Here is a 110,923-nt window from a genome sequence, read left to right on the forward strand (position 1 = left end):
TCACCAAGGTCGAGGAGCTGACCGGCTTCCCCGAGTGCCTGGACGGCCGGGTCAAGACCCTGCACCCCAAGGTGCACGCCGGCATCCTCGCCGACCTGCGCCTGGACAGCCACCGCGAGCAGCTCGCCGAGCTGGGCGTGGAGCCGTTCGACCTGGTCGTGGTCAACCTGTACCCGTTCCGGGAGACCGTCGCCTCCGGCGCCACCCCCGACGAGTGCGTGGAGCAGATCGACATCGGCGGCCCCTCGATGGTCCGCGCCGCCGCCAAGAACCACCCCTCCGTCGCCGTGGTCACCAGCCCCGCCCGCTACGCCGACGCGCTGGCCGCGGTGCGGGACGGCGGCTTCGACCTCGCCGCCCGCAAGCGGCTGGCCGCCGAGGCGTTCCGGCACACCGCCGAGTACGACGTGGCGGTCGCCGGCTGGTTCGTGGGGGAGTACGCCGGTGACGGCGAGCGGTTCCCCGAGTTCATCGGCGTGACGTACGAGCGCAAGAACGTCCTGCGCTACGGCGAGAACCCGCACCAGCCCGCGGCCCTCTACACCGGCGGCCGCGGCGGCCTCGCCGAGGCGGAGCAGCTGCACGGCAAGGAGATGTCCTACAACAACTACGTCGACACGGACGCCGCCCGCCGTGCCGCCTACGACCAGGCCGAGCCGTGCGTCGCGATCATCAAGCACGCCAACCCGTGCGGCATCGCGGTCGGCGCGGACGTCGCCGAGGCGCACCGCAAGGCGCACGCCTGCGACCCGCTGTCCGCGTACGGCGGCGTGATCGCGGTCAACCGCCCGGTCAGCAAGGAGATGGCCGAGCAGGTCGCGGAGATCTTCACCGAGGTCGTCGTGGCGCCCGGCTACGAGGAGGGCGCTCTCGAAGCCCTCACCAAGAAGAAGAACATCCGCGTACTGCGCTGCCCCGAGGCGCCGCAGCCGCCCGCCGAGTTCCGCCCGATCGACGGCGGCGGCCTGGCCCAGGTCAAGGACGTCTTCCAGGCCGAGGGCGACGACCCGGCCGCCTGGACGCTGGCCGCCGGCGAGGCCCTCGGCGAGGCCGAACTGGCCGAGCTGGCCTTCGCCTGGAAGGCGTGCCGCGCGGTGAAGTCCAACGCCATCCTGCTCGCCAAGGACGGCGCCTCGGTCGGCGTCGGCATGGGCCAGGTCAACCGGGTCGACTCCGCGAAGCTCGCGGTGGAGCGGGCGGGCGCCGAGCGGGCGCAGGGCTCCTACGCCGCGTCGGACGCCTTCTTCCCCTTCCCCGACGGCCTGGAGATCCTCACCGGGGCGGGCGTCAAGGCCGTGGTGCAGCCGGGCGGTTCGGTCCGCGACGAGCAGGTGGTCGAGGCGGCGCGCAAGGCGGGCGTGACGATGTACTTCACGGGGACGCGGCACTTCTTCCACTGACGCCGCCGGCGCCGCCGGCGGTCGTGCCGGGGCCGTGGCTCTCCGCGCGGGTGAGCCACGGCCCGCGCCGCGGGCGGCGGTTCAGTAGCGAGGGCGCGCGAACCACGCCGTACCGCTGGACACCACCGGGGCGGCGGTGATGATGGCGCCGAAGGTCACCCAGATCAGCGGGAAGATGATCGCGGAGGCCAGGCCGGAGTCGATCCCGGCGAAGAGGGCGATGAGGCCCACGATGGTGCCGAGCGCGCCGTAGACGACGGTGGTGATCCGGATCCCCTGACCGCCCCTGCCGAACTTGACGCCCAGCGTGATCGACAGTGCCGCGAAGCCGAAGGCGACCAGGGCGATGAAGACGAGCACGCCGGCCGCCATGTCACCGCCGTCGCTGAGCGAGCTGAACGGGTCGTCGGAGGAGGAGCTGAGGTCGTCGGCCGCGTCCGAGACGTCGTTGGCGATGGCCGCGACGTACAGCCAGATGATCCCCACGAGGATCTGGACGGCGGAGATGATGTAGAGGAAGACCCGGGCCGTCACCAGCAGCCCCGGCATCGACGGGGGCGCCATGTGGTTCCCGCCCGGGTACCCCGGATACGCCGGCTGCTGCGGGAAGCCGTAGCCGCCCTGCGGGGGCACGCCGGGCTGCTGCGGGTAGCCGGGATGCTGGCCCTGCTGCGGGTAGCCGTAGCCGGGGGCGCCCGGCGGCTGCTGGGGCGGGGGCCCGTAGGGGTTGTTCGGGTCGCCGAAACTCATGGCGGTCCTTCCTCCGATGTGCTCCTGTGCGGGGACGCGCGGCATGGAGCGGAGGAAGTTCGACAGATGCGGATGGTCCCCCCGGTACAGCCCGCGGCACTGTGTGGGCCCATCGTTCTTGACCCGGCTCTTACTTGTCCAGCGGGCACCTCAGGTGTTGTGCAAGCGCAACGTCCGCGAAGCCGCCGCCGACCTGATTGGAACCCGGGGGCGGTCATCCGCGAGGATGGGGGCATGACCGCCCAGATTCTCGATGGCAAGGCCACCGCAGCCGCGATCAAGTCCGAACTGACCGCCCGCGTGGCGGCGCTCAAGGAGAAGGGCGTGACGCCCGGCCTCGGCACCGTCCTGGTGGGCGAGGACCCCGGCAGCCAGAAGTACGTCGCCGGCAAGCACCGCGACTGCGCGCAGGTCGGCATCGCCTCCATCCAGCGCGAGTTGCCGGCCACCGCGACGCAGGAGGAGATCGAGGCGGTGGTCCGCGAGCTGAACGAGGACCCCGCCTGCACCGGTTACATCGTCCAGCTGCCGCTGCCCAAGGGCATCGACGAGAACCGCGTCCTGGAGCTGATGGACCCGGAGAAGGACGCGGACGGTCTGCACCCCATGAACCTCGGCCGCCTCGTCCTCAACGAGCCGGCCCCGCTGCCCTGCACCCCCAACGGCATCCTCACCCTGCTGCGCCGCTACGGCGTGGAGACCAAGGGCGCGGAGGTCGTGGTCGTCGGCCGCGGCGTGACCATCGGCCGGCCGATGCCGCTGCTGCTCACCCGGCGCAGCGAGAACGCCACGGTGACCCAGTGCCACACCGGCACCCGGGACCTCTCGGCCCACCTGCGCGGAGCGGACATCATCATCGCCGGCGCCGGCTTCCCGCACCTGATCCGCGCGGAGGACGTCAAGCCGGGGGCCGCCGTCCTCGACGTCGGCGTCTCGCGCAACGCGGAGGGCAAGATCGTCGGCGATGTGCACCCGGACGTCGCCGAGGTGGCCGCCTGGATCTCCCCCAACCCCGGCGGCGTGGGCCCGATGACCCGCGCACAGCTCCTGGTCAACGTGGTCGAGGCGGCGGAACGCCGTGCCGCCTGAGAACCGGCGGGCGGCGCCGGCGGCCGAGGGCGGCCAGGACGACGTGCCCGCGGACACAGCGCCCGCGGACACAGCGCACTCGGCGGGCGAGCGGGGCGCGGACAGTTCCGGGGACGGTGGGCGAGCCGTCGACGAGGCCGCGCCGGACGCGCCCGGTCGCAAGGGCGAAGAGGGCGGGGGCGAGGACGAGATCACCGTCGAGGACCCCGTCAGCGCACCCGACGCCGCCGGCCGGCCCCGGCGGGCCACGCGGCGGTTCCCGCTCTTCACCCGGGACACCGCGCGCCCCGAGGGCGGTGGCCGCGCCGCGGCCGGTGACGCCCCGGCGCCCGCCCGGCAGTGGCCGATCCTCACCGTGGTGGTCCTGGTCGCCCTGGGCCTGCTGCTGACCGCCCTCGACGTGTTCCGCGTCGGCACGCTGATCGTCGGGGTCGCGCTGCTGGTCGGTGCCGCGCTGCGCTGGACGCTGCCGGGCGTCGGCATGCTCGCCGTGCGCTCGCGCTTCACCGACATCACCACCTACGGCGTCCTCGGCCTCGCCATCGCCCTGCTCGCGCTGATGGCCCAGCCGGACCCGTGGCTGAAGGTGCCCTTCCTCAAGGACGTCCTGCACTTCACGGTCAGCTGACGCCGGTACGGCGACGACGGCCCGTCCCCACCCCCGTGGAGGGACGGGCCGTCGCCCGTGGAACACCCTCCAGCACCCGGAACGGGCCCTTCAACGCCTCGCGGTGCGCTGTGGCACGGAGGTGACGGTTCCGGTACTCGGGGGTTCCGTTCGGCACGCCGCCGGAGCGATGCCACACTGGTCCGAGGCCGGTGGGCATGCGACGGTGCGGCGGAGCCGGAGGCCGACAGCGGGGAACGACCAAGGACGTCCCCGGGGGAGAAGTGGGGAATCGATGCCTCGTTGGAAGGCCCTGCCGGACGAACTCGACCCGCAGCTCGCGGAGTTCGTGGACCGGCTGCGCCGGCTGGTGGACGGCGGCGACCTGAGCCTCGCCGCGCTGGCCGACGCCACGGGCTACAGCAGGACCTCCTGGGAGCGCTATCTGGACGGCCGGCTGCTCGCCCCCAAGGGCGCGGTGGTGGCGCTGGCCGAGGTGACGGGCACCGACCCGGCCGGGCTGACCGACCAGTGGGAGGCGGCCGAACGGGCCTGGAGCGGTGCGGAGTCGCGGCGTGACATGACCATGGAGGCCATCCGCATATCCGAGGCCCCCGCTGCCGTGGGCGGGTCGGGCCACGCCGCCGCCAAGTCCGGTGCCGCCGCGGGCGGCAGGGTCAAGGGGGCGTCCGGCGCGTCCGGCAAGGCCGCCTCCACGCCGGCCTGGGTGCCCGCGCAGCCCACCGCCGCCGACAGCCCCGACGCCTCCGCCGGCCCGGCCTGGGGCGCCGTCACCGTCGCCGGCGGCGGCCCGGCCTCGGCCCTCCCCTCCGCGTCGTCACCCGGCGGCCCCTCCGAGGGCAACTCCTGGGGCCTCGCCGGTTATCGGGGCCCCGCTCCGACCGGCGCCCGCGCGGCGCGCCCCGAGCCCGCCGACGCCCCGGGCACCAGGGCCCTCCCGGCCGCCGCCACCCCGGCGACCGGCCACGCCCCGGTGGCGGCCGGGCCCGTACCCACCCCCGCACCCGCACCCGCGCCCGGTGTGCCGACGGGTGGCCGGAAGCGGACGGCGCTGCTCGTCGTCGGCCTCGTCGTCGCCGTTGCCGCCGCCGCGGGCGCCTTCCTGCTGGTGAACGGCTTCGGCGGCAAGGAGGGCGAGGAGGCCGGTCCCTCCCCGTCGCCCACCGTCACCAGCGCGCCCAAGCTGCCGCCGGGCGTGAAGTGCGCGGGCGCCCTGTGCACCGGCAAGGACGCCGAGCGGATGGGCTGCGGCGGCGAACTGGTCACCACCGAGGCGTCCGTGACCGTCGGCACCGCCCTGGTCGAGGTCCGCTACAGCAAGACCTGCGGCACCGCCTGGGGCCGGGTCACCGGGGCCGGGCAGGGCGACGAGGTCCAGGTCGACGCGGGCGGCAAGCGGCAGGTGGGCACGGTGGAGGGGGCCGGGAAGACGGGCGCCTACACGCCGATGGTGGCGGTGAAGAGCCCCGGTGAGGCGACGGCGTGCCTGGCGCCTGCGGCGGGGGAGAGGGCCTGCACGTGACCCTTCGGGGGCGGCGGGGAAAAGTCGTACCGGTATAGGCATGCTCCGTGCCCGCACGGGCAAGCGAAGAGCAACCCCCACGGGAGTTCCGGCAACGGAGTCCCGACCGGCGGCCGTACGCGTCTCTCCTCTCCCGGACCGCGACGGCCGCCTTGCCGCGTCCGGGGGCCCGGGGGGGGGCGTGTCGCAGCCCGGCGTAGCGGGGTGCCGCTGCTGAGCGGCCGACGTGACTGCAACGCCCTAGGGGCGCGGGGAACTGCGCGACCAGCCACAGCGGACCCGCACTCGGCGACGGCGCGGCGGCCCTTCCCCCTGTGGGCCGGGCCACACCGGCCCCGACGTACCGGACGGCGCGGGCGCGATAGCCTGGCCGCTGCGTCGGTCTCTTGGCGTCAAGAGATCGATCAAACGTCCGGGGCAGGGACGCCCCACCGCCAGCTGTCATACGGAGAACGCCATGACCCGCACTCCCGTGAACGTCACCGTCACCGGCGCGGCCGGCCAGATCGGTTACGCCCTGCTCTTCCGCATCGCCTCCGGCCAGCTGCTCGGCGCGGACGTGCCGGTCAAGCTGCGCCTGCTGGAGATCACCCCGGCCCTCAAGGCCGCCGAGGGCACGGCCATGGAGCTGGACGACAGCGCGTTCCCGCTGCTCCAGGGCATCGAGATCACCGACGACCCGAACGTCGCCTTCGACGGCGCCAACGTCGCCCTCCTCGTCGGCGCCCGCCCCCGCACCAAGGGCATGGAGCGCGGCGACCTCCTGGAGGCCAACGGCGGCATCTTCAAGCCGCAGGGCAAGGCCATCAACGACCACGCCGCGGACGACATCAAGGTCCTGGTCGTCGGCAACCCGGCCAACACCAACGCGCTCATCGCGCAGGCCGCCGCCCCGGACGTCCCCGCCGAGCGCTTCACCGCGATGACCCGCCTCGACCACAACCGCGCGCTGACCCAGCTGGCGAAGAAGACCGGCACCTCGGTCGCCGACATCAAGCGCCTGACCATCTGGGGCAACCACTCCGCCACCCAGTACCCGGACATCTTCCACGCCACGGTCGCCGGCAAGAACGCCGCCGAGGTCGTGGGCGACGAGAAGTGGCTGGCCGACGACTTCATCCCGACCGTCGCCAAGCGCGGCGCCGCCATCATCGAGGCCCGCGGCGCCTCGTCGGCCGCGTCCGCCGCCAACGCCGCCATCGACCACGTCCACACCTGGGTCAACGGCACCGCCGACGGCGACTGGACCTCGATGGGCATCCCGTCGGACGGCTCCTACGGCGTCCCCGAGGGCCTCATCTCCTCCTTCCCGGTCACCACCAAGGACGGCAAGTACGAGATCGTCCAGGGCCTGGACATCAACGAGTTCTCGCGCACCCGCATCGACGCCTCCGTGCAGGAGCTGTCCGAGGAGCGCGACGCGGTCCGCGGTCTCGGCCTGATCTGAGCCACGTGTGTCGTCTGCCGGCCGAGGGCCGGGGTGTGATCATCAGCCCGCAGCACTGCTATAGTTGATCACGCACCGGCCGCCGGAACTCCCGGCAGTCGACCGTGCGTCGGTGGTCCAAGGAAAGACGCCCCGCTTCCTGCGGGGAGATGCAGGTGCAAGGCCTGCCCGGCGCTCCACACCCGAAGTCCCCTTCCGCAGCTGGCGGAAGGGGACTTCGTCGTTCTCACTCAGCCCACCGGCTCCTTCGGGCGGCGCACGGCCGGTTCGGCCGCCACCGCGCGGGGCGTGCGGTAGCCGGCGACCACCGCGGCCGTGGCCGCCAGGACCAGCACCGCCACCGTGCGAAGGGCCGGGCCCATGCCGTGCGCGAGGTCGGGGTGGGCGGCCAGCACCGTGCCGGCCACCGCCACGCCCAGGGCCGCGCCCACCTCGCGCGCCGAGGTGCCGAGCCCGGAGCCGAGCCCGCCCTGGTGCGGCGGCAGCGAGGTGACGACCCCGAGGGTGAGCGCCGGCATCGACAGGCCCGCGCCGGCCGAGATGACCACCATCCAGCAGGCGTACAGCGCGTACGGCGTCCCCGCGTCCGCCGTGGACGTGCCGAGCAGGCCCAGGCCGATCAGCGCGAGCCCGGCGCCTACCACCGGGCGGGGGCGCCAGGCCCGCCGGGCGGCGAACTTGGGCACCAGGGTCATGCCGGCGATGAGCGGCAGGATCGCCACGCCGGTGCGGGCGGCGCCGTAGCCCTTGAGGTCCTGGAGGTACTGGGAGTTGACGTAGAACAGGGCGAACAGGCCGAAGAAAGCGGTGGCCATGCCGAGGACCGAGGCGCGCAGCCGGGGCGCGGCGAAGACGCGCGGGTCGAAGAGGGCGGCGGGGGAGCGCAGGGCGTACCGGGTGAAGGTCGCCAGCAGCAGGGCGCCGGCCGCGAAGGAGGTCAGGATCGCGGGGGAGGCCCAGCCGCGGTCGGGGCCCTCGATGATGCCGAACAGCAGCGCCACCAGGCCCGCGGTGACCAGCCCGGCGCCGAGCGGGTCGAGGGAGCCGTGCGGGGAGCGGGCGGTGCGCGGGGTGGTGAGCGCGACGGCGGCGGCCAGCAGCGCGGCCACCGGCACCATCAGCACGAACAGCGCGCGCCAGCCGAGGTACTGCCCGGCGAGGCCGCCGCCGAGGTTGCCGGCCGCGCCGCCCAGGCCGATGGCCAGCGTCCAGGAGGCCATGGCCTGCGCGCGGCCCGCCGGTCCGGCGAGGTGGAGCATCAGCGACATGGTGGCCGGCATGATCAGCGCCGCGCCCGCGCCCGACACCGCCCGCCCGGTGATCAGCAGCGCCGGGTCCTGGGCGAGCGCGCTGGCGGCGGCGCCCGCCGCGAAGAGGCCGAGCCCGGCGAGCAGGGCGCCCTTGCGGCCGTACCGGTCGCCGAGGGCGCCGGCGGGGATGAGCAGGCCGGCGAAGACGATGACGTAGGCGTCGACGGTCCACAGGATCTCGCTGTGCGCGGGGTGCAGCGCGGAGGCGGCCAGTTGCGGGATGAGCAGGTTGATCGCGGCGACCATGCTCTGGGCGACCAGGACGCAGGCGCACAGGGCGAGTGCGGTGGACCGCTTCAGGGCGTGCGGGGGCATGGCTCCTCCCGGAGCGGAGTGGGGTGCGGTGGATTGGCTTCTCCGTCACCGTAGGCTCGATGGTGGCCTTACCTCCAGTGCAACCTTTGCAAGGAGTACTTGCGTATGACGCAATCCGATCCGGCGAGCGCCCCCGGCGCCCTCGACCTCAACCTGCTCCTTGCCCTGGACGTCCTCCTGGAGGAGCGCAGCGTCCAGGGCGCCGCCCGCCGCCTGCACCTCTCCGAGCCGGCGACCAGCCGCACCCTCGGCCGGATCCGCAAGGCCCTCGGCGACCCGGTCCTGGTCCGGGCCGGGCGGCACATGGTGCCCACCCCGCGCGCCCTGGAGATCCGGGCCGAGGTCGGCGCGGTCGTCGAGCGGGCGCGGGCGCTGTTCACCCCGCCCGCCGGCACCGACCTGCGCACGGTCACCCGCACCTTCACGATCCTCGGCCAGGACGCCGTGGCCGCCTCCTACGGCCCCGCCCTCTTCGCCCGCGCCGCCGTCGAGGCGCCCGGCGTGCGGCTGCGGTTCCTCAGCGAGAGCCACCTCGACGTGCCGCTGCTGCGCGAGGGCACCGCCGACCTGGAGGTGGGCGTGATCGACACGGTGGCGCCCGAGGTGCGCGTCGAGCTGTGCCGCGAGGACCGGATGCTGGGCGTGGTCCGCGCCGGGCACCCGCTGCTGCGGGGCGAGCTGACGCCGGAGCGCTTCGCGACCGAGGCCGACCACCTGACGGTCTCCCGGCGCGGCCGGCTGCACGGCCCGGTCGACGCGGCCCTCGCCGAGCTGGGCCTGACGCGCCGGGTGGTCGGCAGCGTCGGCACCTTCTCGGCCGCCCTGCTCGTCCTGCGGGACACCGACCTGGCCGGCCTGCTCACCTCCTGGGCGCTGCCCCCGGCCGCCGCCCTAGGCCTCACCGCCTTCGAGGTCCCGCTGCCCCTGCCCCCGCTGCGGATGGGCCTGGCCTGGCACCCCCGCCACGACGCCGACCCGGCCCACGCCTGGCTGCGGGCGGCGGTGCGGGAGCTGCTGACGGCCCCGGAGGGCGACTTGTAGTCCGTGATGTCCCTGTTCGCCCGCATTCGTAGTGACGCGGCCCACTTTCCATGCGGGATTCGGCATGGCTTCCCAGGGCACGGGCATGTGCTCCCGGTCCCCGTGGGTGACATCCGTGTCACGCAGGGGCACCGAACAGGAACGGAAGGCAAGTACCGATCATGGCGGACAGCACAGACCAGCACGCGGGGCGGACCCTTCACGTGGGAGGGGAGTGGCGCGGCGCCGTCTCCGGGGCCACGCGCGAGATCGTCGACCCCGCGGACGGCCGGCCGTTCGCCGTGGTCGCCGAGGGCGACGCGAAGGACGCCGACCTGGCCGTGGCCGCGGCCCGCGACGCCTTCGCCGGCGGCGAGGGCGCCTGGCCGCGCACCCCGGTCGCCGAACGCGCCGCCCTGCTGCGCCGGGTGGCCGACCTGCTCGTGCGGGACCGCGAGGAGATCGGCCTGCTGGAGAGCCGGGACGCGGGCAAGACGGTCGAGGAGGGCCGGGTCGACGTGGACTGCGTCGCCGACGCCTTCCGCTACTTCGCCGACCTGGTCGCCGCCGAGGCGCCGGGCCGGGTGGTGGACGCGGGCACGCCCGAGGTGCACAGCGTGGTCGTGCACGAGCCGGTCGGCGTGTGCGCGCTGATCACACCCTGGAACTACCCGCTGCTCCAGGCGAGTTGGAAGGTCGCCCCGGCCCTCGCCGCCGGCAACACCTACGTGCTCAAGCCCAGCGAGATCACCCCGCTGACGACCATCGCCCTGCACCGCCTGCTCGCCGAGGCCGGCCTGCCCGACGGCGTCGCCAACCTCGTCACCGGCCCCGGGCACACCGTCGGCGCCCGCCTCGCCGAGCACCCCGACGTCGACCTGGTCTCCTTCACCGGCGGCCTGGTCAGCGGCACCAAGGTCGCCCAGGCCGCCGCGCCCGGCGTGAAGAAGGTCGCCCTGGAGCTGGGCGGCAAGAACCCGAACGTCGTCTTCGCCGACGCCTGCGCCACCGACGAGTCCTTCGACACCGCCGTCGACCAGGCCCTCAACGCCGCGTTCATCCACAGCGGCCAGGTCTGCTCGGCCGGCGGCCGGCTGATCGTGGAGGAGTCGGTCCGCGAGCGCTTCGTCACCGAACTCGCCCGCCGCGCACGCCTGATCCGCCTCGGCCGCGGCACCGCCGACGGCGTCGAGTGCGGCCCGCTCGTCTCCGAGCAGCAGCGCGCCAAGACGGAGGACTTCGTCGCCTCCGCCCTCGCCGAGGGCGCCGAGCTGCGCTGCGGCGGCAAGCGCCCCGAGCCCTCCGAACTGCGCCCCGAGGGCGGCTACTTCTACGAGCCGACCGTCCTCGACCGCTGCCACCGCGAGATGCGCGTGGTGCGCGAGGAGGTCTTCGGGCCCGTCCTCACCGTCGAGACCTTCCGCACCGAGGACGAGGCCGTCGCCCTCGCCAACGACACCGAGTACGGCCTGGCCGGCGCCGTCTGGACCGCCGACGCGGGCCGCGCCCGCCGGGTCGCGGGGCGGCTGCGCCACGGCACCGTCTGGATCAACGACTTCCACCCCTACCTGCCGCAGGCCGAGTGGGGCGGCTTCGGCAAGTCCGGCACCGGCCGCGAACTGGGCCCCGCCGGGCTCGCCGAGTACCGCGAGACCAAGCACGTGTACCAGAACCTCGCCCCGAAGCCGGTCCGCTGGTTCGCCGGCTGACCGCACCCCGACTTCTGCTCTTCCCGCCCTCCAGGAGTACCCCTATGCCTGAAACCACCCACACATACGACTACGTCGTCATCGGCGGCGGCACCGCGGGCTCGGTCATCGCCTCCCGGCTGACCGAGAACCCGGACACCACCGTCGCCGTCATCGAGGGCGGCCCCAGCGATGTCGGCCGCGACGACGTGCTCACCCTGCGCCGCTGGATGGGCCTGCTCGGCGGCGACCTCGACTACGACTACCCCACCACCGAGCAGCCGCGCGGCAACAGCCACATCCGGCACAGCCGCGCCCGCGTCCTCGGCGGCTGCTCCTCGCACAACACCCTCATCGCCTTCAAGCCGCTGCCCTCCGACTGGGACGAGTGGGAGGCCGCCGGCGCCACGGGCTGGGGCGCGGTGCAGATGGAGGCGTACTGGGCCCGGCTGCTCAACAACATCGTGCCGGTCGACGAGAAGGACCGGAACGCCATCGCCCGCGACTTCGTGGACGCCGCCCAGGAGGCGCTCGGCGTGCCGCGCGTCGAGGGCTTCAACGCCAAGCCGTTCACCGAGGGCGCCGGCTTCTTCGACCTCGCCTACCACCCCGAGGACAACAAGCGCTCCTCGGCGTCGGTGGCGTACCTGCACCCGGTGATGGACGAGCGCCCCAACCTCACCCTGATGCTGGAGACCTGGGCGCACCGCCTGGAGCTGGACGGCACCCGCGCCGACGGCGTCCACGTGCGCACCAGGGACGGCGAGGAGATCTACGTCCGCGCCCGCACCGAGGTCGTGCTGTGCGCCGGCGCCGTCGACTCCCCGCGCCTGCTGCTGCACTCCGGCATCGGCCCCCGCGCCGACCTCGACGCGCTCGGCATACCCGTCGCGCACGACCTGCCCGGCGTCGGCGAGAACCTGCTCGACCACCCCGAGTCGGTGATCGTCTGGGAGACCGAGGGACCCATCCCGGAGAACTCGGCGATGGACTCCGACGCCGGCCTCTTCGTGCGCCGCGACCCCGAACACCCGGGCCCCGACCTGATGTTCCACTTCTACCAGATCCCCTTCACGGACAACCCGGAGCGACTGGGCTACGAGCGCCCGGAGTTCGGCGTCTCGATGACCCCGAACATCCCCAAGCCCAAGTCCCGCGGACGCCTCTTCCTCACCAGCGCCGACCCGTCCGTGAAGCCCGCCCTGGACTTCCGCTACTTCACCGACGAGGACGACTACGACGGCCGCACCCTCGTCGACGGCATCCGCATCGCCCGCGAGATCGCCGCGACGCAGCCGCTGGCCGGCTGGCTCAAGCGCGAGGTGTGTCCCGGCCCGGACGTCACGGGTGACGAGGAGCTGAGCGAGTACGCCCGCAAGGTCGCCCACACCGTCTACCACCCGGCCGGCACCTGCCGGATGGGCGCCGCCGACGACGCCGGGGCCGTGGTCGACCCCGAACTGCGTGTCCGGGGCCTGTCCAACCTCCGGATCGCCGACGCCTCGGTCTTCCCGACCATGCCGGCCGTCAACCCGATGATCGGGGTGCTCATGGTCGGGGAGCGCGCCGTCGAGCTGATCGGTGGTGACGCCCGATGAACACGGTCATCAACGAGACGACGTCCGAGCGCCCCCCGGTGTTCTCCGTGGACGGCCTGTGGAAGGTCTTCGGCCCGAAGGCCGACCGCGTCCCCGCCGACACGGAGTTGTCCGCCCTGGACCCGGCCGAGCTGCGCGCCCGCACCGGCTGCACCGCCGCCGTCCGCGACGTCTCCTTCGACGTGCGCAAGGGCGAGGTCTTCGTCGTCATGGGCCTCTCCGGCTCCGGCAAGTCCACCCTGGTGCGCTGCCTCACCCGGCTGATCGAGCCGACCGCCGGCACCATCGCCATCGACGGCGAGGACGTCCGCGCCATGGACCGCGCCCGGCTGCGCGAACTGCGCCGCCACCGCGCCGCGATGGTCTTCCAGCACTTCGGCCTCCTCCCGCACCGCACCGTCCTCGACAACGTGGCCTACGGCCTGGAGGTCCAGGGCATGGGCCGCGCCGAGCGCCGCGAACGGGCCGCCGCCATCGTCGCCAAGGTCGGCCTGGAGGGCCTGGAGCAGCGCCGCCCCGGCCAGCTCTCGGGCGGCCAGCGCCAGCGGGTGGGCCTGGCCCGCGCGCTCGCCGTCGACCCCGAAGTCCTGCTCTTCGACGAGCCGTTCAGCGCGCTCGACCCGCTGATCCGGCGGGACATGCAGGAGGAGGTCGTCCGGCTGCACCGAGAGGAGGGCCGCACGATGGTCTTCATCACCCACGACCTCCAGGAGGCCCTGAAGCTCGGCGACCGCATCGCCCTGATGCGCGACGGCCGCGTCGTGCAGCTCGGCACCCCGGAGGAGATCGTCGGCTCCCCGGCCGACGACTACGTCCGCGAGTTCGTCCGCGACGTCCCCCGCGAACAGGTCCTCACGGTCCGCACCGCGATGCGCCCCGCCACCTCAGCCGACGAGGCGGGCACGGGCCCGTCCCTCCGCCCGACGGCAACGGTCACGGAGGCGATAGAGGCAGTGGCCCGAGCCGGCGAACCGGCCCGAGTCATGTCAGACGGCCGCCTCCTGGGCATGGTCGACGCGACGGACCTCCTGTCGGTGGTGGCAGGCGCATCCCACCCAGCTGCGGGCAATCGTGCCGCTGGGGCGGCACGGGTGGGCGCTGGGGGTACCCCCTGCTCGAAGAGCTTGGGGGAGGCACCCCGCGACGCCGGGCTGCGGACACCCCCCGCCGCCAGCCCCGACGAGGAGCCGGTGTGATGGCAACGATCACCGCACCGACCCGAAAGACGTCCACGCCGGCCATCCTCACCAACAGAGCCGTCCGCAAGCTCCTCATCCTGGCCGTGGCCGCCGCGATTCTGGTCCCCCTGGCCCACACCCGGTGGTCGAGTGGAAGTTGGCCCGACGCCCTCACAGTCGACCTGTCGAGCCCCCTCGGCAACGCCAGCGACTGGATCATCGACAACAGGGACACCCACCCCCTGTTCCTGTACTTCCTGGGCCACATCAGCAACGCGATCGTCATAGCCGTAAGGGCCGTCTACCTCACCCTCCTGGCCCTCGGCTGGGCCGGCGTCACGGCAGTGGCAGCCCTGACGGCCTGGCGCACGGCCGGCGTGAAGCTGGCCCTGGGCACCACGGCCGCCTTCCTCGCCTGCGGCGCCCTCGGCATGTGGGTCCCGACGATGCAGACCCTCGCCCTGATGGTCGTGGCCGTCCTCGCCTCGGTCATCGTGGGCGCCCTCCTGGGCCTCGCCGCCGGCCTCTCGGAGCGCACGAACCGCCTCCTCCGCCCCGTCCTGGACACGATGCAGGTACTCCCCGCCTTCGCGTACCTCCTCCCCGTGGTCCTGGTCTTCGGCATCGGCGTCCCCGCCGCCGTCCTGGCCACCGTCGTCTACGCCGCCCCGCCGATGGCCCGCCTCACCGCCCTGGGCCTGCGCGGCGCCGACAAGGAGGTCCTGGAGGCGGTCACCTCCCTCGGCACCACCCCCCGCCAGCGCCTCCTCACCGCCCGCCTCCCGCTGGCCCGCAAGGAACTCCTCCTCGGCGTCAACCAGACGATCATGATGGCGCTGTCGATGGCCGTCATCGCCTCAGTCATCGGCGCCGGCGGCCTCGGCGACCGCGTCTACCAGGCCCTCGCCTCCGTCGACGTCGGCGCCGCCCTCGCCGCGGGCATCCCGATCGTGCTGCTGGCGATCGTCCTGGACCGCGTCACCGGCGCGGCGGGCGAGCGCATCGGCGAGGCGGCACCGGCCGACGGCGCCCGCGCCAAGTGGCTCTACGCCCTCGCGGCAGCCGCCGCCATAGCCATCGCCGCCCGCCTCGCCGGCGCCCTGGACTGGCCCGGCGCCTGGGAGGCGGACATCGCCGAGCCGGTCAACCGCGCCGTCGACTGGATGACCGCGCACCTCTACTCCGGCGTCCCCGTCATCGGCGGCACCGCCGACTGGGCCGCGCACTTCACCACCTGGGTGCTCAACCCCTTCCGGGACGCCCTGTTCTGGCTCCCCTGGTGGTCGGTGCTGCTGATCGTCGCCGCCCTTGCCTGGCTGATCGGCACCTGGCGCACCGCGCTCACCGCCGTCCTCGCCATGGCCGCGACCGGCGTCCTCGGCGTGTGGAAGCCGTCCCTGGACACGCTCTCCCAGGTCCTCGCCGCCGTCGCCGTCACCCTCGTCCTCGGCTTCGCGACCGGCATCGCCGCCGCCCGCAGCGACCGCTTCGAGCGCGTGCTCCGCCCCGTGCTGGACGTCTTCCAGACGATGCCGCAGTTCGTGTACCTGATCCCGGTCGTCGCCCTGTTCGGCGTCGGCCGCGCCCCCGCCGTGGCGGCGGCCGTCGTCTACGCCCTCCCGGCCGTCGTGCGCATCACCGCGCAAGGGCTGCGCCAGGTCGACCCGGCCGCCCTGGAATCGGCGCGCTCGCTGGGCGCCACCAGCGGCCAGCAGGTCCGCCAGGTCCAACTCCCGCTCGCCCGCCCGGCGCTGCTGCTCGCCGTCAACCAGGGCGTGGTGCTCGTCCTCGCCGTCGTGATCATCGGTGGCCTGGTCGGCGGCGGCGCGCTCGGCTACCAGGTCGTGTTCGGCCTGGCCCAGGGCGACCTGGCCAGCGGACTGGTGGCCGGCGCGGCCATCGTCTGCCTCGGCCTGATGCTCGACCGGGTGACCCAGCCGACCGGCCGCCGTACGACGAAGGGAGCCTGACATGCGCGTACGCACCACACTCGCGGTCGGCTCGCTGCTGCTGCTCACCGGCTGCGGCGCCGCCGACATGACCAAGCAGGCCTCGCCCTACGCCAATGCCCAGGGCAGCCGCACCGTGACCCTCTCCGTGCAGTCGTGGGTCGGGGCGCAGGCCAACGTGGCCGTCGCCCAGTACCTCCTGGAGCACGAGCTGGACTACCGCGTCGACACCGTCCAGGTCGACGAGGTGCCCGCCTGGGACGCGCTCAGCCAGGGCCGGGTCGACGCGCTCCTGGAGGACTGGGGCCACCCCGAGCAGGAGCAGCGCTACGTCGAGGACAAGAAGACCATCACCGGCGCCGGCGACCTCGGCGTCACCGGGCACATCGGCTGGTTCGTCCCGACCTACTTCGCCAAGGAGCACCCGGACGTCACCGACTGGCGGAACCTCGACAAGTACGCCGCGCGACTGCGCACCGCGGAGAGCGGCGGCAAGGGCCAGCTCCTGGACGGCTCCCCGTCCTACGTCACCAACGACAAGGCGCTGGTGCAGAACCTCAAGCTGGACTACCAGGTCGTCTTCGCCGGCTCCGAGGCCGCGCAGATCACCCAGATCAAGCAGTTCGCCAAGGAGAAGAAGCCCTTCCTGACCTACTGGTACACCCCCCAGTGGCTCTTCGAGAAGGTCCCGATGACCGAGGTGAAACTCCCGGCGTATCAGGACGGTTGCGACGCCGACCCGGCGAAGATCGCCTGCGCCTACCCGCGCACCCCCCTCCAGAAGTACCTCAACGCGGACTTCGCGAAGGAGGGCGGCAAGGCGGCGGCGTTCCTGAAGAAGTTCCACTGGAAGACGGAGTACCAGAACGACGTCTCCCTGATGATCGCCGAACAGAAGCTGTCCCCGCAGGAGGCGGCGAAGAAGTGGGTGGACGGCCACGAGTCCGTGTGGAAGGCGTGGCTGCCCTAGCCCCGGCCCTCAGCCGCGCAGATCGCCGGCGATCTCCGCGAGGGCCCGCGCGGCGGCCCGTTGCAGCCCCGGTCCGAAGGTGATCCGGGTGGCCCCTCGCTCGCCCAGTTCGGCGGGGGAGGGGCCGTCGCCGACCCCGGCGAAGACGTTGAGTGGTCCGGTGGTGCCCGCCCGCAGTGCCGGGATCGCGTCGGGCGGGGCGCCGATCGGGTAGACGCAGTCGGCGCCCGCGGCGACGTAGAGCGCGGCCCGCTCGACGGCCGCGGCGGTGGGGTCGGGGGCGCCCCGGACGTAGGTGTCCACGCGGGCGTTGAGGAACAGCCGGTCCCCGGCCGCCTCCCGCACCTCCGCCAGCCAGTCGGCGTGGGCGCGCGCGTCGCGGAGCACGCCGTCCCGGGAGTCCTCCAGGTTGCAGCCCACCGCGCCGGCCTCCAGGAGCCGCTCCACCAGCTCCTTCGGCGCGAGCCCGTACCCTCCCTCGACGTCCGCCGACACGGGTACGTCCACGGCCCGCGCGATCCGCGCGACCGCCGCGAACATCTCGTCGGCCGGGGTCGCCCCGTCCTCGTGGCCGAGGGAGGCGGCGATCCCGGCGCTGGGCGTGGCCAGCGCCGGGTAGCCGGCCGCCTCGAAGACCCGGGCACTGGCCGCGTCCCACGGGCCGGGCAGGACGAGGGGATCGCCCGGCGCCCGGCCGTGGTGCAGCGCCCGGAACGTGTCGGCGCCGCTCACGCGTACTGGCCCGGCGTGTAGTGGCCCGGGGCGAGGCGGCAGGCCACGCCGAAGCGGTTCCAGGCGTTGATCACCGTGATGGCGGCGATGAGCTGCACCAGCTCGGCCTCCTCGAAGTGCTTCGCGGCCGTCTCGTACACGGCGTCCGGCACGAAGCCGTCGGTGAGGACGGTGACCGCCTCGGTCAGCTCGATCGCGGCCAGCTCCTTCTCGGTGTAGAAGTGCCGCGACTCCTCCCACGCGCTGAGCTGGATGATCCGCTCCACGCTCTCGCCGGCCGCGAGGGCGTCCTTGGTGTGCATGTCGAGGCAGAAGGCGCAGTGGTTGAGCTGGGACGTGCGGATCTTCACCAGTTCCCTGAGCTTCGGGTCGAGGCCCTGACCGGCGGCCTTCTCCAGGCGGAGCATCGCCTTCCAGACCTCGGGGGCGTGCTTGGCCCACTCCACGCGGGGGGCGTGCTCGGTGGCGAAGGCGTCGCTGGTGGTGGTCGTGGCGGTCGCGGTGGTCGTGGCGGTCGTGGTGGTGTCGTCGTTCTCGCTCATGTGATCAACCCTAGGGAGCAGGCAGCCCAGGAGTATGGTCCATTCCCATGGCGAAACCCTGGGCCACTTACGGCGTCGACCTGCACCTCGACCGCTCCGGACCCGGCCTGCGCCGCGGCCTGACCGACGCCCTGCGCGCGGCCGTCCGCACCGGCCGCCTCGCCCCCGGCACCCGGCTGCCCGCGTCCCGCTCCCTCGCCGTCGACCTCGGCGTCGCGCGCAACACGGTCGCCGAGGTCTACGGCGACCTGGTCGCGGAGGGCTGGCTCACCGCCCGCCAGGGCTCCGGCACCCGCGTCGCCGAACAACCCCCCGCCGCCCCCGCGCCGCCCCCGTCACCGAGCCGCCGCCGCGAGCCGTCCCGCCCCGCCTACGACCTGATCCCCGGCACCCCCGAACTGGCCTCCTTCCCCCGCGACCAGTGGCTGAGGGCGGCCCGCCGCGCCCTCGCCGCCGCCCCCGACCGCGCCCTCGGCTACGGCGACCCGCGCGGCCTCGCGACCCTGCGCACCGCCCTCGCCGGGTACCTCGCCCGCGCCCGCGGGGTCCACGCCGACCCGGACCGCATCGTCGTCTGCGCCGGCTTCCTCGGCGGCCTCGGCCTGCTCGCCGACGTCCTGCGCCGCCGGGGCGAGCGCGCGATCGCCACCGAGTCCTACGGCCTCCCGCACCACCGCGACCTGATCCGGCGCGGCGGCTGCGCCACACCGGCGCTCCCGTGGGGCGAGCACGGCACCCGCCCCCCGCACGATGGGCTGCGGGCCGGGGCGGTGCTCCTCACCCCGTCCCACCAGTTCCCCATGGGTGGCGTCCTGCGCCCCGAGGACCGCACCGCGCTCACCGCCTGGGCCCGGGACACCGGCGGCCTGATCCTGGAGGACGACTACGACGGCGAGTTCCGCTACGACCGCCAGTCCGTCGGCGCCCTCCAGGGCCTCGCCCCCGACCACGTCGTCTACCTCGGCACCGCCAGCAAGTCCCTCGCCCCCGGCCTGCGCCTCGGCTGGCTGGTCCTGCCCCCGTCCCTGGTGGAGGAGACCGTCGCCGCCCTGCCCGGCCGCGTCCCCGGCGTCCTCGACCAGCTCACCCTCGCCGAGTTCCTCACCTCCGGCGGCTACGACCGCCACGTCCGCGCCGCCCGCCTGCGCTACCGGCGCCGCCGGGACGCCCTGGTCACCGCCCTGGCCGAACGCGCCCCCGACGTCCGGGTCACCGGCATCGCGGCCGGCCTGCACGCGGTCCTCCGCCTGCCCCCCGGCACCGAGCAGTCGGTCCACCGCGCCGCCGCCTGGCACGGCCTGGCCGTGGGCGCCCTCTCCTCCTTCCGCCACCCCGAGGCGGACGTCCCCCCGCAGGACGCGGTGGTCGTGGGCTACGGCACGCCGCCGGACCACGCCTGGGCGGGGGCGCTGGACGCGCTGTGCGGGGCGCTGGGAAGTTGAGGGACAGGAGTGCCCAGCGGCTGCCGCGAGGCCGCCCCTGCCCACTGCGGTGACACCGTCGCTCCTGTCAGTAGACGGGGACGCAGGCTTGCGCCCCCGCGGTACGGGGCGGCGGCTGGGCGGAGAGCAGGGCCCATGCCTTGCCGCCGAGGAGTGTCCCGAGGGGGGCGGTCCGGACGTCGCCCACCGGGACGTCGCGCTTCGGCGCGCACCCCGCCAGGTCGCCGTTCACGAGGACCATGGCACGTCCCCGGGCGCACCGGCCGCACCTCTCGTCCAGCGTCCTGATGTGCTCGACACCCAGGGACTCCAGCTCGGCGCGGGCCTCGGCGACCCGCTGGCCGGGCAGCGAGGCCACGATCGCGGCCCGCAGGGTCACGCCCCGCCCGACCGCCTCGCGGATGGCGCGGCGGGTGCGGACGTGGCTGCCCGGACGGCCGGTGATCCTGTCGTGCTCCTCGGGGTCGTCGCTGTGGTAGCGCGTCCCGAGGCTCATCCCGTCCCGGGTGAGCAGCTCCCACCACGGCTCGCGCACGGCGCAGAGGTCCGAGAGGATCTCGACCCCCATGCCGAGCGCGAGCGCCAGCTCGGCGATTTCACGCCAATCCGGATGGCCGGTCGGCTCACCACCGACGAGCCGCACGCGCGGGATGCCGAGGGCGGACGCGTCCGTGACGACCGCCAGCCAGTCGTCGCGCGTCATGTCCCCCGGCGAGCCGTCCGAGCCCGTGATCTCCAGCTCCAGCAACGTGATGCCGGCGAACGGGGCGGCGGTGGGGCACGCCGAGAGCAGTGTCATGGTGCGCCTCCGTGTGAAGCCCTCACAGCAACTCCCCGCGGCTGCGGGCGTTCGCGCGGGCGGTCTCCGCGCGCAGGCGTTCCGCCTGGCCGGGCGGGCGGAGCGTGGCCGGGTCGGCCTCCCATTCGGTGCCCCCGGTGACGGGCCGTATCGACCAGTACGGACCGGAGACACCGCGGAACTCGCCGACCCGGTCGCCGCGTTCGGGGTCCACCAGGAGCGTGCCGATGCTGGGCGGCTCCTGGGGGGTCGGGCGAGACGTCTTTTCGGACACCGCCGCTCCTCTCCGTAGTCATTCCGCTACCGGGAGGCTCAGCGTGGCCTAGAGTCGACAAGCGTTCAACGTGCGAGGTACGGCAGGAAAGTTGGTGCCGGGATGGTGAATCGCAAGGAACTGGACCCCGACGGTGGCCCGGCGGCCGCGTTCGGCGTGCGAATCCGCAGAATGCGCGAAGCGCGTGGCTGGCGGCAGGAGGACCTGGCCGAGCGGACGGGATATGCCAGTACGCATATCTCGGCGGTCGAAACTGCTCGTAAGGTGGCAACCCTTCGTTTCGCACGCAGCCTTGACGTCGCGTTCGGGCTGGACGGCAGCGCTGACACTTTCGAACGCGCGTGCCGCGAGATCAAGCACGGCTCGCTGCTGGAGGGCTTCCCGCAGTACGTGGGCCACGAGGGCCGGGCGGTGGAGATCCGGCTGTACGAGATCGGCATCGTGCCCGGACTGCTCCAGACGCCGGAGTACGCCCGCTGCCTGGCGGACAGCGCGGTACGGCGAGGCGCGATCACCCCGGAGCAGGCGGCCGACCGAGTCTCGTTCCTCGCGGAGCGGCAGAACGCGCTGGTACGGCCTCGGCCGCCGATGATGCTGGTGGTGATGGACGAGAGCTGTGTGCGCAGGCGGGTCGGCGGTCCCGACCTCATGGGCGCGCAGCTCGACCAGCTCTTGAAGTTCGCCGCGTTACCGAACACCGTGCTTCAGATTGCCCCGTTCGAGATGGGTGAACGGCGCTCGGCCGACTTGCCGTTGTACCTGCTCACCATGTCCGACATGGCTGTGATCGCGTACGCCGAGTCACAGATCCGGGGGCATCTGGAGCGGGACTCGATGCCTGTGCTCAACCTGCTGACGGCCTACCATCAGTTGCAGGCCGAGGCCCTCTCGCAAGCGGCGTCGGTGGCCATGATCGAAGAGGTACGAAAGGGCATCTCGTGACGACCGAGTCTCCGCAATGGTTCACGTCCTCCTACAGCAACAACGGCGGCGCATGCGTCGAGGTCGCCACGAACCTCGCCGCCCCGCAGGGCATCGTGCCCGTCCGGGACTCCAAGGTCCGGGTCAGCCCGGAACTGCGCGTGCCCGCCGCCGCGTTCGCCTCGTTCCTCACCGGTGTCAAGGGTGACGGGTTCCGGGGCGTCTAGAGCATCACGTGCGGCAGGGAGCGGGCGGGCGCGTCCGTGAGCGATCCGGGGGCTGCTCAGTGGTCCCGCTCCCCGCCGGGAGGGGTAGGCGGCCGTCAGCCGGTGCTGGTTGCTCACCTGCACGGCCTGGACGGCGAAGTCGAGGGCGACGATGCCCGCGCCGAGGGCGATGCCGGTGATCCGGGTCGTCCACCCCGCGTCCGCCCAGCGGCCCGCCCGCGCCGCGCCCAGGGCGCCGGCCAGTCCGGCGACGCCGAACAGGCCGATCTGCGTCTCGCTCAGCTCCCACGGCGGGTCCGCCAGCGGCAGGGACAGGCCGCTCCACAACGTGCCGAACGACGCGAACAAGAAGAACGGTGTCGACCGGCACGGCACCCCGGTCCCGACCCTCATGCCCGCCGCCGACGGCACCCCGGTCGACGCCGACACCACCCACGTCCAGAGTGTCCGGTAGCGGGATCAGGCCAGGCGGCTCGCGAGCCTGCCGAGCAGTTCGGCGCCCTCCGGGGTGAGGTGCCAGCGGGGCTCGGGCGGTGGGAGGGCCGCCCAGCAGCGCTTGCCCGGGGCGGCGGGTTCCGCGCCGTGCCGGACGCTGTGCGCGGCGATGAGGGAGAGGCCGCGGCCGGTCTCGTCGCCTGGGGTGTCGGGGTCGCGGGGCAGGTTCCCGTCCGCGTCCCAGACCTCCACCACCAGCAGGTCGTCCGAGGTCGTCGCGACCCCGGCCGCCAGCGGCCCCCCGCCGTGCCGCAGCGCGTTGCTGAGCAGCTCCCCGGCCACCAGGTGCAGCGCGTCCTCGTCCAGGGGCACGCCCCAGGCGCGGGCGGTCGCGGCGATCCGGTGCCGGGCGGCGCGCACCGCGCGCGGGGTCGCCTCGACGGGGAAGCGGGCGTGGGGCATGAGGTGTCTCCCTAGGGGCGCGGGGCCGTCCAGGCGATGCCGTGCACGCCGGCGCCGCACTTGGCGGGCAGGATGTGGACGCTGTGCGAGGCGTCCGGGGTGAGCGGCTGACGATGGGCGCGGGGGGCCTCGCTGTGCTCACGGAAGTAGCCGTAGGCGGCCGAGGGCACGTGCCGCGGGTGGAAGTAGACGTGCAGGAGGTACTGGCGGACGCTGAGCGGCAGGGTGCGCTCGTGGTGCTGGGAGGGCTTCCAGCGGGGGCCCACCTCGAGGGCGTACTCGATGATCGCCGTCTCGCCGCGGGCCAGCGTCCGGCCGAAGCCGATCTCGAAGACCACCGCGCCGAGTTCCTGGCGGAAGCGGAGCGCGTCGAGGCGGCCGCAGGCGACGGTGACCTGCACGGAGGGCGTGTCGGTGTCGTCCAGCTGGTGATGCGCGGTCAGCGACCGCACGCCGTCCCGCGTGGCGCGCACGACGTTGCTGACGGTGTAGCGCGCGATGCACCCGTACTCGTCCAGGCGCACCGTCTCGTGCACGGAGAGGGAGACGAGGTGCTCGTTGAAGCGGTACGCGTCCGCGCCGAGGGCCGCCGCGAGGGGCGAGCCGGGTGGGTGGACGTGGGACAAGGCCGTGGACATCGCGCCGTCCCGGACCAGCGCCCTGCCCCGCGGGCGCCGGTGGCCGAGGAGGCTCTGCAGGGCGCCGGGGCCGGTGCCGAGGATGGCCTCCACCTCGGCCACCGCCCGTAGCGACTGCGGCCGTTCGGGCCGGCTCCGGCCGCGCTGCCAGTGGCTCAGCGTCACGGGGCTGATGGAGATGCCGCGCACCGCGAGGTGGTGGTGCAGGCGCTGCAGGGTGAGGCCGCTGGCCCGCAGCGCCCGGCGGAGGGCCTCGTCGAAGGTGGTGCCGGAGGAGGTCGGGTCGGAGGAGGCGGGGCCGTTGGAGGTGGTGTCGTGCGGCGGGGCGTCCGCCGCCGGCAGCGGCTGCTCGTGCTGGTCCATCTGCGCTCCCGGCGGCGGTCGTCGGCCTGGGCCCGGTCGATCAGGCGGTGTTGAGCGACAGGCCGTAGTAGTTCAGCTCGTCGTCCAGCGGCTGGAAGTACGACGTGCCCTGCCCGTACACCCCGTTGCACCGGTTGCTGTTGGCGGCGCCCGAGGTCACGCCCTGGCCCTGGTCGCCGGAGATCCACGGGCCGCCGCTGTCGCCGCCCAGGACGCACGTCGAGCTGAGGGCGAGGTTGGTGACCAGGGTGTCCGGCTGGCCCGGGTCGCTGTACGTCACCGAGTAGTTGTAGGACTTGATCGCGCCGCAGGTCCAGTGCGAGGTCGCGCCCGACTTGCAGACGTCCGAGCCGACCGCGGCCCGCCGGCTGCCGCGCACGGCCACGTCGGCGCCGTTGTTCCAGGTGCCGACCTTGGTCGCGATGGTCGTGCCGGAGTCGACCGAGGCGAGGCCCATGTCGATGCTGTTGCGGCCGTGCTGGAAGCGGGTCTTGGTGCCCTTGGCGAAGTGCGCGCCGGAGTAGTAGAGGTCGGGCAGGTTCTCCACGCAGTGCCCGGCGGTGACCAGGACCTGGCGTCCGGCGGAGTCGTGGGCGCCGAAGCCGACGGAGCAGTAGTGGTTGCCGTAGTCCATGCGGCTGCCGGGGTAGACGGTCGCGGCGGTGGTCACCGACTCGCCCCGCGCGTCGCGCACGGCGACGGCGGAGCCGTAGGAGGCGGCCTCGGCGAGGAAGGCCCGGTCGGCGGCGGACGCGTCGGACGCGCCGCCGCGTACGTCCACGACGACCTGGCCGGTCGCGGGCTCGACGCCCCAGCCGGCTATGCCGGTCGGCACGGACCGCGCGGCCGTCCGGTCCAGCGCGGCCTTGACGCGGTCCAGGGTGGCGGGGCTGTGCCGGGATATCCGGGCCCGCAGCCCGGCGGCCTCGACGCGGTCTGCGGTGGCCGCGTCGCCGACGGCGACGGTGAGCCGGCCCGCGGTGTCGAAGAAGGCGGACCGGGCGTCGACGCCCGGCGCGCGCAGGCCCGCCAGGGTCTTCTGCTGGGCGGCCTGCGAGTCGAGCCGGCGGACGGCGGCGGCGTCGCTGATGCCGAGCGAGTCGGCCAGGGCGTGCACCATCTGCGGCTGGTAGTCGCCCGGGTTCGTGGGGGCACCCTGGGCGGGGGCGACGGCGCCCGCGAGGACGAGAGCCGCCGTGGCGGCGCCGGACGCCAGGATCGTGCGTGGACGAAGCACCTTGTCTCCGTTTCCGAGTGGCCGCATGGCGCGGCCCGGTGGGGGGTGGGTTCGCGGCGGTGGGCGCGGGCCGACCAGTGGGGTGTCGGCCCGCGTCGGCCGCAGGAGAACTCTGGAGGCGTGGGTGCGTGCTCAACAAGCCTGGTGAGAGCAGGGATTATTAACAGAATTGCGGCTAACTGTTTAAGCCCGCGCTCGGTACACTCGGCCAGTCGGTCGCTCGTACTGCCGAACGGACAACGGGGGGACAGGACATGGCGGAGACCCGGCGGAGGCTGCGGTCGAGCACCGTGGTGCTCGGCGGCATGGGGGTGCTGGCGGCGGCGCTCAGCGCGTGCGGCTCGGACCCCGACCGGCGCTGCGTGGACCGCGACAGCTACGACGTCGCCAAGGGCTACAAGGTGGTGTCCGAGAGCAACTGCAAGCCCTCGCCGGGCGGTTCAGGCGCCGGGAAGAGCGCTTTGACGACGGGCGGCGCCCCGCGCGCCGCCCGCGCCGACTGGTACTACGACGGCGACGAGCGCTCCGGCTGGGCCGACTCCGGCACCTTCAGCCGCAACGAGGCCGTCGACCGCGGCGGCCTCGGCTGCTCGGGCGACGACGACGATGACGACGGCAGCGGCGGCGGCTGACCGCCGTGGAACGCCGCACCATCGAGCCCCGCCCCGACTGGCAGCGCACCGTCGAGGACCAGGGCCTCATCTACCCGCTCACCCGCTACCCCGACGACTCCCTGCGCCCCTACTGGGACGAGAGCGCCTACTACGTCTTCTCCCTGGAAGAGGTCGAGGCCCTGGAGGAGGTCGTCGAGGAGCTGCACGGCATGTGCCTCGCGGCGGCGGGGCACATCGTGGCCACCGGCCGCCTCGCCGACCTCGGCATCACCGACCCCCGGGTCGCCGCGGCGGTCACCGAGGCGTGGCACCGGCGCGCCGAACTGCCCTCCGTCTACGGCCGCTTCGACCTGCGCTACGACGGCACGGGCCCGGCCAAGATGCTTGAGTACAACGCCGACACCCCGACCTCGCTGGTCGAGGCGGCGTCCCCGCAGTGGTTCTGGATGGAGGAGCGCTTCCCCGGCGCCGACCAGTGGAACTCCCTGCACGAGCGCCTGATCGACGCCTGGAAGCGCCAGGCCGACCTGCTCCCGCCCGGCGGCCCGCTGTACTTCGCGCACTCCGTGGCCGACAAGCTCGGCGAGGACCTGATGACGGTCGCCTACCTCAAGGAGACGGCCGAGCAGGCGGGCCTGGAGACCGACTGGATCTCGGTGGAGGAGATCGGCTGGGACCCGCTCTCCGGGCGCTTCGTGGACAACAAGCTGAAGTTCATCCGCAGCTGCTTCAAGCTCTACCCGTGGGAGTGGATCACCGAGGACCGCTTCGCCGGCCACGTCTTCGACACCCTCGACAACGGCGGCGGCACCGGCTCCACCCTCTGGATCGAGCCCGCCTGGAAGATGCTGCTCAGCAACAAGGCCCTCCTCGCCGTCCTCTGGGAGCTGTACCCCGGCCACCCGAACCTGCTCCCGGCCTACTTGGACGGCCCCCGCGACCTGGCCCGCACCACCGGCTGGGTCGCCAAGCCCCTCCTCGGCCGCGAGGGCGCGGGCGTGACGATCCACGAACCCGGCACAGACCCGACCCCCCGCGACGAGCCCTGCTGCTACCAGGAGCTGGCCCCGCTCCCCGCGTTCGACGGCAACCACGTCGTCCTCGGCACCTGGGTCGTGGAGGACGAGGCGGCGGGCCTCGGCATCCGCGAGTCGTCCGGCCTGATCACGGACGAGTACGCCCGCTTCCTGCCGCACGTGATCCTCTAGGCACCGGCGAGGAAGGCGCGGACCTCGGCGGCGAGGGTACGCATGCCCTCGCCCGCCTCGTGGGCCGTGACGACCTCGAAGTGCCACTGGTCGGAGCCGGGCCTGTCGTGGATGCCCCAGGTCAACTCGACGCAGCCACCGGAGCGGTGCTCTGCGGAGAGGGTCAGGTCGTAGGAGAGGGAGCCCCAGGTGCGTGCGCCCTCCCAGCCCCGGAAGTCCTCGGCGAGGGCGGTGAGGAAGACGTCCAGGGCGTCACCGTCCCAGGTCTCCACCGAGGTCTCGACGCTTCCCCACGGCCCGGCGGCCCTGATGAGGAAGTCCAGGGTCGGGTCCTCCGGGTAGGGCCGGTGCGGCTCCGCCAGAAGCAGGGTGGGAGCCGTGGGGGCGCCCACCCGGACGGCGAGGCGGCCCGAGTCGTCATAGTCGATCACCCGGAGAGCCTACGAGAACGCGCCGTCCTCGACGCCGGCGAGGAACGGGTCAGGACTCATGTGACGGTGCGGGGCGTCAGCCGGGTCCGCAGTACCGCGAACGCCGTGCACGTGACCGGCAGGGTGAGGGCCGACGTGGCCAGGGCGCCGGCGGCGATGGGGGCGAGGATGTCGGCGTAGTACGCGGCGAAGAAGTTGCCCGTGGCGTCCTCCAAGAGGCCCCGGACGAGCGGACGCAGCGGCAGGGCGAGTTGCACCGTCAGCCGGAGCGCGGCGGCGGTCAGCGCGGCCAGCGGGAGCGCGAGGGCGAGGACGCGGGCGCCGCCGGGGCGCGTCCACGTCAGCCGCCACGAGCGGCGCAGGGCCGCGACGGGGCCGAGTCCGCCGGCCGCGGCGGCCGGGGCGAGGGTGAGCGAGAGGCGCAGCAGTACGGCGACCGCCAGGGCGACCGCCGGGGACGCCGCGACCAGCTCGTAGGACCAGGAGCCGCGCTCCAGCGGCAGCGGGGTGTCGAGCTGGTCGCCGACGTAGTGCTCCGGGACGGCCAGGGTGAGCAGGGGGAGCGGCCACACGGCCAGGCCGCGCAGGGCGTACACGGCGAGCACCGGCCGGCCGCCAGGTACCTCGCCTCGGCGGCGTACATGCCGGTGAGGACCGTCATCGGGTCCGGTGCTGCGGAGGGCTTCGTCATACCGCCGGCCTGGCCGCCGGGTCCGCACCCCGCTGGCGGCGATCGGACGTCGGCCTCGCCCGCATGCCGGACGGCGGGCCCGCCCGGCACCGCCCGCCCGGTAGGCTGGCCGCGGGCCGTGACTGGCGCGCTGGGATGGGATCGACCATCGGGGAGCGGTCCCCGGGACCCTGATCGCGAGGGGCCGGTACGAGTACGAGAGCCGTGCGCCTGGGCCACACCGTCAACGCCGAACCACGACGTCCGGAGGTCCCCTTGCCCGCCGAGCCCCTCTCCACCGCTTCCACCGCCTACCGCGCCGCCCTCGACGTGATCCGCGCCGTCGAGCCGCGGGTCGCCGACGCCATCGGGCAGGAGGTCGCGGACCAGCGCGAGATGCTCAAGCTGATCGCGTCCGAGAACTACGCCTCCCCGGCCACGCTGCTCGCGATGGGCAACTGGTTCAGCGACAAGTACGCCGAGGGCACCATCGGCCGCCGCTTCTACGCCGGCTGCCGCAACGTCGACACCGTCGAGGCCCTCGCCGCCGAGCACGCCCGCGAACTGTTCGGCGCCCGGCACGCCTACGTCCAGCCGCACTCCGGCATCGACGCCAACCTCGTCGCCTTCTGGGCGGTGCTCGGCGCCCGCGTGGAGGTGCCGTTCCTGGAGCAGGCCGGTGCCCGCCAGGTCAACGACCTCACCGACGCCGACTGGGCCGAGCTGCGCCAGGCGTTCGGCAACCAGCGCATGCTCGGGATGTCGCTCGACGCCGGCGGCCACCTCACACACGGCTTCCGGCCCAACATCTCCGGCAAGATGTTCGACCAGCGCTCCTACGGCACCGACCCGGCCACCGGCCTCATCGACTACGACGCCCTGCGCGCCTCCGCCCGCGAGTTCCAGCCGCTGATCATCGTCGCCGGGTACTCCGCGTACCCGCGCCTGGTGAACTTCCGGATCATGCGGGAGATCGCCGACGAGGTGGGCGCCACGCTCATGGTCGACATGGCGCACTTCGCCGGGCTCGTCGCCGGCAAGGTGCTCACCGGCGACTTCGACCCGGTGCCGCACGCCCAGATCGTCACCACCACCACGCACAAGTCGCTGCGCGGCCCGCGCGGCGGCATGGTGCTGTGCGACGACAGTCTCAAGGAGCAGGTCGACCGGGGCTGCCCGATGGTCCTCGGCGGCCCGCTCCCGCACGTCATGGCCGCCAAGGCCGTCGCCCTCGCCGAGGCCCGGCAGCCGTCCTTCCAGGACTACGCCCAGCGCGTCGTGGACAACTCCCGCGCCCTCGCCGAGGGCCTCACCCGGCGCGGCGCCACCCTGGTGACCGGCGGCTCCGACAACCACCTCAACCTGATCGACGTCGCCGGCTCCTACGGCCTCACCGGCCGCCAGGCCGAGGCCGCGCTGCTCGACTCCGGCATCGTCACCAACCGCAACGCCATCCCGGCCGACCCGAACGGCGCCTGGTACACCTCCGGCATCCGCATCGGCACCCCCGCCCTGACCACCCGGGGCCTCGGCACCGCCGAGATGGACGAGGTGGCCGGCCTCATCGACCGCGTGCTGACCACCACCGAGCCCGGCACCACCGCCAAGGGCGCCCCGTCCAAGGCCCAGCACGTCCTGGACGCCAAGGTCGCCGACGAGGTCGCCCAGCGCGCCACCGACCTGGTCGCCGGCTTCCCGCTGTACCCGGAGATCGACCTCGGCTGAGCCCCCGCGGGGCCGCGTCTCACAGGTCGATCAGCTCGTGACGCGGCTCCCCGCGCGGCGGCCCGGCATCCCGGCGGGCCGCCGCGCGGCGCGCCAGCAGCGTCCCGCCGACCCCGGCGACCAGTCCGGCGGCGGCCCACCGGAACGCGTTCCGCAGGCCGTCGTCCCCGGCGGGCGGCTCCGGCCGCTCACCCAGGACGCCGGACGCCTCGGCACGGTCGTAGGCCGTCCGGGACGCCCGGTGCCAGCGGATGTCGTCGTCCGCCGTCTCCGGCGCCGGATCGGTGCGCACCCACGGCGTGCCGTCCCCGGCGACCACCAGCTGGTCCTGCCGCAGCATCGCCACGTCCCCGCCCGGGGCGCGGCTGGTCTGCGGCCAGCCGCCGACCCCCGTCTGGCCCCACAGCACGGTGAGCCGCGCCGGGGGAGGGCCGCCGTCCGGGTCCGTCCAGGCCGGCGGCACCGGCTCCGTGCCCGCGTACGACGGATCGAGCAGGTCCCGCAGCCGGTCGAAGTCCGGCTCACCGGCGTGCCAGGACGCGGTGCGCCCGGTGCCGGGGTACACCACCACCGCCACGTCCGGCTCCTCGGCCGGCGCCGCCCCGGCCCCCGACACGCCACCCGCCGTCAGCAGCACCACCGTCACCGCCACCCCGCACGCCAGCCGCCGCACCCCGCCCCCTCCCGGCACCGACCCCGTGCCCGGCAACGTACCGGCCCCCGCCCGCCCCGGACCCGTGCCCGACCGCCCCCCGGCGCCTGAGAGAATGATGAGCATGGCCTCTGACCGACCCCGCGTGCTCTCCGGCATCCAGCCCACCGCCGGCTCGTTCCACCTCGGCAACTACCTCGGCGCCGTGCGCCAGTGGGTGGCCCTCCAGGAGACGCACGACGCGTTCTACATGGTCGTCGACCTGCACGCGATCACCATGCCGCAGGACCCGAAGGAGCTGCGCGCCAACACCCGGCTCGCCGCCGCGCAGCTGCTGGCCGCCGGGCTCGACCCCGAGCGGTGCACGCTGTTCGTGCAGAGCCACGTCCCCGAGCACGCCCAGCTCGCCTGGGTGATGAACTGCCTCACCGGCTTCGGCGAGGCGTCGAGGATGACGCAGTTCAAGGACAAGGCCGCCAGGCAGGGCGCCGACCGGGCCTCCGTCGGCCTGTTCACCTACCCCGTGCTCCAGGTCGCCGACATCCTGCTCTACCAGGCCGACGAGGTGCCCGTCGGCGAGGACCAGCGCCAGCACATCGAGCTGACCCGCGACCTCGCCGAGCGCTTCAACGGCCGCTTCGGCGAGACCTTCACCCAGCCCGCGCCGTACATCCTCAAGGAGACGTCGAAGATCTACGACCTCCAGGACCCGGCGATCAAGATGAGCAAGTCGGCCTCCACGCCCAAGGGGCTCATCAACCTCCTGGACGAGCCGAAGGCCACCGCCAAGAAGGTCAAGAGCGCGGTCACCGACACCGACACCGTGATCCGCTTCGACCGCGAGGCCAAGCCCGGCGTCAGCAACCTGCTCTCCATCTACTCCGTCCTCACCGGCGCGAGCGTCGCGGAGCTGGAGCTGAAGTACGAGGGCAAGGGCTACGGCGCACTCAAGACCGACCTCGCCGAGGTCGTGGTCGAGTTCGTGACCCCCTTCCGGGACCGCACCCAGCAGTACCTCGACGACCCCGAGACGCTGGACGCGCTGCTGGCCAAGGGCGCCGAGAAGGCCCGCGCGGTCGCCGCCGAGACCCTCGCCACGGCGTACGACCGGGTGGGCTTCCTGCCCGCCAAGCACTGAGGACCGCGGCGCGGTAGCGCCGCACATCACTACGGCTGCGCCTGCCCGGGGCGCCGCCGTGGCCGTACAGTCGATATCCGGTGTCCGACAAAAACGACAGGAGACGACGTGGGGACCGTAACGATCGGTGTCTCGATCGCGGTCCCGGAGCCTCACGGCAGCCGGCTTCAGCAGCTGCGCGCGGGCTTCGGCGACGCCGCGGCGCACGGCATCCCCACGCACGTCACCCTGCTGCCGCCCACCGAGGCCGACGCGGCCCGGCTGCCCGCCGTCGAGGCGCACCTCGCCAAGGTCGCCGCGGCCGGCCGGCCCTTCCCGATGCGGCTGGCCGGCACCGGCACCTTCCGCCCGCTCTCCCCGGTCGTCTTCCTCCGCGTGGTCGAGGGCGGCACGGCCTGCAACTGGCTCCAGGAGCGGGTCCGCGACGCCTCCGGGCCGATCCGCCGCGAACTCCAGTTCCCGTACCACCCGCACGTCACCGTCGCCCACGGCATCGAGGAGGCGGCCATGGACCGCGCCTTCGCCGAGCTGGCCGACTACGAGGCGCAGTGGCCCTGCACCGGCTTCGCGCTGTACGAGCAGGGCGCCGACGGGGTGTGGCGCAAGCTGCGCGAGTTCCCCTTCGGTGGCGCCGTGGTGCCCCCGCAGACCGACCGCCTGGGCCGGGGCTCCCTGCCCATCCGCTGAGCGGTCCTAGACGGGCAGCCGCCGGAAGAGCCCGCGCGGCAGGTGCCGTACCGCCGCCATCACCACCCGCAGCGCCCCCGGCACCCACACCGTCTCCGAGCGCCGCCGCAGCCCCAGCTCGATGGCCGTGGCCACCGCCTCCGGCGTCGTCGCGAGCGGCGCCTCTTCCATGCCCTCGGTCATCTTCGTCCGCACGAACCCGGGGCGTACGACCATGACGTGCACGCCGGTGCCGTGCAGCGCGTCGCCGAGGCCCTGCGCGAAGGCGTCGAGCCCGGCCTTGCTGGAGCCGTAGATGAAGTTGGCGCGCCGGGCCCGCTCGCCGGCGACGGAGGAGAGCACCACCAGGGAGCCGTGGCCCTGCGCCTGGAGCGCGCGGGCGCTGAGCAGGCCGGCCGAGACGGCGCCGGTGTAGTTGGTCTGCGCGACCCGCACCGCGTCCAGCGGCTCGCGCTCGTCGTGCGCCTGGTCGCCCAGGACGCCGAAGGCGAGCAGCACCAGGTCGACGTCGCCCTCGGCGAAGACCTTGCCGAGCGCCTCCTCGTGGGAGGCCGGGTCCAGGGCGTCGAAGGCGACCGTGCGCACCTCGGCGCCGAGGCCGCCCAGCTCCTCGGCGGCCCGGTCGAGGGCGGGGGAGGGGCGGCCGGCCAGCCAGACCGTGCGGGTGCGGCGGGCCACCAGGCGGCGCGCGGCTGCCAGCGCGATCTCGGACGTGCCGCCGAGGACGAGGAGGGACTGGGGGATGCCGAAGGCGTCCTTCACGACAGCTCCAAACAGGATTCGCTAGAGGGCGAGGCGGCGGGACAGGTCCGAGGTGAACACCCCGCGCGGGTCGAGCTCCGCGCGCAGCGCGCGGAAGTCGTCCAGGCGCGGGTACATCCGGGCCAGCAGCTCGGGCCGCAGCCGGGAGTCCTTGGCGAGGTAGACCCGGCCCCCGGCCGCGGCGACCTCCGCGTCCAACTCGTCCAGGAAGCCGCCGAGGCCGGGCAGGCCGGCCGGGACGTCCAGGGCGAGGGTCCAGCCGGGCACCGGGAAGGAGAGCCAGCCCGGGTCGGCCTCGCCGAAGCGCTTGAGGACGGCCAGGAAGGACGGGCAGCGGTGCGCGGAGATCCGGCCCACGATCCGGCGCAGCGCCTCCTCCTGGCCGTGGCCGACCACGAACTGGTACTGCACGAAGCCGCCCCGCCCGTAGACCCGGTTCCAGTGCGGGACGCCGTCCAGGGGGTGGAAGAAGGTGGAGATCCGCTGGAGCTGGCCGGTCCGGGGGGCGCGCGGGGCCTTGCGGTACCAGAGTTCGTTGAAGAGGCCGACCGTGGTGCGGCTGAGCAGGCCCGAGGGGATGACGTCGGGCGCGGCCGGCAGCCGCGAGGTGCGGAAGGCCAGCGGGTCGCGCCGGGCGCGGGCGTCCAGCGCGTCCAGCGGGGCGTGGTCGCCGCGGGTGAGGACGGCCCGCCCGGTGGCCGCGCCGCGCGCCAGGAGGTCGATCCAGGCGACGGAGTAGCGGTAGCGGTGGTCGGTGGCGGTCAGCCGGGCCATCAGGTCGTCCAGGTCGGCCGCCCGCTCGGTGTCCACCGACATCAGCGCGGACTCCACCGGCTGGAGGCGCACCGTCGCGGTGAGGATGACGCCGGTCAGGCCCATGCCCCCGGTGGTCGCGTCGAACAGCGGCGTGCCCTGCCGCACGGAGCGCACCTCACCGTCGGCGGTGAGCATCTCGAAGGCGAGCACGTGCCGGGCGAAGGACCCGGAGACGTGGTGGTTCTTGCCGTGGATGTCGGCGCCGATCGCCCCGCCGACGGTGACATACCGCGTCCCGGGCGTCACCGGCACGAACCAGCCGAGCGGCAGCAGCACCTCCATCAGGCGGTGCAGCGAGATCCCGGCGTCGCAGAGCACCGTGCCGTCGTCGGCGTCGATGACATGGATGCGGTCCAGGCCGGTCATGTCGAGTACGGCACCGCCCGCGTTCTGCGCCGCGTCCCCGTACGCCCGCCCCAGGCCCCGGGGGATCCCGCCGCGCGCCCCGCAGTCGCGGACGGCGTCGGCGGCCTCCTGGTAGGTGCGGGGGCGGATCACGCGGGCCACGGTGGGCGCGGTGCGGCCCCAGCCGGTGACGGGAACGGTCTCGGCAGACATGGCGGTGACCGTATCGCCCCTCTGCTGGCGATCCGTTCTGAAACCTCCCAGCTCTCCCCGAAATGGGTGATTAATGGGATGTCGCTCAATATTGCCGGACCTGTCGGGGCACGGGCCGGAACAGTGGCTGACCATGGACGACCTCCACGACACGCACCACCGGGGCCTGGACCACCGGATCGTCACGGTGCTCAGAGCCCGCGGCAGCGACCCCCGGGTGGCCGGTGCCGCGCGCGCCCTGTCCTGGGCGGGGGAGCACGGCGCCCTGTGGCTCGCGGCGGGCCTCGCCGGGGCCGCCCTCGACGGCCCGCGCCGCTCGGCCTGGCTGCGCGGCACCGCGCTCACCGCGGGCGCGCACCTGGTCAGCATGGGGGTGAAGCGGGTGGTGCGCCGCCCGCGCCCCGCCCATGTGGTGCCCCTGGTGCGCACCGCGGGGCGGCACTCCTTCCCCAGCTCGCACGCCGCCTCGGCCACGGCCGCCGCCGTCGCCTTCTCCGCCCTCGGCGTCACCGCCGCCGCGCCGCTGGCCGCCGCGGTCTGCGTGTCCCGCCTGGTCGTGGGAGTCCACTACCCCTCCGACGTGGCGGCGGGGGCCGCCCTCGGCGCGCTCACCGCGCGGCTCGGCGCCCGCTGGATGCGGGGAGGCGGCCGTGGCTGACACGACCGTCCTGCGCCAGCGCGCCCCCGAGCACCCGCCGAGCACCGACCCGCCCGGTCGCCCCGGCGGCCTCGCCAGGGGCCTGCTCAAGACGGCCCGCCCCCGGCAGTGGGTCAAGAACGTCCTGGTCGTCGCCGCCCCGGCCGCCGCCGGCGAGCTGTTCTCCGGCGCCGCCTGGGGCCGGCTCGCCCTGGTCTTCGCCCTCTTCACCGCCGCCGCCTCCGCCGTCTACCTGGTCAACGACGCCCGCGACGCCGACGCCGACCGCGCCCACCCGGTCAAGCGGCACCGCCCCGTCGCCGCCGGGCAGGTGCCGGTGCCGGTCGCCTACGCCGTCGGCGGCGCCCTCGGCGTGCTCGCGCCGGCCACCGCCGCCTGGCTCTGCCCGCCGGCGGTGGCCTGGCTCCTGGCGGCCTACCTGGTGATGCAGCTGGCGTACTGCGTCAGCCTCAAGCACGTCCTGGTCGTCGACCTCGCCGTGGTCACCACCGGCTTCCTGATGCGGGCGATGATCGGCGGGCTCGCGCTCGGCATCCCGCTCTCCCGCTGGTTCCTGATCACCACCGGCTTCGGCGCCCTGTTCATGGTCTCCGCCAAGCGCTACTCCGAGGCCGTGCAGATGGCCGGCGCGGCGGGCGCCACGCGGGCGCTGCTCACCGAGTACACCACCGGCTACCTCCGCTTCGTCTGGCAGCTCGCGGCCGGCGTCGCCGTGCTCGGCTACTGCCTGTGGGCCATGGAGGAGGGTGGCGTCCCGCACGCCAGCGTGCTGCCCTGGCGCCAGCTGTCCATGGTCGCCTTCATCCTCGCCGTCCTGCGCTACGCCGTCTTCGCCGACCGGGGCACCGCGGGCGAGCCCGAGGACGTCGTCCTGCGCGACCGCGCGCTGGCCCTGATCGGCGTGGTGTGGCTGGCCATGTACGCGGCGGCGGTGGCGAATTGGTAGCCGACACCCTCCCGGGCCCCCCGCCGGTTCTTCGGGACCGCCGGCGCGAACTGCTCGGCTTCGCCACCGCGGGCCTCCTCGCCTACGCCGCCGACCTCGCCCTCTTCACCTGGCTGCGCGGCCCCGCGGGACTCGACCCGCTCACCGCGAAGGCGCTGTCCTTCGCGGCCGGCTGCACGGTCGCCTACGCCGGCAACGCCCGCTTCACCTACCGCGCCGCCCGCCCCCGGGGCCTGCGCCCCTACGCCGTGTTCGTCGCGGTCAACCTGGCCGGCGCCGCCGTCCAGCTGCTCTGCCTGGCGGTCAGCCACTACGGCCTCGGCCACACCTCGCAGCGGGCGGACACCGTCGCGGGCGCCGGAATCGGCATGGCCCTTGCCACGCTCCTGCGTTTCTGGGGCACAAGGACCTTTGTCTTCCGCGCCGACGGCGGCGCGGGATCATGGACCGGGACATCCGGGGGCAGGGTCGGATCATGGACTGGCTGAAGAAGCTCCCGGTCGTCGGACCGTGGGTGACGCGACTGATGGCCACGCACGCGTGGCGCTCCTACGAACGCCTGGACCGGGTGAAGTGGTCCCGGCTGGCCGCCGCGATGACCTTCACCAGCTTCCTGGCGCTGTTCCCGCTGCTCAGCCTGGGCGCGGCCGTCGCCGCCGCCACGCTGAGCAAGAAGCAGCAGGGCCAGGTCCAGGACAAGATCGCCGAGCAGATCCCCGGCATCTCCGACCAGCTGAACATCCAGAGCCTGGTCGACAACGCCGGCACCGTCGGCCTGATCTCCGGCGCCCTGCTGCTGTTCACCGGCATCGGCTGGGTGGACGCCACCCGGGGCTGCCTGCGGGCCGTCTGGGAGATCCCGGACGAGGAGGAGAACCCGGTGATGCACCGGGTCAAGGACGGCGGCGTCCTCTTCGGCCTCGGCGGCGCCCTGCTGGTCACCGTGGCCATCTCCACCGTCGCCTCGGCGCTGGTCGGCTGGATCATCGAGCAGCTGCGCATCCCCGAGGGCGGCGTCGGCGGCGTCCTGCTCTACATCGTGGCCTTCCTGGTCGCCGTCCTCGCCGACTTCCTGCTCCTGCTGTACGTCCTCACCCTGCTGCCCGGCGTCCACCCCTCCCGGCACCGCCTGATGGTGGCCGCGCTGATCGGCGCCGTCGGCTTCGAACTCCTCAAGCTGCTGCTCAGCGGCTACATCCAGGGCGTGGCCGGGAAGAGCATGTACGGCGCCTTCGGCGTCCCCGTCGCCCTGCTGCTGTGGATCAACTTCACCTCGAAGCTGGTGCTGTTCTGCGCCGCCTGGACGGCGACCGGCAGCAAGGCCGAGGAACTCAAGGACGAGTACGGCGACGGACCAGATCCGGCAGCGGCCACCGCCGATTGACCAGGAACGCGGCGCCCGCGAGCAGCACGAGCACGCCGCCGGCGATGGCCAGCGCGGTCCCGGCGCCACCGCCGCCCCCGCCCCCGGTGGTCTGGGCGCCGGCCACCGGCCGGGCCTTGTCGGGGCCCGAGGTCGGGCCGACGGTCGGCGCGGCGCTGCTTCCGGCGGCCCCGCGCGGCGGCACCAGCTGCCCCACCGGACGGGCCTTGCCGGCCGCCTGGAAGCCCCAGTCGAAGAGGCGGGCGGTCTCCTTGTAGACCTCGTCGTGCTCCTGCTTCGCCGGGTTCATCACGGTGACGAGGAGCACCCGGCCGCCGCGCTCGGCGACGCCGGTGAAGGTGGCGCCCGCGTTGGTGGTGTTGCCGTTCTTCACGCCGGCGATGCCCGGGTAGACATTCAGGCCGGCGTCGCCGGACAGCAGCCGGTTGGTGTTCTGGATCTCGAAGGGCTCGCGGGAGACCTTGCCCTTCTTGTCCTTCGTCGTCTCGCCCGGGAACTTCGCGCGGACCGTGGCGGCGTACTCCCGGAAGTCCTTCTTCTGCAGGCCCGAGCGGGCGAACAGGGTCAGGTCGTAGGCGGAGGAGAGCTGGTGCGGGGCGTCGTAGCCGTCCGGGGTGACCACGGTGGTGTCCTCGGCCTGCAACTCCTTGGCGTGGGCGTTCATCTCCGCCACCGTCGCGGTGACGCCGCCGTTCATCGCGGACAGCACGTGCACCGCGTCGTTGCCGGACCGCAGGAAGACGCCGAGCCACAGGTCGTGGACGGTGTACGTCTCCTTCTCCTTGACGCCGACCAGGCTGGACCCCGCGCCGATGCCGGCCAGGTCGGAGACGGCGACCTTGTGCCGGGTGGACGCCGGCCACTTGGGCAGCAGGGTGTCGGCGAACAGCATCTTCAGGGTGCTGGCCGGGGCCAGCCGCCAGTGCGCGTTGTGCGCGGCCAGTACCTCGCCGGACTCGGCGTCGGCCACGATCCAGGACCGCGCGGAGAGGTCCTTCGGCAGCACCGGGGCGCCGCCCGCGAGGTCCACCTGGGTGCCGGGCGTCCCGAGCCGGTCGCCGCCGACCTTCGACATCGCGGCCGGGGGCTTCGGCGTCGGGCTCGGCTTCGCGGGCGCGGCGTGCGCGGCCGGGGCGGTCAGCGCCAGGGGCGCGGCGGCGGTCAGGAGGGCGGCGGCGACCAGCGGCGCGCGGCGGCGGATCTTCAGGCTTGCGGGCACGACCGAGACCGTACCCCGGGGGAGGGAGCGGATCGGACCGGGCGATACTGGGCCCATGAAGCTCAGCCGCCCCGTCTCCTGGTTCCTGCTCGCCTTCGGGGTCTGGAGCTGGGTCATCTGGATCACTTTCGTCAAGAACCTGGTCAAGGACGGCAGCGGGCTGGCCTTCGAGGACGGCGACCCGACGGCGTACTTCTGGGTGCATCTGACGCTCGCCGTCGTCTCTTTCCTCCTTGGGACGGTTGTAGGTGGCATCGGGTTGCGCGGCGTGCGGGCACTGCGCCGAACGTCATAGAACGTCAGCCGAACGTCGTAGCACGTCATAGGGGGCCGGTTCCGGCATGGTGATCGTCTTCGCGCTCGCGGCGCTGGCCGCGCCGGCCGTGCTGGTCGCGGGAAACTGGTACATCTGGCGCCGCCTGTTCCGCGACACGACCAGCGCGCCGGGGCCGGCCCGGCGGATCGGCGCGGGGGTGATCGCCGGGGGCTGGCTGCTGGCCGTCGGCGCCCTGGTCGCGGAGCGCGCGGGCGCCCCCTTCTGGCTCCAGCGCGTCCTCGCCTGGCCCGGCTTCCTGTGGCTGGCCCTCTCGATCTACCTGCTGCTCGGGGTGCTGGCGGGCGAGGTCGTACGGCCACTGCTGCGGCGGGTGCTGGAGCGCCGGGCGGCGGCGCGGGAGGCGGTGCCCGCGGAGGAGCCCCTGACGGTGCCGTCCGCCGCGCCGCCCGAGGACGACGCCCCGAGCACCACCCTGGCCGTCCCCTCGCGGCGGCTCTTCGTCTCCCGGGTCGTCGCCGGGGGCGTGGGTGTCGTCGCCGCCGGGACGGTCGGGTACGGGACGTACGGGGTGCTGCGGGGGCCGCGGGTCAAGCGGGTCACCGTGCCGCTGGCCAGGCTGCCGCGGGCCGCGCACGGGTTCCGGATCGCCGTGGTCAGCGACATCCACCTCGGCCCGGTGCTCGGGCGGGGGTTCGCGCAGCGGGTGGTCGACACCGTCAACGGCACGCAGCCCGACCTCATCGCGGTCGTCGGCGACCTGGTCGACGGCAGCGTGAAGGACCTCGGCCCGGCGGCGGCGCCGCTCGCCCAGCTCAGGGCGCGGCACGGGGCGTACTTCGTCACCGGCAACCACGAGTACTTCTCCGGCGCCGAGCAGTGGGTCGCCGAGGTGCGCCGGCTCGGCCTGCTGCCGCTGGAGAACGCCCGCACCGAGCTGCCGTACTTCGACCTGGCCGGCGTCAACGACGTGGCCGGCGAGGACGAGGGCCACGGCCCCGACTTCGCCCGCGCCCTCGGCGACCGCGACCGCTCCCGCGCCGTCGTGCTCATGGCCCACCAGCCGATCCAGATCCACGACGCCGTCGACCACGGCGTCGACCTCCAGCTCTCCGGCCACACCCACGGCGGCCAGCTCTGGCCCGGCAGCCTCGTCGCCGAGGCCGCCAACCCGACGGTGGCGGGCCTGGAGCGGTACGGCGACACCCAGCTCTACGTCAGCCGGGGCGCCGGCGCCTGGGGCCCGCCGACGCGGGTCGGGGCGCCCTCGGACGTCACGGTGATCGAGCTGGCGTCCCGGCAGGCGTGAGGGGTCAGGCCGGTGGAGCCGCCTTCTTGCGGGCGGGGTCCGGCAGGGCGCCGGTCATGCCGGGCAGGAAGTCCGTGAACAGCTCGTGCACCTCGCGCACCAGGGGCCGCAGCACCCGGAAGCGGGCCAGCACCACGCCCCGCGCGGTGAGCCGGGCGCCCCGCTCGGCGAGGCGGTAGCTGCGCTCGCGGCCCGGCGTGCGGTCGAAGACCCAGTACAGGACGAGCCCCATCTGGGAGAGCCACATCAACTCGGGCAGGATCTCCCGCAGTTCCTCCGGCACCTTGGTCTTCGCCCCGGCCAGCACCGCCCGGTGGACGCTGATCGCCTCCCGCCGGGCGTGCTCCGACTCCGGGGAGAAGGGGCTGAGCGGGCTGTCCGGGTCGGCGGCGTTCTTGAAGAACTGCACCGCGAACTCGTGGTAGGGCGTGGCGATGTCCAGCCACACCTTCAGCACGCCCGCCAGGCGTGCCCCCAGGTCGGTCTCCCGGTCCAGCACCTCGCGGACCGCCGCCTGGTGCTCGGCGGCGATCCGGTCGTAGAAGCCCTGGATCAGGTGCTCCTTGCCGGCGAAGTAGTAGTAGGCGTTCCCGACGGAGACCCCGGCCTCCTGGGCGATGGCCCGCATGGTGGTCCGGTCGTAGCCGCGTTCCTGGAACAGCCGCATGGCCGTCTCCAGGATCAGCGCGCGGGTCTGCTCGGACTTGCTGAGGGTGGCTCCGTCGTCGGGGCCGTCGTTCTTCGCAGGCACGGCACCGAGCCTAACGAGTGGCGCGGGCGCCGCCGCCACAGGCGGGTCCCACGAAGACCCAGCCGGTGGTCGGCTCGTAGACCCAGCCGTCGTCGCGGCGGTAGCCGTTGCCGCCCCACCGGCCGCCCTGGCGCACCTTGGCGGCGGCCAGGACCGCGCCCCGGGCCAGGACGGCGCCGGCCGGCGTGCTGAGGCGGTGGGCGAGGGAGCGGTACCTGCGTAGGGCCCACAGGACGACGATCCAGGCGGCGGCGCCCCGGTAGACCTGCCCGGCGTCGCCGACGACGGTGATCTCCTCGAAGGTGGTGCCGTGGTCGAGGCCGGGGAAGCGGGCCCGGGCCTCCTCCGACCCGGCCGCGACCAGGTCGAGCGGCACCAGGCGGGGCTGCCGCAGCAGCCAGTCGCGCAGGGCCGTGCAGAGCGGGCACTCCGCGTCGTAGAGCACGGCGAGCCGGCGCACCGGGGCGCCGGCCGTCGTGGTGGCGGGGGCCATCGGCTCAGACCCCGGTCGGGGCGACCCAGCCCTGCGGCGGGACCGGCGGCAGCTGCTCGCGCTCCATCAGGCCGCGCCGGCGGATCTTGTTGAGCACGAACACGTTGGCCAGGTGCATCACGCCGAGCACCAGCAGCACCACGCCGAGCTTGGTGGACAGCGCCTCGAAGATGCCGCGGGTGTCGGCGATGGTGTCGTCGTCGCTCAGGTAGAGGGCGACGAAGCCGAGGTTGACCAGGTAGAAGCCGACCACCAGGAGGTGGTTGACGGCGTCGGCGAGCTTCTCGTTGCCGTGCAGCACGTCGGAGAGGAAGACCCGTCCGTTCCGGCTGAGCGTGCGGGCCACCCAGACGGTCAGGCCGATGCTGACGGCCAGGTAGATGACGTAGGCGATGACGGTGCGGTCCATGCCCCACCCCTTCTTGAACGCGTTCAAAACGCTGACAGGGATGACTGTAGCCCTGTCTTTGAACGCGTTCAACTCCGAGTCGGGGTGGCCCCCGTCACCCCCGCCGTCACGAACGCCGGGCCAGCTCCGGCCGCTTGGTGTAGTCCGTCAGCCCGATGACGTTCCCCCACGGATCGGCGAACTCCACGGTCCGCCCGGTGGCGGTGGAGAACGGCGGATCGAGCGCCTCGATCCCCGCCTCGCGCAGCACCTGCGCCGCCTTCCGCGCGTCCGGCACCTCCAGCCACAGCCGCGTACAGGGCCCGAGCGGTGGCCGCCTGCCGAACTCCTCCTCGGCCCGCAGCAGCACCCCTGGCGTCTCGCCCCCGACCTTCAGCAGCGCGATCCCGGCCTCGTCCAGCCGGAACGCCACGGGGAACCCGGCCCGCTCGTAGAAGGTCACGGCCTCCCCGAGGTTCCCCACGGGCAGCAGCACGTTGTCGAACCCGAGCAGCTCGTACGACTCGTCATCTGACATGCCGTCACGCTAGGCCGACGATCACCGCCCCCGCCCGATTGTCATCCTTCCCCGCGCGCCTCGTTGGGCCGTCCGGCGGCAAGGACCGCCTCCACGTCCAGGGTGACCGCCGCTCCGATGGACTCGGGCAGGGTGACGTGCTCGCCGGGGGAGTGGACGCGGTGGGTGGCGTAGTCGTCGCTGGCGGGGTCGGTGAGGACGTGGAGGCGCTGGTGCTTGCGGTCGACGATGACGTAGACGGGGATCTTCGCCCGTGCGTAGGCGCCGACCTTGGTGCGGAGGTCGGTCCGGTGGTTGCTGGACGTGACTTCCAGGACCAGCCGGAAGCAGTCCGGGTCGTAGCAGTTGTTCTCTACGAGGTGGTCCCTGTAGTCGCCGTCCACGAGTGACAGGTCCGGGATGACATAGTCCGAGGCGTCTGTCGGTAGCCACAGGCCGATGCCCTGGATCATCCGCGCTTCCTTTCCGTGCAGCCCGGAGGCCAGGAAAGGCATCGAAAGGTCGGTGAGAGCGTCACCGTGCGGGCCGTCCGGCGGCGGGGACATGAGGATCTGGCCTCCGATGATCTCGACGCGGTAGCCCGGATTGCGGTCCATGATGCGGTTGGCCTCCGCGATCAGCGAGTGCTCGTCGAAGGGCCGCTCGACGGATGCTGCGGACATCACGTGCCTCCCGGGGGCTGGTGTCGAGACCATCATGGTAGGCCGAGCGCACACCCTCAGGCCGGTCGCCGACCTGTCACCCGAAGGTGTGGCATATGCCAGAAGCCCCTGCCTCCACCGGAGACAAGGGCTTCTGGCCGGCTCGACCGACGGAGTCAGAAGCGGCGCGTGATCAGCGCTCGCTTCACCTCCGCGATGGCCTTCGTGACCTCGATGCCGCGCGGGCAGGCGTCCGTGCAGTTGAAGGTGGTGCGGCAGCGCCAGACGCCGTCGCGGTCGTTCAGGATCTCCAGGCGCTGCTCCCCGGCCTCGTCGCGCGAGTCGAAGATGAAGCGGTGGGCGTTGACGATCGCGGCGGGGCCGAAGTACTGGCCGTCGTTCCAGAACACCGGGCAGGAGGAGGTGCAGGCGGCGCAGAGGATGCACTTCGTCGTGTCGTCGAAGCGCTCGCGGTCCTCGGCGGTCTGCAGCCGCTCACGCGTCGGCTCGTTGGTGTCCTTCGTGATCAGGAAGGGCAGCACGTCCCGGTACGCCTGGAAGAACGGCTCCATGTCCACGACCAGGTCCTTCAGGACCGTGAGGCCCTTGATGGCCTCGACCGTGATCGGCTTCTCGGGGTTGATGTCCTTGATCAGCGTCTTGCAGGCCAGCCGGTTCTTGCCGTTGATCCGCATGGCGTCCGAGCCGCAGATGCCGTGCGCGCAGGAGCGGCGGAAGGTCAGCGTGCCGTCCAGGTCCCACTTGATCTTGTGGAGCCCGTCCAGGACGCGCTCCTTCGGGTCCATCTCCAGCTGGAAGTCTTCCCAGGTGGACTCGGCCGCGACCTCCGGGTTGAACCGGCGGATCCGGAAGGTGACCGTGATGTAGGGGGAGTCGGCCTGGGCGGTGGCCTCGGCCTTGTCCATTACGGGGGTAGCCATCAGTACTTACGCTCCATCGGCTGGTAGCGGGTCTGGACGACCGGCTTGTAGTCGAGCCGGATGGACTCGGCGCCGTCGTCGCCCACCTCGCGGTACGCCATGGTGTGGCGCATGAAGTTGACGTCGTCGCGGTTCGGGTAGTCCTCGCGGTAGTGACCGCCGCGGGACTCCTTGCGGGCCAGCGCGGACACCGCCATGACCTCGGCCAGGTCGAGCAGGTTGCCCAGCTCCACGGCCTCCAGGAGGTCGGTGTTGAAGCGCCGGCCCTTGTCCTGGATCGCCACGTTCCGGTACCGGGCGCGCAGCTCGCCGATCTTCTCGACGGCCGTCTTGATCGTCTGCTCGGTGCGGAACACCATGACGTTGGCGTCCATCGTGTCCTGCAGCTCACGGCGCAGCTCCGCCACCCGCTCGGTGCCGGTGGAGGCGCGCAGCCGCTCGATCTGGGCGACGACCAGGGACTCCGGGTTCTCCGGCAGCTCGACGAAGTCCGCCTTCTGGGAGTACTCCGCCGCCGCGATGCCGGCCCGGCGGCCGAAGACGTTGATGTCGAGCAGCGAGTTGGTGCCCAGCCGGTTGGCGCCGTGCACGGACACGCAGGCGACCTCGCCGGCGGCGTAGAGGCCGGGGACGACGGTGGTGTTGTCGCTGAGCACCTCGCCCTCGACGTTGGTCGGGATGCCGCCCATGGCGTAGTGCGCGGTCGGCTGGATCGGGATCGGGTCCGTGTAGGGCTCGATGCCGAGGTACGTGCGCGCGAACTCGGTGATGTCGGGCAGCTTGGCGTCCAGCTGCTCCGGCGGCAGGTGGGTGAGGTCCAGGTAGACGTGGTCGCCCTCGGGACCGCAGCCGCGGCCCTCGCGGATCTCCGTGTAGATGGAGCGGGAGACGACGTCGCGGGAGGCGAGGTCCTTCATGACGGGCGCGTACTTCTCCATGAAGCGCTCGCCGTCCTTGTTGCGCAGGATGCCGCCCTCACCGCGGGCACCCTCGGTGAGCAGGATGCCCATCCGCCAGATGCCGGTCGGGTGGAACTGGAAGAACTCCATGTCCTCCAGCGGCAGCCCGCGCCGGTAGACGGCCGCCTGGCCGTCGCCGGTCAGGGTGTGCGCGTTGGAGGTCACCCGGAAGAACTTGCCGGTGCCGCCGGAGGCGTAGATGACGGCCTTCGCCTGGAAGATGTGGATCTCGCCGGTGGCCAGCTCGTAGGCGACGACACCCGCCGACCGCTGCACGCCGTCGACCTCGGTGATCAGCTGGTCCAGGACGTAGAACTCGTTGAAGAACTCCACGCCCTCCTTGACGCAGTTCTGGTACAGCGTCTGGAGGATCATGTGGCCGGTGCGGTCGGCCGCGTAGCAGGAGCGGCGGACCGGCGCCTCGCCGTGGTTGCGCGAGTGGCCGCCGAAGCGGCGCTGGTCGATGGTGCCGTCCGGGGTGCGGTTGAACGGCAGGCCCATCTTCTCCAGGTCGAGGACGGAGTCGATGGCCTCCTTCGCCAGGATCTCCGCGGCGTCCTGGTCGACCAGGTAGTCACCGCCCTTGACCGTGTCGAAGGTGTGCCACTCCCAGTTGTCCTCCTCCACGTTGGCCAGCGCGGCGGCCATGCCGCCCTGCGCGGCGCCCGTGTGGGAGCGGGTGGGGTAGAGCTTGGTGAGCACGGCCGTGCGGCTGCGCTTGGTCGACTCGATGGCGGCGCGCATCCCGGCGCCGCCGGCGCCGACGATGACCGTCTCGTACTTGTGGATCTTCATGATTCTCGCAGCCCCGTGCCTAGCGGATGTTCGGGTCGAAGGTGAAGATCACCAGCGTGCCCAGCAGGATGGTGAACACCGTGGCGGTGTAGAGCAGGCCCTTCAGCCACAGCCGGGTGTTCGCGCGCTCCGCGTAGTCGTTGATGACCGTGCGCAGGCCGTTGGCGCCGTGCAGCATGGCGAGCCAGAGCATCAGCAGGTCCCAGACCTGCCAGAACGGGGACGCCCAGCGGCCTGCCACGAAGGCGAAGCCGACCTTGGAGACGCCGCCGTCCAGCACGAGCTGGATCAGCAGGTGCCCGAGCACCAGGACGACCAGCACGACGCCGGACAGGCGCATGAAGAGCCAGCCGTACAGCTCGAAGTTGCCGCGGGTGGACTTCGGCGTCTTCTTGGTACGGGCGCGGGGGGCCTCGATCACCGGGGCGGGGTTGTCGACCGTGTAGAGGGACGCGCCCTCGACGGGGCCGATGCCGGAAGCGGTGGTTTCAGTGGTGGACATCTGCGTCAGCTCCCGAACAGTTCACGAGCGGCGTGGCCGAGCACGGGGTAGATCGCCCCGATCATCAGCACGACCCACAGGCCCACGACGGACCAGAGCAGCTGCTTCTGGTAGCGGGCGCCCTTGACCCAGAAGTCGACGGCGATGACACGCAGGCCGTTGAGCGCGTGGAAGAGGATGGCGGCGACGAGGCCGTACTCCAGCAGCGCGACGATCGGCGTCTTGTACGTGGCCACGACCTTGTCGTAGGCCTCGGGGGACACCCGCACGAGAGCGGTGTCCAGCACGTGAACGAACAGGAAGAAGAAGATGAGGACGCCGGTGACTCGATGAGCCACCCAGGACCACATTCCTTCCCGGCCGCGGTACAGCGTTCCAGCCGGCACGGAAGTTTCCTCCGGGAGCGGGGACTAGGGCCGCGCCGGCTATGGCGTGTCGGTCGGGCCCGGCCGGGTACGGTCCACCGGCCCCCAGCATCGTAGCGACGGTTGTCCGTGGCCCTGACAGCGGGCCTGCCGGTGTGATCAAAGTTGCACTCGGTTGCGCTCGGATGAGCACGTACGGGCTACCGGGGACGCCGCTCAGCGGGGCGCGGCGGGCAGTCGGCGCAGCCGGCCGCCGGCCAGGCGGCGCAGCTCCTCCGCGGCGACCACCCGCTCCTCCTCGGGATCGTTGGCCAATCGTGACCGGATCCCGGCGAGCACCTGGTCGAGGATCTCGTCCGGCGCCAGGCCGTCCAGGCATATGACGAAGGCGTGCCCGAAGCGGCTCTCGTAGGCGGCAGACGCGGCGCCGAGGGCGGTGTGGGCGACCGCGTAGATGTCGTCCGGCAGGCTGGGCAGCGCCTCGGCGGCCAGCGCCTCCGCGAGATCCCGCGCGGTCAGGTCGTACGCCGCCTCGTCCGCGGCGGCGAGCAGCGCGGCCAGGTCCGGATAGGGGCGGTGGGCGGCCAGGCGGCGGGCCCAGCGGCGGCTGTGCAGGCAGGTCAGCAGGGTGCGGACGGCTTCGTCGGCGGGTGCGGCGTTGAAGCGGTCCAGCGGGGTTTCCCGGGAGGCGCGTGTTTGCACCGGGACCGGTATGGCCACTCGGGCGGGGAGTTCTGGCAGACGGTGCACAGGCGGCGTGGGTCTCCGTGGGCGTCACGTGTGTCGGCTGGTGAACGTGCAGAGGATGTGGCGATCACGTTATCGAGTGACGGCATGACGTGTCCGCCCACTGAACGAATTTCACCCGAACGGGAGAGTTTCAGAACATGTGGTGGACGCGCGACGGTGACGGCACGGGGGTGACGGGGGCGGGATCGACGGCTCGCCCGGCGGGCACGGCGCAGGCCGGGAGAGTGCCCCGGCCACCGGCCGAGGTGAAGACCGGGCTCGCGGCGGCTGCCGGGACATCGGTTCCGGCCCGGGGCCGAGCCGGATCGGTCGTCGCCGCGGTGGTCGGGGGAGTGACCGTCAGGGCGCCTGGGGCGTGCGGGAGAGCCGTGCGCGGGGTGGCCGCGTGAGCCGGCACGAGCGGCCCGTGCCCGAGGGCACGCGGCGGCGCAGGCAGCGGGCCGTGATCGCGGTGGCGGCGGTGGCCGCGGTGGGGGCGGGGGCCGGAGTGTGGGCGACCAGCGGCGGGAACGGGCCGGCGCGGGCCGAGGAGCCCGCCGCCGCCCCCACGCCGACGAGCCCCAGCCCCAGCCGCTCCTACCCGCTCTCCAAGGAGCCGCAGACCGTACCCGCCGTCCGTGACCACACCCCGGCCCGCGGACCCGGCTGGAAGCCCGCGCGCGGCCACCGCGTCGTGGTCGACGGCTCCGGGCTCGCCGACGAGGGGCGGCTGCTCGCCGGCGAGCTGGGCCTGGCCTACGCCGGCCAGGACGACGCGCGCGCCGGGGACGTCCGGCTCCAGGTCAGGCCGGACAAGGGCGCCAACCCGGAGTCGTACACGATGAGCGTGCGCGACGGCCGGGTCACCCTGAGCGGACCCACCGAGGCCGGCGTCTACTACGGCACCCGTACGCTCAAGCAGTCCGTCGCCGGCGGCGCCGCCGCGCCCGAGGGCACCGTCCGGGACGAGCCGGCCAAGCCCCGCCGCGGCTTCTCGCTCGACATCGCGCGCAAGTTCTTCGACGCCGGCTGGATAGAGGACCGGATACGCGAGCTGGGCGACCTCAAGTACAACGAGCTGGGCCTGCACTTCTCCGACGACCAGGGCTTCCGCGTGGAGTCGTCCTCGCACCCCGAGATCGTCTCCACGGAGCACCTGACCAAGGCGCAGGTCAAGCAGATCGTGGACCTGGCGAACTCCCGGCACATCACCGTCGTCCCCGAGCTCGACTCGCCCGGCCACCTCGGCGCCGTCCTCGACGCCCACCCCGACCTCCAGCTGCGCAACGCCCAGGGCACCCCGACCCGCGGCGCGATCGACATCTCCAAGCCCGCGGCCGGGAAGATCGTCGACGACCTGATCGACGAGTACTCCGACGTCTTCCCCGGCTCCCAGTGGCACCTCGGCGCCGACGAGTACCAGGCGCTCACCGTCTCCGACCCCCAGGCGTCCTACCCGACGCTGGCCGCCGCCGCCCGCAAGGCGTACGGCCCGGACGGCACCGTCGCCGACCTGACCACCGGGTGGCTCAACGCCCGCGCGAAGACCGTCCGCGACGACCACCGCACGCCCCGCGCCTGGAACGACGGCTTCTTCAAGGACACCTCCGTCGAGCCGGCCAAGGACATCCAGGTCGCCTACTGGACCGGCAAGGAGATCGGCGCCCGCCCGCCGACGGAGTACCTGGCGGCAGGCCGCAAGGTCCTCAATTACAACGACGAGTTCCTCTACTACGTCCTCGGCCAGCCGCAGACCTTCGTCTACCCGACCGGGCAGCGCATCTACGAGGACTGGACCCCGCGCGTCATCCGCGGCACCCGGGCGGTCGACGCCAAGTACGACGACCAGATCCTCGGCGGCAGCTTCGCCGTCTGGGGCGACATCCCGGGCGCCCAGACCACGGCCCAGGTCGCCGACGGCATCCGGCTGCCGCTGGCGGCGACGGTGCAGAAGCTGTGGGACCCGGGCGCGCCCAAGCTGTCGTGGACCGAGTTCCGGGACCTGGCCGACCGGCTCGATCAGGCGCGCACCGGGTGAACGTCTCCTGGACGTCCGCCGGCGGACGTGACGGAGCTGCGGCGATCCTGCGCCGGTGTCGCGCAAGGCCCCCGATCCGTGTGACGCGGGACCGGTCAGGAACGCTTGAGCAGGTGTGACGACCTCATACCGGACCACGGCACCCTTCGGGACGAGCGGCACCACGAGCGGCACCACGCGCACCGCCGCGCCGAGACCGGCGGCGGCCGCCCGGCCGGCGCGCTGGGCGGCGGACGCGGTGGCGATGCTGCGCGAGGGCGCGCGGCTGCGCCTGGACCACACCCCGCGCAGCCTGTCGCGGGTCGACGGGGTGATCGACGGCATCCGCCACGAGCACCCGCCCTACGCCGCCGTGGAGAGCGCCCTGCGGGGCCTCGGCGCCTACGCGGGCGAGGTCATCGTGCGCGAGACCGGCGCCGAGTGGTGGGCGACCGGCGGCGACCCCTGGGTGCGCACCCCCGACGGGCGCCTGTGGGACCCCATCGACGAGGCCCGCCACCGCTTCGCCGGCGACGGCTCGCTGCGGCTGCTGTGCCGGGAGGCGACCGGGAGCCGGGCCGCCTGACGGAACCGGCCGGGGAGCCGCGAGGTGCGCGGTTCCCCGGCCGGTGCGTGGACGCCGGCGCGGCCTCCACCGGGTCGTGCGGGCGGCGCGGCCCCTACGGGGTCAGCGTCTGGCCCAGCCGGCCGCCGGTCGGCGTGCCGAGCGTGTTCTTCGTCCAGGCCAGGGTGTGCGAGTAGCCGAGGCCCGTGCTGTTGCTCGGGATGTGCAGCACCATGCCGTCCCAGGCGTCCTCGCCCTCGGCGGCGAAGGTGAGGTCGGCGCGGCCGTAGCCGGACAGGTCGGTCAGGGACACCGACGCGCCGGTGCGGTCGCCCTTCTCCACCGAGCCGGGCACGCCGGAGGTGTCCTGGGAGATGGAGACCGAGCCGGTGCCGGTCAGACCGGTGGAGCCGCCCTTCACCAGCAGCACGCTGCCGGCGTCGACCCGGTTGACGCCGCCGCTGGACACGTCCTCGCCGGGAGTGCCCGCGAGGACGTCGGCGTACCCGTCGCCGTTGTAGTCGCCGACCGAGACCGAGGTGCCGAAGTCGTCGCCGGACTCGTTGCCGCCGGGCACGCCGGAGGTGTCCTGGTCGATGACCCGCATGCCGGTGGTGGTGAAGCCGGCGGAGCTGCCGAGCAGCATGGTGATCTGCCCGCCCGACTTGCCGCCGGACTCCTTGGCGACCGGCTGGCCGATCACGAGGTCGTCGAGACCGTCGTCGTTCACGTCGCCGGAGGCGACCGACCGGCCGCCCTTCACGGAGAGGACGCCGGCCTTGGTCAGGCCCGTCTTGGAGCCCGCGAAGCGGACGACCCGTCCGACGCCGCCGGTGTCGCGGTAGTTGACGGCCACGTCCGTGTACCCGTCGCGGTTGAAGTCGCCGGTCGCCGAGTCGAGGTAGGCGACCGCGCCGGTGGCCGTGGTGAGGGTGCCGTAGGAGGTGGCGCCGTCGGTCAGCCGGACCTGGTAGTTGCCGCCCTGGCCGGTGCCGGCCGCGAACAGGTCCGCCTTGCCGTCGCCGTTGAAGTCGCCGAGCGCGACGGAGGAGCCGAGCCGGGCCCCGGCCGCCTGGACGCCGGTCGTGGTGTACCAGGCACCGGAGGTCAGGGCCGGGCCGAAGAGCACGGTGACCGCGCCGCGGTCGGTGCCCTCGCTGTCCTCGCCGGGTGCGCCGACGGCCAGGTCGGCGTAGCCGTCCCCGTTGACGTCGCCCCAGGCGGTGGCGGCGCCGAACTCGTCACCGGTCTCGGTGGCGCCGGGCACGCCCGCGCTGTCCTGCGTGATCGTCTTGCGGGCCGAGGTGAGCGGGCCCGTTTTGCTGCCCGGGACCACGCGCAGGCCGTTCGCCTTGGGCAGGCCGAGGACCAGGTCGGAGATGCCGTCCCGGGTCAGGTCGGAGGTGGGCAGGGCGTGCGAGATGCCCGGGGTCTTCGCCAGCGTGGCGATGCGGGAGAGCTTGGGGTAGAGGTTCTTGCCGGGGCAGGCGGTGGCGTTGGTGTCGCGGTGCCCGAAGACCCGGGGCAGGGTGATCGACTGGCCCTTGTCGACGAGGTTGCCGTCCTGGCCCTTGGGGCTGCCGGAGACCATCGTGACCTTGCCGGTCGGGTCGATGCCGTACATCCCGAACTTCCAGGCGACGACGCGGGCGATGGCGTCCAGGGCGGCCCTGCTGGGCTTGGCCGTCTCGAAGTTGCCGAGGTAGGAGATGCCGACCGTGTCGGTGTTGAAGCCGATGTCGTGCGCGCCGACCACCGGCAGGTCCATGCCGCCGCTGCGGCCCTCGAAGATCTGGCCGCAGCGGTCGACGAGGAAGTTGTAGCCGATGTCGTAGTAGCCGCGGGCGAAGTGCTCCTGCTGGATGGAGCGCAGCCGGGCCCGGGACTCCGAGCAGGACAGGGTGTTGTCGCCGTCCGTGCCGGTGTGGTGGATCACGGCCGCCTTGATGGTGGTGCCGTAGCCCGGGGTGCCGTCGTAGTCCGTCGAGGCGCCCCACTGGGCCTGGGTGATGATCGGCGGCTTCACGACCGTGGAGGGCCGGGGCGCGGGGACCGTCGGCGTGGGGGTGGGGGTTGGGGTGGCGGAGGGTGTCGCGGTGGGCGAGGCGCTGGTCGTGGCCGCCGGGTCCGCGAGGGCGGGCGTGCCGGGGCTCGCCTGGGACGAGGACTGGTCGGTGGGCGCCGGGTCGGTGGGCGCCGGGTGGGTGGGCGCCGGGTCCGTGGCGGCCGGGGTCGACGACGGGGCGTCCGCCGCGAAGGCGGCCGGGGCCATCGCCGTGCCGGAGCCGGCCGGGTCGGTGCCGGGGTCGAGCAGCTTGACGTCCATGCCGGCCGGCTGGCCGGGCGCCTCCTTGCCGTCCGCGCCGACCAGGCGCACCTCGATGCCGTCGGAGTCGCCGGCCCACAGCGACTCGGTGCCGCCGCGGCCGGCCGCCCGCTCGCCCTCGGCGCCGTCGGCCTGGTTCGGCTCGGCGGGCAGCTTCTGCCATCCCGACCAGTCGCCGGACTCCCGGTCCCGGGTGCGTACCTGCGGCGTGCCCTTGGCCTTGGCGTCCGGGTCGTCCCAGGTCACCAGCACCGCGCTGAAGCGGGCGGTGCTCTTGCGGTCGAGCCCCTTGCGGCCGGCCCCCTCGCTCTGCAGCCGCATGGTCTGGATGGACGGCTTGCGCGGCGCCCGGTCCTTGCCGTCGGCCGGCCCGACCTGGTCCGCCACCGCGTAGGTGACGACACCGGCGGCGCTCAGGGCGACGGCCCCGGTGGTCAGCCAGACCCGGTGTCTGAGGCCGAGGCCCCGGTATGCGTGCGATCTTCTGCGACGACTCAACTTCCCCACCCCTGGACGTCTTTCACTGTCGACCCCTCCGTGACACGGAGGGGTCGACCCAGTGTGCAGTACACGGGTCCGGGACGGTGCGCCCCGGGGCGGTGGTCCTACTTCCGGACGGGGCACACACCCGGGGACGCGACCGTGTTGTACTGCGGCGCCACCTGCGCCGTCACGTTCTTGCTGCCCAACTGCTTGAGGATCTCGTCGGAGAGCAGATCCTGCTGTCCCTTCAGCGCGTCGGCGACCACGGTGTCCTTCGGGAAGACCATCTCGGCCGCGATGTTGTCCTGCACGATGCGCGCCAGGTTGTCGAGGGCGGTGAAGACCGGGTCGGCCGGCGGCTCCAGGCCCGGCAGGTCGATCAGATGGGTGGCCACCTTCGCCGCGTTCATGCAGTCCTTGATGATGATGGTGTTCTGGTTGAGCACGCTGGTGGTCCACTGCGAGATCACCACGGTGTACAGGTCCGCCCACGCCGCCTCGCCGACCTTGGCGCGCCAGGTCTTCATGATGTCCTGCACGCCCTTGATCTGGGCCTGCGAGGCGTGCTCCATGTTGGTGCGGATGGCGGGGTAGACGCTGCCGGAGAACTGCTCGAACGTCGCCATGTCGAAGTGCTTGGTGGCGACGGCGGTCTTGATGAACGCCAGGGCCCCGTCGAGGATCGTGGCGCACGACGTCTGCAGCGCGGCCGGCAGGCCGGCGGCGGGCAGGTTCTGGCGGGCGGTGGTGAGCTTGCCGGCGTACGCCTTCAGCGGCTCGATCCACGCGGTCGACGTGTCGTCGTTGTAGGCGACCATCACGAGGTCGTGGGGATCGATGCGGGCGGCGTTCGGCAGGTTGGGGATCTTGTCCGCGAGGTAGGAGGCGATCACCGAGAAGACGCCGAGCGGGGTGTGGGCGATGGACTTGGCCAGCTCGAAGGTCGGGGCGACGGGGTTGACGGATTCCTGCCCGTCCTTGGTCACCAGCGTGAACCTGCCGCCCTTCGCGTCGTTCTGGACGACGACGACCGGCGCGAGGTGTTTGATCAACTCCGCCTTGAGCGTCGCGTAGTTGGCGCGCATGCCCGCGTTCACGGCGAACATCGAGGCGCGCGCCTGCTCCTGGGTGACCGGCGCGACGACCGCCGCGTCGGTCGTGGAGTCCGCGGCGCTGGGCGCGGCCGAGTAGCCGACGAGGGCGGCGGTGCCGACTCCGGTGGCGCTGCCTATAAAGCGTCTGCGGGTTGCCATCTTCGTTTTCTCCAGAGGGATCGTGCGTGTGGACTTCGGGCGTGCGGGGGGATCTCGGGCATGGGGGATTCCTGGGGGGATGGGGGGATTGGGGGGAGGAGGAGGAACGGGGGCGGCGGCAGAGAGGAGCGCGCGCTGCCTCTCTGCCGGATGCCGCGGGGGACGGGTGCTAGCGGACGTCGCGCTGCTTGGGGACGACGACGCCGAAGCGGTCCTGGATCGTGGCGAGCGCGGCCTCCTGCACCTGCTGCGCCGGGATGCCCCGCGGGTTGCCGTTGAGCGGCAGCGGGCGGGTCGCGGAGGCGTCGCCGATCACGGTCGGCTTGTAGCCGTTGTAGACGGCGCCCTCGGTGGTGAACAGGGTGCACATGTGGGTCATGAAGCCGGCGATGATGACGTTCTTGCGGCCGGTCTTCTTCAGCTCGGCGGCCAGGTCGGTGTCGTGGAAGCCGTTGGGGACGGCCTTCTCGACGACGGCCTCGCCCTTGGCCGGCTTCAGGGCCGGGATGATCTGGCCCGCCTTCGAGGTGAGGTCGTAGCCCTTCTCCACGACGTGCACGACCGGGGTGTGGGCCTTGCGGGCCCGCTCCAGGAGGGCCTTGGTGTTGTCGACCGCCGCGCGCCAGCCGGTCAGCTCCATCGTGCCGCCGGTGTAGACGTTCTGGTAGTCGACGAGGACGAGGGTCGCGTCCGACAGCTTGGCCGGCGTCTCGTCCTGCTTGGTCAGCTCGCGCAGCGTCGTCGTGTCCTTCGCGTAGTCGGTCCCCGCGGAAGGCGACGGCTTCGGGTCCTGCCCCTCGGCACGGGTGGCGGCCTCGGAGTCGCCCCCGCACGCCGACAGGGTCGCGGCCAGGACGGTGGCGGCGCCGAGCGCGGCGGCGGAGCGGAACAGCCCGGCCCTCATCAGACGATCTCCTTCTGCGTCGCGACGACCACGCCGTACAGGTCGGCGATGGTGGCGAGCGCGCTGTAGTGCACCTGGCAGGCGTCGAGGTCGGTGCCCGCGACCGGGAGCGAGCGGGTGGCGGTGGCCTCGGCGACGACGGTGGGGCGGTTGCCGTTGAGGAAGGCGCCCTGCGCGGTGAAGGCGACGCACATGTGGGTCATCCAGCCCGCGATGACGACGTCCTGGCCCTCCTTGAGGTGCGTGGCGAGGTCCGTGCCGACGAAGGCGTTCGGGGCCTGCTTCACCACGACCGGCTCCCCGTCGACGGGCGCGACCTTCGGGTGGATCTGCCCGATCTCCGCGCGGATGTCGTAGGGCGTGCCCTCGCCGCCGTCGTTGACGACGTGGACGACCTGCGCGCCCTCCCGGCGGGCCCGGGCCAGCAGCTCCGCCGCCGCGTCGAGGGACTTCTCCCAGCCGTCGAGCTCCATGACGCCCTGGGTGTAGGTGTTCTGGAAGTCGATCAGGATCAGCGTCGAGCCGGCCAGCTTCGCGGGCGTCTGGTCGAAGCCGTTCAGCTCGCGCAGGGTGGTTCGGGACATGGGGGTACCGCCTTCGGGTCTCCGTGGGATGACGCAGGCCGCGGTGCGTCCGGCGGGCTGCTTCGACAACGCTATGAGCCCCGCACGACGTCGGCAATGACGTCTAACATGCAGATACCGACATGCCGTTCGGCGGGTCGGACGGGCTGTGGAGGGATGGAGGGGGATGGTCTTGCCGGACGACGTGCGCCGGGCCGCGGGCGGCTCCGCCCCGGGGCGGCGGCTGATCGCGATCGTGCTCTTCGAGGGGGTCGACCTGCTGGACGTCACCGGCCCGCCCGAGGTGTTCTCGCTCGCGCTGCGCGAGACCGACGCGGCGGCGGGCTACCAGGTCGTGCTGGTCGCGGAGGGGAAGGACGCGGTCACCACCAGCGCCGGGGTGCGGATCCTGCCCGACATCACCTTCGAGGAGGCCGCAGCGGGCGGGATCGACACGCTGATCGTGCCGGGTGCGGTGACGGTCGACGCGGAGCGCCGGGTGCACCCGCTGGTCGATCCCGCCCTGGTCGCCTGGGTGAAGCTGCTCGCCGGCCGGTCGCACCGGATCGCCTCGGTGTGCGTGGGCGCGCACCTGCTGGCCGCCGCGGGCCTGCTCGACGGCAAGCGCGCCACCACCCACTGGTCGACCGCGCGGCAACTGGCCGCCGACCACCCGGCGGTGCGGGTCGACGCCGACCCGATCTTCATCCGCGAGGGCAACGTGTGGACCGGCGCGGGCATCAGCGCCTGCCTGGACCTGTCCCTGGCCCTGATCGCGGACGACCTCGGCGAGGCGGTGGCCCTGCGGGTGGCCCGGCAACTGGTCATGTACCTCAAACGCGCCAGCGGACAGAGCCAGTTCAGCGTCCCGCTGGAGCAGGTGTCGGAGGTGCGGCGGATCGAGGACCTGCGCCACTACATCCTGGACCGCGTCGCCGAGCCGCTCACGGTCGCGGACCTCGCCGCGTACGCGCACGTCAGCGACCGCCATCTGACCCGGCTGTTCAAGACCGAGCTGGGCGCCACCCCGCACGCCTACATCGAGTCGGTGCGGGTGGAGAAGGCCCGGCACGAGCTGGAGTCGACGGACGCCACGCTGGAACGCGTCGCGTCCCGCTGCGGCTTCGGCACCGTGGACACCCTGGTACGCGCGTTCCGGCGCCGCCTGAGCACCACGCCGACGGAGTACCGGCGCCGCTTCCGCGTGCCGCAGCACCAGGACGCCCCCGGGGCGGGCTGATCCGGGGGTGGGGCACTCCGCGACGGCCGGGGCCGCCACCCCCCACAGGAGAGGCCCCGGCCGCCGCGCGGCCCGGGCCGCGGGCGGCCCGTACCTCCTTCTGCGCCGCGCCCGCGTTCCGTGTCACACCTGGGTCACACCTCCCCGCGTCACGGGTTAGTTGCATCTTGTACGGCAAGGCGATCCGGACATGGACGAGCGGCGGTTTCAAGACGTAACGTGCCTTTCGCGCCGACCCGCTGGAGGCACCCGGGTTGAGGCGCGAAGAAGGGCGCGTTCGGTGCTGGGGGACGACGCGGAGCTGACCGCCGCGGTGCGCGCGGCACAGGACGGGGACGAGACCGCGTTCCGGACTGTGTACCGCATGGTGCACCCGCGGCTGCTCGGATACGTACGCACACTGGTCGGCGATCCCGACGCCGAGGACGTGACGTCCGAGGCGTGGCTGCAGATCGCCCGCGACCTCGCGCGGTTCGACGGCGACGCCGACCGGTTCCGCGGCTGGGCCGCCCGCATCGCCCGCAACCGCGCCCTCGACCACCTTCGCATGCGCGGGCGCCGCCCCGCGATCGGCGGCGACGAGAGCGAGCTGGCCGGCAGGCCCGCCGAGTCCGACACCGCCGACGAGGCCCTGGAGGCGCTCGGGACCGACGGTGCGCTCTCCCTCATCGCCCGGCTGCCGCAGGACCAGGCGGAGGCGGTGGTGCTGCGCGTGGTGGTCGGCCTGGACGCGAAGAGCGCCGCGCTGACCCTGGGCAAGCGGCCCGGCGCGGTGCGTACGGCGGCGCACCGGGGCCTGAAGCGGCTGGCCGAACTCCTCGACCGGGAGGCGGAGTCCGTCGTCGCCCTCGACGCGCTGCCGGCCCAGCGGGGTGCGCGGCGCCGCGCGGTCGCCCCCGCGGCAGTGACGCATGCGGTCACGCGGACGCAGTAAGTGACGTGAGGTCCGAGGAGCAGGACGGGTGGCTGGACCCGGAGACGGCGGAGCGCGTACTGCGCGGGCTGCCGCCGGAGGCCGCGACCCCGGCCGCACAGCAGCGCGCCGAACGACTCGCCGACGCCCTGCGCGCCCTCGCCCCGCCTCCGGGTGCGGCCGACGCCGAGCTCCCGGGCGAGGCCGCCGCGCTGGCCGCCTTCCGCGCCGCGCGCGGCGGCCGGGCCGAGGGGGCGCTCCCCCTGTCCGGGCCGTCCGCGCCGACAAGTGCCGAACTGCCCGACGGGGCCGCCGCTGCCCGCACCGGTCCCGCCGAGCGGCCTCCCGCCCGCACCCCCGCCGCCGACGCCGCACCCCGCCGGACCGGCGCCCCGCGCTCGCGCTGGGGCCGGCCGCTGCGGTTCGGGCTCGCCGCCGCGCTGGCCGCCTGCACGGTGGGCGGCGTGGCGTTCGCGGCCGGGACCGGGGTGCTGCCCGCGCCCTTCCGGGGAACTGCGCCGGAGCCCGCCGCCACCGTCTCCGCCGAGGGCCCCGGCCGCCCTTCCCCGGCGCCCTCGCCGCTGGACGGCGTCCAGGGCGGTACCCGGCCCGCCGCCACCCCGCCCGGCCACCGGGCCACGGCGCCGTCGGCCCCGGGGGCCACCCGCGGCACCGGCCCGGAGGACGCCGACCCGGCCGTTCCCGACGCCCGGCGCCCCGCCCTGGCCGCCGCCTGCCGCCGGGTGCGGGCGGGCGAGCGCCCCGACGGCGACCCGGGGCGCGTCCTGGCCGAGGCGGCCGGGGGCGCCGCGCGGGTGGCGGAGTACTGCGCGGACGTCCTCGCCGGACGGGAGCGGACCGGGCGCGAGCGGGGCGGGGACGGGGACGGGGACGGGGGACGTGTCCGTGACGGCGACCACGGCGACCACGGCGACCGCCACCGGAGCCGAGGACGCGGGAAGGACGCCGGACCCGAGGGACGCGACCCACGCGCCGGGCGCGACGACAATGGACGTGCGAGCGATGGCGCGCGCGGCGACAAGCCCGGGCGCGAGGCCGGTGACGGCAGGGACGGCGCCCGCCCCGGCGTCCGGAAGGGCCGGGACGGCCACCGCCCCGCGCCCCTGCCCCCGCCGGTGTGACACTTTCGGCCGCGCCGGCGCAGTAGAGAGTGAGCCGACTGGTCATCGGCTTCCGCACCGAGCCGGGGTTCCCCCCGTACCCCATGGCTCGTGCATCCGGCGCGGGCGGGACACGTTCCCCCGGTCCCGCCCGCGCCCCCTCACCCGCTGACGACGACCTTGTCCCCGGTGCGCACCCAGGCGAACAGGTCCGCGATCGCCCCCTCGTCCCGCACGTTGACGCAGCCGTGCGAGGCCCCCGCGTAGCCGCGGGCGGCGAAGTCGTAGGAGTAGTGCACGGCCTGGCCGCCGCTGAAGAACATCGCGTACGGCATGGACGTGTCGTACAGCGTCGACCAGTGGTTCCGGGACTTCCAGTAGACGTGGAAGACGCCCTCCCGGGTCGGCGTGAAGCGGGAGCCGAAGCGGACCGGCAGGACGCGCAGGGTGCGGCCGTCCTCCATCCAGCGCAGCGTCCGGCTCGACTTGCTCAGGCACAGCACCCGCCCGGACACGCAGCGCGGGTCGGGCGGCGCGGCCGGCTGGCCGCCCATCAGGTACAGCTCCCAGGTGCCCGGCTCGTGCGTCATCCTCCGCAGCCGCTGCCAGGTGACGGTGTCCGTCTCGCCCGTGCGGGGCAGGCCGCGCTTGCCCTGGAAGCCGGAGACGGCCTGCTCGGTGGGGTCGTCGTACTCCCCGCTCGGCCCGTCGACCAGCCAGGCGACCTGGCGCAGCCGGGCCTGCAACTCGCGCACGTCCCGCCCGGAGTCGCCGGGCCGCCACAGCACCGGCGCCTGCGGCGCGGGCGGGCTCTTCGTGTGCCGCCCGCCGCCGGACGGCGTCCGCGCCGCCCCCTTCGAGTGGTCGACCCGCACCGGTGGACGGCCGTCCGCGCCGGTGCCCTGCACCGTGCACCCGGCCGCCGCCACGAGCGCCGCCACGACGGCGACCGCCGCACCCGCCGTCCGCCGTCCCGCACCCCTGGACCCCATCGCGCCCCCTCGTCGCCGCCGCCTCGTCGCCTCGGACGTCACCGGAAGTGGTGCCCGCGGATGACGTCCGGCGAACCACGCGGCATGGTTGTGACGGGGGCCGCAGCGCTCCTGTGAGCAAGGTCCCAGCGGGCGCCTCTGCCACGGCTTAAGGCCCCGCCGCTACAGTCCGTCGCAAGGTCAGGTGCTCAGCGGGAGGCGACACACCATGGCGCGCGAGTCGGGCGGTGCCCGATCCACCGAGAGTGGACTGCCCATCGAACCGGTCTACGGGCCCGGTGCCCAGGAGGGCTGGGATCCGGCCGAGCGGCTGGGCGAGCCGGGGAAGTACCCGTTCACGCGGGGCGTGTACCCGTCGATGTACACCGGCCGGCCGTGGACGATGCGCCAGTACGCCGGCTTCGGCACGGCGACCGAGTCCAACGCCCGCTACAAGCAGCTGATCGCCAACGGCACCATGGGCCTGTCGGTCGCCTTCGACCTGCCCACCCAGATGGGCCACGACTCGGACGCGGCGATCGCGTCGGGCGAGGTCGGCAAGGTCGGCGTGGCCATCGACTCGATCGACGACATGCGGGTGCTGTTCGGCGGCATCCCGCTGGACCAGGTCTCCACGTCGATGACGATCAACGCCCCCGCCTCGCTGCTGCTCCTGCTCTACCAACTGGTCGCCGAGGAGCAGGGGGTGAGCGCGGACAAGCTCACCGGCACCATCCAGAACGACGTGCTGAAGGAGTACATCGCGCGCGGGACGTACATCTTCCCGCCCAAGCCGTCGCTGCGGCTGATCGCGGACATCTTCAAGTACTGCAAGGCCGAGATCCCGAAGTGGAACACCATCTCGATCTCCGGCTACCACATGGCCGAGGCCGGTGCCTCGCCCGCGCAGGAGATCGCCTTCACGCTCGCCGACGGCATCGAGTACGTGCGCACGGCGGTCGCGGCCGGCATGGACGTGGACGACTTCGCGCCCCGCCTCTCCTTCTTCTTCGTGTCCCGCACGACCATCCTGGAGGAGGTCGCCAAGTTCCGCGCCGCCCGCCGGATCTGGGCGCGGGTGATGAAGGAGGAGTTCGGCGCGAAGAACCCCAAGTCGCTGATGCTGCGCTTCCACACCCAGACCGCCGGGGTGCAGCTGACCGCGCAGCAGCCCGAGGTCAACCTGGTCCGGGTCGCGGTGCAGGGCCTCGCGGCCGTGCTCGGCGGCACCCAGTCGCTGCACACCAACTCCTTCGACGAGGCCATCGCGCTGCCCACCGACAAGTCCGCCCGCCTCGCGCTGCGCACCCAGCAGGTGCTCGCCTACGAGACGGACGTGACGGCGACCGTCGACCCGTTCGCCGGGTCCTACGTCATAGAGAAGATGACGGACGACGTCGAGGCGGCGGCCCTTGAGCTGATGCGGAAGGTCGAGGACCTCGGCGGCGCGGTGGACGCCATCGAGCACGGCTTCCAGAAGAGCGAGATCGAGCACAGCGCCTACCGCATCGCCCAGGAGACCGACTCCGGCGAGCGGGTCGTGGTCGGCGTCAACCGCTACCAGCTGGACGCCGAGGAGCCCTACGAGCCGCTCCGCGTCGACCCCGCCATCGAGGCCCAGCAGGCCGCCCGCCTGGCGAAGCTGCGCGCCGAGCGCGACCAGCCGGCCGTGGACGCCGCCCTGGCCGCGCTGCGGAAGGCCGCCGAGGGCGAGGACAACGTCCTGTACCCGATGAAGGACGCGCTGCGGGCCCGGGCCACGGTGGGCGAGGTGTGCAACGCGCTGCGCGAGGTGTGGGGGACGTACGTGCCCTCCGACGCCTTCTGATCCGGGGAGCGGCGGTCGCGGTCGTCGGGTTTTCCACAGGGGTGGGGGCGGGTCGTACTCGCGTGCGAGACTCCTCTCATGTTCGGCGTCATCGACCTCCCCACCTACCTGGCGGGCACGATCCTCATCGTCCTGCTGCCCGGCCCCAACTCCCTCTACGTCCTGTCCGTGGCCGCCCGCCGCGGCGTCCGCGCCGGTTACACGGCCGCCGCGGGCGTCTGGTGCGGGGACACGGTGCTCATGACCCTGTCGGCGGCGGGCGTGGCCTCCCTGCTCCAGGCCAACGCCGTGCTGTTCGCGATCGTCAAGTACGCGGGCGCCGGCTATCTGACCTGGCTCGCGATAGGGATGATGCGCGCCGCGTGGGGCATGTGGCGCACCCGCAGGGAGCGGATCGCCGAGGAGGCGGGCGCCCCCGCGCCGCAGGGGGCCGGTGAGCGGCCGTTCCGCCGGGCGCTGGTGGTCAGCCTGTTCAACCCGAAGGCGATCCTCTTCTTCGTCGCCTTCTTCGTGCAGTTCGTGGACCCCGGGTACGCCTACCCGGCCCTGTCCTTCGTCGTGCTCGGCGCCTTCGCGCAGGTCGCCAGCGCGCTGTACCTGAGCGCGCTGATATTCGGCGGCACCCGGCTGTCCGCGGCCTTCCGGCGCCGCAAGCGGCTCTCGGCGTGGGCCACCTCGGCGGCCGGCGCGCTCTTCCTGGGCTTCGCGGTGAAGCTGTCGGTGGCGAGCGTGTAGCTGCCCCTGAGAGGGCGCCGGTCAGCCGATCCCGAAGCGGGTGAGCCGGCCGGCCAGCCCTTCCGCGGTGTCGCCGGCCCAGCCGACGTAGCCGTCCGGGCGGACGAGGAACAGCCCGGTGCCGTACGGCTCCTGCGCGGGCCCCCGCACGACCCGCACCCCGGGGAGCGTGTCGGCGTCCCCCGGAGCCTCGGTGCCCAGCGCCAGCAGGGTCCAGTGCGGGCCCCGGAAGGCGTCGAAGAGCCGCACGCCGGCCACGGTCGCGTCGGGTGCCCGGTCGCCGGCCCGCAGGGTGCCGTCGGGGGCGGTGCGGTTCTCGGCGGTCAGGGGGGACTCGCGGTAGCCGAGGCCCAGCTGCCGGGTCGCCTTGCCGCGCCGGGCCTCGCCGCGGTGCACGGCGGTGGACAGCTCCAGCATCCGCCGGGCGTTGGGGCGCCGCTCCGCCTCGTAGCTGTCGAGGAGCGCCTCGGGGGCGCCGTCGCGCAGCACCGCGCCCAGCTTCCAGCCCAGGTTGTAGGCGTCCTGGACGCTGGTGTTGAGGCCCTGCCCGCCGGCCGGCGAGTGCACGTGCGCCGCGTCCCCGGCGAGGAACACCCGGCCCGCGCGGAAGCGGTCGGCCAGGGCCGCGCGGGGCCGGAAGTCGGAGGCCCAGCGCACCTCGGTGACGTCCTCGGCGGCCAGGTGGGTGCGCGCGGCGACGACCCGGCTTATGCCGGCGAGTGACAGGTCGGGGGCGGTGTCCGCCGGGAACTGGGCGGTCAGCTGGAAGTCCTCGGTGCCGGCCAGCGGCCAGATCACCAGGTAGTCCGAGCCGGCCGGGCTCGGCGGGAAGACGTGCAGGTGGTCGCGGTCCAGGCCGCTGATCCGGACGTCCGCGACCAGCATCGGGGCGGGGTCGACGCTCTCGCCGGCCATGGCGATGCCCAGCGCCCGGCGCACCGCCGAGCGACCGCCGTCGGCGGCCACCAGGTAGCGGGCGCGCAGTGCCGCGCCGTCGGCGAGGCGGGCGGTCACGCCGTCCGCGTCCTGGGTGAGGCCGGTGACCTCCCGGCCGAAGGCGACCTTGCCGCCCAGCTCCTCCAGCCGGGCCAGCAGGATCTCCTGCGTGCGCCACTGCGGGACCATCCAGGGCCCGAGGTAGCGGGAGTCCTCGCTGCCGTCCGGCTCGTCGAACATCCGGTGCTCGCCGACCCGCTCGCCGTCCTTCCAGACCATGCCGACCGGGTAGGGGCCGCCGGCCGCGAGGAAGGCGTCCACCACGCCGAGGTCGTCGAAGACCTCCATCGTGCGGGGCTGGAGGCCCTTGCCGCGCGAGCCGGGGAACAGTCCGTCGGCGCGCTCCACGACCAGCGCGTCCACGCCGCGCCGGGCCAGGTCGATGCCGAGGGCGAGGCCGGTGGGGCCCGCGCCGACGATCAGGACGTCCGTGTCCATGGTGCTCATGACCGCTCTCCTTAACGTCGTTAAGTGCTGCTGGATCCCGAGCATGGACTTAACGGCGTTAAGCTGTCAAGCGTGAGCACGGAACGACGGACCGCCCCCCGCACCCCCCTCGACCGCCGCCGGGTCGTCGACACGGCGCTGAGGCTGCTGAACGAGGTGGGCCTGGACGGCCTGACCCTGCGCGCCATCGCCACCGAGCTGGAGGTCAAGGCACCCGCCCTGTACTGGCATTTCAAGGACAAGCGGGCGCTGCTGGACGAGATGGCCACCGAGATGTACCGGCGGATGGTCGCCGGGACCCCGCTCGGCGCGGCCGACACCTGGCGCGAGCGGCTGCTGCGCTCCAACCGGGGCCTGAGGGCCGCGCTGCTCGGCTACCGCGACGGCGCCCGGGTCTTCAGCGGCTCGCGCTTCACCGGCGCGGAGCACGCCGAGCAGATGGAGGACAACCTGCGCCTGTTCACCGCGGCCGGCTTCACCCTCGCCCAGGCCGTGCGGGCGTCCTCGACGTCCTATCTCTTCACCCTCGGCTTCGTCATCGAGGAGCAGGGCATGCGTCCGCTGCCGGACGAGAGGGAGGAGGGGCGGCAGGGCGTCGACGTGGACGAACGCGCCCGCCGCATGGCCGACTTCCCCCTGTCGGCCGCGGCGGGCGCGGAGATCTTCCTGGACTACGACCGGCAGTTCGAGGACGGCCTGGCGCTGGTCCTCGCCGGCATCGCCGCCACGTACGGCCGGGACTGAGCCCTGGCCGCCGGCTCAGGCGCGGGCCCGGCGGGCCGCCCGGCGGCGGCGTACCGCGCGGGTCGCGGCCGGGGGCAGCAGGTCCAGGGCGAGGCGGCGCAGCCGGGCCCGCGGCGAGGGCGGCAGCGCGGCCCGGACCCCGCGGGCCGGCCGCCGCGCGTCGCCCGGCCGGCCGGTCTGCCCGGGCAGCGCCGCCGGCGCCCGGTGGCGCGAGGCCGGCAGGGACGGCGGTCGCATGCCCTGGCCGCCGGCGCGCAGCCGGACCAGCCGGTGCCCGGCCGCCGGCTCCACCGTCACCCCGCAGTCCGCCCGCCCCTCGAACGCGGCGAGCAGCGCCTCCTGCACCGGACCGGGGTCGCCCCAGGTGGCGTAGAGCTTCTGGGTGCTCAGGCAGACCGGCCGCAGCCCGCGGTCGAGGACCGCCTCCCAGGCGGCCACGGCGACGCCCGGCGTGTGCTCGGAGCGGAAGTCGTCCAGGACCACGATGCCGTCCGGGCGCAGCAGTTCGCGCGCCGCGCGGATGTCGCCCTCGACGTGCTCGTAGAGGTGGGAGGCGTCGACGTGGACGAAGCGGCAGCTGCCCGCCGCCACCTCGCCGGTGATCGCCGAACTCGGCGCCTGCACGATCGCCGGCAGGGTCTCGTGGAAGGAGAGGTAGTTCCGCTCGAACGCCTGCCGGGTGAGCGTGGCGTACGACTTCGCCGCCTCGGCCCGGTTCGCCGCGTCCGGCGGCTCGCTGCCGAACAGGTCACACACCGTCAGGCGCTCGCCCGGGCGCAGGTGGTGGCCGAGCAGGATCGCGCTCTTGCCCAGGTAGGCGCCCAGCTCCAGCAGGTCGCCGGTGGCTTCCTGCTCCTCCTGGCGGTCCAGGAACCAGGCGAACAGCACCTGGTCGAGCGGGCGGAACCAGCCCGGGACGTCGTTCAGCTCGTAGGGGTGCTCGTGGGTCGCTTGCGCAGTCGGCATGGGGGGAGCTTGCCCCGTGAAGGGGGCAAAAGGTGTGAATCATTCGATGTGGTGGACCGAATATCGCACGAATCGCGCAATGTGACCGCGCGAAGCGTCACGCGCCCCGCAGCCCTTGCGCCCCTCACCGCCCCAGCGACCGCCCCACCGCCCGCGCCCGCCGCACCACCCGCCGCGCCGCCGCCCCGTGCGACAGCACCGCCAGCCCCGCCGGGAGCCCCCCGGGCAGGCCCAGCGCGGCAAGGCGCCGCCGGGGGAAGTACCGCGCGGCGGCCGGCGCGGCACGCAGGTACGCCTCCGCCGCCGGACGCAGCTCGGGCAGCACCCGGGGCCGCGCCACGAAGCCGACCGCCCGGACCAGCGCCGCCACGTCCACGTCCGGCCGCGCGCCGCCGGCGAGGTCGGGCAGCAGGGCGTCCAGCAGGGTCAGCGGGACGCGGTCGGGGTGCTCGTACGGCGTCAGGCGCTCCAGCAGCGCCTCGGTGCCGGTCCTGGCCACCGGCAGTCCGTACAGCGCGGCGGCGGTGAGCAGGGCGGGGGAGGAGCGGCCGACGACCAGGGCGGGGCGGGACCGGGCGAACAGCACCTCGGGGAGGGCCGCCGGGGCGGCGACCGTGAGCGTCAGGCCGGGTGCCGCCGCCGACGGGACCGGTGTGCCGTCGTGGGGCGCGAGGACCGCCCGGGTGTAGCTGAGGGCGGCCGCCCCGGCCAGCAACCGCGGGTAGAGCGCCTCATCGCTGCCGTCGCCGAGCAGCAGCACTGCCCCCTCGGTCGACGGCACGTCATCCGCCGCCTCCGCCATCTCCGCCAGCACCCCGGTGTACGCCTTCGCCGACACCGCCTCCACGCCCACCCCGAACTCGCTCAGCAGCAGCGGCGCGAGCCCCGGCACCAGGTCCAGGTGGAGCAGCCGCTCCACGCGGGTGCCGATCAGCGGGTCGAGCTTGCCCCGGGTGGGCCCGTAGGCGCGGGCGTCGGCCGCGTACACGGTCAGCGGGGCGTCCACGAAGACCTGGGCCAGGGCGAGCCCCGGGCCCGTCTCCACCGACTCCACGGCGAGCGCCACCCGCTCCTCGCCGAGGCCCCACGCGAGGCGCAGGTACCGCTCCCAGAGCGGCACGTCGTCCGCCCGAGGCGACCACTCCCCGGCCCCGAGCGCCTCCCGCCAGGGCACCACAGCGTCGACCCGCGCCCCCAGCAGGTCGCCGAGGCCCGGCGCCGCCGCCTCCTCGCCGAGGACCAGCACCCGACGCCCCGCCGGGCCGAGGCAGCCCGCGTCGAGGGCGGCGGCGAGCAGCACCGCGCCGCGCGCCGAGGACGCGAGGAGGACCTGGGCGCTCACGCGGCCACCTCCCGGCGCCGCAGCCGCCGCAACCGCGCCGCGCGCCCCGGGTCCATCGCCCCGAGCGCCGCGTCCAGCACGTCCTGCGGCATCCGGCGCAGCGCGGCGGCGGCGCCCGCCGTCAGGCGCCGGGCCACGGCGGGCTCGTAGCGCCCGGCGGAGGTCAGGTGGTGGTCGATGACGGCGCAGTAGCCGCGTACCGCCTTCGGGAGCAGCGCGGCGGCGTCCGGGTCGGCCGCGACGCCGGCCAGGAGTTCGTCGTAGGCGGGCAGGAAGTCCAGTTGGCGGTCGTCCTTGGCGCGGGTGAGCGAGGACGCCACCCCGCGCCGGTAGAAGACGCCGAGCAGCCCCGTCACCGCGAAGGAGTCCGCCTCCCGGTGCAGCCGCCAGATCCAGGGCCGGTCCTCGGCCGTGCGCAGCTCTTCCGTGAAGCGCAGCAGGCCCCGCTCGGCCAGCCGGCGGTGGAAGACGCCGGCCCAGGCGTAGGCGTAGTCCACGGAGGTCGAGCGGTGGGCCGGCAGGATCGCCTCGCGCGGGCTGAGCACCGCGTCCCGGCGGCCGTGCGGCACCCGGACGATCGTGCGGGTCCGGCCCGTGACGCGCACGTGGTCGGTGCGCAGGAAGTCGCAGCCGAGCCGTTCGGCGGCGGCCAGCAGGCGGCCGTAGTGTCCCGGGGCCGGCCAGTCGTCGCCGTCCAGGAAGGCCAGCCACTCACCGCGCGCCCGGTCGACGCCGGTGTTGCGGGCGGCGGCGATCCCGCGGTTGCGCGGGTGGGTCAGCAGGACCGCGCCCGGCAGGTCGCGGGCGGCGCGGGCCAGCAGGTCGGCGGTCCCGTCGGTCGAGCCGTCGTCGACGAGCAGGAACTCGATGTCGTCCCGCGCGTTGGCGCGCAGACCGCGCAGGGTGTCGGGGGCGTACGGGCGGACGTTGAAGCACGGCACGATGACGGAGAGCTTGGGCACGCCCGGGACGTTAGGCGGTGGCCCGGCATGCCGCCTTGCCGCCGCCCGCACAGGAGGTGAACACCCGGCGTCCAGGCCGTGTCACCCGCGTGCCCCGGGCCGTGCGGCGGCCCGTTTCGCTCTCCGGCGGGGCGCTGTTCACCTTTTGTTGGACTCGCATTGGGCGGTTCCTCGAAATGGCTTCCTAGCGTCTGCGGCGTGCCAGCAAGTGCAACGAAGGTCCTGCGAGTCGCCGTGCTCGCGGATTCCGACACCCGGTGGAAGTGGGGCGCGCTCACCGCGTCCCGCCTCGCCCCCAAGGGTGCGGACATCCGCCTGGACGGCCACCTCCTGCGGGGCCGAGCCACCCCCACCGCCCGCCAGCTCAGCGAGGTCGGCGTCGACGCCGACTCGCTCCGCGAGGTCAGCGCCGCCGAGTTCCTGCGCGCGATGGCCGAGGAGCCCTGCGACCTGCTCGTCCTCGCCCTGGTCGGCGGCGGCGTGCAGGCGGTGCTGCACGGCCTGCGGCACGCCTGGGCGGACCGCGCCGACCGGCCGGTGGTCGTCACCGGGTACGTCGGGGTCGTCTACGAGAAGCTCACCGACGGCCTGCTGCTGCGGCACGGCGCCGACCTCGTCCTCGCCAACTCCCGCCAGGACGCGGAGCGTTTCCGGGCGGTGTACGAGGGGGTCGGTGCCGACGCCACCTCGGTGACCGAGGTGGCGCTGCCCTTCCTCGGCGGCGCGCCCTACACCGGGGCGCACGACCCGTACACGGTGGTCTTCGCCGCCCAGCCCTCCGTGCCGGAGAGCCGGCGCGACCGGGAGTACCTCCTGGACCGCCTCGTCGGGCACGCCCGCCGCCACCCCGAGCGCGAGGTGCTGCTCAAGCTGCGCTCCCGGCCCGGCGAGCACACCACGCACATCGAGGAGCTGCCGTACCAGAAGCTGGTCCGGGGCACGGACGTGCCTGCCAACTTCCGGCTGGTGTACGGGCACATGGGTGAGGTCCTCGACCGCACCGACCTGCTGGTCACGGTCAGCTCCACCGCCGCCCTGGAGTCCCTGCACCGGGGCATCCCCACCGCCGTCCTCACCGACCTCGGCGTCCGCGAGGCGCTCGGCAACCACCACTTCACCGGCTCCGGGTGCCTCGCCTCGTGGGAGCAACTGGACGCCGGGCACCGGCCGGTGCCGGACGAGGAGTGGGTGGCCCGGCAGGGCGTCCGCGCCTCCGGCGCCTTCGACGCGGCCCGCGAGCGCATCGCCGAGCTGCTCGCCGGGCCCGGCGGACTGCCGCCCCTGAAGCCCTACTACAGCCCCGAGACCGCGCCCGGCTATCTGCCCGGCATCCTCGCCCGCCACCACCTCGCCCCCGACGGTGCCCCACTGCCGGGCGCGCCCGCCGCCGACCGGGCCCCGGGCCCCGTCCGGCAGGTCGTGCGCCGGGCCGCCCGCGGCGCCTACCGGCACGGCGTGCAGCGTGTCGCCCCCGTCATCCGGCGGATGGGCGAGCTGTGAGCGCGCCCCGAGCTGTGACCGCGCCCCGGGCCGTGACCCCCTCGCAAGGAGCAGACCCCATGTCAGAACCCGTAGCGGGACGCGCCGCCGCCGTGCGCCGGGTGCTCGCCGTGATCCCCGCCCGCGGCGGATCGAAGGGCGTCCCCGCGAAGAACCTCGCCCCCGTCGGCGGTGTCCCGCTGGTGGCGCGCGCCGTGCGCGAGTGCCTGGCCGGCCGCCTGGTGACCGACGTCGTCGTGTCCACCGACGACCAGGCCATCGCCACCGCCGCCCGCGAGGCCGGCGCCGAGGTCGTGCTGCGGCCCGCCGCCATCGCCGGCGACACCGCCACCTCCGAGGCCGCCGTCCTGCACGCCCTGGACGCCCACGAGGCGCTGCACGGCGCCCCGGTCGACGTGGTGCTGCTCGTGCAGTGCACCAGCCCCTTCCTGACCCGCGCCGACGTCGACGGGGTGGCCGCCGCCGTCGTGGAGGCCGGCGCCGACACCGCCGTCACCGTGGCCGCCTTCCACGGCTTCGTCTGGCGCGACGGCGACACCCCCGACGCGGGCGGCACCGGCGTCAACCACGACAAGGCCCACCGCCCCCGCCGCCAGGACCGCCCCCAGGACCTCCTGGAGACCGGCGCCGCCTACGCGATGGACGCCGCCGGCTTCCGCACCCACCGGCACCGCTTCTTCGGCCGCACCGACCTGGTGCGCACCGACCCGGCCCGGGTCCTGGAGATCGACGACCCGCACGACCTGGCCCGCGCCCGCGCCCTCGCCCCGCTGCACGACGCGGCCCGCCCCGGCGCGCTGCCGACCCGGGCCGACGTCGACGCGGTGGTCCTCGACTTCGACGGCACCCAGACCGACGACCGGGTGTGGATCGACCAGGACGGCCACGAGACGGTCGCCGTGCACCGCGGCGACGGCCTGGGCATCGCCGCCCTGCGCCGCGCCGGTCTCACCCCGCTGATCCTCTCCACCGAGGTCAACCCGGTCGTCGCCGCCCGCGCCCGCAAGCTGCGCGTCCCGGTGCTGCACGGCATCGACCGCAAGGACCTCGCCCTCAAGCAGTGGTGCGAGGAGCAGGGCGTCGCCCCCGAGCGCGTCCTCTACGTCGGCAACGACGTCAACGACCTGCCCTGCTTCGCCCTCGTCGGCTGGCCGGTGGCGGTCGCCGGCGCCCACGACGCGGTGCGCGGCGCCGCCCGCGCCGTCACCGCGGTCGCGGGCGGGGCCGGCGCGGTCCGCGAGATCGCCGGCTGGCTCCTCGGCCCCTCCCTCGACGCCTCCTGAACCACACCAACCCCCCCACCACCACCCTCGTACAGGTAAGGAACCCCCGTCATGACCAGCACCGACTCCCGCATCCGCACCTTCGGCACCCGCGAGGCCGGCCCCGGCCGCCCCGTCTACGTCACCGGCGAGATCGGCATCAACCACAACGGCGACCTCGACAACGCCTTCCGGCTGATCGACGCCGCCGCCGAGGCCGGCTGCGACGCCGTCAAGTTCCAGAAGCGCACCCCGGAGATCTGCACCCCGCGCGACCAGTGGGACATCGAGCGCGACACCCCCTGGGGCCGCATGACCTACATCGACTACCGCCACCGCGTGGAGTTCGGCGAGGACGAGTACCGCCAGATCGACGAGTACTGCAAGTCCAAGGACATCGCCTGGTTCGCCTCCCCGTGGGACACCGAGGCCGTCGCCTTCCTGGAGAAGTTCGACGTCCCCGCCCACAAGGTCGCCTCCGCCTCGCTCACCGACGACGAGCTGCTGCGCGCCCTGCGCGCCACCGGCCGCACCGTCATCCTGTCCACCGGCATGTCCACCCCGCAGCAGATCCGGCACGCCGTCGAGGTGCTCGGCAGCGCCAACATCCTGCTCTGCCACGCCACCTCCACCTACCCGGCCAAGGCCGAGGAGCTGAACCTGCGGGTCATCAACACCCTCCAGCAGGAGTACCCGAACGTCCCGATCGGCTACTCCGGCCACGAGACCGGCCTGCAGACCACCCTCGCCGCCGTCGCCCTCGGCGCCACCTTCGTGGAGCGGCACATCACCCTCGACCGCGCCATGTGGGGCTCCGACCAGGCCGCCTCCGTCGAGCCGCAGGGCCTGACCCGCCTGGTCCGCGACATCCGCACCATCGAGGCATCCCTGGGCGACGGCGTCAAGAAGGTCTACGAGTCCGAGCTGGGCCCGATGAAGAAGCTGCGCCGCGTGCCCGGCGTCGTCGCCGAGGCGGACATCGCCGCGGCGGCCGGCGAGCCCGTCAACGTCTGAGCATCCCCGACACCCCCGATCCTGGGACGGTCCCGTACCGATGAGCACCCGCGCCGGCGACGCCGGCCCCCGCACGCTCGCCTTCGTGGAGAGCCCGGTCCAGCTCCTCAACGTGCTGGAGTGGGCGCACGCGCACCCCCCGGCGTCCGGCGCGGGGCAGCTCACCCTCGTCGTCCTCTCGCCCGTCGACCCGATGACCCGCGGCCAGCTGCGCCGGATGGCGGGGCTCGCCCGGCAGGAGGGCCACGAGGTGCGCTGGGAGGAGGCGCGGGGCGGGGCCACCGCGCCCTTCCGCACCGTCGGCGGGCTGACCGGCCCGCTGCGGCGCGCCGACCGGGTCGTCATCGGCGACCCGTTCTCCCGCTACGTCCAACTGCTGCTCACCCTCACCCGGGCCGCCGAGCTGGTCGTGGTGGACGACGGCACCGCCACCATGGAGTTCGTCGGCCAGCTCGCCCGCGCCGAACGCCTGGTGCGCTGGCACCGCAAGGGCGGCCGGCCGGGCCCCCGCGACCTGCTCTTCGCCCCGGTTTCCGCCTCCGCCCGGCGCCGCCTCACCCCGGTCGAGGGCGGGGAGCGCCGGGTCGCGGTCTTCTCCGCGATGCCGATACCGGACGTCCCCGACGGCGTCACCGTCACCGCCAACGACTTCGCCTGGACCCGCGCCCGCTTCGGGCCGCCCCGCATCACCAGGGGCGCCGACCTGGTCGGCACCTCGCTGGTGGAGACCGGCGTGGTGGACGGCGACCGGTACGTGGACGCCGTGCGGGGCCTGGCCAAGGCCCACGGGGCGACCCGCTACTTCGCCCACCGCCGGGAGAGCTCCGAGAAGCTGCACCGGCTGGCGGTGGAGACGGGGCTGCAGATCGTCCGCCCCGACCTGCCGCTGGAGCTCATCGCCCGGCGCGGCCCGGTCGGCCGCACCGTGCTCAGCTTCCCCTCCACCGTGGTGCACACCCTGCCGCTGGCCCTGGCCGGCACGGGGGTCCGGGTCGCGGTGTGCGACGTCGACCCCGAGTGGCTCACCCGGCACGCCTCGCCGCGGGCCCGCGGTTTTCTGTCCGGCGTGACGGGCTCGGCGCGGGACGTGCACCGGCTGTCGGCGCTGGCGGTCGGCTGAGGCGCGCTCGCGGATCGGTCGTCCGGCAGTTGGACGAGGGCGCGTGGGACGGGGGTGGCGTGATATGCGTGGGAGAGAAGCGGGCGGCGGGTGACCCGGCCGGGAAAGACGGGCGAGCATACCCACGCCAGTCGACAGCTATGCGTAGGACGGCCGGGAATTCTTCCCCTGACGGACTGAATTTCGGTGATCGCCAGGCGATCGGGCGCTCGGGCGTCCTACCCTTCAGAGGGTGAACCAGCTGATGTCCCCAGAGTCCGAGGCCGATTCTCCGGAGGGTGGCGCGCTCCCCGGCGCGCTGCCCGAGGCGCTGCGCGCCGAACTCGTGGCCTTCCGCCGCGACCTGCACATGCATCCGGAGCTGGGCAACCAGGAGTTCCGCACCACCGCGGCGATCAAGGAGCGGCTCGAGCGGGCCGGCCTGAAGCCGCGCGTGCTGCCCGTCGGCACCGGCCTGATCTGCGACATCGGCACCGACTCCGGCCAGTGGGCCGGCGGGCCCCGGATGCTCGCGCTGCGCGCCGACATCGACGCGCTGCCCATCCCGGACACCAAGACCGAGTGCGCGTACCGCTCGATCGTGCCCGACCGCGCCCACGCCTGCGGGCACGACGTGCACACCACGGTCGTCCTCGGCACCGGCCTGGTCCTCGCCGCCCTGCACGCCGAGGGCCGGCTGCCCCGCCCCGTGCGGCTGATCTTCCAGCCCGCCGAGGAGGTGCTGCCCGGCGGCGCCGCCGACGCGGTCGAGGGCGGCGCGCTCGACGGGGTGCGGCGCATCCTCGCCGTGCACTGCGACCCCAGGGTGGACGCCGGGAAGGTCGGTCTGCGGGTCGGCCCCATCACCTCCGCCTGCGACCGCCTGGAGGTCTCCCTCGCCGGCCCGGGCGGGCACACCGCGCGCCCCCACCTGACCACCGACCTGGTCACCGCCGCCGCCCGCGTCGCGGTGGACGTCCCCGCGCTCATCGCGCGCCGCCTGGACAGCCGGGGCGGCCTCGCCATGACCTGGGGCCGCATCGAGTCGGGGCACGCGCCGAACGTCATCCCGCAGCACGCGGAGCTGGCGGGCACCGTGCGCTGCCTCGACCTGGAGACCTGGCGGCAGGCGCCGGACGCGGTGGTCGCCGCGATCGACGAGGTGGCCGGGCTGCACCGGGCCAAGTCCGAGATCACCTACGTGCGCGGGGTCCCCCCGGTGGTCAACGAGGTGACCAGCACGGAGCTCCTCCAGGCCGCGATGGTCGCCCGGCGCGGCACGGAGTCCGTGGAGCCGACCGAGCAGAGCCTCGGCGGGGAGGACTTCTCCTGGTACCTGGAGCACGTCCCCGGCGCCATGGCCCGCCTCGGCGTCCGCCCCCCGGGCGAGCGGACGGTCCGCGACCTCCACCAGGGCGACTTCGACGTGGACGAGCACGCGATCACGGTGGGCGTGGAGTTGTTCACGGCCGCGGCCCTGATCGACGCGGTCCAGTAGTCGTCCGGCCGCGGGCACGTCGTGGCTGGTCGCGCCCACGCGGCGGAGCCGCAAATCGACACAGCCCCGCGCCCCTGGGGCGTTGCAGTACCGCCATCTGCACACGCCCCCCCGGCAGCCGACCCCCGGTTGCGACGCCCCCGGCGCAGGGGGACCCTGACCCCAGTAACACGCCCGTAACCACCCATCGGCACGAATGGATAACGGCCCCCAGGAACCCCGTTCCCAGGAGGTTCTACGCGCGTTAATCTCGCGCCCAACCGAGCGCCCACTGCGGGTCTTTGGAGAATGGGGAACTTCGGATGCGTCGGATCTCACGCCTGACCCGCACCGCGGTGGGCGTCGCGTCACTCGCCCTCGCCGCCTCGGCCTGCGGCGGCACGAGCAGTGACAGCGGCGACAAGGGCGACAAGGGCCTCGCCATCGCCTACGACGTCGGCGGCAAGGGCGACCAGTCCTTCAACGACGCCGCCTTCCGTGGCCTGGAGCGCGCGAAGAAGGAGTTCGGCTACCAGACGTCGGACATCGAGCCCACCGAGGGCGAGACGGACGCCGACAAGGAGCAGCGCCTGGTCTCGCTGGCCAAGCAGGGCTACAACCCGGTCATCGGCATCGGCTACGTCTACGCGACCGCGATGAAGCAGGCGGCGGCGAAGTACCCGAAGACCACCTTCGGCATCGTCGACGACGCCAGCATCCAGACGAAGAACCTCGCCGACCTCGTCTTCGCCGAGAACGAGGCGTCCTACCTCGTCGGTGTGGCCGCGGCCAAGGCCACCAAGACCAAGACGGTCGGCTTCGTCGGCGGTGTGGACACCCCGCTGATCCACAAGTTCCAGGCGGGCTACGAGCAGGGCGTCAAGGACACCGACCCCAGCGTCAAGGTCGTCTCCCAGTACCTGACGCAGACCGCGCAGGAGGGCGGCTTCTCCAGCCCGGACAAGGGCAAGACCGCTGCCGAGGGCCAGATCGAGAAGAAGGCCGACGTGATCTACGCCGCCGCCGGCCTCTCCGGCCAGGGCGTCATCGAGGCCGCCGCCAAGGCGAAGATCTGGGCGATCGGCGTCGACTCCGACCAGTACAAGCAGGAAGCCCTCGCGAAGTACAAGGACTCGATCCTCACCTCCGCCCTCAAGGGCGTCGACTCCGCGGTCTACGCCCTGGCCAAGTCGGTCAAGGACGGCAAGCCGCTCACCGGCACCCAGACCTTCGACCTGAAGTCGGGCGGCGTGGGCCTCTCCGAGAGCAACCCGAAGTTCGCCACGGTCCCGGGCGCCAAGGAAGCGGTCGACAAGGCCAAGCAGGGCATCACCGACGGCACGATCAAGGTGAAGTCCGAGTAAGTGACCCCCTTGAAGCGGGCGGGCAGACCGACCACCCCCGGCCTGCCCGCCCGCGCACGCGTCCTCAAACGACCTGACGAACGTTGTGCTCGTCCAGATCGGACGCGTGCCGGGCGACGGTGCGGAAGTCGGCGTCGTCGTGCAGAACAGTCAGGCCGTGATGGGCGGCCGTGGCGGCGATGACGAGATCCACCGCCGAAGCGCTGCGGTGCTCACCGGCACGGGCCATCCGGTGCTGCACCGCACCGATCCACCTGCCCGCGTTCTTGGGCACCGGCACGTCGGGGTAGAGGTCGGAGAACATCTCCGTGATCTCGTCGTACTCGTCGCCGCTGCGAGCGCTGTAGAGGAACTCGGCGCGCTGGACGTAGCACGAGGCGATCACGCCCGCGTCGACCGCCTCGTACCAGACCGCCTGCAACTTCGGGTCCTCCAGGAGCCGGGCCAGGCCGGACGTGTCGAGCAGATAGATCACCGGTTCTGCTTCTCCGCCTCGTGCAGACGCTTGGCATCCTCGACGGCGCCCCACTTGCGCGCCCGATCGAAGTGCCGGCTGATGCGGGCCGCGCGCTCCTGCTGCTCCGCGTAGTACCGCAGGGCGAGATTGACCGCCTCCTTCTTGGTCCTGACCTGAGACAGGGCCATGGCGCGTTCCAAGGCGTCGTCGTCGATGTCGATCTGGGTCACGGACACGTCGCGTCCCTCCTTGATGTTGATGACATACAAAGAGAAGTATGCCACCAACATGAACGCCTTCGAGGGCGCCGCGTCACCCTCCGCCACCCCTCATCACCCCCCAGCGAGCCCCACCGCCCCACCCCCGGAGGGTTGCTCACGGGCGGATAACAAGAAGGACAGAAGGGGTTTTCAGGCAGGTCTACGCGCGTTAATCTGCGGCGAAGCCAGCGCCGAAGCCCGAACATCCGGCGCTCGTACCAATAGGAGCACCACTCATGCGCCGGATTTCCCGGGTCACGGTCGCGGGCGCGGCGACCGCCTCCCTGGCCCTCGCCCTCTCCGCCTGCGGCGGCACCTCCTCCGACTCCGCGGACGGCGGCAAGGGCGACAAGGGCCTCGCCATCGCCTACGACGTCGGCGGCAAGGGCGACCAGTCCTTCAACGACGCGGCCTTCCGGGGCCTGGACCAGGCGAAGAAGGAGTTCGGCTACCAGACGCAGGACATCGAGCCCACCGAGGGCGAGACGGACGCCGACAAGGAGCAGCGCCTGGTCTCGCTGGCCAAGCAGGGCTACAACCCGGTCATCGGCATCGGCTATGTGTACGCCAACGCCATGAAGGCGGCGGCCGAGAAGTTCCCGGACACCACCTTCGGCATCGTCGACGACGCCAGCAACCAGTCCAAGAACGTCGCCAACCTGGTCTTCACGGAGGAGCAGGCGTCCTACCTCGCGGGCGTCGCCGCCGCCAAGTCCAGCAAGTCGAAGACTGTCGGCTTCGTGGGCGGCGTGGACACCCCGCTGATCCACAAGTTCCAGGCCGGCTACGAGCAGGGCGTCAAGGACACCGACCCCAAGGTCAAGGTCATCTCGCAGTACCTGACGCAGACCGCGCAGGAGGGCGGCTTCTCCAGCCCCGACAAGGGCAAGACCGCCGCCGAGGGCCAGATCGAGAAGAAGGCCGACGTGGTGTACGCCGCCGCCGGCCTCTCCGGCCAGGGTGTCATCGAGGCCGCCGCCGCGGGCAAGGTGTGGGCGATCGGCGTCGACTCCGACCAGTACAAGCAGGAAGCCCTCGCGAAGTACAAGGACTCGATCCTCACCTCCGCGACCAAGGACGTCGCCAAGGCGGTGTACACCCTGGCGAAGTCGGTCAAGGACGGTAAGCCGGCGACCGGTATCGTCAGGGGCGATCTGAAGTCCGGCGAGGTCGGCCTCGCGGCCTCGAACCCGAAGTTCGCGGGCGACGCCGACCTCCAGGCCGCCGTCAAGAAGGCCCAGGAGAAGATCATCAGCGGCGAGATCAAGGTCAAGAGCAGCTGAGCACCACCCGTTCGCACAGCGAGTGACGGCGGGGTCGCGTCCGCTCGGCGGGGCACGGAGAGGGGCCTGTACGGCACCCTCTCCGTGCCCCGCCGAGAAGGTGGGCCACCGCCGAAGATGCCGTAGGGGCGCTACGCGCGTAGAAGGCCCCCGTCCCCAGGAGTGTGCGCCATCAACGCGTCCAGCAGCCCTCCGGCCGCGGCGGTCCCCGACTCCGCGACCGCCGTCGAACTCGCCGGGATCACCAAGCGCTTCCCGGGCGTCGTGGCCAACCACGACATCCACCTCACCGTCCGCAAGGGCACCGTCCACGCCCTCGTCGGCGAGAACGGCGCCGGCAAGTCGACGCTGATGAAGATCCTCTACGGCATGCAGAAGCCGGACGAGGGCACCATCGCGATCCACGGCGAGCAGGTCGCCCTCTCCTCGCCCGCCGACGCCATCGCCCGCGGCATCGGCATGGTCCACCAGCACTTCATGCTGGCCGACAACCTCACGGTCCTGGAGAACGTGGTGCTGGGCAGCGAGAAGCTGTACGGCATCGGCGGCCGGGCCCGCAGGAAGATCCAGGAGCTGTCGGAGCGCTACGGCCTCGGCGTCCGCCCCGACCTCCTGGTCGAGGAGCTGGGCGTCGCCGCCCGCCAGCGCGTGGAGATCCTCAAGGTCCTCTACCGGGGCGCGACCACCCTCATCCTGGACGAGCCCACCGCCGTCCTGGTGCCGCAGGAGGTGGACGCCCTCTTCGACAACCTGCGCGAGCTGAAGGCGGAGGGCCTCTCCGTCATCTTCATCTCCCACAAGCTGGGCGAGGTCCTCTCCGTCGCCGACGACATCACCGTCATCCGACGCGGCACCACCGTCGGCACCGCCGTGCCCGCCGAGACCACCCCGCGCCAGCTCGCCGAGCTGATGGTGGGCAGCGAGCTGCCGACCCCGGAGACGGCGGAGTCGACGGTCACCGACCGCCCCGTCCTCACCGTCGACACGCTGCGCCTCGCGGCCCCCGGCGGCAAGGCCCTCCTGGACGACGTCACCTTCACCATCCACGCCGGCGAGGTCCTCGGCATCGCCGGTGTCGAGGGCAACGGCCAGACCGAACTGGTCGACGCCCTGATCGGCCTGCGCGCCGCCGACTCCGGCAGCATCCGCTTCCTCGACGAGGACATCACCGCCCTGCCCACCCGCAGGCGCCGTGAGCGCGGCGTCGGCTACATCCCCGAGGACCGCCACCGCCACGGCCTGCTCCTGGACGCCCCCCTCTGGGAGAACCGCGTCCTCGGCCACGTCACCGAGCAGCCCAACGCCAAGGGCGTCTGGCTCGACCCCAAGGGCGCCCAGGCGGACACCCGGCGCATCGTGGAGGCGTACGACGTGCGCACCCCCGGCATCGACGTCACCGCCGCCTCGCTCTCCGGCGGCAACCAGCAGAAGCTGATCGTCGGCCGCGAGATGAGCCACCGGCCGCGCTTCCTGATCGCCGCCCACCCCACCCGGGGCGTGGACGTCGGCGCGCAGGCCGCGATCTGGGACCACATCCGCGCGGCCCGCCGCGAGGGCCTGGCCGTGCTGCTGATCTCCGCCGACCTGGACGAGCTGATCGGCCTCTCCGACACCCTGCGCGTCATCTACGACGGCAAGCTGGTCGCGGACGCCGACCCCGCCACCATCACCCCCGAGGAGCTGGGCTCGGCCATGACCGGCGCCGCCACCGGCCACCTGGAACACGAAGAGACCCCCGAGACCCCGACGTCTCCCGAGACCCGCAAGTCTCCCGAGTCTCCGGAAGACGAGGCCCGCTGATGAAGAAGTTCGACAAGGAGCGGGTGCTCCTCGCGGTGGCCGGACCGGTCATCGCGCTCGCCGTGGCCTTCGTGCTCAGCGCGATCGTGCTCGTCGCCTCCGGCAAGAACCCGGTCGAGCCGTTCTCCCTGATGTTCGAGCAGGCCGGCTTCTCCGACATCCAGGTCCTGATCATCAACCAGGCGTCGCTGTACTACATCGCCGCCCTGGCGGTCGCCATCGGCTTCCGGATGAACCTGTTCAACATCGGCGTCGACGGCCAGTACCAGCTCGGCGCGATGATGGCCGCCGTCGTCGGCGCCCACGCCGACCTGCCGGCCTTCCTCCAGGTCCCGCTGCTGCTGCTCACCGCCGTCGCCACCGGCGCCTTCTGGTCCGGCATCGCGGGCGTCCTGAAGGTCACCCGGGGCGTCAGCGAGGTCGTCGCGACGATCATGCTCAACGCCATCGCCACCGCCGTCATCGGCTACCTGTGGCTGCCCGACGTCTTCGGCGTCAAGATCGGCAACAACAACACCACCGGCGTCATGCACGACTCAGGCTGGATCCCCGGCATCGACATGGGCGCCTCCGGCGAGATCTACGGCCTGGTCATCCTCGCCGTGCTGCTCGGCATCGGCTACTGGGTCGTCCTCAACCGCACCCGGTTCGGCTTCGACCTGCGCGCCTCCGGCGCCTCCGAGTCCGCCGCAGCGGCCAGCGGCGTCGACCCCAAGCGCATGGTGCTCACCGCGATGCTGCTCTCCGGCGGCCTGGCCAGCCTCGCGGGCCTGCCCATCCTGCTCGGCGACTCGCACACCTACAGCCTCAACTTCCCCACCGGCATCGGCTTCCTCGGCATCGGCATCGCCCTGCTCGGCCGCAACAGCCCCGTCGGCATCGCCCTGGCCGCCCTGCTGTGGGCCTGGCTGGACAAGGCCTCGCCCGAGCTGGACTACCACGGCTACGACAAGGAGATCGCGGTCATCATGCAGGGCCTGATCGTCATCTCCGTCGTCGTCTCCTACGAGGCCGTCCGCGAGTGGGGCCTGCGCCGCCAGCAGCGCCGCGTCGGCGCCGAGCTGGCCGCCGGACACGTCCTCGGCGCCACCGACAACACGAAGGAGGTGGCCGGCCGATGACCACCGTGACCGACCTCAACCAGCCCACGCTGCAGCCCGCCGCGCCCACCGGCCGCCGCCTCTCGCTGCCCGTGCTGATGCTGGTCATCGCCGGGGCCCTGGCGCTCACCTCGATCGTCCGCCTGATCACCGGCGCCGACGGCATCACCAACGTCAGCCAGATGTCCACCGCCCTCCAGCTCGCCGTGCCCATCGGCCTGGCCGGTCTCGGCGGCCTGTGGGCCGAGCGCGCGGGCGTGGTCAACATCGGCCTCGAGGGCATGATGATCCTGGGCACCTGGTTCGGCGCCTGGGCCGGCTTCCAGTGGGGCCCGTGGACCGGCGTCCTCGTCGGTATCGTCGGCGGCGCGCTCGGCGGCCTGCTGCACGCCATCGTCACCGTCACCTTCAACGTCAACCACATCGTCTCCGGCGTCGCCATCAACATCCTCGCCGCCGGCGCCACCCGCTACCTCGCCCCGCTCGCCTTCGAGGGCCACCAGGGCGGCTCGGCCAAGCAGTCCCCGCCGGTCGACTCCCTCGGCCACTTCACCGTGCCGGGCCTGTCCGGCTGGCTGGTCGACCTGAACGAGAAGGGCTGGTTCCTGATCTCGGACATCGCCGGCCTGCTCGGCGGCCTGGTCACCAACGTCTCCTGGCTGACCCTGATCGCCGTCGCGCTGATCCCCGGCACCTGGTGGATCCTGTGGCGCACGGCGTTCGGGCTGCGGCTGCGCTCCTGCGGCGAGAACCCGGTGGCGGCGGAGTCGCTCGGCGTCAACGTCTACAAGTACAAGTACCTCGCCGTGATCATCTCCGGCGGCCTGGCCGGCCTCGGCGGCGCCTTCCTGTCCATCGTGGCCAACCCCTTCTACCTGGAGGGCCAGACCAGCGGCCGGGGCTACATCGGCCTCGCGGCGATGATCTTCGGCAACTGGATGCCGGGCGGCCTCGCCATCGGCGCCGGGCTCTTCGGCTACACCGACAGCCTCAACCTGCGCGGCGGCTCCACCAACGTGCACGCCCTGCTGCTGCTCGGCGCGCTGCTGCTGCTCGCCGGCGCGATCTGGCTGGTGGTGCGCAAGGCGTACGTCAAGGCCGCCGTCACCCTCGTCGTCGGCGCCCTGGTCTTCGCCTGGTACGCCGGCACCGACTCGGTGCCCAACCAGGCCGTCTCGGCCACGCCGTACGTCATCACGCTGGTCGTCCTCGCGCTCTCCGCGCAGCGGCTGCGGATGCCGAAGGCGGACGGCATGCCGTACCGGAAGGGGCAGGGCAAGTGACGGCCGGCGCCGACTGGGACGGGCTGCGCGGTGCGGCCCGCGAGGCGATGGCGCGGGCGTACGCCCCGTACTCCGGGTACGCCGTCGGCGCCGCCGCCCTGGTCGACGACGGCCGCACGGTGACCGGCTGCAACGTGGAGAACGCCAGCTACGGCATCGGCCTGTGCGCCGAGTGCGGGCTCGTCTCCCAGCTGCGGCTGACCGGCGGGGGCCGGCTGACGCACTTCGTCTGCGTAGACGGGCAGGGCGAGGTCATCGTGCCGTGCGGCCGGTGCCGGCAGCTGCTGTTCGAGTTCGGCGGCCCGGAGCTGCTGCTCGACACCCCGGCCGGGATCCTGCCGCTGTCGGAGATGCTCCCGCAGGCCTTCGGCCCCGACCACCTCACGAACAAGTAAGGAACGCACAGCATGGCCATGGACGTCATCTCCGTCATCCGCACCAAGCGGGACCGCGGCGAGCTCAGCGACAGCCAGATCGACTGGGTCATCGACGCGTACACCCGCGGGGAGGTGGCCGACGAGCAGATGTCGGCGCTCGCGATGGCCATCCTGCTCAACGGCATGAACCGCCGGGAGATCGCCCGCTGGACGGCCGCGATGATCGCCTCGGGCGAGCGCATGGACTTCTCGTCGCTGTCCCGCCCGACCGCCGACAAGCACTCCACCGGCGGCGTCGGCGACAAGATCACCCTGCCGCTGGCCCCGCTCGTCGCGGCCTGCGGCGCGGCTGTCCCGCAGCTCTCCGGGCGCGGCCTCGGCCACACCGGCGGCACGCTGGACAAGCTGGAGTCGATCCCCGGCTGGCGGGCGCTGCTCTCCAACGAGGAGATGCTCTCCGTCCTGGACGGGACGGGCGCGGTGATCTGCGCGGCCGGCGACGGCCTCGCCCCGGCCGACAAGAAGCTCTACGCGCTGCGTGACGTCACCGGCACGGTCGAGGCGATCCCGCTGATCGCCTCTTCGATCATGTCCAAGAAGATCGCCGAGGGCACGGGCTCGCTCGTCCTGGACGTGAAGGTGGGCAGCGGAGCCTTCATGAAGACCATCGAGGACGCCCGCGAGCTGGCCTCCACGATGGTCGGCCTGGGCACGGACCACGGCGTGAAGACGGTCGCCCTCCTCACCGACATGTCGACCCCGCTCGGCCTGACCGCCGGCAACGCCCTGGAGGTCCGCGAGTCGGTCGAGGTCCTGGCCGGCGGCGGCCCCGCGGACGTCGTGGACCTCAGCCTCGCCCTGGCCCGCGAGATGCTCGACGCGGCCGGCCTCCCGGACGCCGACCCGGCCAAGGCGCTGGCCGACGGCTCCGCGATGGACGTCTGGCGCCGCATGATCGCCTCCCAGGGCGGCGACCCGGACGCCGCCCTGCCCACCTCGAAGGAGCAGCACGTGGTGAAGGCCGCCTCGTCCGGCGTCCTGACCCGCCTCGACGCCTACGACATCGGCGTCGCCGCCTGGCGCCTCGGCGCGGGCCGCGCCCGCAAGGAGGACCCGGTGCAGGCCGGCGCGGGCATCGAACTCCACGCCAAGCCCGGCGACCCCGTGACCGCCGGCCAGCCCCTCCTCACCCTCCACACCGACACCCCCGACCGCTTCCCCTACGCCCTCGAAGCCCTGTCGACCTCCCACGACATCGCCCCGACCGGCACGCCGTTCACGCCGACGCCGGTGGTGCGGGAACGTATCGCCTGACCTGCGGTTTCCTCATTCGGGTGAACGGGACCGGTGGACCTCCACCGGTCCCGTTCGGCATGCTGGGATCGGTGACGCACCGATAGGAGAACCGCCATGAGCGCACTCACCGTCAGCCACGACCCGGGCCAGAGCTGGGACGATCTTGTCCGGCTCTGGGAGGAGATGGAGTGGCCGGAGGGCAGCAAGGTGGAGATCATCGAGGGGATCATCACCGTGTCACCCACGCCCGCACTGCCCCACAATGACATCGCTGAGCGCATTCAGCGTCGCCTGTACTCGGTGATTCCCGATGATCTGGGGATCTACCAGACGCTGTCGATCGCCGTTCCGTCCCGCCTGGGTATGCTCACCCCAGATCTGTTGGTGACGCCACGCCGCAGGAATCCCGAGGCGTGGTCCCACATCCCGGCCGGCCTCGCCGAACTGGTCGTGGAGATCACCTCGAAGTCCAACGCACGCCACGACCGGGTCAGCAAGCCCGCCGCCTACGCCACCGCCGGCATCCCGTACTACCTCCTGGTCGACCGCTGGGCCCCCGGCGGCCCCACCGTGACCCTCTACGGCGAGCCCCAGGGCGAGGTCTACCGCGTCCTGAGCGCCGTCAAGTTCGGCGACCCCCTCACCCTGCCGAAGCCCTTCGACGTCACGCTCGACACCAGCGAGTTCCCGGTCGTCTGATCCGCCACCGATGAGTTAGCCCCCGGCTCCCCGTCTACCGCACGTGGACGCCAAGACACCACCCGCCGTGCTCGTGCTGCCGGGGCCCGTCTCCCGAGGGGAGGTGCCCCGGCTGTGTGGTGAGGTGGGGGCGCTGCTGGCTCGTGCCCGGGGCGGGGTGGTGATCTGCGACGTGGGCGGGCTCGGGCCGCCCGGGCTGCGGCACGTGGAACTGCTGGCGCGGTTGCAGCTCACCGCCCGGCGGGCCGGGGGGCGGATACGGCTGCGGGACGCCGATCCCGCGCTATACGCCCTCCTCGACCTGGTCGGGCTCCGCTTCGAGGCGGAGGGGGAGGTCGAAGAGCGGGAACCAGCGCTCGGTGTCGAGGAAGAAGTGGAACCCGGTGATGCGGCCGTCTGAGATCTCCAGGACCTGCACCGCCCACGGCATGAAGCCGCCGTTCTCCGGGTCCGGCTTGTAGTGCGCGAAGGCCGGCAGCCCGTTGGCCCGCACCGGCACCAGCCGGGAGTCGGCGCAGGCGGAGCCGAAGGTGGTCATGAAGCCGGTGATGTCGGCCGTGCCGGTCAGCCACAGGTCGAGCGGCGGCATCGTCATGATCGCGTCCTCGTGGAGGAGCGCCGTCAGGGCCGCCATGTCGTAGCCCTCGAAGGCCGCCACATACCGCTCCAGGAGCTTCTGCTGCTCCTCGTCCAGCGGGTCGGACACCGCGGCGTCACCGGCTCTGTCCTTGCGCTCGGCGAGCGTGGCCCGGGCGCGCTGGAGCGCGCTGTTGACCGAGGCGACCGAGGTGCCGAGCAGCTCGGCGACCTCGCTGGCCCGCCAGGCCAGCACCTCGCGCAGGATCAGCACCGCCCGCTGCTTGGGCGGCAGGTCCTGCAGCGCGGCCATGAAGGCGAGCCGCACCGACTCCTTCGCGACCGCCGCCTCCGCCGGGTCGTCGGTCGTCGGCAGCACCCGCGCGTCCGGCACCGGCTCCAGCCAGGTGTGGTCCGGGCGCGGGGAGAGGGCGGCCTGCGCCAGCGGCGTGGACTCCGTCAGGTCCATCGGACGGGCCCGCTTGTTGCCCGCCGACAGCATGTCCAGGCAGACGTTGGTCGCGATGCGGTACAGCCACGAGCGCAGGCTGGAGCGGCCCTCGAACTTCTCGTAGCTCCGCCAGGCCCGCACCAGGGTGTCCTGCACCGCGTCCTCGGCCTCGAAGGAGGAGCCGAGCATCCGGTAGCAGTACCCCGTCAGCTCGACGCGGTGCTTCTCCAGCGCCGCGTCCAGCTCCAGCGTCGCGGTTCCCTCGGTCATCGTCGCCCACCCACCCCAAGTGCCTTCGACGTGCGCGCCGTCGCGCCTCGCACTTCGGAAGCTACCGCAGCCCACTGACAACGGCCTGCGGAGTGGGGGAACGTGCAGGTCAGGGCGGTCGGGGAGTCAAGCGGTGACGGGGTTCCCGGCCGTCGCCCGGCGGGCCGCCAGCGTGCCGCACACCGTCAGCGTGACGACGCCGGCCACCGCGAGGAGCCCCACCCCGACCGTGCCGTTCCAGCCCACCGCGTGGAAGGCGGTCGCGCCGACCGTGCTGCCGACGCTGGAGCCGATGTAGTACGCCGACTGGTACAGCGCGCCGGCCTGCGCGCGGCCGTGGGTCGCGGTCTTGCTCACCGCCGACGACGCCACCGCGTGCCCGGCGAAGAAGCCCGCCGTGATGAGGACCAGGCCGAGCAGGACCAGGGGCAGGGAGGGGGCCATCGACAGCAGCAGGCCCGCCGCCGTGGTGCCGCCGCCCAGGTAGAGCGCGCCCCGCCGGCCGAGCCGGCCCACCAGGCGGCCCGCCGCCGACGCGGAGACCGTGCCGACCAGGTAGACCAGGAAGATCGAGCCGATGATGCCCTGCGGCAGGGAGAACGGCGCGTCGGTCAGGCGGTAGCCGATCACCGTGTAGACGCCGCCGAAGACCGTCATGAACAGCGCGCCGATCGCGTACAGCCGGCGCAGCAGCGGGTCGGCCAGGTGGTCGCGGACCGTGCCGAGCAGCACGCGCGGGCGCAGCGAGCCGGGTCGGAAGTTCCGCGGCGCCGGGAGCAGCAGCCGGAAGGCCACCGCGCACGCCACCGCCACCGCGCCGATCACGCCGACGGCGACCCGCCAGCCCCACTCCTGCGCGACCCAGCCGGTGATGACCCGGCCGCTCATCCCGCCGACGCTGTTGCCCGCCACGAACAGCCCGATCGCGGTGACCAGCGCCTTCGGCGAGACCTCCTCCGCGAGGTACGCCGTCGCCGAGGCCGGAAGGCCGGCCAGCGCCGCGCCCTGCACCGCGCGCAGCGCGACCAGCGCCGGCAGCGAGGGGGCGAAGGGCACCAGGAGGCCGACGGTCACCGCGACGGCCAGCGCGGCCGTCATGACCGTACGCCGCCCGAAGCGCTCCGACAGCGCGCTCATCGGCAGCACGAACACCGCGAGCCCGCCGGTCGCGGCGGCCACCGTCCAGGACGCGTCGCCCGCCGTGACGCCCATGTCCGCCGAGATCAGCGGCAGCAGCGCCTGCGTCGCGTACAGCAGCGCGAAGGTGGCGACGCCGGCCAGGAAGAGGGCGAGGCTCATCCGGCGGTAGCCGGGCCCGCCGGGGACCATCCGGGGGTCGGCAGGGGGAGCGGAGGGGGAGACGGACGGGGTGGCGGCGCCCACGGTGGTGGACGCCCCGGTATCAGCGGGAGTCATACTCGGACCGTAAGGAGCACGCGACTCATCCGTCCAATGCACGGACTCGCCATAATCGTTCCCATGGTGCATCAGTACAGCTCACCGCGTCGGCTGTCACCGACCGGTGACACAGAAGACATCGTCGCGCTGCTCGCCCCGCGCCTCGCGTACTTCGCCGGCGTCGCCCGCACCGAGCACGTGACGCGGGCCGCGCAGGAGATGAACGTCCCGCAGTCCACCCTCTCCCGCGCCCTGGTCCGCCTGGAGGCCGACCTCGGCGTCGACCTGTTCGTACGCCGTGGCCGCACCCTCGCCCTCACCCCGGCCGGGCGCACCTTCCTCGGTTCCGTCGAACGCGCCCTCGCCGAGGTCGAGCGCGCCGCCGACGAGGTCCGCGCGGACGCCGACCCGGCCACCGGCAAGGTCGCCTTCGGCTTCCTGCACACCATGGGCGCCGAGACCGTGCCGGGCCTGCTGCACGCCTTCCGCGCCGACCACCCCCGGGTCCGCTTCAGCCTGGTCCAGAACTACGGCGAGGCGATGCTCGAGCGGCTGCGCGCCGGCGAGCTGGACCTCTGCCTGACCTCCCCGGTGCCCGACGCCCCCGACCTGGTCGCCCGGCGCCTGGACGAGCAGAAGCTCCGCCTCGTCGTCCCCGCCGAGCATCGCCTCGCCGGGCGCCGGCGGATCCGGCTGGCCGAGGCCGCGGAGGAGAACTTCGTGACCCTGGAGCCCGGTTACGGCCTGCGCCGCATCACCGACGACCTGTGCCGCGAGGCCGGCTTCCGACCCCGGGTGGCCTTCGAGGGCGAGGAGGCGGAGACGCTGCGCGGCCTGGTCGCGGCGGGCCTCGGCGTCGCCCTGCTGCCCCCGCCGGCCGTGCCCCGCCCCGGCGTCGCGGAACTGACGGTCACCGCGCCGCGGGCGGCCCGCGAGATCGGCGTCGCGTGGCTCGCGGGGCGGACGGACACGCCGCCGGTCGCGGCGTTCAAGAAGTTCCTGCTCTCCCGCCGGGGCCATCTGCTCCCCTAGGGCGTGTCCGCAAAGTCTCGCCTGCCTGGCGACGCCCGGCACGCTCCCCCAAGCTCTTCGAGCAGGGGGGACCCCCACTCGCCGCACCGGCCGAACACCCGCGTACAACCAGCACGCGGGCGTCCGTCCGGCACGCCGAGAGCACGCACCGGACGCCGCCAGGCCCGCCCTACGGGCGGACGACGCGACTTTGCGGACACGCCCTAGGGGGCGCTCAGCGGGCCAGCAGGTCCCGGACGGCCGCCGCGATCTCGTCGGGCGCCTCCTCGGCCATGAAGTGCCCCGCCCGGGTCAGCCGGTGGTCCAGGTCGGGCGCCCAGGCCCGCCACACCCCGGCGGCGTCGTAGCCGAGCCGGGCGCCCCAGTCCTGCTGGACGACGGTCACGGGCATGGCCAGCTGCGACCCCGCGTCCAGGTCGGCCTGGTCGTGCTCGACGTCGATGCCGGCCGAGGCCCGGTAGTCCGCGACGATCGACGGCACCGCCGCGGCGCTCGCCCGCAGGTACGCGGCGCGCACCTCCGCCGGCATCGCGGCCGGGTCGGCGGCCCAGGCGTCCAGGAACGAGCCGAAGAACGCGTCCGCGCTGTTCGCGATCATCGTCTCCGGCAGGCCCGGCGGCTGGGCCATCAGGAAGAGGTGATAGCCGACGGCCGCCGGGACGCCGTGCAGCACGTGCCACATGTCGAGGGTCGGCACGACGTCGAGGATGCCCAGGTGGGTGACGGTCTCCGGGTGGTCGAGGCCGGCCCGGAAGGCGACCAGGGCGCCCCGGTCGTGCCCGACGAGGGCGAAGCGCTCGTGCCCGAGCGCTGCCGCCAGGGCGATGACGTCGGCGGCCATCGTGCGCTTGGCGTACGTCTCCGGGCCGGTGGCGGCCGGCTTGTCGCTGGCGCCGTAGCCGCGCAGGTCGGGACAGATCACCGTGTGCTCGGCGGCGAGCCGCGCGGCGACGTGGCGCCACATCAGGTGTGTCTGGGGGAAGCCGTGCAGCAGCACGACGGGGGTACCGCTTCCCCCGACGGCGGCGGCGAGCCGCACGCCGTCCGCACCGGGCAGGTGGACCTGGTCGAAGCCGGGGATGGTGGGCGTCATGAGGGACCGTCCTTACGGGTCGGGGGCCGTTCTTACGGGTCGGGGGCCGACCGGACCAGCGTGGGCGACGCCGATCAGCAGCCGATCAGTACGGCCGGCCTGCGGCACGCAGGATGAGGGGCACGCGGGTCGAGGTGGTCGGCGCGGTGGGTGCCCTTGGCGGCGACGGTGGACTGGTCGAGCTGGGTGGGCGCCGCCACCGGGCGGCCTTCGCTCGGCTCGTCCTCACCTCACCGATCAGCACGGCTGGCCGCGACCGGCCCCCGCCGCGCAGGATGAGGCGCATGCAGATCGACGTGCTCGGCGCGGTGCGTGCCCGCCGCGACGACGGCGGCCCGGTCGACCTGGGCGGGCCGCGTCACCGCGAGGTTCTCGCCCGGCTCGTCGCCGCCGAGGGGCGCATGGTCTCCACCGACACCCTGGTCGACGACCTGTGGGCCGATCCGCCGGCCCGCGCCGTGGGTGCGCTGCGGACATTCGTCGCCGCGCTGCGCCGCGCCCTCGAACCCGACCGGGCGCCCCGCACCCCGCCGCGCGTCCTCGTCACCGAGGGCACCGGCTACGCGCTGCGCCTGCCGCGCGAGGAGGTGGACGTCCACCGCTTCGAGGACGCCCTGGCCCGGGCCCGCCGTCACCCCGAGGCGGTGACCGGCCTCGGCGCGGCGCTCGCCGCCTGGCGCGGTCCCGCCTACGCCGACCTGCCCGACGCGGCCTGGGCGGGGCGCGAGCGGACCCGGCTGGAGGAGCTGCGTCTCGAGGCGGTGGAGCTGCGCGCGCGCATCCTCCTCGACTCCGGTGAGGGGGCCGATCTCGTCGCCGGCCTCGGCGCCCATGTCGCCGAGCACCCGTGGCGCGAGCCCGCCTGGGCGCTGCTGGCCCGCGCGCTGCACCGGGCGGGCCGCCGGGCCGACGCGCTGGCCACCCTGCGCCGGGCCCGCGCGATGCTGGTCGACCAGCTCGGACTCGATCCCGGTGCCGAACTGAGCAAGCTGGAGACGGACATCCTCACCGGGTCCGCCGCCGCCGCGAGTACCTCATGGACCGGCCCCGGCATCCGGCTGGGCCCGCGCACCACCGTGGACCTGGCCCGCACCCTCGCCCTGGCGGGCGGCGACGCCCTGATCCACTCCCGGCGTGACCGCCTCGCCGCGATCCGGGCGGCGGAGCGCACCGGAGACCTCTCCCTGACCGCCCGGATCATCGGCGCCTACGACGTCCCCGCCCTCTGGAGCCGGGCCGACGATCCCGAGCAGTCCCGCGCCGTCGTCGCGGCTGCCGAGCGCACGCTCACCGCGCTCGGTCCCGGCGCCCCCGCCGACCTGCGCGCCCGCCTCCTGGCCACGGTCGCCGTGGAGAGCCGCAGCGCCGACCTGTCCGGGACCGAGCCGGACCGTGCGCGGGAGGCGGCCCGGCAGGCCGAGGCGCTGGCCCGCGACCTCGCCGACCCCGCCCTGCTGGCCTTCGCCCTCAACGGCGTGTTCCTGCAGTCCTTCACCCGCCCCGGCCTCGCGGCGACCCGGGACCGGACCGGCCGGGAGATCCTCGACCTGGCCACCCGGCACGGCCTGCCGCACTTCGCCGTGCTCGGCCGGCTCATCCGCCTGCAGTCCGCCTCGGCCCTCGGCGACCTCGACGCCGCGACCGCGCACGCCGACGCGGCCGACCATCTCGCCGCCACCACCGAGGCGCCCCTCGTCCCCGTCCTCACCGCGTGGTTCCGGGCCCGGGCCACCGCCGCCCGCGGTACCGAGCCCGGCGGCCCGAGCGCGGCCACCGCCGCGGCCCGGTACCGCGCCGCCGAGGACGCCCTGCGGACGGCCGGCATGCCGGGGCTGCACCGCGGCCTGTTCCCGCTCGCCCTTCTGGGCCTGCGCCTGCTGCACGACCGCCCCGCGCCCACCGACCCGCACCTCGACTGGGGCCCGTACCGCCCCTGGGCGCGCCCCCTCGTCCTCCTCGCCCAGGACCGGACCGAGGAGGCCCGCACCGCCCTCACCGTGCTGCCCGCACCCCCGCACGACCACATGCAGGAGGCCCTGTGGTGCCTGGCCGCCCACGCCGCCGCGCGCCTCGGCGACATCGAGACGGCGGCCCGAGCCGTGGCCGCCCTGCGCCCCGCCGCCGCGGAACACGCCGGTGCCGCCGGCGGGATGCTGACCCTGGGCCCGGTGGCGCGGTACCTGTCGGAGGCGACGGCCTGACCGGCCGTACGGTCTCACCGGCCAAACGGTCTCACCGGCCGTACGGTCTCACCGCCGCGGCTCACTTCCGCAGGGAACTCCCGAACCCCACCGCCAGCGGCATCCGCAGCCCCAGCGGCGGCGGCGCGGCCAGGGCGTCCTCCAGGGGACGGGCGTAGGGATGGCCGAAGAGGGCGCCGAGCACGAAGTCCTCCGTCAGAGCGGCGACCTCGTCGCGGTAGCTCCGCAGGCCGTGCCCGTCGGAGTGCACCTCGAACCGGCACACCTCCCGGTTGGCCTTCTTCGCCCGCGCGGCCAGCCGGAAGGACAACTCCGGGTCGCTGCGCCCGTCCTTCGTGCCGTGCACGATCAGCACCGGGCGCCCGGCGAGCTGCTTGACCGGCTCGGGTTCGGCGGCCCGGTCCTCGTCCGGCAGCCAGGGCGCCAGCGCCACGACCGCGCCCACCGCCTCGTGCCCCCCGGCCCGCAGCGCCGCCCGCCCGCCCATGCCGACGCCGGCCAGGCACACCGGCACGTCGCCATAGCGCCGCACGGCCTCCTCGACGGCCCAGGCGGCGTCGTGGGCGAGCTGCGCCCGGGCGCCGTTCCAGCCCCGGCAGCGGTAGTGCACGACGTGCGCGGCCAGGCCCTCCTCCCGCCCCGCCCGCACCAGGCCGCGCCCCAGCGCCCGCACCGACGCGGCGGCCCGCAGCGGCGAGGGCCTGCGCTCGGACACCTCGTCCCCACCGGGCAGCAGCAGCACCACACCGCCCACCGCCGCACCCGGCGCCCCGAGCCCCCGCCCCAGCCGTGCCTCACGCAGCGGCGTCGCTTGCTGTGCCATGACAGAACATTCTCAGAAGCGAGGGTGTACGCCACCTGTCCGCGCAATCACCGTTACATATCGGCGCACCTGTACACCCGGCCCCGGCACCGCACCGGAACCGCCCCGGTGGTGCGCCGTGCAACGCCCTCTACGCGCGTAGGAGTTACAGTGCCACGATGACGACGACCCACAGCACGGCGACGACGACCGTACGACCCCCCGCCCCCACCCCGGAGCAGATCCGCCGGGCCCCGAAGGTGCTGCTGCACGACCACCTCGACGGCGGCCTGCGCCCCGCCACGGTCGTCGAACTCGCCCGCGCCACCGGCTACACCGCCCTGCCCGAGACCGACCCCGAGCGGCTCGGGGCGTGGTTCCGGGAGGCCGCCGACTCCGGGTCGCTGGAGCGGTATCTGGAGACGTTCGCGCACACCGTCGGCGTGATGCAGACCCGCGACGCCCTGGTGCGGGTCGCCGCCGAGTGCGCCGAGGACCTCGCCGCCGACGGCGTGGTCTACGCCGAGGTGCGCTACGCGCCCGAGCAGCACCTGGAGGGCGGGCTCAGCCTTCAGGAGGTCGTGGAGGCGGTGAACGAGGGCTTCCGGGAGGGCGAGCGGCGGGCCCGGGAGGCCGGGCACCGCATCCGCGTCGGCGCGCTGCTCACCGCCATGCGGCACGCCGCCCGCGCCCTGGAGATCGCCGAACTGGCCAACCGCAACCGGGACTCGGGCGTCGTCGGCTTCGACATCGCCGGCGCGGAGGCGGGCCACCCGCCGACCCGGCACCTGGACGCCTTCGAGTACCTCAAGCGCGAGAACAACCACTTCACCATCCATGCCGGCGAGGCATTCGGGCTGCCCTCCATCTGGCAGGCGCTCCAGTGGTGCGGCGCCGACCGGCTCGGCCACGGGGTGCGGATCATCGACGACATCGAGGTCCGGGCGGACGGCACCGTCGCGCTCGGCCGGCTCGCCGCGTACGTGCGGGACAAGCGGATCCCGTTGGAGCTGTGCCCCAGCTCCAACCTCCAGACCGGCGCCGCCGACTCCTACACCGAGCACCCCATCGGACTGCTGCGCCGACTGCACTTCCGGGCCACCGTCAACACGGACAACCGGCTGATGTCCCACACCACGATGACCCGGGAATTCGAGCACCTGGTCGACGCGTTCGGTTACACGCTCGACGACATCCAGTGGTTCTCCGTCAATGCGATGAAATCAGCGTTCATTCCTTTCGATGAACGACTGGCCATGATCAATGACGTGATCAAGCCCGGGTTCGCGGAGTTGAAGGCCGCGTGGCTGTTCCAGGACCCCGCTCCCACCAGCGCTTACGCGTCGAACAGGGGATGAGCGGGAGCGGACGGTAATACGAGATACGCGGGCGGGCGTGCATCCTCCGTCCGCATTTCGGTGTTTGCCGCGGGTGGCGCGGGATGTTTACGGTCAAGCACCCCGCATTTCCCGACATCCCATCCCCACACCCCGTCTCGAGGACGCATTTCATGAAGCAGTCTGCTGTCAGGACCCTCGGTGTCGCCGCCCTCGGCGCCGCCTTCGCCGCCGCCGGTGCCGGCGCGGCCGACGCGGCCCCGGCCCTCCCGGACGCCGCCTCGACGGTGGACGGGGTCGCCCGCATGCTCCCCGCTGAGACCGTCTCCCAGGTGGCGCCGGGCACCGGGCACACCCTGGAGGCCGGCCGTCGCGTCAGCAACACCGGCCTGAAGGCCGCGCAGCCGGTCCTCGAGCAGATCGTCGACCAGCAGCTCTCGCAGGGCCCGACCAAGCCGGTCGCCGGCCTCCTCGGCGGCCTGCCGACCAAGGGCCTGCCCACCAAGGGCCTCCCGGTGAACGGCCTGCCGCTGGGCGGCTGAGCCCCGGCACGGCAGGGCCCCCGCGACGGACCGTCGCGGGGGCCCTGCCGTCGGGTCACCAGGCCGTGCGGGCGGCCTTCTCCTCCGACGGCAGCAGGATCCACAGCGCCAGGTAGAGCAGGAACTGCGGCCCCGGCAGCAGGCAGGAGACCACGAAGATCACCCGCATCGTGCCGGCCGAGGTGCCGAAGCGACGGGCCAGCGCGGCGCACACGCCGCCGATCATGCGACCGTGGGTGGGACGGGCGAGGCGGGACATCGCAGCTCCTTGGTGGTCTCGGTGGGGCGCTCTTCCTTCTTCCGGCTGCCCCTTCATCCACCGTCCACGCTACGCAGACGAACGGGACGAAGCGTCGCTCTACGGGGCGATACCGACCCTGGGAATCGTCGGGGTCCGCCCCTGAGCGGGCTCCTCCCGCAGCACCCCCTCGGCGCCGCCCCGCTCCTCCCCGCGGCGCAGCCGCGCCCGCACCGCGGGGACGACCGCGAGGTGCGCGAGGGCCACGCCCAGGGTGTTCAGCAGCACCGAGTCCACGTCGACGACCTGCCCCGGCACACCGGTCTGGAGCAACTCGATGCCGAGCGACAGCAGCGCGCCCGCGGCGGTGGTCCGCAGCAGCGACCCCGCCGTGGAGACGACCGCCCTGCCCCCCGCCATCGGCAGCAGCACCCCGAGCGGCGCGAGCAGCCCCAGGGCCCCACCCAACGCCCGCACCGCCGCCGGCCAGCTCAGGGCGAGGTCGGCGCGTATCCCGTCCAGGGGGTGCACATTGGCGGGCAGGATCCAGGGGACGTCCAGGGGACGCAGCGTGTACCAGGCGACGAACAGGAGATGTGCGACGAGGAGGACACCCCCCGTCACCCGAACCCGGAGCACGACGCCACCGCCGACGAACCCTTTGCGCTGCACGCCCCCCTAGACGCCACCCCCGGCACGGGCGGTTCCGGCGGGGCGTCTACCCGCATGAGTCCTGCGCCACACCTCCCCGGTCGGGTGGCTCGTCAGGAGTGAAGCGCCCTCGGAGTCCGACACCGTCCACAACGGTCAGGGGCCCAGGGGCGCCTCTGGAAGTGCCTCACCCCGCCCCCGCCACCCCGCTGGACGGCGGCTCCTTCGTGCCCGGGCGGGTGCGGACCTCGTCCGTGCAGGTGTAGCGGCGGGGGTGGGTGTCGGCGGGGCCGGCCAGGACGACCGAGCCGTCTACCTCGGCGGCGGCCGAGTCGGCGAAGGTGCAGACGACCTGGGCGAGGGCGTAGGAGGTGAGGTCGCCGGGGGCGGTGGAGAGGCGCAGGGTGTCCGCCGGGTCGCCGCGGCGCGGGCCGGTGACCGTCGTGCCGCCGCGGAGGTCGGTCGTGTAGCCGGCCTCCTTCTCCGCGGCCGAGGGCGGTGACGCGAGGACGTCCAGGAGGCCCTGGGCCACCAGGACGCGGCGCTCGGAGTCGGCCGCGCCGTCCGGGACGCGGACCGTGCGGTCCACCGCGACCAGCGACGAGCCGCAGAGCAGGAAGACCTGCACGGGGAGGCCCGGTGAGGCGGCCGGGGTGGCGTCGCGGTCGCTCAGGGTGCAGCGGACCCGGGACGGGGCGGGGCCGTAGTCCGTGGGGACCTCGGTGGCGCGGATGCCGCAGCCGGTGAGCAGCGCGGCGAGTACCGGGAGCGCCAGGAGGCGGCGGGGCGCGGTCATCCGGGCTGTCCCTTCGCGTCGTCCGGGCTCCCGGAGCCGGCGTCGTCGTCGTCCTCCGTCGGCGGGGACGTGTCCTGCGGCAGGCGCAGGGTGAACACCGCGCCGCTCTCCGGGGAGTTGGCCGCGGTGATCTCGCCGCCGTGGATGTGGGCGTTCTCCAGCGCGATGGAGAGGCCGAGGCCGCTGCCCTCGGAGCGCGGGCGGGAGGCGCTGGCCTTGTAGAAGCGGTCGAAGACGTGCGGCAGGACGTCCTCGGGGATGCCGGGCCCGTGGTCGCGCACCCGGATGACCACCGCGTCGTCCGCCCGCGTCACCGACACCCGCACCGGCGAGCCGCCGTGCTTGAGGGCGTTGCCGATCAGGTTGGCCAGGATGACGTCCAGGCGGCGCGGATCGAGGCGGGCGTGGATGCCGCGCTCGGCGTCCAGGTCGACGGCATCCAGCCAGGCGCGGGCGTCGATGCAGGCGGTGATCTGGTCGGCCACGTCGACGTCGTCCAGGACCAGGCGGGCGGTGCCCGCGTCGAAGCGGGTCACCTCCATCAGGTTCTCCACCAGGTCGTTCAGGCGCCGCGTCTCGCTGACCACCAGGCGCACGGCCGGCTCGATCATCGGGTCGATGCTGCCGCTCTCGAACTCCAGCTCCTCCTCCAACACCTCCGTCACCGCCGTGATGGCGGTCAGCGGGGTGCGCAGCTCGTGGCTCATGTCGGCCACGAAGCGCCGGGACGCCTGCTCCCGGCCCGCCATGTCCGCGACCCGCTTCTCCAGCGCCTCGGCGGCACTGTTGAACGTCCGTGACAGGTCGGCCAGTTCGTCGGTGCCGGAGACCCGCAGCCGGGTGTCGAGGCGGCCCTCGCCGAGGTGCCGTGCGGCGACGCCGAGCCGGTGCACCGGCTTGAGCACGGTCGTCGCCAGCGCCTGCGCGAGCAGCGCGGAGCCGATCAGGGCCAGCGCGGTGGCGATCCCCAGCGACCAGGCCAGGGAGTCCAGGTCCTTGGCCTCCGGCTCCAGGGACTTCAGGAGGTACCCGGTGGGCCCGCCGCCGATCACTCGGGTGCCGGCCACCAGGTAGGGGGTGTCGCCGTCGGTGATCCGCTGCCAGTAGAGGTGGTAGGCGTACTCGTTGGCCGAGGTGACCTTCTGCTCCTTGTCCACCGCCTCGCGCAGCGAGGCCGGCACGTCGCTGAGCGCGAAGCCGCCGAGCCCGCCCGAACTGCCGTAGACGGCCTGCCCGTCGGCGTTGCGGGACACGAGCAGCACCCCGAAGCGCTGGCTGCTGTTCGCCATCTGCCCGGCCGTGTGCTGGAGTTCGTCCTGCGTGGGGTGCTCGGGCAGCGCGCCCGCCCGGTAGCGCATCTCCTGCTCGAAGTCGCGCAGCACCGCGTCCTGGGCGCGGGTGAGCACCGCCTCGCGGTTCAGCCAGTACGCGATCCCGGACGCCGACACGGCGGCGGTCAGCGCCACCAGGCCGAAGACGACGACCAGCCGCAGCCGCAGGCTGGTCAGCCGGACCCGCGACCAGACCCCCTTGCGCCGCGCGGACCAGCCCCGCGGGCCCCCCGAGCCGTCCGGCCCTCCCGGCTGAGCCGGGTCCCCCTGGTGTTCCTCTGTCACTGAGGCGGGTCCAGCCGGTAGCCGACGCCTCGCACGGTACGGATCAGGGTCGGGGAGGACGGCACGTCCTCCACCTTGGCGCGCAGCCGCTGCACACAGGCGTCCACCAGGCGGGAGTCGCCCAGGTAGTCGTGCTCCCACACCAGGCGCAGCAACTGCTGCCGGGACAGCGCCTGTCCGGGCCGCCGGCTCAGCTCCAGGAGCAGCCGCAGCTCGGTCGGGGTGAGCTGGAGGTCCTCGCCGTTCTTGGTGACGGTCATCGCCGAGCGGTCGATGACCACGCTGCCGAAGCTCGCCGAGTCGCTGGACTCCCGCTCCCCGCGCCGCAGCACGGCCCGGATGCGGGCGTCGAGCACCCGCCCCTGCACCGGCTTCACCACGTAGTCGTCGGCGCCCGACTCCAGGCCGACCACCACGTCGATGTCGTCGTTGCGCGCGGTCAGCAGGATGATCGGCAGCTGGTCGGTGCGCCGGATGCGCCGGCAGACCTCGAAACCGTCGATGCCGGGCAGCATCACGTCCAGCACGATCAGGTCGGGGCGCTGCTCGCGCAGCAGCTTCAGACCGTCCTCACCACTGGCAGCGGTGGCCACCCGGTGGCCCTGGCGCGTCAGGGAGAGCTCCAGGGCCGTACGGATGGCGTCGTCGTCCTCGATCAGCAACAGGGAAGGCACGCGCTCATTCTGGCCCATGGCGCGCCCGGCTTCGACCCATGGGGGCGACCGACCGTCCCGGCCGGGAGCGACGGGGCCCTGTGACAGCCCTGTGACAGTCGGCGGACACCGCGATGAAGTCGCCCCGGCAGGCTTTTCGGCACGGGCAGAGCAGCACCGCCCCGCACCACAGCAGGTTGTACGACCGGAACTCCACGACGGGGGGCGCGAGATGAACACGCTGCACGGCATCAGGACCAGCGCAGTGGTCACGCGTCTGCACGACGTCAACCGGCGGGGGGCCGCTCGCGGCGCCGGGCGTCAGCACACCACCGCGATCATGACGGTGGTCGACGCGGAGCACGGGGGAAGCGCGCACAGGGAGGCAGAGGGGGAGCGCCGCTCCCTGACGGAGGCGGAGTTCACCGCCTACGTCCAGGAGCGCCGCGCCTCCCTGTACGCCACCGCCTACCACCTCACCGGCGACCGCTACGAGGCCGAGGACCTGCTGCAGAGCGCGCTGTTCTCGACCTACCGGGCGTGGGACCGGATCACCGACAAGGCGGCCGTCGGCGGCTATCTGCGCCGCACCATGACCAACCTGCACATCAGCGCCTGGCGGCGCCGCAAGCTCAACGAGTACCCGACCGAGGAGCTGCCGGAGACGGCCGGCGACACGGACGCCATGCGCGGCACCGAGCTGCGCACCGTCCTGTGGCAGGCGCTCGCCCGCCTTCCCGAGCTGCAGCGCACCATGCTGGTCCTGCGCTACTACGAGGGCCGCACGGACCCGGAGATCGCGGACATCCTCAACATCAGCGTCGGCACCGTGAAGTCCAGCATCTGGCGCTCGCTGCGCCGGCTGCGCGACGACGAGGTCCTGAGCTTCGGCCGGGACCAGGAGGACGCCTTCGGCGAACTGGTCGCCTGAAGGCTCACCAAAGATGTGAGAACCCGGGGTGTATCAGGGGGCGGGGCCCGGGCTCTTACTCACGGGGGAAGCACCACGGGGGGTGGGGACCTCCCGAGGGGACGGGGGTCCTCGCGGGGGAGATACGGGGGGACACGGGGGAGCACAAAGAGGAGCGGGACCGGAGGGCCGGGGGGTCCGTCCGGTCCCGCTCCTCCACGTGTGCGGGGGACCCGCTAAGCCGCCGTACGCGCCGACGGCGCCCGGCGTCCCGCCGCCGCGGCGGCCAGCCGGCCCATCGCCTCGTCGCGGTCGCAGGCGTGGGCGCCCAGCGCCGTCTGGCGGGCGACGATCGACCGCTCCTGGCGCATCAGCCGCCAGCCGCGGCGCAGCAGGAACGGCACCGACTTGCGCCCCTCCCGCAGGTCCCGCAGGAACCGGCGCCGGAAGGTGGTCACCGGGCCCCGGCTCAGGCACAGCGCGTCGGCCAGCACGCCCAGCTCCCGGCAGCGCGCCACGATCTCGGCGGCGAAGATGCCCTCGGCGAGGAACAGCGGGGTGCGCCCGATGTCCACCTGGTCGGCGCCGGTGATGGCGCTGAGCGAGAGGTCGTAGACCGGGACGCTCGTGCGGCCCGTCGCGCACAGCTCGGCGATCGCCCTGACGGCCGCCTCCGCGTCCCAGGACCCCGGATGGTCCCAGTCGATGTCGGAACTCCCCGCCACCAGCGGCAGCGTCGGGTCGTCGCCCTCCTTGTAGAAGTCGTCGAGCCGCAGCACGGGCAGCCCGGAGGCGGCGGCGAGGAGGGACTTGCCGGAGCCGGAGGGGCCGCAGAGCAGCACGACTCGCGTCGGTATGGGCGGTTGGGAGCTCACGGGAGACCAGTCTGGCGCATGGCGGGGTGCCGTACGACCCCGCGGGTCGGCTTTGAAGCGCGCGTCACATCTCAACTACGCTGCGCGTCGAACCGATTACCCTACGCGGTACTACCGAAGCAGTCTGCAGCACTCTCAAGCACTGCGAAGCACTCCGAAGCACGAGGTGGCTCGAACGATGGCCCGACACGCGACCCCCCGCACCCCGAACGCCCAGCGCGCCCTGGTCGTCCTCGCCACCGCCGGCGTCGCCCTGGCGGCGGGCACGGCGGCGGCCTCCGCCGACGACCTGCTGGGCGGCGTCGCCCACACCCGCCCGACCTCGCTGGGCAACATCGACCCGCAGGCCGGCCTCCAGGCCCTCACCGGCACCGTCGGCTACGTCACCGGGCCGGTCTCCGACCTCAAGCCCAACCCGCTGGCCGGCACCGGCGTCGACCCGCTGGACAACGGCGTCGGCACCCAGTTCGGCGGCTTCAAGCCGCTCACCTCGACCGCGCTGACCGGCCCGGTCGCCCAGGCCCAGTCGCTGGGCGGGATCCCGCTGGTGGGGGACGCGGCACGGATGCTCCGCTGACGCCCCCCCCACGCCCCCTGGGTCAGTAGGAGGACCCCGACGCGCCCAGCGCGCCCGTCGGGTGCCAGACCGTCTTGGTCTCCAGGAACGCCGTCAGGCGGTCGGTGCCCGGCGCCGCCGCCCAGTCGTCCACAGGCTGTGGACGCAGGACGCGCTTGAGGTTGTCCGCCGCGGCGACCTCCAGCTCCCTCGCCAGCTCCTCGCCGGCGCCCGCGAGGTCGATCGCGTTGACGTCCTGGTGCGCGGCGAGCGGCGCCGCGATCTCCGCCGTACGGCCCGACAGGACGTTGACCACGCCGCCCGGCAGGTCGGAGGTGGCCAGCACCTCGCCGAGGGAGAGGGCGGGCAGCGGGGCCTTCTCGGAGGCGATCACGACCGCCGTGTTGCCGGTGGCGATGACCGGCGCGACGACCGAGACCAGGCCGAGCAGCGACGACTCCTGCGGGGCGAGCACGGCGACGACGCCGGTCGGCTCGGGGGAGGACAGGTTGAAGTACGGGCCCGCGACCGGGTTGCCGCCGCCCACCACCTGGGCGATCTTGTCGGTCCACCCGGCGTACCAGACCCAGCGGTCGATCGCCGCGTCGACCTGGACGCCCGCCTTGGACTTCGACAGCCCCTCGGCGTCGGCCACCTCCGCCACGTACTGGTCGCGGCGGCCCTGGAGCATCTCCGCGACGCGGTAGAGGATCTGGCCGCGGTTGTACGCCGTCGCGCCGGACCAGCCGCCGAACGCCTTGCGCGCGGCCACGACCGCGTCCCGGGCGTCCTTGCGGGAGGAGAGCGGGGCGTTGGCCAGCCACTTGTCCTTGGCGTCAGTCACCTCGTACACCCGGCCGCTCTCGGAACGCGGGAACTTGCCGCCCACGTACAGCTTGTAGGTCTTGAAGACACTCAGACGGTTCTGGTCAGACATCGAGGTACGCCTCCAGGCCGTGCCGGCCGCCCTCGCGGCCGTAGCCCGACTCCTTGTAGCCGCCGAAGGGCGACGTCGGGTCGAACTTGTTGAACGTGTTGGACCAGATGACACCCGCGCGGAGCTTGTTCGCGACCGCCAGGATGCGCGAGCCCTTCTCCGTCCAGATGCCGGCCGAGAGACCGTACGGGGTGTTGTTGGCCTTGGCGACGGCCTCGTCGGGGGTGCGGAAGGTGAGGACCGAGAGGACCGGGCCGAAGATCTCGTCGCGGGCGACGGTGTGCGCCTGCGTGACGTTCGTGAAGACCGTCGGGGCGAACCAGTAGCCCGAGGAGGGCAGTTCGCAGGCCGGGGACCAGCGCTCGGCGCCCTCCGCCTCGCCCTGGTCGGCCAGCGCGGTGATCCGGGCCAGCTGCTCGGCGGAGTTGATCGCGCCGATGTCGGTGTTCTTGTCCAGCGGGTCGCCGAGGCGCAGCGTGGAGAGGCGGCGCTTGAGGGCGTCCAGGACCTCGTCGTGCGCCGACTCCTGCACAAGGAGGCGGCTGCCCGCACAGCAGACCTGGCCCTGGTTGAAGAAGATGCCGCTGACGATGCCCTCGACGGCCTGGTCGACCGGCGCGTCGTCGAAGACGATGTTGGCGCCCTTGCCGCCCAGCTCCAGGGTGAGCTTCTTGCGGCTGCCCGCGACCGTGCGGGCGATCTCCTTGCCGACGGCCGTGGAGCCGGTGAAGGCCACCTTGTTCACGTCCGGGTGCGCGATCAGCGCGGCTCCGGCACGGCCGTCGCCGGTGATGATGTTGACGACGCCCTTGGGGAGGCCCGCCTGGCGGCAGACGTCCGCGAAGAACAGGGCGGAGAGCGGGGTCGTCTCGGCCGGCTTCAGGACGACCGTGTTGCCGGTCGCCAGTGCCGGGGCGATCTTCCACGCCAGCATCAGGAGGGGGAAGTTCCAGGGGATGACCTGGCCCGCGACGCCGAGCGGACGCGGGCTCGCCCCGAAGCCGGCGTGCTCCAGCTTGTCGGCCCAGCCCGCGTAGTAGAAGAAGTGCGCGGCGACCAGGGGGAGGTCCGCGTCGCGGGTCTCCTTGATCGGCTTGCCGTTGTCCAGGGTCTCCAGGACGGCCAGCTCGCGGCTGCGCTCCTGGATGATCCGGGCGATGCGGAACAGGTACTTGGCGCGCTCGGAGCCGGGCAGCGCCGACCACGTCTCGAACGCCTTGCGGGCGGCCTTCACCGCGCGGTCCACGTCGGCCTCGCCGGCCTCGGCGACCTCCGAGAGCACCTCCTCGGTGCTGGGCGAGACGGTCTTGAAGACCTTGCCGTCGGCGGCCTCGGTGAACTCGCCGTCGATGAACAGCCCGTAGGACGGGGCGATGTCGACGACCGCGCGGGACTCGGGCGCGGGGGCGTACTCGAAAAGGGGTGCCATGGTGATCAGTCCACCGTCACGTAGTCGGGGCCGGAGTAGCGGCCGGTCGCCAGCTTCTGGCGCTGCATCAGCAGGTCGTTCAGCAGCGAGGAGGCGCCGAAGCGGAACCAGTGGTTGTCCAGCCAGTCCTCGCCCGCGGTCTCGTTGACCAGTACCAGGAACTTGATGGCGTCCTTGGCGGTGCGGATGCCGCCGGCCGGCTTCACGCCGACCTGGACGCCGGTCTGCGCGCGGAAGTCGCGGACCGCCTCCAGCATGAGGAGCGTGTTGGCCGGGGTCGCGTTCACCGCGACCTTGCCGGTGGAGGTCTTGATGAAGTCGGCGCCGGCCAGCATGCCGAGCCAGCTCGCGCGGCGGATGTTGTCGTACGTCGACAGCTCGCCGGTCTCGAAGATGACCTTCAGGCGGGCGGAGGTGCCGCACGCCTCCTTCACGGCGGTGATCTCGTCGTGGACCTTCAGGTACCTGCCGGCCAGGAAAGCGCCGCGGTCGATGACCATGTCGACCTCGTCGGCGCCCGCCTCCACGGCCTCGCGCACGTCCGCCAGCTTCACGGCGAGCGAGGCGCGGCCCGCGGGGAACGCGGTGGCGACCGAGGCGACCTTCACACCGGAACCGGCGACGGCCTCCTTGGCGGTGGCGACCATGTCCGGGTAGACGCAGACGGCCGCCGCCGCGGGGCTGGTGCGGTCCGTCGGGTCGGGGCGGACCGCCTTGGCGCCGAGCGCCCGGACCTTGCCCGGGGTGTCCGCGCCCTCCAGCGTCGTCAGGTCGACCATGGAGATGGCCAGGTCGAGGGCGTACGCCTTCGCGGTGGTCTTGATGGAACGGGTGCCGAGCGAGGCGGCGCGCGCCTCCAGGCCGACCGCGTCGACGCCGGGCAGGCCGTGCAGGAAGCGGCGCAGGGCGGCGTCGGACGCGGTGACGTCGCTGGGCTCCGCCGGGGGTCGTGGGGCAGTGGTGGGCATGGTCACCAGACGAGCATATCTACGCGCGTAGCGGCTGTACAGCCCCCGGAAGTGACGGACGCCCTTACGAGGGGCTGCCACGGCGTCGTGCACAATCGGCGGCATGACCACCCCGGAGCACCAGTCACCGCCGCCCCAGCCGCAGGACCCCGTCACCCGGGACCGGATCTACCGGTCGCCCGCGGGCATCGCCGGCGGCGTCTTCGTGCTCGGTCTCGTGGGGTGGCTCGGCATCGACGCCGTGGTGGCCGGCGACGGGCGCACGCCCTGGCTCGCGCTCGCGGCGCTGCTGCTGCTCGTCCCGCTGGTCACCGCCTTCACGCTGCGCCCCGCCGTCTTCGCCGGCGACGACCGGCTGCGCGTGCGCAACCCGTTCCGCGTCGTCGTGCTGCCCTGGGGGCAGGTCGCCGCGCTGCGGTCGGGGTACTCCAACGAGGTCGTCACCGAGTCTGGCGACAAGTACCAGCTGTGGGCCGTCCCGGTCTCGCTGCGGGCCCGGAAGAAGGCCAACCGGCAGGCGGCCAGGCGGACGGCCACCGGGGGCGCCGGGCGCGGGCGGGGCCTGTTCGGCATGCAGGGCATGATGGCCGGCGGGGACGCGCTGGGCGTGGGCGGCGGTGGCGCCGGTGCGGCCGGCGGGCCCGTGCGGGCCGAGGCCGACAAGGCCATGGACGACCTGCGCGAGGTGAGGGAGGCCCGGCGCGAGGCCGCCACCTCCCAGGGCGAGGTCGGGGTTCGCTGGGCCTGGGAGGTCATGGGGCCCGCGGCGGCGGGGGCGGTGCTGCTGGCGGTGCTGCTGGCGGTGGGGTGAGCGCGGCGGGCGGGCGCCGGCGTGCCGCGCCGCGGTCGGTCCGCAGGGCCTGAACCAGCCAGGCGTACACCGGGACCAGGGTCGGCACCACCTGCCAGCCGTTGACGATCCACACCAGCCGCCAGTACCGGTCCACCTCGGGGTCGTGCGCTTCTTCGAACCGCCGCGCCAGCCAGTCGCGGAACGCCCGGTCGGGAGTGCGCGCGAAGACCTCGCCGAAGCGCCGCACGAGGTCGTCGACGACGGCCGCGGCCCTGTCGTCGAGCGGATCGACGCCGGACTCCACGGCCTCGGTCACTCGCTGCCGGGTGAGGGCCGTCAGCTCCTCGCCGGCCTCGCTCTCGACGGCGGACGGCTGCCCGGCGGCCTGGCGCGGAGCCGCTCGCCGCATCCGGGCCCGGAAGCCGTCGTCGCCGACCAGTTCGGCCAGCTCCGCCCAGGCGGCGACCTGCTCGCCGGACGGATCGTCGGGGAGGTCGGGGGTGGCGGCACGCACCATCGCCACCGCCGCCGGGTCGGCGTCCGCCGTGCCGAAGGTGCCCGCCACGAAGTCGTCGACCAGGCGTCGGCGCTCCTCCTCGGACAACTGGGTGAGCCGGTGCACCGACATGGCCTCCTCGGGATCGGAACCGCGGCCGGCCACGGCTCTCAGGACACTCCTGCGCAGTCGCAGCGCCCGGATCTGCACGTCGACGGCGTCGGCGTGCGCGGCGGCGATCTCCGCCACCGAGAGCTCGCGGTCCAGGACCCGCCGGATGGTGGCCAGGTCGATGCCCAGGTCACGCAGGGTGCGCAAAAGTTCCACGCGACGCAGGGCGTCGAGGTCGTAGAGCCGGTGGCCGGCGGGGCTTCGGGTGGTCGGCGCGACCACGCCCGAGTCGGAGTAGAACCGGATCGTCCGCACGGAGAGGCCGGTCCGCCGGGAGAGTTCCCCGATCGAGTACAGGGTCGTCGCGTCCATGGCCCCTACTCTGCTGTCTCCAGTCGCTGGAGACTCAAGTCGCCGGCGGGGTCACGGTGCCGCCGGCCAGACCAGGAGCATGTAGCCGCCGCAGTAGGCCGAGGCCAGGGTCGCCGTCGCCAAAAACAGGGCGCGGTGGCGGCGGGTGGCCCGGTCCAGGTGGGCGGCGATCGGCAGGAGCAGGGGGAAGGCGGGCAGCAGGAAGCGGGCCCGGGGGAAGTAGACGCCGCCGCTGCCCAGCACGATGGCCATCAGTACGGCGGTGAAGACCAGCAGCGGGAGCGGCTGGCGGTCCCACGCCGAGAGGGCGAGGAGCGCCACCGAGGCGAGCAGGGTGAGCGTCACCAGGACCAGGAACAGCTGCGGGGTCGCGTCGCGGGCCAGCAGTTGGCGGACCTGGTGCAGGGTGCGCAGGCCGCCGTCCAGCTCGTTGTGCCACAGCCGCTGTACGGCGAAGTAGCCGTCCCAGCGGCCCAGGCGCAGGCCGACCCAGGCCAGGTAGGCGCACCAGCCGAGCGGGGCGAGGAGGGCGGCCGCGGCGGGCTGGAGCCGGGGGATGCCGGCCTTGCGGGTGCGGACCAGGTGGGCCAGCGCCGCCGCCGTGACGGCCGCCGCCACCGCCACGCCGGTCGGGCGGGTCAGGCCCGCCAGCGAGGCGAAGCCGGCCGCCCACAGCCAGCGGCCGGTGAGGACCGCGTACAGGGCCCAGGCCGCGCACGCCGTGAACAGGGACTCCGTGTAGCCCATCCACTGCACCGCGCCGACCGGGTACGCCGCCCAGAGGACGGTGAGCAGCACGCCGGTGCGGCGGCCGTGCAGGCGGTTGCCCACCGCGAAGACGCCCCACGCGGCCAGCAGCGAGGCCGCCATCGCCACGCCCAGGCCGGTGGAGGCGCGGGTGCCGGGGGTGAGCACCGCCACCGCCTTCACCAGGACCGGGTACAGCGGGAAGAACGCCAGGTTGTTGGCGTTGTCGTCGGTGCCGAGATCGTGCGCGTAGCCGTGGTCCGCGATGCCCAGGTACCAGTCGGCGTCCCACTGCGACGCCAGGATCGGCCAGACGTCCTTGTGGCGGTGGTGCGCCCAGACGATCAGGGCGAGCAGGCCCGTGCCGCGTACGGCCAGGTAGGCGGCGAGGGCGGGCGTGGCGCGGTGGGCCGCGCGGAGCAGGCGGTGGGCCCGGGTCCCTCTGCGCGGGGGGCCGGCGCTCGTGGTGCGGGGGCTGGAGCGCCGGGTGCCCGGGATCTGGCCGCTCTGGGTGGTCTCGGGGGCGGTCGAGGACACGGCGGCGGCTCCCTGGTGGGCTCGGGTGGCACGGCTGGCACGGGTGGCTCAGGTTCGCGTCCACCGTTGCCCGAGGGGGCGGCCGGTGCGGGGAGGGCGGGTCAACGGGCGGGGGCAAATCACTCGATGGGGTGCCTCCGGGTGGGGGCACCCCATCGAGGTGGGTGGCGTGCTGCTGCGGGACAGTCCGTGCTGCTAGATGCCCGCTGCCCGGGACAGGTCCCGCTTCAGGGCCGTCAGCAGGTCCGTCGCCTTCGCGTGGGCCGTCGGGAGCGACGCGTGGTCCTCGACGGGGACGACCACCTCCAGGTAGCACTTCAGCTTCGGCTCCGTGCCGCTCGGGCGGACGATCACCCGGGCGCCGTCCAGCGTGTAGCGCAGGCCGTCGGTGGGCGGCAGCGTCTCCGTGCCCTTGGTGAGGTCCTCGGCGTGCGTCACCGGCAGGTCCGCCAGGGACCGCGGCGGCTGCTCGCGCAGGCGGTGCATCGCGTCGGCGATGACGGACAGGTCCTCCACGCGGACCGAGAGCTGGTCGGTGGCGTGCAGGCCGTGCTCCACGGCGAGGTCGTCCAGGAGGTCGAGGAGGGTGCGGCCCCGCTCCTTCAGGGCGGAGGCCAGCTCCGTGACCAGCAGGGCGGCGGTGATGCCGTCCTTGTCGCGGACGCCGTCCGGGTCGACGCAGTAGCCGAGGGCCTCCTCGTAGCCGTAGCGCAGGCCCTCCGCGCGGGCGATCCACTTGAAGCCGGTCAGGGTCTCGACGTGGGGCAGGCCCGCGGCGGCGGCGATGCGGCCGAGGAGGGAGGAGCTGACGATCGACTCCGCGAACGTGCCGTGCGCTCCGCGGGCGACCAGGTGGGCGGCGAGCAGGGCGCCCACCTCGTCGCCGCGCAGCATGCGCCAGTCCGCGCCGCTCTTGACGGCCACGGCGCAGCGGTCGGCGTCCGGGTCGTTCGCGATGATCAGGTCGGGGTCGGTCTCGCGGGCCTTCGCGAAGGCCAGGTCCATCGCGCCGGGCTCCTCCGGGTTGGGGAACGCGACGGTCGGGAAGTCCGGGTCCGGGTCGGCCTGCTCGGCGACGAGGGCCGGCTCCGGGAAGCCGGCGCGGGCGAACGCCGCGAGGAGGACGTCCGTGCCGACGCCGTGCATCGCCGTGTGGACGGTACGGGCGGTGCGGGGGGAGCCGGGGGCCAGGACGGCGTCCGTGCGGGCCAGGTAGGCGTCCAGCGTCGTGTCGTCCAGGGTCTGCCAGCCGTTCTCCGGGCGCGGGACGTCGTGCAGGGTGCGTACGGCGTCGATCCGCGCGGCGATGTCGGCGTCCGCCGGGGGCACGATCTGGGAGCCGTCGCCGAGGTAGACCTTGTAGCCGTTGTCGCGGGGCGGGTTGTGGCTGGCCGTGACCTCCACGCCCGCGACCGCGCCCAGGTACCGGATCGCGAAGGCGAGGACCGGGGTGGGCAGGGGGCGGGGGAGCAGCGCGGCGCGCAGACCGGCGCCGGTCATCACGGCGGCGGTGTCGCGGGCGAAGTCGGCCGACTTGTGGCGGGCGTCGTAGCCGATGACGACGAGGCCGTCCTCGTGGCCCTGCGCCTTCAGGTACGCGGCGAGGCCGGCGGCGGCGCGGATGACGACGGAGCGGTTCATGCGCATGGGGCCGGCGCCGAGTTCGCCCCGGAGGCCGGCGGTGCCGAACTGGAGGGTGCCGGTGAAGCGGGCCTTCAGTTCGGGGTGGTCGCCGGCGTCGAGGAGGGCCTGCAGCTCGGCGCGGGTGTCCGGGTCGGGGTCCTCCGCGAGCCACTGCGTGGCTTGGGCGAGGAGGTCGTCGTCGTGCACGGGGGTCAGCCTCTCTGGCGTGCGGTGGTGTGTGTCTTGGGTGCGTACTTGACTGACCCGCCGTCGTGGCTGGTCGCGCAGTTCCCCGCGCCCCTGGGGCGTTGCAGTCCCGTCTCTGCATAGCTGCGGGCAGTCGTGCCGCTGGGGCGGCACGGGTGGGCGCAGCGGCACCCCGTTGCGCCGGGTTGCGCACACGCCCCCCCCGGCCCGCACCCGCGCCGGTCGCCTACAGGCGGGCCAGGACCTTGGTCAGGAGGGAGCCCATCCGCGCGGCGGAGTCGCGGCCGGCCTGGAGGACCTCCTCGTGGTTCAGCGGCTCGCCCGTCATGCCGGCGGCGAGGTTGGTGACGAGGGAGATGCCCAGCACCTCCGCCCCCGCCTCCCGCGCGGCGATGGCCTCCAGGACCGTCGACATGCCCACCAGGTCCGCGCCGATGACCCGCGCCATCCGGATCTCCGCCGGCGTCTCGTAGTGCGGCCCGGGGAACTGGGCGTACACGCCCTCCTCGAGGGACGGGTCGACCTCCTTGCACAGCGCCCGCAGGCGGGGCGAGTAGAGGTCCGTCAGGTCGACGAAGTTCGCGCCGACGATCGGCGACGTCGCCGTGAGGTTGATGTGGTCGCTGATCAGCACCGGCTGACCGGGCCGCATCCCCTCGCGGAGCCCCCCGCACCCGTTGGTCAGGACGATCGTCTTGGCGCCCGCCGCCACGGCCGTGCGGACGCCGTGCGAGACGGCGGCCACCCCGTGACCCTCGTAGAAGTGGGTGCGGCCCAGGAAGACCAGCGCGCGCTTGTCCCCGACGGCGTACGAGCGGACCTTGCCGCCGTGCCCCTCCACCGCCGGCTTGGGGAAGCCCGGCAACTCGGTGACCTGGAGCTCGGCCTCGGGGTCGCCCAGGGCGTCCACGGCCGGTGCCCAGCCGGAGCCCATCACGAGGGCGACGTCGTGGGTCTCGGCGCCGGTGAGGGCGCGCAGGCGGGCCGCGGCGGCGTCGGCGGCGGCGTGCGGGTCGCCCTGGATGCCGTCCGGAAGAAGAGATGCGTTCACGCCGACGAGGGTAGCGGCTTATCGCCTACGCGCGTAGATGACGGAGGTCACGGGATTGCGACGCTTGATGTGGAGGAAACGACGAGCGGGGGTCAGCAGGGGCGTTTGCGCAGCTCCATGACGTAGTCGTGCGGCGCGCCCGCCGACTCCGCCGCGTCGGCCACCTCACCCAGATAGCGGGCCGAGGGCAGCCCGCCCTCGTAGCCGTTCAGGACGTACGTCCACGCGCCCTCCTCGCCGTCCAGCGTGTGGATCCGGACCCGGGTGCGGCGGTAGATGTCCAGGCCCACGCCCTCCCAGCGGTCCAGCGAGTCCTCGTCCATCGGGGCGATGTCGTACAGCGCGACGAACACCTGCGACAACGGGTCCTCGACCAGCGTCGCCAGCGCGCCCTCCCAGCCCATGTGCTCGCCCCCGAAGGTCAGCCGCCACCCGTTCAGCCAGCCGGTGGCGCGCATCGGCGAGTGCGGGGCGCGGCGGGTCATCAGCCGCGCGTCGAGGTTGCCGGCGTAGGCGGCGTAGAGCGACATGGGGAGAGGGTACGGCAGGGAGGGAAGGGGCAGCCGTGACCCGGGGCGGTGCCACCTTGATGGGTGCGGGACAATGGGGTACGTGACTCGGATCGTGATCATCGGTGGCGGACCCGGCGGATACGAGGCGGCGCTGGTGGCCGCCCAACTCGGCGCGGAGGTGACCGTCGTCGACTGCGACGGCCTGGGCGGTGCGTCGGTGCTGACCGACTGCGTGCCGTCGAAGACTCTGATCGCCACGGCCGAGGTGATGACCACCTTCGACTCCTCCTACGAGGAGCTGGGGATCATCGTCGCCGACGACACCCCGCCCCTGGAGCAGGCCGCCCGGGTGGTGGGGGTGGACCTGGGGAAGGTCAACCGGCGCGTCAAGCGGCTCGCGCTCGCCCAGTCGCACGACATCACCGCCTCCGTCACCCGCGCCGGGGCGCGCGTCATGCGCGGGCGCGGGCGGCTGGAGGGCATGCAGGCGCTGGACGGGTCGCGGAAGGTCGTCGTGCGGGCCGCGGACGGCAGCGAGGAGACGCTCACCGCCGACGCCGTGCTCATCGCCACCGGCGGGCACCCCCGCGAGCTGCCCGACGCCCGGCCGGACGGCGAGCGGATCCTCAACTGGACCCAGGTGTACGACCTCGACGAGCTGCCCGAGGAACTGATCGTCGTCGGGTCCGGTGTCACCGGCGCCGAGTTCGCCGGGGCCTACCAGGCGCTCGGGTCCAAGGTGACGCTCGTGTCCTCCCGGGACCGGGTGCTGCCCGGCGAGGACCCGGACGCCGCCGCCGTCCTCGAGGACGTCTTCCGGCGGCGCGGCATGAACGTCATGGCGCGCTCCCGCGCCCAGTCCGCCAAGCGGGTCGGGGACCGGGTGGAGGTCACGCTCTCCGACGGGCGGGTCATCAGCGGCTCGCACTGCCTGATGGCGGTCGGCGCCATCCCCAACACCGAGGGGATGGGCCTGGAGGAGGCGGGCGTCAAGCTCAAGGACTCCGGGCACATCAGGACCGACCGGGTCTCGCGGACCTCAGCCCCCGGGGTCTACGCCGCCGGTGACGTCACCGGTGTGTTCGCCCTGGCCTCCGTCGCCGCCATGCAGGGGCGCATCGCCATGTACCACTTCCTCGGGGACGCGGTCACGCCGCTCGACCTGAAGACCGTCTCCGCCAACGTCTTCACCGACCCCGAGATCGCCACCGTCGGCTACTCCCAGGCCGACGTCGACGGCGGCAAGATCGACGCCAAGGTCGTCAAGCTGCCGCTGCTGCGCAACCCGCGGGCCAAGATGCAGGGCATCCGGGACGGCTTCGTCAAGATCTTCTGCCGGCCCGGGACCGAGATCGTGGTGGGCGGCGTCGTCGTCGCGCCGCGCGCCTCCGAGCTGATCCACCCCAT

General features: G+C 73.5%; 110 protein-coding genes and 1 pseudogene (2 of these 111 running past the window's edge). 55 read left to right on the plus strand and 56 right to left on the minus strand.

Annotation, left to right across the window (positions count from 1 at the left end):
• Positions 1-1,400 carry the 3' portion of a bifunctional phosphoribosylaminoimidazolecarboxamide formyltransferase/IMP cyclohydrolase gene (gene purH / locus ACGFZL_RS07615; protein WP_393690013.1) on the plus strand. 160 nt of this gene lie to the left of the window's left edge, so 1,400 of the gene's 1,560 nt are visible here — the last part of the coding sequence; the start codon falls outside the window, past its left edge; the stop codon is at positions 1,398-1,400.
• A gap of 81 nt (positions 1,401-1,481) precedes the next feature.
• On the opposite strand, the gene ACGFZL_RS07620 is transcribed toward purH, so the two are convergent.
• Positions 1,482-2,150, minus strand: a complete 669-nt coding sequence (locus ACGFZL_RS07620) for a hypothetical protein (RefSeq protein ID WP_393690014.1) — start codon at positions 2,148-2,150, stop codon at positions 1,482-1,484.
• Between the two features lie 234 nt (positions 2,151-2,384).
• Between ACGFZL_RS07620 and ACGFZL_RS07625 the strand changes: the two genes are divergently transcribed.
• The 4 genes from ACGFZL_RS07625 (at position 2,385) to ACGFZL_RS07640 (ending at position 6,836) form a co-directional block, all read left to right on the plus strand.
• Positions 2,385-3,239 (plus strand): bifunctional methylenetetrahydrofolate dehydrogenase/methenyltetrahydrofolate cyclohydrolase, encoded by an 855-nt coding sequence (locus ACGFZL_RS07625; RefSeq protein WP_355167780.1) that lies wholly within the window; start codon positions 2,385-2,387, stop codon positions 3,237-3,239.
• Between the two features lie 43 nt (positions 3,240-3,282).
• Complete coding sequence (locus ACGFZL_RS07630) at positions 3,283-3,867, plus strand: DUF3017 domain-containing protein (RefSeq protein ID WP_393690198.1); 585 nt, start codon at positions 3,283-3,285, stop codon at positions 3,865-3,867.
• 274 nt (positions 3,868-4,141) lie between these two features.
• The gene (locus ACGFZL_RS07635; RefSeq protein ID WP_393690015.1) at positions 4,142-5,389 is read left to right on the plus strand and encodes a DUF2690 domain-containing protein; all 1,248 of its coding nucleotides are present in this window, start codon (positions 4,142-4,144) and stop codon (positions 5,387-5,389) included.
• Positions 5,390-5,846: 457 nt separating this feature from the next.
• Complete coding sequence (locus ACGFZL_RS07640) at positions 5,847-6,836, plus strand: malate dehydrogenase (protein ID WP_393690016.1); 990 nt, start codon at positions 5,847-5,849, stop codon at positions 6,834-6,836.
• Between the two features lie 230 nt (positions 6,837-7,066).
• On the opposite strand, the gene ACGFZL_RS07645 is transcribed toward ACGFZL_RS07640, so the two are convergent.
• Positions 7,067-8,461: an MFS transporter gene (locus ACGFZL_RS07645; protein ID WP_393690017.1), complete on the minus strand. Its 1,395-nt coding sequence runs from the start codon at positions 8,459-8,461 to the stop codon at positions 7,067-7,069.
• 105 nt (positions 8,462-8,566) lie between these two features.
• Here ACGFZL_RS07645 and ACGFZL_RS07650 point away from each other — a divergent pair, with 105 nt between their 5' ends.
• The 6 genes from ACGFZL_RS07650 (at position 8,567) to ACGFZL_RS07675 (ending at position 16,864) form a co-directional block, all read left to right on the plus strand.
• Entirely contained in the window at positions 8,567-9,502 is a 936-nt protein-coding gene (locus ACGFZL_RS07650; protein WP_355167790.1) for a LysR family transcriptional regulator, read from the plus strand.
• A 161-nt stretch (positions 9,503-9,663) separates the two neighbouring features.
• On the plus strand, positions 9,664-11,190 hold the full coding sequence (locus tag ACGFZL_RS07655; protein WP_393690018.1) for an aldehyde dehydrogenase family protein: 1,527 nt from the start codon (positions 9,664-9,666) through the stop codon (positions 11,188-11,190).
• Positions 11,191-11,234: 44 nt separating this feature from the next.
• The gene (locus ACGFZL_RS07660; protein ID WP_393690019.1) at positions 11,235-12,767 is read left to right on the plus strand and encodes a GMC family oxidoreductase; all 1,533 of its coding nucleotides are present in this window, start codon (positions 11,235-11,237) and stop codon (positions 12,765-12,767) included.
• Entirely contained in the window at positions 12,764-13,963 is a 1,200-nt protein-coding gene (locus ACGFZL_RS07665; RefSeq protein ID WP_393690020.1) for a glycine betaine/L-proline ABC transporter ATP-binding protein, read from the plus strand. Before ACGFZL_RS07660 ends, ACGFZL_RS07665 begins: the two co-directional genes overlap by 4 nt.
• Positions 13,963-15,915: an ABC transporter permease gene (locus tag ACGFZL_RS07670; RefSeq protein WP_393690021.1), complete on the plus strand. Its 1,953-nt coding sequence runs from the start codon at positions 13,963-13,965 to the stop codon at positions 15,913-15,915. Before ACGFZL_RS07665 ends, ACGFZL_RS07670 begins: the two co-directional genes overlap by 1 nt.
• Before the next feature lies 1 nt (position 15,916).
• Positions 15,917-16,864 (plus strand): ABC transporter substrate-binding protein, encoded by a 948-nt coding sequence (locus ACGFZL_RS07675; protein WP_393690022.1) that lies wholly within the window; start codon positions 15,917-15,919, stop codon positions 16,862-16,864.
• A 9-nt stretch (positions 16,865-16,873) separates the two neighbouring features.
• Here the strand turns inward: ACGFZL_RS07675 and ACGFZL_RS07680 are convergent, their stop codons facing one another.
• Complete coding sequence (locus ACGFZL_RS07680) at positions 16,874-17,596, minus strand: isocitrate lyase/phosphoenolpyruvate mutase family protein (RefSeq protein ID WP_393690023.1); 723 nt, start codon at positions 17,594-17,596, stop codon at positions 16,874-16,876.
• The gene (locus ACGFZL_RS07685; protein WP_393690024.1) at positions 17,593-18,138 is read right to left on the minus strand and encodes a carboxymuconolactone decarboxylase family protein; all 546 of its coding nucleotides are present in this window, start codon (positions 18,136-18,138) and stop codon (positions 17,593-17,595) included. The genes ACGFZL_RS07680 and ACGFZL_RS07685 overlap by 4 nt, the downstream gene beginning before the upstream one ends.
• Before the next feature lie 47 nt (positions 18,139-18,185).
• Here ACGFZL_RS07685 and ACGFZL_RS07690 point away from each other — a divergent pair, with 47 nt between their 5' ends.
• Entirely contained in the window at positions 18,186-19,580 is a 1,395-nt protein-coding gene (locus tag ACGFZL_RS07690) for a PLP-dependent aminotransferase family protein (RefSeq protein WP_393690025.1), read from the plus strand.
• A gap of 67 nt (positions 19,581-19,647) precedes the next feature.
• On the opposite strand, the gene ACGFZL_RS07695 is transcribed toward ACGFZL_RS07690, so the two are convergent.
• Together ACGFZL_RS07695 and ACGFZL_RS07700 are read right to left on the minus strand one after the other, a co-directional pair.
• The gene (locus tag ACGFZL_RS07695; protein ID WP_393690026.1) at positions 19,648-20,379 is read right to left on the minus strand and encodes a radical SAM protein; all 732 of its coding nucleotides are present in this window, start codon (positions 20,377-20,379) and stop codon (positions 19,648-19,650) included.
• Between the two features lie 22 nt (positions 20,380-20,401).
• Entirely contained in the window at positions 20,402-20,653 is a 252-nt protein-coding gene (locus tag ACGFZL_RS07700; protein WP_393690027.1) for a hypothetical protein, read from the minus strand.
• 102 nt (positions 20,654-20,755) lie between these two features.
• Here ACGFZL_RS07700 and ACGFZL_RS07705 point away from each other — a divergent pair, with 102 nt between their 5' ends.
• Together ACGFZL_RS07705 and ACGFZL_RS07710 are read left to right on the plus strand one after the other, a co-directional pair.
• Positions 20,756-21,595 carry a Scr1 family TA system antitoxin-like transcriptional regulator gene (locus ACGFZL_RS07705; RefSeq protein ID WP_393690028.1) on the plus strand — a complete coding sequence of 280 codons (840 nt, stop codon included), beginning with the start codon at positions 20,756-20,758 and terminating at the stop codon, positions 21,593-21,595.
• On the plus strand, positions 21,592-21,801 hold the full coding sequence (locus tag ACGFZL_RS07710; protein ID WP_393690029.1) for a DUF397 domain-containing protein: 210 nt from the start codon (positions 21,592-21,594) through the stop codon (positions 21,799-21,801). Before ACGFZL_RS07705 ends, ACGFZL_RS07710 begins: the two co-directional genes overlap by 4 nt.
• 75 nt (positions 21,802-21,876) lie before the next feature.
• On the opposite strand, the pseudogene ACGFZL_RS07715 reads toward ACGFZL_RS07710, so the two are convergent.
• The 4 genes and pseudogenes from ACGFZL_RS07715 to ACGFZL_RS07730 all read right to left on the minus strand — a co-directional run.
• Positions 21,877-22,155 (minus strand): annotated as a pseudogene (locus tag ACGFZL_RS07715) (MFS transporter); the annotation flags it as partial.
• A gap of 105 nt (positions 22,156-22,260) precedes the next feature.
• Complete coding sequence (locus tag ACGFZL_RS07720; RefSeq protein ID WP_393690030.1) at positions 22,261-22,698, minus strand: ATP-binding protein; 438 nt, start codon at positions 22,696-22,698, stop codon at positions 22,261-22,263.
• Between the two features lie 11 nt (positions 22,699-22,709).
• A complete protein-coding gene (locus ACGFZL_RS07725; protein ID WP_393690031.1) occupies positions 22,710-23,699 on the minus strand; it encodes a hypothetical protein in 990 nt (329 codons plus the stop codon).
• Between the two features lie 40 nt (positions 23,700-23,739).
• Positions 23,740-24,936 carry a S1 family peptidase gene (locus ACGFZL_RS07730; protein ID WP_393690032.1) on the minus strand — a complete coding sequence of 399 codons (1,197 nt, stop codon included), beginning with the start codon at positions 24,934-24,936 and terminating at the stop codon, positions 23,740-23,742.
• 254 nt (positions 24,937-25,190) lie between these two features.
• Here ACGFZL_RS07730 and ACGFZL_RS07735 point away from each other — a divergent pair, with 254 nt between their 5' ends.
• Both ACGFZL_RS07735 and ACGFZL_RS07740 read left to right on the plus strand, forming a co-directional pair.
• On the plus strand, positions 25,191-25,568 hold the full coding sequence (locus ACGFZL_RS07735; protein ID WP_393690033.1) for a hypothetical protein: 378 nt from the start codon (positions 25,191-25,193) through the stop codon (positions 25,566-25,568).
• A 5-nt stretch (positions 25,569-25,573) separates the two neighbouring features.
• Positions 25,574-26,758, plus strand: a complete 1,185-nt coding sequence (locus tag ACGFZL_RS07740) for a glutathionylspermidine synthase family protein (RefSeq protein ID WP_393690034.1) — start codon at positions 25,574-25,576, stop codon at positions 26,756-26,758.
• Here the strand turns inward: ACGFZL_RS07740 and ACGFZL_RS07745 are convergent.
• Positions 26,755-27,189 carry a DUF6228 family protein gene (locus tag ACGFZL_RS07745; protein ID WP_393690035.1) on the minus strand — a complete coding sequence of 145 codons (435 nt, stop codon included), beginning with the start codon at positions 27,187-27,189 and terminating at the stop codon, positions 26,755-26,757. The two genes, ACGFZL_RS07740 and ACGFZL_RS07745, sit on opposite strands and share 4 nt — an antisense overlap.
• Before the next feature lie 56 nt (positions 27,190-27,245).
• Complete coding sequence (locus tag ACGFZL_RS07750; protein ID WP_393690036.1) at positions 27,246-27,794, minus strand: hypothetical protein; 549 nt, start codon at positions 27,792-27,794, stop codon at positions 27,246-27,248.
• A gap of 341 nt (positions 27,795-28,135) precedes the next feature.
• Here ACGFZL_RS07750 and ACGFZL_RS07755 point away from each other — a divergent pair, with 341 nt between their 5' ends.
• Positions 28,136-29,584: a glycine hydroxymethyltransferase gene (locus ACGFZL_RS07755; protein WP_393690037.1), complete on the plus strand. Its 1,449-nt coding sequence runs from the start codon at positions 28,136-28,138 to the stop codon at positions 29,582-29,584.
• A 19-nt stretch (positions 29,585-29,603) separates the two neighbouring features.
• Here ACGFZL_RS07755 and ACGFZL_RS07760 read toward each other — a convergent pair whose 3' ends face one another.
• Positions 29,604-30,257, minus strand: a complete 654-nt coding sequence (locus ACGFZL_RS07760) for a hypothetical protein (protein WP_393690038.1) — start codon at positions 30,255-30,257, stop codon at positions 29,604-29,606.
• A gap of 97 nt (positions 30,258-30,354) precedes the next feature.
• Here ACGFZL_RS07760 and trpS point away from each other — a divergent pair, with 97 nt between their 5' ends.
• Together trpS and ACGFZL_RS07770 are read left to right on the plus strand one after the other, a co-directional pair.
• Positions 30,355-31,374, plus strand: coding sequence for a tryptophan--tRNA ligase (trpS, locus tag ACGFZL_RS07765; protein ID WP_393690039.1), 1,020 nt, complete (start codon positions 30,355-30,357; stop codon positions 31,372-31,374).
• A 108-nt stretch (positions 31,375-31,482) separates the two neighbouring features.
• Positions 31,483-32,061 (plus strand): 2'-5' RNA ligase family protein, encoded by a 579-nt coding sequence (locus tag ACGFZL_RS07770; protein WP_393690040.1) that lies wholly within the window; start codon positions 31,483-31,485, stop codon positions 32,059-32,061.
• Between the two features lie 6 nt (positions 32,062-32,067).
• Here the strand turns inward: ACGFZL_RS07770 and ACGFZL_RS07775 are convergent, their stop codons facing one another.
• The gene (locus ACGFZL_RS07775; RefSeq protein ID WP_393690041.1) at positions 32,068-32,823 is read right to left on the minus strand and encodes a decaprenylphospho-beta-D-erythro-pentofuranosid-2-ulose 2-reductase; all 756 of its coding nucleotides are present in this window, start codon (positions 32,821-32,823) and stop codon (positions 32,068-32,070) included.
• Between the two features lie 21 nt (positions 32,824-32,844).
• Positions 32,845-34,197 carry an FAD-binding protein gene (locus ACGFZL_RS07780; RefSeq protein WP_393690042.1) on the minus strand — a complete coding sequence of 451 codons (1,353 nt, stop codon included), beginning with the start codon at positions 34,195-34,197 and terminating at the stop codon, positions 32,845-32,847.
• 133 nt (positions 34,198-34,330) lie between these two features.
• Here ACGFZL_RS07780 and ACGFZL_RS07785 point away from each other — a divergent pair, with 133 nt between their 5' ends.
• From ACGFZL_RS07785 to ACGFZL_RS07800, 4 genes are read left to right on the plus strand one after another with little or no spacing between them, the layout of a single operon-like run.
• Positions 34,331-34,855, plus strand: a complete 525-nt coding sequence (locus ACGFZL_RS07785) for a phosphatase PAP2 family protein (RefSeq protein ID WP_393690043.1) — start codon at positions 34,331-34,333, stop codon at positions 34,853-34,855.
• Complete coding sequence (locus tag ACGFZL_RS07790) at positions 34,848-35,801, plus strand: decaprenyl-phosphate phosphoribosyltransferase (protein WP_393690044.1); 954 nt, start codon at positions 34,848-34,850, stop codon at positions 35,799-35,801. Before ACGFZL_RS07785 ends, ACGFZL_RS07790 begins: the two co-directional genes overlap by 8 nt.
• A complete protein-coding gene (locus ACGFZL_RS07795; protein WP_393690045.1) occupies positions 35,795-36,289 on the plus strand; it encodes a GtrA family protein in 495 nt (164 codons plus the stop codon). The genes ACGFZL_RS07790 and ACGFZL_RS07795 overlap by 7 nt, the downstream gene beginning before the upstream one ends.
• On the plus strand, positions 36,277-37,185 hold the full coding sequence (locus ACGFZL_RS07800) for a YihY/virulence factor BrkB family protein (protein ID WP_355167844.1): 909 nt from the start codon (positions 36,277-36,279) through the stop codon (positions 37,183-37,185). Before ACGFZL_RS07795 ends, ACGFZL_RS07800 begins: the two co-directional genes overlap by 13 nt.
• On the opposite strand, the gene ACGFZL_RS07805 is transcribed toward ACGFZL_RS07800, so the two are convergent.
• Positions 37,133-38,404: a D-alanyl-D-alanine carboxypeptidase family protein gene (locus tag ACGFZL_RS07805; RefSeq protein ID WP_393690046.1), complete on the minus strand. Its 1,272-nt coding sequence runs from the start codon at positions 38,402-38,404 to the stop codon at positions 37,133-37,135. The two genes, ACGFZL_RS07800 and ACGFZL_RS07805, sit on opposite strands and share 53 nt — an antisense overlap.
• A 55-nt stretch (positions 38,405-38,459) precedes the next feature.
• On the opposite strand from ACGFZL_RS07805, the gene ACGFZL_RS07810 reads away from it, so the two are divergent.
• Complete coding sequence (locus ACGFZL_RS07810) at positions 38,460-38,699, plus strand: SCO4848 family membrane protein (protein WP_393690047.1); 240 nt, start codon at positions 38,460-38,462, stop codon at positions 38,697-38,699.
• A gap of 46 nt (positions 38,700-38,745) precedes the next feature.
• A complete protein-coding gene (locus ACGFZL_RS07815; protein ID WP_393690048.1) occupies positions 38,746-39,987 on the plus strand; it encodes a metallophosphoesterase in 1,242 nt (413 codons plus the stop codon).
• A gap of 4 nt (positions 39,988-39,991) precedes the next feature.
• On the opposite strand, the gene ACGFZL_RS07820 is transcribed toward ACGFZL_RS07815, so the two are convergent.
• The 10 genes from ACGFZL_RS07820 to ACGFZL_RS07865 form a co-directional block, all read right to left on the minus strand.
• Positions 39,992-40,738, minus strand: a complete 747-nt coding sequence (locus ACGFZL_RS07820) for a TetR family transcriptional regulator (RefSeq protein ID WP_355167852.1) — start codon at positions 40,736-40,738, stop codon at positions 39,992-39,994.
• A 10-nt stretch (positions 40,739-40,748) separates the two neighbouring features.
• Positions 40,749-41,231: a thiol-disulfide oxidoreductase DCC family protein gene (locus ACGFZL_RS07825; protein ID WP_393690049.1), complete on the minus strand. Its 483-nt coding sequence runs from the start codon at positions 41,229-41,231 to the stop codon at positions 40,749-40,751.
• Between the two features lie 4 nt (positions 41,232-41,235).
• Positions 41,236-41,640, minus strand: a complete 405-nt coding sequence (locus ACGFZL_RS07830; RefSeq protein ID WP_393690050.1) for a hypothetical protein — start codon at positions 41,638-41,640, stop codon at positions 41,236-41,238.
• Between the two features lie 106 nt (positions 41,641-41,746).
• Positions 41,747-42,157: a VOC family protein gene (locus ACGFZL_RS07835; protein ID WP_393690051.1), complete on the minus strand. Its 411-nt coding sequence runs from the start codon at positions 42,155-42,157 to the stop codon at positions 41,747-41,749.
• Positions 42,158-42,198: 41 nt separating this feature from the next.
• Positions 42,199-42,819: a Uma2 family endonuclease gene (locus ACGFZL_RS07840; protein ID WP_393690052.1), complete on the minus strand. Its 621-nt coding sequence runs from the start codon at positions 42,817-42,819 to the stop codon at positions 42,199-42,201.
• Between the two features lie 155 nt (positions 42,820-42,974).
• Positions 42,975-43,739 (minus strand): succinate dehydrogenase iron-sulfur subunit, encoded by a 765-nt coding sequence (locus tag ACGFZL_RS07845; RefSeq protein ID WP_355167866.1) that lies wholly within the window; start codon positions 43,737-43,739, stop codon positions 42,975-42,977.
• A complete protein-coding gene (gene sdhA / locus ACGFZL_RS07850) occupies positions 43,739-45,493 on the minus strand; it encodes a succinate dehydrogenase flavoprotein subunit (protein WP_393690053.1) in 1,755 nt (584 codons plus the stop codon). Before sdhA ends, ACGFZL_RS07845 begins: the two co-directional genes overlap by 1 nt.
• A gap of 19 nt (positions 45,494-45,512) precedes the next feature.
• Complete coding sequence (locus tag ACGFZL_RS07855) at positions 45,513-45,995, minus strand: succinate dehydrogenase hydrophobic membrane anchor subunit (protein WP_355167870.1); 483 nt, start codon at positions 45,993-45,995, stop codon at positions 45,513-45,515.
• A 5-nt stretch (positions 45,996-46,000) separates the two neighbouring features.
• Complete coding sequence (sdhC, locus tag ACGFZL_RS07860; RefSeq protein ID WP_393690054.1) at positions 46,001-46,381, minus strand: succinate dehydrogenase, cytochrome b556 subunit; 381 nt, start codon at positions 46,379-46,381, stop codon at positions 46,001-46,003.
• A 195-nt stretch (positions 46,382-46,576) separates the two neighbouring features.
• Positions 46,577-47,062: a 2-oxo-4-hydroxy-4-carboxy-5-ureidoimidazoline decarboxylase gene (locus ACGFZL_RS07865; protein WP_393690055.1), complete on the minus strand. Its 486-nt coding sequence runs from the start codon at positions 47,060-47,062 to the stop codon at positions 46,577-46,579.
• 433 nt (positions 47,063-47,495) lie between these two features.
• Here ACGFZL_RS07865 and ACGFZL_RS07870 point away from each other — a divergent pair, with 433 nt between their 5' ends.
• Positions 47,496-49,127: a glycoside hydrolase family 20 protein gene (locus ACGFZL_RS07870; RefSeq protein WP_393690056.1), complete on the plus strand. Its 1,632-nt coding sequence runs from the start codon at positions 47,496-47,498 to the stop codon at positions 49,125-49,127.
• A 115-nt stretch (positions 49,128-49,242) separates the two neighbouring features.
• Positions 49,243-49,692, plus strand: coding sequence for a hypothetical protein (locus tag ACGFZL_RS07875; protein WP_393690057.1), 450 nt, complete (start codon positions 49,243-49,245; stop codon positions 49,690-49,692).
• Positions 49,693-49,786: 94 nt separating this feature from the next.
• On the opposite strand, the gene ACGFZL_RS07880 is transcribed toward ACGFZL_RS07875, so the two are convergent.
• From ACGFZL_RS07880 to ACGFZL_RS07895, 4 genes are all read right to left on the minus strand, one after another.
• A complete protein-coding gene (locus ACGFZL_RS07880; RefSeq protein ID WP_393690058.1) occupies positions 49,787-52,504 on the minus strand; it encodes an FG-GAP-like repeat-containing protein in 2,718 nt (905 codons plus the stop codon).
• Positions 52,505-52,602: 98 nt separating this feature from the next.
• Positions 52,603-53,733 carry a hypothetical protein gene (locus tag ACGFZL_RS07885; protein ID WP_393690059.1) on the minus strand — a complete coding sequence of 377 codons (1,131 nt, stop codon included), beginning with the start codon at positions 53,731-53,733 and terminating at the stop codon, positions 52,603-52,605.
• A gap of 169 nt (positions 53,734-53,902) precedes the next feature.
• Entirely contained in the window at positions 53,903-54,637 is a 735-nt protein-coding gene (locus tag ACGFZL_RS07890) for an isochorismatase family protein (protein ID WP_393690060.1), read from the minus strand.
• Positions 54,637-55,221 (minus strand): isochorismatase family protein, encoded by a 585-nt coding sequence (locus tag ACGFZL_RS07895; protein ID WP_355167886.1) that lies wholly within the window; start codon positions 55,219-55,221, stop codon positions 54,637-54,639. Before ACGFZL_RS07895 ends, ACGFZL_RS07890 begins: the two co-directional genes overlap by 1 nt.
• Positions 55,222-55,387: 166 nt before the next feature.
• Here ACGFZL_RS07895 and ACGFZL_RS07900 point away from each other — a divergent pair, with 166 nt between their 5' ends.
• The 3 genes from ACGFZL_RS07900 to ACGFZL_RS07910 all read left to right on the plus strand — a co-directional run bounded on the left by ACGFZL_RS07900 (position 55,388) and on the right by ACGFZL_RS07910 (position 58,495).
• Positions 55,388-56,440, plus strand: coding sequence for a GlxA family transcriptional regulator (locus ACGFZL_RS07900; RefSeq protein WP_393690061.1), 1,053 nt, complete (start codon positions 55,388-55,390; stop codon positions 56,438-56,440).
• Positions 56,441-56,720: 280 nt separating this feature from the next.
• Positions 56,721-57,374: an RNA polymerase sigma factor gene (locus ACGFZL_RS07905; protein WP_355167890.1), complete on the plus strand. Its 654-nt coding sequence runs from the start codon at positions 56,721-56,723 to the stop codon at positions 57,372-57,374.
• A 5-nt stretch (positions 57,375-57,379) separates the two neighbouring features.
• On the plus strand, positions 57,380-58,495 hold the full coding sequence (locus tag ACGFZL_RS07910; RefSeq protein ID WP_393690062.1) for a hypothetical protein: 1,116 nt from the start codon (positions 57,380-57,382) through the stop codon (positions 58,493-58,495).
• Between the two features lie 140 nt (positions 58,496-58,635).
• Here the strand turns inward: ACGFZL_RS07910 and ACGFZL_RS07915 are convergent, their stop codons facing one another.
• Positions 58,636-59,466 carry a L,D-transpeptidase family protein gene (locus ACGFZL_RS07915; RefSeq protein ID WP_393690063.1) on the minus strand — a complete coding sequence of 277 codons (831 nt, stop codon included), beginning with the start codon at positions 59,464-59,466 and terminating at the stop codon, positions 58,636-58,638.
• Between the two features lie 208 nt (positions 59,467-59,674).
• Here ACGFZL_RS07915 and ACGFZL_RS07920 point away from each other — a divergent pair, with 208 nt between their 5' ends.
• Positions 59,675-61,273 (plus strand): methylmalonyl-CoA mutase family protein, encoded by a 1,599-nt coding sequence (locus ACGFZL_RS07920; RefSeq protein WP_355167896.1) that lies wholly within the window; start codon positions 59,675-59,677, stop codon positions 61,271-61,273.
• 78 nt (positions 61,274-61,351) lie between these two features.
• Entirely contained in the window at positions 61,352-62,008 is a 657-nt protein-coding gene (gene leuE, locus ACGFZL_RS07925; protein ID WP_355167898.1) for a leucine efflux protein LeuE, read from the plus strand.
• 21 nt (positions 62,009-62,029) lie between these two features.
• Here the strand turns inward: leuE and ACGFZL_RS07930 are convergent, their stop codons facing one another.
• Entirely contained in the window at positions 62,030-63,442 is a 1,413-nt protein-coding gene (locus tag ACGFZL_RS07930; protein ID WP_393690199.1) for an FAD-dependent monooxygenase, read from the minus strand.
• A gap of 81 nt (positions 63,443-63,523) precedes the next feature.
• On the opposite strand from ACGFZL_RS07930, the gene ACGFZL_RS07935 reads away from it, so the two are divergent.
• Positions 63,524-64,195 (plus strand): TetR/AcrR family transcriptional regulator C-terminal domain-containing protein, encoded by a 672-nt coding sequence (locus ACGFZL_RS07935; RefSeq protein ID WP_393690064.1) that lies wholly within the window; start codon positions 63,524-63,526, stop codon positions 64,193-64,195.
• A 15-nt stretch (positions 64,196-64,210) separates the two neighbouring features.
• Here ACGFZL_RS07935 and ACGFZL_RS07940 read toward each other — a convergent pair whose 3' ends face one another.
• The 3 genes from ACGFZL_RS07940 to ACGFZL_RS07950 form a co-directional block, all read right to left on the minus strand.
• A complete protein-coding gene (locus tag ACGFZL_RS07940; protein ID WP_355167904.1) occupies positions 64,211-65,161 on the minus strand; it encodes a class I SAM-dependent methyltransferase in 951 nt (316 codons plus the stop codon).
• A gap of 124 nt (positions 65,162-65,285) precedes the next feature.
• The gene (locus tag ACGFZL_RS07945; RefSeq protein ID WP_393690065.1) at positions 65,286-66,503 is read right to left on the minus strand and encodes a hypothetical protein; all 1,218 of its coding nucleotides are present in this window, start codon (positions 66,501-66,503) and stop codon (positions 65,286-65,288) included.
• A complete protein-coding gene (locus ACGFZL_RS07950) occupies positions 66,500-67,465 on the minus strand; it encodes a glycosyltransferase family 2 protein (protein ID WP_393690066.1) in 966 nt (321 codons plus the stop codon). The genes ACGFZL_RS07945 and ACGFZL_RS07950 overlap by 4 nt, the downstream gene beginning before the upstream one ends.
• Positions 67,466-67,663: 198 nt before the next feature.
• On the opposite strand from ACGFZL_RS07950, the gene ACGFZL_RS07955 reads away from it, so the two are divergent.
• From ACGFZL_RS07955 to ACGFZL_RS07980, 6 genes are all read left to right on the plus strand, one after another.
• Positions 67,664-68,965 carry a DUF6716 putative glycosyltransferase gene (locus ACGFZL_RS07955; protein WP_393690067.1) on the plus strand — a complete coding sequence of 434 codons (1,302 nt, stop codon included), beginning with the start codon at positions 67,664-67,666 and terminating at the stop codon, positions 68,963-68,965.
• Positions 68,966-69,024: 59 nt separating this feature from the next.
• Entirely contained in the window at positions 69,025-70,248 is a 1,224-nt protein-coding gene (locus ACGFZL_RS07960; protein WP_393690068.1) for a cytidylyltransferase domain-containing protein, read from the plus strand.
• A gap of 51 nt (positions 70,249-70,299) precedes the next feature.
• The gene (locus ACGFZL_RS07965; RefSeq protein ID WP_355167914.1) at positions 70,300-71,241 is read left to right on the plus strand and encodes an N-acetylneuraminate synthase family protein; all 942 of its coding nucleotides are present in this window, start codon (positions 70,300-70,302) and stop codon (positions 71,239-71,241) included.
• Positions 71,242-71,281: 40 nt separating this feature from the next.
• Positions 71,282-72,361, plus strand: coding sequence for a hypothetical protein (locus tag ACGFZL_RS07970; protein ID WP_393690069.1), 1,080 nt, complete (start codon positions 71,282-71,284; stop codon positions 72,359-72,361).
• A 244-nt stretch (positions 72,362-72,605) separates the two neighbouring features.
• Positions 72,606-73,838 carry a M20 family metallopeptidase gene (locus ACGFZL_RS07975; protein WP_393690200.1) on the plus strand — a complete coding sequence of 411 codons (1,233 nt, stop codon included), beginning with the start codon at positions 72,606-72,608 and terminating at the stop codon, positions 73,836-73,838.
• A gap of 302 nt (positions 73,839-74,140) precedes the next feature.
• Positions 74,141-75,181: a BMP family protein gene (locus tag ACGFZL_RS07980; RefSeq protein WP_393690070.1), complete on the plus strand. Its 1,041-nt coding sequence runs from the start codon at positions 74,141-74,143 to the stop codon at positions 75,179-75,181.
• Positions 75,182-75,245: 64 nt separating this feature from the next.
• Here the strand turns inward: ACGFZL_RS07980 and ACGFZL_RS07985 are convergent, their stop codons facing one another.
• Both ACGFZL_RS07985 and ACGFZL_RS07990 read right to left on the minus strand, forming a co-directional pair.
• Positions 75,246-75,656 (minus strand): PIN domain-containing protein, encoded by a 411-nt coding sequence (locus tag ACGFZL_RS07985; protein WP_393690071.1) that lies wholly within the window; start codon positions 75,654-75,656, stop codon positions 75,246-75,248.
• Positions 75,653-75,874, minus strand: a complete 222-nt coding sequence (locus ACGFZL_RS07990) for a type II toxin-antitoxin system VapB family antitoxin (protein ID WP_393690072.1) — start codon at positions 75,872-75,874, stop codon at positions 75,653-75,655. Before ACGFZL_RS07990 ends, ACGFZL_RS07985 begins: the two co-directional genes overlap by 4 nt.
• 260 nt (positions 75,875-76,134) lie before the next feature.
• Between ACGFZL_RS07990 and ACGFZL_RS07995 the strand changes: the two genes are divergently transcribed.
• The 8 genes from ACGFZL_RS07995 (at position 76,135) to ACGFZL_RS08030 (ending at position 84,136) form a co-directional block, all read left to right on the plus strand.
• A complete protein-coding gene (locus ACGFZL_RS07995) occupies positions 76,135-77,181 on the plus strand; it encodes a BMP family protein (RefSeq protein ID WP_393690073.1) in 1,047 nt (348 codons plus the stop codon).
• A 162-nt stretch (positions 77,182-77,343) separates the two neighbouring features.
• Positions 77,344-78,981, plus strand: a complete 1,638-nt coding sequence (locus ACGFZL_RS08000; protein WP_355167921.1) for an ABC transporter ATP-binding protein — start codon at positions 77,344-77,346, stop codon at positions 78,979-78,981.
• Positions 78,981-80,102 (plus strand): ABC transporter permease, encoded by a 1,122-nt coding sequence (locus ACGFZL_RS08005; protein WP_393690074.1) that lies wholly within the window; start codon positions 78,981-78,983, stop codon positions 80,100-80,102. The genes ACGFZL_RS08000 and ACGFZL_RS08005 overlap by 1 nt, the downstream gene beginning before the upstream one ends.
• The gene (locus ACGFZL_RS08010) at positions 80,099-81,364 is read left to right on the plus strand and encodes an ABC transporter permease (RefSeq protein WP_355167925.1); all 1,266 of its coding nucleotides are present in this window, start codon (positions 80,099-80,101) and stop codon (positions 81,362-81,364) included. Before ACGFZL_RS08005 ends, ACGFZL_RS08010 begins: the two co-directional genes overlap by 4 nt.
• Entirely contained in the window at positions 81,361-81,759 is a 399-nt protein-coding gene (locus ACGFZL_RS08015; RefSeq protein ID WP_393690075.1) for a cytidine deaminase, read from the plus strand. Before ACGFZL_RS08010 ends, ACGFZL_RS08015 begins: the two co-directional genes overlap by 4 nt.
• A gap of 18 nt (positions 81,760-81,777) precedes the next feature.
• The gene (locus ACGFZL_RS08020; RefSeq protein ID WP_393690201.1) at positions 81,778-83,055 is read left to right on the plus strand and encodes a thymidine phosphorylase; all 1,278 of its coding nucleotides are present in this window, start codon (positions 81,778-81,780) and stop codon (positions 83,053-83,055) included.
• 96 nt (positions 83,056-83,151) lie between these two features.
• Positions 83,152-83,736, plus strand: a complete 585-nt coding sequence (locus ACGFZL_RS08025) for a Uma2 family endonuclease (RefSeq protein ID WP_393690076.1) — start codon at positions 83,152-83,154, stop codon at positions 83,734-83,736.
• A gap of 43 nt (positions 83,737-83,779) precedes the next feature.
• Positions 83,780-84,136, plus strand: a complete 357-nt coding sequence (locus ACGFZL_RS08030; RefSeq protein WP_393690077.1) for an STAS domain-containing protein — start codon at positions 83,780-83,782, stop codon at positions 84,134-84,136.
• Here the strand turns inward: ACGFZL_RS08030 and ACGFZL_RS08035 are convergent.
• Entirely contained in the window at positions 84,020-85,033 is a 1,014-nt protein-coding gene (locus ACGFZL_RS08035) for a sigma-70 family RNA polymerase sigma factor (RefSeq protein ID WP_393690078.1), read from the minus strand. The two genes, ACGFZL_RS08030 and ACGFZL_RS08035, sit on opposite strands and share 117 nt — an antisense overlap.
• Before the next feature lie 126 nt (positions 85,034-85,159).
• A complete protein-coding gene (locus tag ACGFZL_RS08040) occupies positions 85,160-86,449 on the minus strand; it encodes an MFS transporter (RefSeq protein WP_393690079.1) in 1,290 nt (429 codons plus the stop codon).
• Between the two features lie 63 nt (positions 86,450-86,512).
• Here ACGFZL_RS08040 and ACGFZL_RS08045 point away from each other — a divergent pair, with 63 nt between their 5' ends.
• On the plus strand, positions 86,513-87,463 hold the full coding sequence (locus ACGFZL_RS08045; protein ID WP_393690080.1) for a LysR family transcriptional regulator: 951 nt from the start codon (positions 86,513-86,515) through the stop codon (positions 87,461-87,463).
• A 214-nt stretch (positions 87,464-87,677) separates the two neighbouring features.
• Here ACGFZL_RS08045 and ACGFZL_RS08050 read toward each other — a convergent pair whose 3' ends face one another.
• Both ACGFZL_RS08050 and ACGFZL_RS08055 read right to left on the minus strand, forming a co-directional pair.
• Positions 87,678-88,556, minus strand: coding sequence for an alpha/beta fold hydrolase (locus tag ACGFZL_RS08050; RefSeq protein ID WP_393690081.1), 879 nt, complete (start codon positions 88,554-88,556; stop codon positions 87,678-87,680).
• A gap of 74 nt (positions 88,557-88,630) precedes the next feature.
• A complete protein-coding gene (locus ACGFZL_RS08055) occupies positions 88,631-88,756 on the minus strand; it encodes a hypothetical protein (protein WP_393690082.1) in 126 nt (41 codons plus the stop codon).
• A gap of 84 nt (positions 88,757-88,840) precedes the next feature.
• On the opposite strand from ACGFZL_RS08055, the gene ACGFZL_RS08060 reads away from it, so the two are divergent.
• Complete coding sequence (locus tag ACGFZL_RS08060; protein WP_393690083.1) at positions 88,841-90,757, plus strand: BTAD domain-containing putative transcriptional regulator; 1,917 nt, start codon at positions 88,841-88,843, stop codon at positions 90,755-90,757.
• Positions 90,758-90,818: 61 nt separating this feature from the next.
• Here the strand turns inward: ACGFZL_RS08060 and ACGFZL_RS08065 are convergent, their stop codons facing one another.
• Complete coding sequence (locus ACGFZL_RS08065) at positions 90,819-91,580, minus strand: alpha/beta hydrolase (protein WP_393690084.1); 762 nt, start codon at positions 91,578-91,580, stop codon at positions 90,819-90,821.
• 158 nt (positions 91,581-91,738) lie between these two features.
• On the opposite strand from ACGFZL_RS08065, the gene ACGFZL_RS08070 reads away from it, so the two are divergent.
• Positions 91,739-92,917, plus strand: a complete 1,179-nt coding sequence (locus tag ACGFZL_RS08070) for an adenosine deaminase (RefSeq protein WP_393690085.1) — start codon at positions 91,739-91,741, stop codon at positions 92,915-92,917.
• Between the two features lie 152 nt (positions 92,918-93,069).
• Positions 93,070-93,438 (plus strand): ATP-binding protein, encoded by a 369-nt coding sequence (locus tag ACGFZL_RS08075; protein WP_355174593.1) that lies wholly within the window; start codon positions 93,070-93,072, stop codon positions 93,436-93,438.
• Between the two features lie 55 nt (positions 93,439-93,493).
• Here the strand turns inward: ACGFZL_RS08075 and ACGFZL_RS08080 are convergent, their stop codons facing one another.
• The 5 genes from ACGFZL_RS08080 to afsQ1 form a co-directional block, all read right to left on the minus strand.
• Complete coding sequence (locus ACGFZL_RS08080) at positions 93,494-93,697, minus strand: PspC domain-containing protein (RefSeq protein ID WP_007444212.1); 204 nt, start codon at positions 93,695-93,697, stop codon at positions 93,494-93,496.
• 99 nt (positions 93,698-93,796) lie between these two features.
• Complete coding sequence (locus tag ACGFZL_RS08085) at positions 93,797-94,348, minus strand: VanZ family protein (protein WP_355174591.1); 552 nt, start codon at positions 94,346-94,348, stop codon at positions 93,797-93,799.
• Between the two features lie 166 nt (positions 94,349-94,514).
• Complete coding sequence (locus ACGFZL_RS08090; protein WP_393690086.1) at positions 94,515-95,123, minus strand: hypothetical protein; 609 nt, start codon at positions 95,121-95,123, stop codon at positions 94,515-94,517.
• Entirely contained in the window at positions 95,120-96,739 is a 1,620-nt protein-coding gene (locus ACGFZL_RS08095; protein WP_393690087.1) for an ATP-binding protein, read from the minus strand. Before ACGFZL_RS08095 ends, ACGFZL_RS08090 begins: the two co-directional genes overlap by 4 nt.
• Positions 96,736-97,413, minus strand: coding sequence for a two-component system response regulator AfsQ1 (afsQ1, locus tag ACGFZL_RS08100; protein WP_355174585.1), 678 nt, complete (start codon positions 97,411-97,413; stop codon positions 96,736-96,738). The genes ACGFZL_RS08095 and afsQ1 overlap by 4 nt, the downstream gene beginning before the upstream one ends.
• 211 nt (positions 97,414-97,624) lie before the next feature.
• Between afsQ1 and ACGFZL_RS08105 the strand changes: the two genes are divergently transcribed.
• The gene (locus tag ACGFZL_RS08105; protein WP_355174583.1) at positions 97,625-98,323 is read left to right on the plus strand and encodes a SigE family RNA polymerase sigma factor; all 699 of its coding nucleotides are present in this window, start codon (positions 97,625-97,627) and stop codon (positions 98,321-98,323) included.
• A 215-nt stretch (positions 98,324-98,538) separates the two neighbouring features.
• Here ACGFZL_RS08105 and ACGFZL_RS08110 read toward each other — a convergent pair whose 3' ends face one another.
• Positions 98,539-99,177, minus strand: coding sequence for a uridine kinase (locus ACGFZL_RS08110; RefSeq protein ID WP_393690088.1), 639 nt, complete (start codon positions 99,175-99,177; stop codon positions 98,539-98,541).
• A 178-nt stretch (positions 99,178-99,355) separates the two neighbouring features.
• Here ACGFZL_RS08110 and ACGFZL_RS08115 point away from each other — a divergent pair, with 178 nt between their 5' ends.
• A complete protein-coding gene (locus tag ACGFZL_RS08115) occupies positions 99,356-99,754 on the plus strand; it encodes a hypothetical protein (RefSeq protein WP_355174579.1) in 399 nt (132 codons plus the stop codon).
• A gap of 22 nt (positions 99,755-99,776) precedes the next feature.
• On the opposite strand, the gene ACGFZL_RS08120 is transcribed toward ACGFZL_RS08115, so the two are convergent.
• From ACGFZL_RS08120 to deoC, 3 genes are read right to left on the minus strand one after another with little or no spacing between them, the layout of a single operon-like run.
• Positions 99,777-100,670: an aldehyde dehydrogenase family protein gene (locus ACGFZL_RS08120; protein ID WP_355174577.1), complete on the minus strand. Its 894-nt coding sequence runs from the start codon at positions 100,668-100,670 to the stop codon at positions 99,777-99,779.
• A complete protein-coding gene (locus ACGFZL_RS08125; protein ID WP_393690089.1) occupies positions 100,663-102,099 on the minus strand; it encodes an aldehyde dehydrogenase family protein in 1,437 nt (478 codons plus the stop codon). Before ACGFZL_RS08125 ends, ACGFZL_RS08120 begins: the two co-directional genes overlap by 8 nt.
• Positions 102,100-102,104: 5 nt before the next feature.
• On the minus strand, positions 102,105-103,067 hold the full coding sequence (gene deoC, locus ACGFZL_RS08130; protein ID WP_393690202.1) for a deoxyribose-phosphate aldolase: 963 nt from the start codon (positions 103,065-103,067) through the stop codon (positions 102,105-102,107).
• Positions 103,068-103,170: 103 nt separating this feature from the next.
• Here deoC and ACGFZL_RS08135 point away from each other — a divergent pair, with 103 nt between their 5' ends.
• Positions 103,171-103,878: a PH domain-containing protein gene (locus ACGFZL_RS08135; RefSeq protein WP_355174573.1), complete on the plus strand. Its 708-nt coding sequence runs from the start codon at positions 103,171-103,173 to the stop codon at positions 103,876-103,878.
• On the opposite strand, the gene ACGFZL_RS08140 is transcribed toward ACGFZL_RS08135, so the two are convergent.
• The 5 genes from ACGFZL_RS08140 to ACGFZL_RS08160 all read right to left on the minus strand — a co-directional run bounded on the left by ACGFZL_RS08140 (position 103,820) and on the right by ACGFZL_RS08160 (position 109,534).
• A complete protein-coding gene (locus ACGFZL_RS08140; protein WP_393690090.1) occupies positions 103,820-104,839 on the minus strand; it encodes a MerR family transcriptional regulator in 1,020 nt (339 codons plus the stop codon). The two genes, ACGFZL_RS08135 and ACGFZL_RS08140, sit on opposite strands and share 59 nt — an antisense overlap.
• A 51-nt stretch (positions 104,840-104,890) precedes the next feature.
• Complete coding sequence (locus ACGFZL_RS08145) at positions 104,891-106,123, minus strand: hypothetical protein (RefSeq protein WP_393690091.1); 1,233 nt, start codon at positions 106,121-106,123, stop codon at positions 104,891-104,893.
• A gap of 195 nt (positions 106,124-106,318) precedes the next feature.
• Positions 106,319-107,953 carry a phospho-sugar mutase gene (locus ACGFZL_RS08150; protein WP_393690092.1) on the minus strand — a complete coding sequence of 545 codons (1,635 nt, stop codon included), beginning with the start codon at positions 107,951-107,953 and terminating at the stop codon, positions 106,319-106,321.
• A gap of 226 nt (positions 107,954-108,179) precedes the next feature.
• Positions 108,180-109,004: a purine-nucleoside phosphorylase gene (locus ACGFZL_RS08155; RefSeq protein ID WP_355174565.1), complete on the minus strand. Its 825-nt coding sequence runs from the start codon at positions 109,002-109,004 to the stop codon at positions 108,180-108,182.
• Between the two features lie 92 nt (positions 109,005-109,096).
• The gene (locus tag ACGFZL_RS08160) at positions 109,097-109,534 is read right to left on the minus strand and encodes a gamma-glutamylcyclotransferase (RefSeq protein WP_355174563.1); all 438 of its coding nucleotides are present in this window, start codon (positions 109,532-109,534) and stop codon (positions 109,097-109,099) included.
• 73 nt (positions 109,535-109,607) lie between these two features.
• On the opposite strand from ACGFZL_RS08160, the gene ACGFZL_RS08165 reads away from it, so the two are divergent.
• Positions 109,608-110,923 carry the 5' portion of an NAD(P)H-quinone dehydrogenase gene (locus ACGFZL_RS08165; RefSeq protein ID WP_355174561.1) on the plus strand. Its footprint extends 133 nt past the window's final position, so the window shows 1,316 of its 1,449 coding nt (coding positions 1-1,316); its start codon is at positions 109,608-109,610; its stop codon lies off the right edge, out of view.

Origin of the sequence: Streptomyces sp. NPDC048182 (assembly GCF_043202555.1) — a bacterium.
Lineage (GTDB): Bacteria > Actinomycetota > Actinomycetes > Streptomycetales > Streptomycetaceae > Streptomyces.

What these genes read in the sequence shown, in the direction of transcription:
- ACGFZL_RS07840 (WP_393690052.1), bottom strand. Translation starts at nt 42,819, where the DNA reads ATGTCCGCAGCATCCGTCGAGCGGCCCTTCGACGAGCACTCGCTGATC.
- ACGFZL_RS07890 (WP_393690060.1), bottom strand. Translation starts at nt 54,637, where the DNA reads ATGAGGGCCGGGCTGTTCCGCTCCGCCGCCGCGCTCGGCGCCGCCACC.
- ACGFZL_RS07670 (WP_393690021.1), top strand. Translation starts at nt 13,963, where the DNA reads ATGGCAACGATCACCGCACCGACCCGAAAGACGTCCACGCCGGCCATC.
- ACGFZL_RS07975 (WP_393690200.1), top strand. Translation starts at nt 72,606, where the DNA reads ATGTCCCCAGAGTCCGAGGCCGATTCTCCGGAGGGTGGCGCGCTCCCC.
- ACGFZL_RS07835 (WP_393690051.1), bottom strand. Translation starts at nt 42,157, where the DNA reads ATGTCAGATGACGAGTCGTACGAGCTGCTCGGGTTCGACAACGTGCTG.
- ACGFZL_RS07845 (WP_355167866.1), bottom strand. Translation starts at nt 43,739, where the DNA reads ATGGCTACCCCCGTAATGGACAAGGCCGAGGCCACCGCCCAGGCCGAC.
- ACGFZL_RS08090 (WP_393690086.1), bottom strand. Translation starts at nt 95,123, where the DNA reads ATGACCGCGCCCCGCCGCCTCCTGGCGCTCCCGGTACTCGCCGCGCTG.
- ACGFZL_RS07620 (WP_393690014.1), bottom strand. Translation starts at nt 2,150, where the DNA reads ATGAGTTTCGGCGACCCGAACAACCCCTACGGGCCCCCGCCCCAGCAG.
- ACGFZL_RS08120 (WP_355174577.1), bottom strand. Translation starts at nt 100,670, where the DNA reads ATGTCTGACCAGAACCGTCTGAGTGTCTTCAAGACCTACAAGCTGTAC.
- ACGFZL_RS07640 (WP_393690016.1), top strand. Translation starts at nt 5,847, where the DNA reads ATGACCCGCACTCCCGTGAACGTCACCGTCACCGGCGCGGCCGGCCAG.
- ACGFZL_RS07660 (WP_393690019.1), top strand. Translation starts at nt 11,235, where the DNA reads ATGCCTGAAACCACCCACACATACGACTACGTCGTCATCGGCGGCGGC.
- ACGFZL_RS08025 (WP_393690076.1), top strand. Translation starts at nt 83,152, where the DNA reads ATGAGCGCACTCACCGTCAGCCACGACCCGGGCCAGAGCTGGGACGAT.
- ACGFZL_RS08115 (WP_355174579.1), top strand. Translation starts at nt 99,356, where the DNA reads ATGGCCCGACACGCGACCCCCCGCACCCCGAACGCCCAGCGCGCCCTG.
- ACGFZL_RS07995 (WP_393690073.1), top strand. Translation starts at nt 76,135, where the DNA reads ATGCGCCGGATTTCCCGGGTCACGGTCGCGGGCGCGGCGACCGCCTCC.
- ACGFZL_RS08060 (WP_393690083.1), top strand. Translation starts at nt 88,841, where the DNA reads ATGCAGATCGACGTGCTCGGCGCGGTGCGTGCCCGCCGCGACGACGGC.
- trpS (WP_393690039.1), top strand. Translation starts at nt 30,355, where the DNA reads ATGAGCATGGCCTCTGACCGACCCCGCGTGCTCTCCGGCATCCAGCCC.
- ACGFZL_RS08035 (WP_393690078.1), bottom strand. Translation starts at nt 85,033, where the DNA reads ATGACCGAGGGAACCGCGACGCTGGAGCTGGACGCGGCGCTGGAGAAG.
- ACGFZL_RS07645 (WP_393690017.1), bottom strand. Translation starts at nt 8,461, where the DNA reads ATGCCCCCGCACGCCCTGAAGCGGTCCACCGCACTCGCCCTGTGCGCC.
- ACGFZL_RS07965 (WP_355167914.1), top strand. Translation starts at nt 70,300, where the DNA reads ATGACCAGCACCGACTCCCGCATCCGCACCTTCGGCACCCGCGAGGCC.
- ACGFZL_RS07675 (WP_393690022.1), top strand. Translation starts at nt 15,917, where the DNA reads ATGCGCGTACGCACCACACTCGCGGTCGGCTCGCTGCTGCTGCTCACC.
- ACGFZL_RS07635 (WP_393690015.1), top strand. Translation starts at nt 4,142, where the DNA reads ATGCCTCGTTGGAAGGCCCTGCCGGACGAACTCGACCCGCAGCTCGCG.
- ACGFZL_RS07895 (WP_355167886.1), bottom strand. Translation starts at nt 55,221, where the DNA reads ATGTCCCGAACCACCCTGCGCGAGCTGAACGGCTTCGACCAGACGCCC.
- ACGFZL_RS08140 (WP_393690090.1), bottom strand. Translation starts at nt 104,839, where the DNA reads ATGGACGCGACGACCCTGTACTCGATCGGGGAACTCTCCCGGCGGACC.
- ACGFZL_RS08075 (WP_355174593.1), top strand. Translation starts at nt 93,070, where the DNA reads ATGAAGCAGTCTGCTGTCAGGACCCTCGGTGTCGCCGCCCTCGGCGCC.
- ACGFZL_RS08125 (WP_393690089.1), bottom strand. Translation starts at nt 102,099, where the DNA reads ATGGCACCCCTTTTCGAGTACGCCCCCGCGCCCGAGTCCCGCGCGGTC.
- ACGFZL_RS08050 (WP_393690081.1), bottom strand. Translation starts at nt 88,556, where the DNA reads ATGACGCCCACCATCCCCGGCTTCGACCAGGTCCACCTGCCCGGTGCG.
- ACGFZL_RS07695 (WP_393690026.1), bottom strand. Translation starts at nt 20,379, where the DNA reads ATGACACTGCTCTCGGCGTGCCCCACCGCCGCCCCGTTCGCCGGCATC.
- ACGFZL_RS07885 (WP_393690059.1), bottom strand. Translation starts at nt 53,733, where the DNA reads ATGGCAACCCGCAGACGCTTTATAGGCAGCGCCACCGGAGTCGGCACC.
- ACGFZL_RS07825 (WP_393690049.1), bottom strand. Translation starts at nt 41,231, where the DNA reads ATGGCCCCCGCCACCACGACGGCCGGCGCCCCGGTGCGCCGGCTCGCC.
- ACGFZL_RS08020 (WP_393690201.1), top strand. Translation starts at nt 81,778, where the DNA reads ATGGACGTCATCTCCGTCATCCGCACCAAGCGGGACCGCGGCGAGCTC.
- ACGFZL_RS08065 (WP_393690084.1), bottom strand. Translation starts at nt 91,580, where the DNA reads ATGGCACAGCAAGCGACGCCGCTGCGTGAGGCACGGCTGGGGCGGGGG.
- ACGFZL_RS07785 (WP_393690043.1), top strand. Translation starts at nt 34,331, where the DNA reads ATGGACGACCTCCACGACACGCACCACCGGGGCCTGGACCACCGGATC.
- ACGFZL_RS07830 (WP_393690050.1), bottom strand. Translation starts at nt 41,640, where the DNA reads ATGGACCGCACCGTCATCGCCTACGTCATCTACCTGGCCGTCAGCATC.
- ACGFZL_RS07855 (WP_355167870.1), bottom strand. Translation starts at nt 45,995, where the DNA reads ATGTCCACCACTGAAACCACCGCTTCCGGCATCGGCCCCGTCGAGGGC.
- ACGFZL_RS07815 (WP_393690048.1), top strand. Translation starts at nt 38,746, where the DNA reads ATGGTGATCGTCTTCGCGCTCGCGGCGCTGGCCGCGCCGGCCGTGCTG.
- ACGFZL_RS07780 (WP_393690042.1), bottom strand. Translation starts at nt 34,197, where the DNA reads ATGTCTGCCGAGACCGTTCCCGTCACCGGCTGGGGCCGCACCGCGCCC.
- ACGFZL_RS07940 (WP_355167904.1), bottom strand. Translation starts at nt 65,161, where the DNA reads ATGCCGACTGCGCAAGCGACCCACGAGCACCCCTACGAGCTGAACGAC.
- leuE (WP_355167898.1), top strand. Translation starts at nt 61,352, where the DNA reads ATGTTCGGCGTCATCGACCTCCCCACCTACCTGGCGGGCACGATCCTC.
- ACGFZL_RS07930 (WP_393690199.1), bottom strand. Translation starts at nt 63,442, where the DNA reads ATGGACACGGACGTCCTGATCGTCGGCGCGGGCCCCACCGGCCTCGCC.
- ACGFZL_RS08160 (WP_355174563.1), bottom strand. Translation starts at nt 109,534, where the DNA reads ATGTCGCTCTACGCCGCCTACGCCGGCAACCTCGACGCGCGGCTGATG.
- ACGFZL_RS08070 (WP_393690085.1), top strand. Translation starts at nt 91,739, where the DNA reads ATGACGACGACCCACAGCACGGCGACGACGACCGTACGACCCCCCGCC.
- ACGFZL_RS07655 (WP_393690018.1), top strand. Translation starts at nt 9,664, where the DNA reads ATGGCGGACAGCACAGACCAGCACGCGGGGCGGACCCTTCACGTGGGA.
- ACGFZL_RS08105 (WP_355174583.1), top strand. Translation starts at nt 97,625, where the DNA reads ATGAACACGCTGCACGGCATCAGGACCAGCGCAGTGGTCACGCGTCTG.
- ACGFZL_RS07685 (WP_393690024.1), bottom strand. Translation starts at nt 18,138, where the DNA reads ATGAGCGAGAACGACGACACCACCACGACCGCCACGACCACCGCGACC.
- ACGFZL_RS07735 (WP_393690033.1), top strand. Translation starts at nt 25,191, where the DNA reads ATGGCGGAGACCCGGCGGAGGCTGCGGTCGAGCACCGTGGTGCTCGGC.
- ACGFZL_RS07915 (WP_393690063.1), bottom strand. Translation starts at nt 59,466, where the DNA reads ATGGGGTCCAGGGGTGCGGGACGGCGGACGGCGGGTGCGGCGGTCGCC.
- ACGFZL_RS08045 (WP_393690080.1), top strand. Translation starts at nt 86,513, where the DNA reads ATGGTGCATCAGTACAGCTCACCGCGTCGGCTGTCACCGACCGGTGAC.
- ACGFZL_RS07810 (WP_393690047.1), top strand. Translation starts at nt 38,460, where the DNA reads ATGAAGCTCAGCCGCCCCGTCTCCTGGTTCCTGCTCGCCTTCGGGGTC.
- ACGFZL_RS08135 (WP_355174573.1), top strand. Translation starts at nt 103,171, where the DNA reads ATGACCACCCCGGAGCACCAGTCACCGCCGCCCCAGCCGCAGGACCCC.
- ACGFZL_RS07900 (WP_393690061.1), top strand. Translation starts at nt 55,388, where the DNA reads ATGGTCTTGCCGGACGACGTGCGCCGGGCCGCGGGCGGCTCCGCCCCG.
- ACGFZL_RS07970 (WP_393690069.1), top strand. Translation starts at nt 71,282, where the DNA reads ATGAGCACCCGCGCCGGCGACGCCGGCCCCCGCACGCTCGCCTTCGTG.
- ACGFZL_RS07720 (WP_393690030.1), bottom strand. Translation starts at nt 22,698, where the DNA reads ATGCCCCACGCCCGCTTCCCCGTCGAGGCGACCCCGCGCGCGGTGCGC.
- ACGFZL_RS08080 (WP_007444212.1), bottom strand. Translation starts at nt 93,697, where the DNA reads ATGTCCCGCCTCGCCCGTCCCACCCACGGTCGCATGATCGGCGGCGTG.
- ACGFZL_RS08010 (WP_355167925.1), top strand. Translation starts at nt 80,099, where the DNA reads ATGACCACCGTGACCGACCTCAACCAGCCCACGCTGCAGCCCGCCGCG.
- ACGFZL_RS07665 (WP_393690020.1), top strand. Translation starts at nt 12,764, where the DNA reads ATGAACACGGTCATCAACGAGACGACGTCCGAGCGCCCCCCGGTGTTC.
- ACGFZL_RS07625 (WP_355167780.1), top strand. Translation starts at nt 2,385, where the DNA reads ATGACCGCCCAGATTCTCGATGGCAAGGCCACCGCAGCCGCGATCAAG.
- ACGFZL_RS07690 (WP_393690025.1), top strand. Translation starts at nt 18,186, where the DNA reads ATGGCGAAACCCTGGGCCACTTACGGCGTCGACCTGCACCTCGACCGC.
- ACGFZL_RS08005 (WP_393690074.1), top strand. Translation starts at nt 78,981, where the DNA reads ATGAAGAAGTTCGACAAGGAGCGGGTGCTCCTCGCGGTGGCCGGACCG.
- sdhA (WP_393690053.1), bottom strand. Translation starts at nt 45,493, where the DNA reads ATGAAGATCCACAAGTACGAGACGGTCATCGTCGGCGCCGGCGGCGCC.
- ACGFZL_RS07800 (WP_355167844.1), top strand. Translation starts at nt 36,277, where the DNA reads ATGGACTGGCTGAAGAAGCTCCCGGTCGTCGGACCGTGGGTGACGCGA.
- ACGFZL_RS07960 (WP_393690068.1), top strand. Translation starts at nt 69,025, where the DNA reads ATGTCAGAACCCGTAGCGGGACGCGCCGCCGCCGTGCGCCGGGTGCTC.
- ACGFZL_RS07980 (WP_393690070.1), top strand. Translation starts at nt 74,141, where the DNA reads ATGCGTCGGATCTCACGCCTGACCCGCACCGCGGTGGGCGTCGCGTCA.
- ACGFZL_RS07920 (WP_355167896.1), top strand. Translation starts at nt 59,675, where the DNA reads ATGGCGCGCGAGTCGGGCGGTGCCCGATCCACCGAGAGTGGACTGCCC.
- deoC (WP_393690202.1), bottom strand. Translation starts at nt 103,067, where the DNA reads ATGCCCACCACTGCCCCACGACCCCCGGCGGAGCCCAGCGACGTCACC.
- ACGFZL_RS07725 (WP_393690031.1), bottom strand. Translation starts at nt 23,699, where the DNA reads ATGGACCAGCACGAGCAGCCGCTGCCGGCGGCGGACGCCCCGCCGCAC.
- ACGFZL_RS07650 (WP_355167790.1), top strand. Translation starts at nt 8,567, where the DNA reads ATGACGCAATCCGATCCGGCGAGCGCCCCCGGCGCCCTCGACCTCAAC.
- ACGFZL_RS08040 (WP_393690079.1), bottom strand. Translation starts at nt 86,449, where the DNA reads ATGACTCCCGCTGATACCGGGGCGTCCACCACCGTGGGCGCCGCCACC.
- ACGFZL_RS07705 (WP_393690028.1), top strand. Translation starts at nt 20,756, where the DNA reads ATGGTGAATCGCAAGGAACTGGACCCCGACGGTGGCCCGGCGGCCGCG.